At 67.9% G+C, this 110,922-nt stretch carries 111 protein-coding genes, 2 tRNA genes and 2 riboswitches (2 of these 115 cut by a window edge); of the genes, 49 read left to right on the plus strand and 64 right to left on the minus strand.

Annotated features, from left to right (window positions below; all coding sequences use genetic code 11):
• Positions 1 to 886, minus strand: the 5' portion of a protein-coding gene (clpB, locus tag QTH87_RS15030; protein WP_286610131.1) for an ATP-dependent chaperone ClpB. 1,736 nt of this gene lie to the left of the window's left edge; 886 of the gene's 2,622 nt are visible here — the first part of the coding sequence; the start codon lies at positions 884 to 886; the stop codon falls past the left edge of the window.
• Positions 887 to 977: 91 nt separating this feature from the next.
• Here clpB and QTH87_RS15035 point away from each other — a divergent pair, with 91 nt between their 5' ends.
• A complete protein-coding gene (locus QTH87_RS15035; protein ID WP_286610133.1) occupies positions 978 to 1,970 on the plus strand; it encodes a Bug family tripartite tricarboxylate transporter substrate binding protein in 993 nt (330 codons plus the stop codon).
• 148 nt (positions 1,971 to 2,118) lie between these two features.
• Here the strand turns inward: QTH87_RS15035 and QTH87_RS15040 are convergent, their stop codons facing one another.
• Positions 2,119 to 2,595 carry a molybdenum cofactor biosynthesis protein MoaE gene (locus QTH87_RS15040; protein WP_286610136.1) on the minus strand — a complete coding sequence of 159 codons (477 nt, stop codon included), beginning with the start codon at positions 2,593 to 2,595 and terminating at the stop codon, positions 2,119 to 2,121.
• A 254-nt stretch (positions 2,596 to 2,849) separates the two neighbouring features.
• On the opposite strand from QTH87_RS15040, the gene dapA reads away from it, so the two are divergent.
• A complete protein-coding gene (gene dapA, locus QTH87_RS15045; RefSeq protein WP_444812794.1) occupies positions 2,850 to 3,746 on the plus strand; it encodes a 4-hydroxy-tetrahydrodipicolinate synthase in 897 nt (298 codons plus the stop codon).
• On the opposite strand, the gene QTH87_RS15050 is transcribed toward dapA, so the two are convergent.
• Genes QTH87_RS15050 through QTH87_RS15075 form a run of 6 tightly spaced genes read right to left on the minus strand, consistent with a single transcriptional unit; the run spans position 3,733 to position 9,784 of the window.
• Complete coding sequence (locus tag QTH87_RS15050; protein WP_286610138.1) at positions 3,733 to 3,984, minus strand: MoaD/ThiS family protein; 252 nt, start codon at positions 3,982 to 3,984, stop codon at positions 3,733 to 3,735. The genes dapA and QTH87_RS15050 overlap by 14 nt on opposite strands.
• A gap of 5 nt (positions 3,985 to 3,989) precedes the next feature.
• Positions 3,990 to 5,237 carry a molybdopterin molybdotransferase MoeA gene (locus tag QTH87_RS15055; protein WP_286610140.1) on the minus strand — a complete coding sequence of 416 codons (1,248 nt, stop codon included), beginning with the start codon at positions 5,235 to 5,237 and terminating at the stop codon, positions 3,990 to 3,992.
• Entirely contained in the window at positions 5,230 to 5,775 is a 546-nt protein-coding gene (mobB, locus tag QTH87_RS15060; protein ID WP_286610142.1) for a molybdopterin-guanine dinucleotide biosynthesis protein B, read from the minus strand. Before mobB ends, QTH87_RS15055 begins: the two co-directional genes overlap by 8 nt.
• Positions 5,776 to 5,793: 18 nt before the next feature.
• The gene (gene thrC, locus QTH87_RS15065) at positions 5,794 to 7,209 is read right to left on the minus strand and encodes a threonine synthase (protein WP_286610144.1); all 1,416 of its coding nucleotides are present in this window, start codon (positions 7,207 to 7,209) and stop codon (positions 5,794 to 5,796) included.
• Complete coding sequence (locus QTH87_RS15070) at positions 7,209 to 8,531, minus strand: homoserine dehydrogenase (protein WP_286610146.1); 1,323 nt, start codon at positions 8,529 to 8,531, stop codon at positions 7,209 to 7,211. The genes thrC and QTH87_RS15070 overlap by 1 nt, the downstream gene beginning before the upstream one ends.
• A gap of 29 nt (positions 8,532 to 8,560) precedes the next feature.
• Entirely contained in the window at positions 8,561 to 9,784 is a 1,224-nt protein-coding gene (locus tag QTH87_RS15075) for a pyridoxal phosphate-dependent aminotransferase (RefSeq protein ID WP_286610148.1), read from the minus strand.
• Between the two features lie 66 nt (positions 9,785 to 9,850).
• Between QTH87_RS15075 and QTH87_RS15080 the strand changes: the two genes are divergently transcribed.
• The 6 genes from QTH87_RS15080 to QTH87_RS15105 all read left to right on the plus strand — a co-directional run bounded on the left by QTH87_RS15080 (position 9,851) and on the right by QTH87_RS15105 (position 14,585).
• The gene (locus QTH87_RS15080; protein WP_286610150.1) at positions 9,851 to 10,243 is read left to right on the plus strand and encodes an Mth938-like domain-containing protein; all 393 of its coding nucleotides are present in this window, start codon (positions 9,851 to 9,853) and stop codon (positions 10,241 to 10,243) included.
• A 140-nt stretch (positions 10,244 to 10,383) separates the two neighbouring features.
• Positions 10,384 to 10,860: a peroxiredoxin gene (locus QTH87_RS15085; RefSeq protein ID WP_158720379.1), complete on the plus strand. Its 477-nt coding sequence runs from the start codon at positions 10,384 to 10,386 to the stop codon at positions 10,858 to 10,860.
• Positions 10,861 to 11,050: 190 nt separating this feature from the next.
• A complete protein-coding gene (locus tag QTH87_RS15090; RefSeq protein WP_286610153.1) occupies positions 11,051 to 12,796 on the plus strand; it encodes a PhoH family protein in 1,746 nt (581 codons plus the stop codon).
• Positions 12,797 to 13,008: 212 nt separating this feature from the next.
• Positions 13,009 to 13,380 carry a VOC family protein gene (locus QTH87_RS15095; RefSeq protein WP_286610155.1) on the plus strand — a complete coding sequence of 124 codons (372 nt, stop codon included), beginning with the start codon at positions 13,009 to 13,011 and terminating at the stop codon, positions 13,378 to 13,380.
• 25 nt (positions 13,381 to 13,405) lie between these two features.
• Complete coding sequence (locus QTH87_RS15100) at positions 13,406 to 13,861, plus strand: GyrI-like domain-containing protein (RefSeq protein WP_286610157.1); 456 nt, start codon at positions 13,406 to 13,408, stop codon at positions 13,859 to 13,861.
• A 25-nt stretch (positions 13,862 to 13,886) separates the two neighbouring features.
• Positions 13,887 to 14,585, plus strand: a complete 699-nt coding sequence (locus QTH87_RS15105; protein ID WP_286610159.1) for a helix-turn-helix transcriptional regulator — start codon at positions 13,887 to 13,889, stop codon at positions 14,583 to 14,585.
• Here the strand turns inward: QTH87_RS15105 and dnaB are convergent.
• The 7 genes from dnaB to ppsA all read right to left on the minus strand — a co-directional run bounded on the left by dnaB (position 14,579) and on the right by ppsA (position 20,901).
• Positions 14,579 to 15,985: a replicative DNA helicase gene (dnaB, locus tag QTH87_RS15110; RefSeq protein WP_286610161.1), complete on the minus strand. Its 1,407-nt coding sequence runs from the start codon at positions 15,983 to 15,985 to the stop codon at positions 14,579 to 14,581. The two genes, QTH87_RS15105 and dnaB, sit on opposite strands and share 7 nt — an antisense overlap.
• A gap of 167 nt (positions 15,986 to 16,152) precedes the next feature.
• Positions 16,153 to 16,605, minus strand: a complete 453-nt coding sequence (gene rplI, locus QTH87_RS15115; protein ID WP_286610163.1) for a 50S ribosomal protein L9 — start codon at positions 16,603 to 16,605, stop codon at positions 16,153 to 16,155.
• 12 nt (positions 16,606 to 16,617) lie between these two features.
• Entirely contained in the window at positions 16,618 to 16,899 is a 282-nt protein-coding gene (gene rpsR / locus QTH87_RS15120; protein WP_007830781.1) for a 30S ribosomal protein S18, read from the minus strand.
• 16 nt (positions 16,900 to 16,915) lie between these two features.
• The gene (priB, locus tag QTH87_RS15125) at positions 16,916 to 17,212 is read right to left on the minus strand and encodes a primosomal replication protein N (protein WP_286610165.1); all 297 of its coding nucleotides are present in this window, start codon (positions 17,210 to 17,212) and stop codon (positions 16,916 to 16,918) included.
• Positions 17,213 to 17,216: 4 nt separating this feature from the next.
• The gene (gene rpsF / locus QTH87_RS15130) at positions 17,217 to 17,591 is read right to left on the minus strand and encodes a 30S ribosomal protein S6 (RefSeq protein WP_286610166.1); all 375 of its coding nucleotides are present in this window, start codon (positions 17,589 to 17,591) and stop codon (positions 17,217 to 17,219) included.
• 125 nt (positions 17,592 to 17,716) lie between these two features.
• Entirely contained in the window at positions 17,717 to 18,268 is a 552-nt protein-coding gene (locus tag QTH87_RS15135; RefSeq protein ID WP_286610168.1) for a hypothetical protein, read from the minus strand.
• A 239-nt stretch (positions 18,269 to 18,507) separates the two neighbouring features.
• Positions 18,508 to 20,901 carry a phosphoenolpyruvate synthase gene (ppsA, locus tag QTH87_RS15140; protein WP_286610169.1) on the minus strand — a complete coding sequence of 798 codons (2,394 nt, stop codon included), beginning with the start codon at positions 20,899 to 20,901 and terminating at the stop codon, positions 18,508 to 18,510.
• A 200-nt stretch (positions 20,902 to 21,101) separates the two neighbouring features.
• On the opposite strand from ppsA, the gene ppsR reads away from it, so the two are divergent.
• A complete protein-coding gene (gene ppsR, locus QTH87_RS15145) occupies positions 21,102 to 21,923 on the plus strand; it encodes a posphoenolpyruvate synthetase regulatory kinase/phosphorylase PpsR (protein ID WP_286610171.1) in 822 nt (273 codons plus the stop codon).
• 157 nt (positions 21,924 to 22,080) lie between these two features.
• On the opposite strand, the gene QTH87_RS15150 is transcribed toward ppsR, so the two are convergent.
• From QTH87_RS15150 to ahpC, 8 genes are all read right to left on the minus strand, one after another.
• The gene (locus QTH87_RS15150; RefSeq protein ID WP_286610173.1) at positions 22,081 to 22,860 is read right to left on the minus strand and encodes a heme ABC transporter ATP-binding protein; all 780 of its coding nucleotides are present in this window, start codon (positions 22,858 to 22,860) and stop codon (positions 22,081 to 22,083) included.
• Positions 22,857 to 23,897, minus strand: coding sequence for a FecCD family ABC transporter permease (locus tag QTH87_RS15155; protein ID WP_286610174.1), 1,041 nt, complete (start codon positions 23,895 to 23,897; stop codon positions 22,857 to 22,859). The genes QTH87_RS15150 and QTH87_RS15155 overlap by 4 nt, the downstream gene beginning before the upstream one ends.
• Positions 23,894 to 24,076: a hypothetical protein gene (locus tag QTH87_RS15160; protein WP_286610175.1), complete on the minus strand. Its 183-nt coding sequence runs from the start codon at positions 24,074 to 24,076 to the stop codon at positions 23,894 to 23,896. Before QTH87_RS15160 ends, QTH87_RS15155 begins: the two co-directional genes overlap by 4 nt.
• Before the next feature lie 5 nt (positions 24,077 to 24,081).
• Positions 24,082 to 24,981, minus strand: a complete 900-nt coding sequence (locus tag QTH87_RS15165; protein WP_444812790.1) for a heme/hemin ABC transporter substrate-binding protein — start codon at positions 24,979 to 24,981, stop codon at positions 24,082 to 24,084.
• The gene (locus tag QTH87_RS15170; protein WP_286610176.1) at positions 24,978 to 26,048 is read right to left on the minus strand and encodes a hemin-degrading factor; all 1,071 of its coding nucleotides are present in this window, start codon (positions 26,046 to 26,048) and stop codon (positions 24,978 to 24,980) included. The genes QTH87_RS15165 and QTH87_RS15170 overlap by 4 nt, the downstream gene beginning before the upstream one ends.
• A gap of 25 nt (positions 26,049 to 26,073) precedes the next feature.
• A complete protein-coding gene (locus tag QTH87_RS15175; protein WP_286610177.1) occupies positions 26,074 to 28,290 on the minus strand; it encodes a TonB-dependent hemoglobin/transferrin/lactoferrin family receptor in 2,217 nt (738 codons plus the stop codon).
• A 229-nt stretch (positions 28,291 to 28,519) separates the two neighbouring features.
• Complete coding sequence (gene ahpF, locus QTH87_RS15180; RefSeq protein WP_286610179.1) at positions 28,520 to 30,100, minus strand: alkyl hydroperoxide reductase subunit F; 1,581 nt, start codon at positions 30,098 to 30,100, stop codon at positions 28,520 to 28,522.
• An 81-nt stretch (positions 30,101 to 30,181) separates the two neighbouring features.
• Positions 30,182 to 30,754, minus strand: a complete 573-nt coding sequence (gene ahpC, locus QTH87_RS15185; protein WP_126472795.1) for an alkyl hydroperoxide reductase subunit C — start codon at positions 30,752 to 30,754, stop codon at positions 30,182 to 30,184.
• A 219-nt stretch (positions 30,755 to 30,973) separates the two neighbouring features.
• Here ahpC and bfr point away from each other — a divergent pair, with 219 nt between their 5' ends.
• The 13 genes from bfr (at position 30,974) to hemP (ending at position 42,181) form a co-directional block, all read left to right on the plus strand.
• Complete coding sequence (bfr, locus tag QTH87_RS15190) at positions 30,974 to 31,450, plus strand: bacterioferritin (RefSeq protein ID WP_286610184.1); 477 nt, start codon at positions 30,974 to 30,976, stop codon at positions 31,448 to 31,450.
• Positions 31,451 to 31,661: 211 nt separating this feature from the next.
• The gene (locus QTH87_RS15195; protein ID WP_286610186.1) at positions 31,662 to 32,306 is read left to right on the plus strand and encodes a PepSY-associated TM helix domain-containing protein; all 645 of its coding nucleotides are present in this window, start codon (positions 31,662 to 31,664) and stop codon (positions 32,304 to 32,306) included.
• Between the two features lie 19 nt (positions 32,307 to 32,325).
• A complete protein-coding gene (locus QTH87_RS15200; protein ID WP_286610188.1) occupies positions 32,326 to 32,850 on the plus strand; it encodes a DUF2271 domain-containing protein in 525 nt (174 codons plus the stop codon).
• A gap of 38 nt (positions 32,851 to 32,888) precedes the next feature.
• Positions 32,889 to 33,692 (plus strand): DUF4198 domain-containing protein, encoded by an 804-nt coding sequence (locus QTH87_RS15205; RefSeq protein ID WP_286610190.1) that lies wholly within the window; start codon positions 32,889 to 32,891, stop codon positions 33,690 to 33,692.
• Between the two features lie 32 nt (positions 33,693 to 33,724).
• Positions 33,725 to 34,744: an FAD:protein FMN transferase gene (locus QTH87_RS15210; RefSeq protein WP_286610192.1), complete on the plus strand. Its 1,020-nt coding sequence runs from the start codon at positions 33,725 to 33,727 to the stop codon at positions 34,742 to 34,744.
• Positions 34,741 to 36,141, plus strand: a complete 1,401-nt coding sequence (locus QTH87_RS15215) for a sulfite reductase subunit alpha (protein WP_286610194.1) — start codon at positions 34,741 to 34,743, stop codon at positions 36,139 to 36,141. Before QTH87_RS15210 ends, QTH87_RS15215 begins: the two co-directional genes overlap by 4 nt.
• Positions 36,142 to 36,376: 235 nt before the next feature.
• Positions 36,377 to 38,770, plus strand: coding sequence for a catecholate siderophore receptor Fiu (locus QTH87_RS15220; protein ID WP_286610196.1), 2,394 nt, complete (start codon positions 36,377 to 36,379; stop codon positions 38,768 to 38,770).
• 88 nt (positions 38,771 to 38,858) lie between these two features.
• A complete protein-coding gene (locus tag QTH87_RS15225) occupies positions 38,859 to 39,539 on the plus strand; it encodes a Fe2+-dependent dioxygenase (RefSeq protein ID WP_286610198.1) in 681 nt (226 codons plus the stop codon).
• 116 nt (positions 39,540 to 39,655) lie between these two features.
• Positions 39,656 to 39,928: a (2Fe-2S)-binding protein gene (locus QTH87_RS15230; protein WP_286610199.1), complete on the plus strand. Its 273-nt coding sequence runs from the start codon at positions 39,656 to 39,658 to the stop codon at positions 39,926 to 39,928.
• A 105-nt stretch (positions 39,929 to 40,033) separates the two neighbouring features.
• Complete coding sequence (locus tag QTH87_RS15235; RefSeq protein ID WP_444812795.1) at positions 40,034 to 40,729, plus strand: energy transducer TonB; 696 nt, start codon at positions 40,034 to 40,036, stop codon at positions 40,727 to 40,729.
• Between the two features lie 18 nt (positions 40,730 to 40,747).
• The gene (locus QTH87_RS15240) at positions 40,748 to 41,461 is read left to right on the plus strand and encodes a MotA/TolQ/ExbB proton channel family protein (protein ID WP_286610202.1); all 714 of its coding nucleotides are present in this window, start codon (positions 40,748 to 40,750) and stop codon (positions 41,459 to 41,461) included.
• Between the two features lie 5 nt (positions 41,462 to 41,466).
• Complete coding sequence (locus QTH87_RS15245; protein WP_286610203.1) at positions 41,467 to 41,880, plus strand: ExbD/TolR family protein; 414 nt, start codon at positions 41,467 to 41,469, stop codon at positions 41,878 to 41,880.
• A gap of 91 nt (positions 41,881 to 41,971) precedes the next feature.
• Positions 41,972 to 42,181, plus strand: coding sequence for a hemin uptake protein HemP (gene hemP / locus QTH87_RS15250; RefSeq protein ID WP_286610205.1), 210 nt, complete (start codon positions 41,972 to 41,974; stop codon positions 42,179 to 42,181).
• 171 nt (positions 42,182 to 42,352) lie between these two features.
• On the opposite strand, the gene QTH87_RS15255 is transcribed toward hemP, so the two are convergent.
• Positions 42,353 to 42,760: a GlcG/HbpS family heme-binding protein gene (locus tag QTH87_RS15255; RefSeq protein ID WP_286610207.1), complete on the minus strand. Its 408-nt coding sequence runs from the start codon at positions 42,758 to 42,760 to the stop codon at positions 42,353 to 42,355.
• Between the two features lie 169 nt (positions 42,761 to 42,929).
• Here QTH87_RS15255 and QTH87_RS15260 point away from each other — a divergent pair, with 169 nt between their 5' ends.
• Entirely contained in the window at positions 42,930 to 43,631 is a 702-nt protein-coding gene (locus tag QTH87_RS15260) for a Bax inhibitor-1/YccA family protein (RefSeq protein WP_286610209.1), read from the plus strand.
• A 45-nt stretch (positions 43,632 to 43,676) separates the two neighbouring features.
• Here the strand turns inward: QTH87_RS15260 and rlmD are convergent, their stop codons facing one another.
• From rlmD to surE, 5 genes are read right to left on the minus strand one after another with little or no spacing between them, the layout of a single operon-like run.
• Positions 43,677 to 45,113 (minus strand): 23S rRNA (uracil(1939)-C(5))-methyltransferase RlmD, encoded by a 1,437-nt coding sequence (gene rlmD / locus QTH87_RS15265; RefSeq protein ID WP_286610211.1) that lies wholly within the window; start codon positions 45,111 to 45,113, stop codon positions 43,677 to 43,679.
• Between the two features lie 40 nt (positions 45,114 to 45,153).
• Entirely contained in the window at positions 45,154 to 46,107 is a 954-nt protein-coding gene (locus QTH87_RS15270) for a sigma-70 family RNA polymerase sigma factor (protein WP_286610213.1), read from the minus strand.
• An 8-nt stretch (positions 46,108 to 46,115) separates the two neighbouring features.
• Positions 46,116 to 47,063 (minus strand): peptidoglycan DD-metalloendopeptidase family protein, encoded by a 948-nt coding sequence (locus QTH87_RS15275; RefSeq protein WP_286610215.1) that lies wholly within the window; start codon positions 47,061 to 47,063, stop codon positions 46,116 to 46,118.
• An 11-nt stretch (positions 47,064 to 47,074) separates the two neighbouring features.
• Positions 47,075 to 47,848 (minus strand): protein-L-isoaspartate(D-aspartate) O-methyltransferase, encoded by a 774-nt coding sequence (locus tag QTH87_RS15280; RefSeq protein WP_286610217.1) that lies wholly within the window; start codon positions 47,846 to 47,848, stop codon positions 47,075 to 47,077.
• 1 nt (position 47,849) lies between these two features.
• Positions 47,850 to 48,611 (minus strand): 5'/3'-nucleotidase SurE, encoded by a 762-nt coding sequence (surE, locus tag QTH87_RS15285; RefSeq protein WP_286610218.1) that lies wholly within the window; start codon positions 48,609 to 48,611, stop codon positions 47,850 to 47,852.
• A gap of 131 nt (positions 48,612 to 48,742) precedes the next feature.
• Between surE and QTH87_RS15290 the strand changes: the two genes are divergently transcribed.
• The gene (locus tag QTH87_RS15290; protein ID WP_286610220.1) at positions 48,743 to 49,729 is read left to right on the plus strand and encodes an NADPH:quinone oxidoreductase family protein; all 987 of its coding nucleotides are present in this window, start codon (positions 48,743 to 48,745) and stop codon (positions 49,727 to 49,729) included.
• Between the two features lie 66 nt (positions 49,730 to 49,795).
• Here QTH87_RS15290 and QTH87_RS15295 read toward each other — a convergent pair whose 3' ends face one another.
• The 7 genes from QTH87_RS15295 to QTH87_RS15325 form a co-directional block, all read right to left on the minus strand.
• Positions 49,796 to 50,134 carry an H-NS histone family protein gene (locus QTH87_RS15295; protein ID WP_286610222.1) on the minus strand — a complete coding sequence of 113 codons (339 nt, stop codon included), beginning with the start codon at positions 50,132 to 50,134 and terminating at the stop codon, positions 49,796 to 49,798.
• Positions 50,135 to 50,370: 236 nt separating this feature from the next.
• A tRNA-His gene (locus QTH87_RS15300) sits at positions 50,371 to 50,446 on the minus strand.
• A gap of 30 nt (positions 50,447 to 50,476) precedes the next feature.
• On the minus strand, positions 50,477 to 52,390 hold the full coding sequence (locus QTH87_RS15305) for a SurA N-terminal domain-containing protein (RefSeq protein WP_286610223.1): 1,914 nt from the start codon (positions 52,388 to 52,390) through the stop codon (positions 50,477 to 50,479).
• Between the two features lie 78 nt (positions 52,391 to 52,468).
• Positions 52,469 to 52,544, minus strand: a tRNA-Val gene (locus QTH87_RS15310).
• A gap of 16 nt (positions 52,545 to 52,560) precedes the next feature.
• Positions 52,561 to 52,833, minus strand: coding sequence for an HU family DNA-binding protein (locus QTH87_RS15315; RefSeq protein WP_007830705.1), 273 nt, complete (start codon positions 52,831 to 52,833; stop codon positions 52,561 to 52,563).
• 224 nt (positions 52,834 to 53,057) lie between these two features.
• Positions 53,058 to 54,143 carry a tartrate dehydrogenase gene (locus tag QTH87_RS15320; RefSeq protein WP_286610225.1) on the minus strand — a complete coding sequence of 362 codons (1,086 nt, stop codon included), beginning with the start codon at positions 54,141 to 54,143 and terminating at the stop codon, positions 53,058 to 53,060.
• On the minus strand, positions 54,140 to 55,036 hold the full coding sequence (locus tag QTH87_RS15325) for an alpha/beta fold hydrolase (protein WP_286610226.1): 897 nt from the start codon (positions 55,034 to 55,036) through the stop codon (positions 54,140 to 54,142). The genes QTH87_RS15320 and QTH87_RS15325 overlap by 4 nt, the downstream gene beginning before the upstream one ends.
• 88 nt (positions 55,037 to 55,124) lie before the next feature.
• On the opposite strand from QTH87_RS15325, the gene QTH87_RS15330 reads away from it, so the two are divergent.
• Entirely contained in the window at positions 55,125 to 56,072 is a 948-nt protein-coding gene (locus tag QTH87_RS15330; RefSeq protein ID WP_286610413.1) for a LysR substrate-binding domain-containing protein, read from the plus strand.
• On the opposite strand, the gene QTH87_RS15335 is transcribed toward QTH87_RS15330, so the two are convergent.
• Genes QTH87_RS15335 through QTH87_RS15350 form a run of 4 tightly spaced genes read right to left on the minus strand, consistent with a single transcriptional unit; the run spans position 56,050 to position 59,989 of the window.
• Positions 56,050 to 56,925, minus strand: a complete 876-nt coding sequence (locus QTH87_RS15335) for a DMT family transporter (RefSeq protein ID WP_286610228.1) — start codon at positions 56,923 to 56,925, stop codon at positions 56,050 to 56,052. The genes QTH87_RS15330 and QTH87_RS15335 overlap by 23 nt on opposite strands.
• Positions 56,922 to 57,488 carry a CDP-diacylglycerol--glycerol-3-phosphate 3-phosphatidyltransferase gene (gene pgsA, locus QTH87_RS15340; protein WP_286610230.1) on the minus strand — a complete coding sequence of 189 codons (567 nt, stop codon included), beginning with the start codon at positions 57,486 to 57,488 and terminating at the stop codon, positions 56,922 to 56,924. The genes QTH87_RS15335 and pgsA overlap by 4 nt, the downstream gene beginning before the upstream one ends.
• A gap of 44 nt (positions 57,489 to 57,532) precedes the next feature.
• Complete coding sequence (uvrC, locus tag QTH87_RS15345; protein WP_286610231.1) at positions 57,533 to 59,500, minus strand: excinuclease ABC subunit UvrC; 1,968 nt, start codon at positions 59,498 to 59,500, stop codon at positions 57,533 to 57,535.
• Positions 59,501 to 59,506: 6 nt separating this feature from the next.
• Positions 59,507 to 59,989, minus strand: a complete 483-nt coding sequence (locus tag QTH87_RS15350; protein WP_286610233.1) for an OsmC family protein — start codon at positions 59,987 to 59,989, stop codon at positions 59,507 to 59,509.
• Positions 59,990 to 60,042: 53 nt separating this feature from the next.
• On the opposite strand from QTH87_RS15350, the gene earP reads away from it, so the two are divergent.
• The 3 genes from earP (at position 60,043) to QTH87_RS15365 (ending at position 62,807) form a co-directional block, all read left to right on the plus strand.
• A complete protein-coding gene (earP, locus tag QTH87_RS15355) occupies positions 60,043 to 61,119 on the plus strand; it encodes an elongation factor P maturation arginine rhamnosyltransferase EarP (RefSeq protein WP_286610235.1) in 1,077 nt (358 codons plus the stop codon).
• 128 nt (positions 61,120 to 61,247) lie between these two features.
• A complete protein-coding gene (gene efp, locus QTH87_RS15360) occupies positions 61,248 to 61,802 on the plus strand; it encodes an elongation factor P (RefSeq protein ID WP_286610236.1) in 555 nt (184 codons plus the stop codon).
• A 135-nt stretch (positions 61,803 to 61,937) separates the two neighbouring features.
• Positions 61,938 to 62,807, plus strand: a complete 870-nt coding sequence (locus tag QTH87_RS15365) for an LOG family protein (RefSeq protein WP_286610414.1) — start codon at positions 61,938 to 61,940, stop codon at positions 62,805 to 62,807.
• 33 nt (positions 62,808 to 62,840) lie between these two features.
• On the opposite strand, the gene QTH87_RS15370 is transcribed toward QTH87_RS15365, so the two are convergent.
• From QTH87_RS15370 to pncB, 5 genes are read right to left on the minus strand one after another with little or no spacing between them, the layout of a single operon-like run.
• Positions 62,841 to 64,016, minus strand: coding sequence for an MFS transporter (locus tag QTH87_RS15370; RefSeq protein WP_286610237.1), 1,176 nt, complete (start codon positions 64,014 to 64,016; stop codon positions 62,841 to 62,843).
• Positions 64,013 to 65,359, minus strand: coding sequence for a DNA recombination protein RmuC (locus QTH87_RS15375; RefSeq protein WP_286610238.1), 1,347 nt, complete (start codon positions 65,357 to 65,359; stop codon positions 64,013 to 64,015). Before QTH87_RS15375 ends, QTH87_RS15370 begins: the two co-directional genes overlap by 4 nt.
• 4 nt (positions 65,360 to 65,363) lie before the next feature.
• Positions 65,364 to 66,350: a 2-hydroxyacid dehydrogenase gene (locus QTH87_RS15380; RefSeq protein WP_286610239.1), complete on the minus strand. Its 987-nt coding sequence runs from the start codon at positions 66,348 to 66,350 to the stop codon at positions 65,364 to 65,366.
• Entirely contained in the window at positions 66,347 to 67,753 is a 1,407-nt protein-coding gene (locus QTH87_RS15385; RefSeq protein ID WP_286610241.1) for a sodium:proton antiporter, read from the minus strand. Before QTH87_RS15385 ends, QTH87_RS15380 begins: the two co-directional genes overlap by 4 nt.
• Before the next feature lie 32 nt (positions 67,754 to 67,785).
• The gene (pncB, locus tag QTH87_RS15390) at positions 67,786 to 69,003 is read right to left on the minus strand and encodes a nicotinate phosphoribosyltransferase (RefSeq protein ID WP_286610243.1); all 1,218 of its coding nucleotides are present in this window, start codon (positions 69,001 to 69,003) and stop codon (positions 67,786 to 67,788) included.
• 179 nt (positions 69,004 to 69,182) lie between these two features.
• Here pncB and QTH87_RS15395 point away from each other — a divergent pair, with 179 nt between their 5' ends.
• Positions 69,183 to 69,416: a CsbD family protein gene (locus QTH87_RS15395; RefSeq protein ID WP_286610245.1), complete on the plus strand. Its 234-nt coding sequence runs from the start codon at positions 69,183 to 69,185 to the stop codon at positions 69,414 to 69,416.
• Between the two features lie 79 nt (positions 69,417 to 69,495).
• Positions 69,496 to 69,897, plus strand: a complete 402-nt coding sequence (locus QTH87_RS15400; protein WP_286610247.1) for a hypothetical protein — start codon at positions 69,496 to 69,498, stop codon at positions 69,895 to 69,897.
• A gap of 61 nt (positions 69,898 to 69,958) precedes the next feature.
• Here the strand turns inward: QTH87_RS15400 and QTH87_RS15405 are convergent, their stop codons facing one another.
• On the minus strand, positions 69,959 to 70,399 hold the full coding sequence (locus QTH87_RS15405; RefSeq protein WP_286610249.1) for an acyl-CoA thioesterase: 441 nt from the start codon (positions 70,397 to 70,399) through the stop codon (positions 69,959 to 69,961).
• A complete protein-coding gene (locus tag QTH87_RS15410) occupies positions 70,396 to 71,334 on the minus strand; it encodes a histone deacetylase family protein (protein ID WP_286610250.1) in 939 nt (312 codons plus the stop codon). The genes QTH87_RS15405 and QTH87_RS15410 overlap by 4 nt, the downstream gene beginning before the upstream one ends.
• A gap of 170 nt (positions 71,335 to 71,504) precedes the next feature.
• Here QTH87_RS15410 and QTH87_RS15415 point away from each other — a divergent pair, with 170 nt between their 5' ends.
• A complete protein-coding gene (locus QTH87_RS15415) occupies positions 71,505 to 72,062 on the plus strand; it encodes a phasin family protein (protein ID WP_286610251.1) in 558 nt (185 codons plus the stop codon).
• A gap of 155 nt (positions 72,063 to 72,217) precedes the next feature.
• On the plus strand, positions 72,218 to 72,976 hold the full coding sequence (locus QTH87_RS15420; protein WP_286610253.1) for a 3-hydroxyacyl-CoA dehydrogenase: 759 nt from the start codon (positions 72,218 to 72,220) through the stop codon (positions 72,974 to 72,976).
• Here QTH87_RS15420 and QTH87_RS15425 read toward each other — a convergent pair.
• The gene (locus QTH87_RS15425) at positions 72,924 to 73,916 is read right to left on the minus strand and encodes a YihY/virulence factor BrkB family protein (RefSeq protein ID WP_286610256.1); all 993 of its coding nucleotides are present in this window, start codon (positions 73,914 to 73,916) and stop codon (positions 72,924 to 72,926) included. The genes QTH87_RS15420 and QTH87_RS15425 overlap by 53 nt on opposite strands.
• 96 nt (positions 73,917 to 74,012) lie before the next feature.
• On the opposite strand from QTH87_RS15425, the gene dnaG reads away from it, so the two are divergent.
• The 3 genes from dnaG to QTH87_RS15440 all read left to right on the plus strand — a co-directional run bounded on the left by dnaG (position 74,013) and on the right by QTH87_RS15440 (position 79,997).
• Positions 74,013 to 75,992, plus strand: a complete 1,980-nt coding sequence (gene dnaG / locus QTH87_RS15430; RefSeq protein ID WP_286610258.1) for a DNA primase — start codon at positions 74,013 to 74,015, stop codon at positions 75,990 to 75,992.
• 307 nt (positions 75,993 to 76,299) lie between these two features.
• Entirely contained in the window at positions 76,300 to 78,609 is a 2,310-nt protein-coding gene (gene rpoD, locus QTH87_RS15435; protein WP_286610260.1) for an RNA polymerase sigma factor RpoD, read from the plus strand.
• Positions 78,610 to 78,764: 155 nt separating this feature from the next.
• The gene (locus QTH87_RS15440; RefSeq protein ID WP_286610262.1) at positions 78,765 to 79,997 is read left to right on the plus strand and encodes a multidrug effflux MFS transporter; all 1,233 of its coding nucleotides are present in this window, start codon (positions 78,765 to 78,767) and stop codon (positions 79,995 to 79,997) included.
• Here the strand turns inward: QTH87_RS15440 and QTH87_RS15445 are convergent.
• Complete coding sequence (locus QTH87_RS15445; RefSeq protein ID WP_286610265.1) at positions 79,984 to 80,946, minus strand: LysR family transcriptional regulator; 963 nt, start codon at positions 80,944 to 80,946, stop codon at positions 79,984 to 79,986. The genes QTH87_RS15440 and QTH87_RS15445 overlap by 14 nt on opposite strands.
• A 139-nt stretch (positions 80,947 to 81,085) precedes the next feature.
• Here QTH87_RS15445 and QTH87_RS15450 point away from each other — a divergent pair, with 139 nt between their 5' ends.
• Positions 81,086 to 81,703: an NAD(P)-dependent oxidoreductase gene (locus tag QTH87_RS15450; protein WP_286610266.1), complete on the plus strand. Its 618-nt coding sequence runs from the start codon at positions 81,086 to 81,088 to the stop codon at positions 81,701 to 81,703.
• Positions 81,704 to 81,735: 32 nt separating this feature from the next.
• On the opposite strand, the gene QTH87_RS15455 is transcribed toward QTH87_RS15450, so the two are convergent.
• The 10 genes from QTH87_RS15455 to QTH87_RS15500 form a co-directional block, all read right to left on the minus strand.
• Positions 81,736 to 82,812 (minus strand): NAD(P)-dependent alcohol dehydrogenase, encoded by a 1,077-nt coding sequence (locus tag QTH87_RS15455; protein ID WP_286610267.1) that lies wholly within the window; start codon positions 82,810 to 82,812, stop codon positions 81,736 to 81,738.
• 93 nt (positions 82,813 to 82,905) lie between these two features.
• Positions 82,906 to 83,310, minus strand: a complete 405-nt coding sequence (locus tag QTH87_RS15460; protein ID WP_286610268.1) for an SRPBCC family protein — start codon at positions 83,308 to 83,310, stop codon at positions 82,906 to 82,908.
• A 100-nt stretch (positions 83,311 to 83,410) separates the two neighbouring features.
• Entirely contained in the window at positions 83,411 to 84,118 is a 708-nt protein-coding gene (locus QTH87_RS15465; protein ID WP_286610270.1) for an ABC transporter ATP-binding protein, read from the minus strand.
• Positions 84,111 to 84,887 (minus strand): ABC transporter ATP-binding protein, encoded by a 777-nt coding sequence (locus QTH87_RS15470; RefSeq protein ID WP_286610272.1) that lies wholly within the window; start codon positions 84,885 to 84,887, stop codon positions 84,111 to 84,113. Before QTH87_RS15470 ends, QTH87_RS15465 begins: the two co-directional genes overlap by 8 nt.
• Before the next feature lie 35 nt (positions 84,888 to 84,922).
• Positions 84,923 to 85,894 (minus strand): branched-chain amino acid ABC transporter permease, encoded by a 972-nt coding sequence (locus tag QTH87_RS15475; protein WP_286610273.1) that lies wholly within the window; start codon positions 85,892 to 85,894, stop codon positions 84,923 to 84,925.
• Positions 85,894 to 86,766, minus strand: coding sequence for a branched-chain amino acid ABC transporter permease (locus tag QTH87_RS15480; RefSeq protein WP_286610275.1), 873 nt, complete (start codon positions 86,764 to 86,766; stop codon positions 85,894 to 85,896). The genes QTH87_RS15475 and QTH87_RS15480 overlap by 1 nt, the downstream gene beginning before the upstream one ends.
• 169 nt (positions 86,767 to 86,935) lie before the next feature.
• Positions 86,936 to 88,111 carry an ABC transporter substrate-binding protein gene (locus tag QTH87_RS15485; protein WP_286610277.1) on the minus strand — a complete coding sequence of 392 codons (1,176 nt, stop codon included), beginning with the start codon at positions 88,109 to 88,111 and terminating at the stop codon, positions 86,936 to 86,938.
• A 178-nt stretch (positions 88,112 to 88,289) separates the two neighbouring features.
• Positions 88,290 to 89,300: a PDR/VanB family oxidoreductase gene (locus QTH87_RS15490; protein ID WP_286610279.1), complete on the minus strand. Its 1,011-nt coding sequence runs from the start codon at positions 89,298 to 89,300 to the stop codon at positions 88,290 to 88,292.
• 24 nt (positions 89,301 to 89,324) lie between these two features.
• Complete coding sequence (locus QTH87_RS15495; protein WP_286610281.1) at positions 89,325 to 90,086, minus strand: GntR family transcriptional regulator; 762 nt, start codon at positions 90,084 to 90,086, stop codon at positions 89,325 to 89,327.
• Positions 90,083 to 91,189: an aromatic ring-hydroxylating dioxygenase subunit alpha gene (locus QTH87_RS15500; protein ID WP_286610283.1), complete on the minus strand. Its 1,107-nt coding sequence runs from the start codon at positions 91,187 to 91,189 to the stop codon at positions 90,083 to 90,085. The genes QTH87_RS15495 and QTH87_RS15500 overlap by 4 nt, the downstream gene beginning before the upstream one ends.
• Positions 91,190 to 91,334: 145 nt before the next feature.
• Here QTH87_RS15500 and QTH87_RS15505 point away from each other — a divergent pair, with 145 nt between their 5' ends.
• The 3 genes from QTH87_RS15505 (at position 91,335) to QTH87_RS15515 (ending at position 94,642) form a co-directional block, all read left to right on the plus strand.
• Positions 91,335 to 92,453, plus strand: a complete 1,119-nt coding sequence (locus QTH87_RS15505; protein WP_286610285.1) for a 5-methyltetrahydropteroyltriglutamate--homocysteine S-methyltransferase — start codon at positions 91,335 to 91,337, stop codon at positions 92,451 to 92,453.
• Between the two features lie 138 nt (positions 92,454 to 92,591).
• A complete protein-coding gene (locus tag QTH87_RS15510; protein ID WP_286610287.1) occupies positions 92,592 to 93,263 on the plus strand; it encodes a glutathione S-transferase family protein in 672 nt (223 codons plus the stop codon).
• Positions 93,260 to 94,642, plus strand: a complete 1,383-nt coding sequence (locus tag QTH87_RS15515) for a phospholipase D-like domain-containing protein (protein WP_286610289.1) — start codon at positions 93,260 to 93,262, stop codon at positions 94,640 to 94,642. Before QTH87_RS15510 ends, QTH87_RS15515 begins: the two co-directional genes overlap by 4 nt.
• Here the strand turns inward: QTH87_RS15515 and QTH87_RS15520 are convergent.
• The gene (locus QTH87_RS15520; protein WP_286610291.1) at positions 94,639 to 95,745 is read right to left on the minus strand and encodes an ROK family protein; all 1,107 of its coding nucleotides are present in this window, start codon (positions 95,743 to 95,745) and stop codon (positions 94,639 to 94,641) included. The two genes, QTH87_RS15515 and QTH87_RS15520, sit on opposite strands and share 4 nt — an antisense overlap.
• Positions 95,746 to 95,772: 27 nt before the next feature.
• Complete coding sequence (locus QTH87_RS15525) at positions 95,773 to 96,561, minus strand: alpha/beta fold hydrolase (protein WP_286610293.1); 789 nt, start codon at positions 96,559 to 96,561, stop codon at positions 95,773 to 95,775.
• A gap of 125 nt (positions 96,562 to 96,686) precedes the next feature.
• Here QTH87_RS15525 and QTH87_RS15530 point away from each other — a divergent pair, with 125 nt between their 5' ends.
• The 8 genes from QTH87_RS15530 to QTH87_RS15565 all read left to right on the plus strand — a co-directional run bounded on the left by QTH87_RS15530 (position 96,687) and on the right by QTH87_RS15565 (position 106,517).
• Complete coding sequence (locus QTH87_RS15530; protein WP_444812791.1) at positions 96,687 to 98,213, plus strand: glycine betaine ABC transporter substrate-binding protein; 1,527 nt, start codon at positions 96,687 to 96,689, stop codon at positions 98,211 to 98,213.
• A 98-nt stretch (positions 98,214 to 98,311) separates the two neighbouring features.
• On the plus strand, positions 98,312 to 99,283 hold the full coding sequence (locus tag QTH87_RS15535; protein WP_286610294.1) for a TRAP transporter substrate-binding protein: 972 nt from the start codon (positions 98,312 to 98,314) through the stop codon (positions 99,281 to 99,283).
• A gap of 90 nt (positions 99,284 to 99,373) precedes the next feature.
• Positions 99,374 to 99,886 (plus strand): TRAP transporter small permease, encoded by a 513-nt coding sequence (locus QTH87_RS15540; protein ID WP_286610296.1) that lies wholly within the window; start codon positions 99,374 to 99,376, stop codon positions 99,884 to 99,886.
• Complete coding sequence (locus tag QTH87_RS15545; RefSeq protein ID WP_286610297.1) at positions 99,883 to 101,175, plus strand: TRAP transporter large permease; 1,293 nt, start codon at positions 99,883 to 99,885, stop codon at positions 101,173 to 101,175. Before QTH87_RS15540 ends, QTH87_RS15545 begins: the two co-directional genes overlap by 4 nt.
• 36 nt (positions 101,176 to 101,211) lie before the next feature.
• Positions 101,212 to 101,313, plus strand: a riboswitch (glycine riboswitch).
• Positions 101,314 to 101,324: 11 nt separating this feature from the next.
• Positions 101,325 to 101,433: riboswitch (glycine riboswitch) on the plus strand.
• A gap of 50 nt (positions 101,434 to 101,483) precedes the next feature.
• Positions 101,484 to 102,656 carry a glycine cleavage system aminomethyltransferase GcvT gene (gcvT, locus tag QTH87_RS15550; RefSeq protein ID WP_286610300.1) on the plus strand — a complete coding sequence of 391 codons (1,173 nt, stop codon included), beginning with the start codon at positions 101,484 to 101,486 and terminating at the stop codon, positions 102,654 to 102,656.
• A gap of 44 nt (positions 102,657 to 102,700) precedes the next feature.
• Positions 102,701 to 103,078: a glycine cleavage system protein GcvH gene (gene gcvH / locus QTH87_RS15555; RefSeq protein ID WP_286610301.1), complete on the plus strand. Its 378-nt coding sequence runs from the start codon at positions 102,701 to 102,703 to the stop codon at positions 103,076 to 103,078.
• A 65-nt stretch (positions 103,079 to 103,143) separates the two neighbouring features.
• Positions 103,144 to 106,056 carry an aminomethyl-transferring glycine dehydrogenase gene (gene gcvP, locus QTH87_RS15560; protein ID WP_286610303.1) on the plus strand — a complete coding sequence of 971 codons (2,913 nt, stop codon included), beginning with the start codon at positions 103,144 to 103,146 and terminating at the stop codon, positions 106,054 to 106,056.
• 32 nt (positions 106,057 to 106,088) lie between these two features.
• Positions 106,089 to 106,517 (plus strand): YciI family protein, encoded by a 429-nt coding sequence (locus tag QTH87_RS15565; protein WP_286610304.1) that lies wholly within the window; start codon positions 106,089 to 106,091, stop codon positions 106,515 to 106,517.
• Positions 106,518 to 106,537: 20 nt separating this feature from the next.
• On the opposite strand, the gene QTH87_RS15570 is transcribed toward QTH87_RS15565, so the two are convergent.
• The 3 genes from QTH87_RS15570 to QTH87_RS15580 form a co-directional block, all read right to left on the minus strand.
• The gene (locus tag QTH87_RS15570) at positions 106,538 to 107,428 is read right to left on the minus strand and encodes a DUF3014 domain-containing protein (protein WP_286610305.1); all 891 of its coding nucleotides are present in this window, start codon (positions 107,426 to 107,428) and stop codon (positions 106,538 to 106,540) included.
• Between the two features lie 179 nt (positions 107,429 to 107,607).
• Positions 107,608 to 108,342: a P-loop NTPase family protein gene (locus tag QTH87_RS15575; RefSeq protein ID WP_286610306.1), complete on the minus strand. Its 735-nt coding sequence runs from the start codon at positions 108,340 to 108,342 to the stop codon at positions 107,608 to 107,610.
• 3 nt (positions 108,343 to 108,345) lie between these two features.
• The gene (locus tag QTH87_RS15580; protein WP_286610308.1) at positions 108,346 to 108,687 is read right to left on the minus strand and encodes a copper-binding protein; all 342 of its coding nucleotides are present in this window, start codon (positions 108,685 to 108,687) and stop codon (positions 108,346 to 108,348) included.
• A 221-nt stretch (positions 108,688 to 108,908) separates the two neighbouring features.
• Between QTH87_RS15580 and QTH87_RS15585 the strand changes: the two genes are divergently transcribed.
• Positions 108,909 to 109,538 (plus strand): flavin reductase family protein, encoded by a 630-nt coding sequence (locus QTH87_RS15585; RefSeq protein WP_286610309.1) that lies wholly within the window; start codon positions 108,909 to 108,911, stop codon positions 109,536 to 109,538.
• Positions 109,539 to 109,692: 154 nt separating this feature from the next.
• On the plus strand, positions 109,693 to 110,922 hold the 5' portion of the coding sequence (locus QTH87_RS15590) for a serine hydrolase domain-containing protein (protein WP_286610310.1). 405 nt of this gene lie beyond the right edge of the window; the window shows 1,230 of its 1,635 coding nt (coding positions 1–1,230); the start codon lies at positions 109,693 to 109,695; its stop codon lies beyond the right edge, outside the window.

Genomic DNA, 110,922 nt, shown 5'->3' on the forward strand with positions numbered 1-110,922 from the left:
TGTTGCCGGCATCCATCGCGCCCTCGGCCTTGCCCGCACCCACCATGGTGTGCAACTCGTCGATGAAGACGATGGTCTGGCCCTCGTCCTTCGCCAGTTCGTTGAGCACGGTCTTCAGGCGCTCCTCGAATTCGCCGCGGAACTTGGCACCCGCGAGCAGCGCGGCCATGTCGAGCGACAGCACGCGCTTGCCCTGGAGCGAATCGGGCACTTCGCCCGCGACGATGCGCTGGGCCAGGCCCTCGACGATCGCGGTCTTGCCGACGCCGGGCTCGCCGATCAGCACCGGGTTGTTCTTGGTGCGGCGCTGCAGTACCTGGATGGCGCGGCGGATTTCCTCGTCGCGGCCGATGACCGGGTCGAGCTTGCCCAGGCGGGCACGCTCGGTCAGGTCGAGGCAGTATTTCTTGAGCGCCTCGCGCTGGCCCTCTGCATCGGCGCTGTTCACGCCCTGGCCGCCGCGCACCGCTTCGATCGCGGCTTCGAGCGACTTGCGCGTGACGCCGTTGGCGCGCGCCAGGTTGCCCACGTCGGCCTTGCTGTCGGCGAGCGCCAGCAGGAACAGCTCGCCCGCAATGAACTGGTCGTTGCGCTTGATCGATTCCTTCTCTGTCGCCTGCAGCAGCTTGCCCAGCTCGGGGCCTACCTGAACCTGGTCGTGGCCCTCGACCTGCGGCAGCTTCTTGATGGCGGCTTCGGCCGCCGAAAGCAGCCCCGGCACGTTGGCGCCGGCGCGTTCGAGCAGCGCGCGCGGGCCATCGTCCTGGCGCAGCATCGCGACCAGCAGGTGGGCCGGTTCGATGTAGGCGTTGTCGTTGCCCAGGGCGAGCGACTGGGCGTCGCCGAGGGCTTCCTGAAACTTGGTGGTGAGTTTGTCTTGTCGCATGGCTTGATTCCTGCGTTCAAAATAGGGCCGTTTCGTGGCGAGTTCAAGACCGCACGAACTTTTTTCTACCCGCAATCATTGGAGTCCATCGATGCTCAAGTCAACCTGGAATGGCGCCTCGCGCCTCGCGCGTGGCCTTTTCGCGGCCGGCCTGCTGGCCGCCGCGGGAACGGCCCTGGCCCAGTCCGCCGCCACGCCGATCCGTCTGCTGGTCGGATTCCCGGCCGGCGGCGGCACCGACGTGATCGCCCGCACGCTTGGCGAGAAGCTCAAGGACGAGCTGGGCACCTCGGTGGTGATCGAGAACCGCGCCGGTGCGGGCGGCCAGATCGCGGCGCAGGCGCTCAAGGCAGCACCGGCCGACGGCCATACCTTCTTCCTCACGCACGACCACACGATCTCGATCCTGCCGCAGGTGGTGAAGAACCCGGGCTTCGACTCGGACCGCGACTTCGTGCCCGTCGCCGGCTTCGCCACCTTCGCCAACGCGCTCGCGGTGTCCGGCGGCACGCCGGCCAAGTCGATGGTCGAGTACGTGGCCTGGGTGAAGAAGGAGCGCGGCGGCAAGGACACCATCGGCGTGCCGGCACCGGCATCGATCCCCGAGTTCCTCGTCAAGCTGATCGGCACCAAGTACAAGATCGACGTCCAGGCCGCACCCTATCGCGGCAGCGCACCGATGCTGGCCGACATGCTGGGCAACCAGATCTCCGCGGGCATCGGATCGGTCCCCGACTTCATCGAGAACCAGAAGGCCGGCAAGATCCGCGTGGTCGCGGTGATCGGCGCCAAGCGCCAGGCCGTGCTGCCCCAGGTGCCGACCTTCGGCGAGCTGGGCCTGGCCGGCCTCGACGACCTGCCCTACTACGGCATCTTCGCGCCCGTCGGCACGCCGCAGCCCGTGATCGACCGCTTCGGCGTCGCGCTCGACAAGGTGCTCAAGATGCCCGACGTGCGCGAGCGCCTCACCGCGATGGGTCTGTCGGTCGAATACATGCCGCAGGGTCAGTTCGCCGGCCGCGTGCGCAGCTACACGCAGACCTGGGCCCAGATCATCAAGGCCAGCGGCTTCCAGCCCCAGTGATTGGCTCGCCCCCCAGGTTGGGCTCACTGCGTGTAGCCCGCCCACCCCCCTGCCGGGGGGCGCTGCCAGCGGCCCGGCGGAGCCGGTTCCGCGGCAGCCCACGAACGCGGCGCGCTACGCACGGCCGGCATGCGGACGGGGCTCGGGGTCAGGCGTTGCCCGAAGCGATGCCCCAGCGCGCCAGCGCCTCGTCGTCGGTGGCGCGCGCATCGACCCAGCGCGCGCCCTCGGGCGTCTGCTCCTTCTTCCAGAACGGCGCCTGGGTCTTCAGGTAATCCATCAGGAACTCGCAGGCCTGGAAGCTCTGGCCGCGGTGCGCCGAGACCACCGCGACCATCATGATCTGGTCCTGCGGCTGCAGCAGGCCGATGCGGTGGACCACGCGGGCACCGAGGATGTCGAAGCGCCGCATGGCCTCGTCGATCATGGCCTCGATCGCCTTCTCCGTCATTCCCGGGTAGTGCTCGAGCTCCATCGTGCGCACGTCGCTGCCGTCGTTGCGGTCGCGCACGGTGCCGACGAAGCTGCAGACGGCGCCGATCCGGGCGTCGCCGGCGCGCAAGCTGGCGAGCTCCTGCTGCAGGTCGAAATCCTCGGCTTGAATCGAAACGCGGGCACCGTTCATGCCGGGATTGTGGCACCGCGCTAAACTCGCGCCATGCCCGCCAGCGCCCCGTCCATCCGCCTTTCTTCGTGCGAAGAAGCGGCCGCGGTGCGCCTGCCGGCCAAAGCCAAAAAACCCGAGCTCGTCTGACCGGAGCTTCGGTTCCGTCGTCGGATGAGCGACGGAACTGCAAGGCTCTGGGCCGAAGTGGGTGCTGTGCGCGTTCGACGATGGTTTCTTCATCGGTCGCATCCCTGAAGGATCAACGCGTGCCCATCGACTCAAACCCATCCTCCGACCCCGCCCCCGATTTCTCGGGCCTCTGGATCCCGCTCGTGACGCCGTTCCGCGAACGGGCGGTCGACCACGATGCGCTCGCGCGCCTGGTCGAGCACCTGTCGCCCTCGGGCATCGCGGGCTTCGTCGTCTGCGGCTCGACCGGCGAGGCGGCCGCCCTCGATGCCGATGAACAGCTCGCCGTGCTGGCGACCGTGGCGCGTGCAGCTCCGGGCCTGCCGCGCATCATGGGGCTCTCGGGCTACCACCTGGGCAAGACGCTGGAGCGGGTGCGCGAACTGGGCGGCCACGACCTCGCGGGCCTGCTGGTGCCGGCACCGAGCTACATCCGGCCTTCGCAGGCCGGCCTGCTCGACTGGTTCGGGGCCATCGCCGATGCCGCGGCCCAGCCCCTGCTGGTCTACGACATTCCCTACCGGACCGGCGTCGCGATCGCGCGCGAGACGCTGCTGTCGCTGGCAGCCCATCCGAACATTCGTGCGATCAAGGACTGCGGCGGCGACATGGCCAAGACTCGGAGCCTGATCGCCGACGGCCGGCTGCAGGTGCTGGCCGGCGAGGACGCCCTGCTGTTCGCCACCGTTGCAGAAGGCGGGGCCGGCGCGATCGCCGCCAGCGCCCATCTTCAGACCGGACGATTCGTCGAGGTGCTGCGCCTGCTCGGTGCAGGCCGGCTGCCCGAGGCGCGCGCCGCGTGGCAGCCGCTGCTGCCGCTGATCGAAGCGATGTTCGCGGATGCCAATCCGGGGCCGCTCAAGGCCGCGCTCGCTCTGCAGGGCTTGCTGGAGGAGGAGCTGCGTTCGCCGATGACCCGCGTCGCGCCCGAGCCTCGCGCCCGGCTGCTCGAAGTGCTGGCGCGCTTCAGCCGCCCGTGACCGGCGGAAAGAAGGCGACCTCGCAGCCCTCGCGCAGCGCGGTGCCTTCGTCGCTCATGACCTGGTCGAAGGCCACGCGCACCGCACGGCCGCGGGCCAGCACGGTCGCGTGCGGTCCGCCGCGCGCGATCAGCTCGTCGCGCAGCGCGGCCAGGTCGGGTGCGGTGGTGTCGACGGTCTCGCCGGCCTTGCCGAGCGCCTCGCGCACCGATGCGAAATAGCGGATCTGGACTTTCATGGCGATCAGGCGAGCAAGGAAGCGAAGGGAATGAACTGCACGGTGTCGCCGGCCTTGAAGGGCTGGCCAGCCGGCGTGTCGATCACGCCGTCGCCCCAGACCATCGAGGTCAGCACGCCCGAACTCTGGTTGCCGAAGACATCGAGGCCGCCCGCGGCATTGCGCCGCGCCCGCAGGAACTCGCGCCGGCGATCGGCGCGGGGCCAGTCGGAATCGACGCGCATCGCGACCGGCTCGGGCGCCACGCGCGACACGCCCTGCAGGCGCAGCAGGAAGGGCCGCACCAGCAGCAGGAAGGTCATGAAGCTCGACACCGGATTGCCGGGCAGGCCTGCGACGTGCGCATCGCCGATGCGGCCGTAGGCGAAGGGCTTGCCGGGCTTCATCGACAGCGACCAGAGGTCGATCTGCCCCAGGTGCTGCACCGCGGCCTTGATGTGGTCCTCCTCGCCGACCGAGACCCCGCCGGTGGTGATGATCAGGTCGTTGCCGAGCGCCGCGGCGCGCAGCGCCTCGATGGTCGCGTCGCGGCGGTCCGGCACCAGACCGAGATCGGCGACCTCGCAACCCAGGCGCTCCAGCAGCGCACGCATGAAGAAGCGGTTCGAGTTGTAGATCGAGCCGGGCTGCATCGCGTCGGGCGCCACCTCGCCGGGCATCACGAGCTCGTCGCCGGTTGACAGCAGCGCGACGCGCGGGCGCTTCGACACCCACAGGCGGTCCAGCCCCACGCTGGCGGCCAGCCCCAGACTGGCCGGCGTGAGGCGTTCGCCCCTGGCGAGCACCACGTCGCCGGCCGCCACATCCTCGCCGGCCTGCCGGATCCACTGGCCCGGCGCCGGCGCGATCGCGAGGCGCACGTTGCCGAGGCGGCCTTCCTCGGGCAGCGCGGTCGTGTCTTCCTGCATCACGACCGCATCGGCGCCTTCGGGAATCTGCGCGCCCGTGAAGATGCGGGCCGCGGTGCCCGCATCCAGCGCGGTGCCGACGCTGCCGGCCGGGATGCGCTGCGCCACGCGCAGCACCGCGCCCGGCGCCGCGCAGTCGGCGCTGCGCACCGCGTAACCGTCCATCGCGCTGTTGTCGCGCGGCGGCACGGTGAGCGCCGACACCACGTCCTGCGCGAGCACGCGGCCATCGGCCTCGAAGGTCGACACCTGCTCGGTACCAACGGTCGGCTCGGCGTGCGCCAGCAGGCGCGCGAGCGCCTCGTCGAGCGGCATCAGGGAGGGACGGTTCGCAGCGCTAGCCATGGGGATCCACCTTGTAGTCGAAACGCGGGCCCTGCCGCAGCAGCCATTCGCCGATGCCCTCGACGTCGTCGAGGTCGAACACCGGCAGCGCGGTCGGCCGTGGCAGGTCGCGCGGCCGGTCGGTCGCGATGCAGGTCACGAAGGCATCCTCGCCGTAGCGGGCCGGGCGCTCGGGTTCGCCGTCCGCACTCGCGCGCAGGATCTCGATCTTCGGCAGGTCGCTGTGCTTGAAGCCCTCGACCAGTACCCAGTCGACGCCTGCATCGAGCTCGGCCAGCAGTTCGTGCACGCCGAGCTGCATAGGCCGCTCGAACTCGCGCATCAGGGCCAGCCGCCTGTCGGAGGCCACCACCACCTCGAAGGCGCCGGCCTCGCGATGCCGGAAGCTGTCCTTGCCCGGATGGTCGATGTCGAACTTGTGGTGCGCATGCTTGACCACCGAGACTCGCTGTCCGTGCCGCTTGAGCACCGGGATCAGGCGCTCGACCAATGTCGTCTTGCCCGCGCCCGAATAGCCGGCGAAGCCGATGACCTTCATGCGCGGCTTTCGGTGGGATCAGTCGCAGTGCTGCGCAATGTAGGCCTTGACTGCCTCGGCATCGGCCGGGAGCTGGACGACGCGCTTGGGCAGCGCCTCGATGCCCTCGAAGCGCGCGGGACGCGCCGGTTCGTGGCCCAGCGCCTCGACGATGGTCTCGGCGAACTTGATCGGCAAGGCGGTCTCGAGCACGATCATCGGCACGCCCGGCGCGAGGTGCTCGCGCGCGGCCTTGAGGCCGTCCGCCGTGTGGGTGTCGATCAGCGTGGCGAAGCGGCGGTCGGTGTCGCGGATGGTCTCGAGCCGGTCGGCGTGCGTGCTGCGGCTGCTCGCGAAGCCGAAGCGTGCCGCCGCCTGGGCAAAGACCGGGTCGGCGCTGAGGTCGAAGCGGCCGCTCGCGCCCAGCTCGTCCTGGAACAGCGCGCGCGTGCGAGCGCCGTCACGGCCCACGAGGTCGAACACGAAGCGCTCGAAATTGCTGGCCTTCGAGATGTCCATCGAGGGGCTGGAGGTCTCGTGCGTGTCGGCCGCGGCGCGCACGCGATAGACGCCGGTGCGGAAGAACTCGTCGAGCACGTCGTTCTCGTTGGTCGCCACCACCAGCGTGCGGATCGGCAGGCCCATCATGCGTGCCACGTGGCCGGCGCAGACGTTGCCGAAATTGCCCGAGGGCACGGTGAAGCTGACCTGCCTGTCGTTCGAGGCGGTGGCTTCGAAGTAGCCCGCGAAGTAGTAGACGACCTGGGCCAGCAGCCGCGCCCAGTTGATCGAGTTGACCGTGCCGATCTTGTACTTGCGCTTGAACCCGAGGTCGTTCGAGACCGCCTTGACGATGTCCTGGCAGTCGTCGAACACGCCCGCGATCGCGATGTTGTGGATGTTGACGTCCTGCAGGCTGAACATCTGGGCCTGCTGGAACGGGCTCATGCGGCCGTCCGGCGAGGTCATGAAGACGCGCACGCCCTTCTTGCCGCGCATCGCGTATTCGGCCGCGCTGCCGGTGTCGCCACTGGTGGCGCCGAGGATGTTGAGTTCCTCGCCGCGGCGGCCCAGTTCGTACTCGAACAGGTTGCCCAGCAGCTGCATCGCCATGTCCTTGAAGGCCAGCGTGGGGCCGTTCGACAGGGCTTCGAGGTAGACGCCGTCCTCGAGCTCGCGCAGCGGCACGATCTCGTCGCTGCCGAACACCTCGGCCGTGTAGGTCTTCGCGCAGATCGCCTTCAGTTCTGCGGGCGGAATGTCGTCGATGTAGAGCGACAGGATCTCGAACGCCAGCTCGGCATACGGCAGGCCGCGCCAGCGGGCGAGCGTGGCGGCATCCACCTGGGGATAGGCCTCGGGCAGGTACAGCCCGCCATCGGGCGCCAGGCCCTCGAGCAGGATGTCGCAGAAGCGGCGGCGGTCCGGGTGGCCGCGCGTGGACAGGTAGCGCATCAGGACAGCTCTTCCTTGCGGATGCGCACGATCGGCGCCAGCACGGTCGGCAGCGCCTGCAGCTGGGCCAGTGCGTCGTCGAGCGTGCCTTCGCGCGTGTCGTGCGTGAGGATGATGAGGTCGGTCTGCGTGGAACCCTCGCCGCCGACCTCGTCGGCCTCGCGCTGCAGCACGGCGTCGATGCTGATGCCGGCCGTGGCCAGCAGGCCCGTGACCTTGGCCAGCACGCCGGCCTCGTCGGCCACGCGCAGGCGCAGGTAGTAGCTCGTGACCACCTCGGCCATCGGCAGCACCTTCAGGTCGCTCATCGAATCGGGATGGAAGGCCAGATGCGGCACGCGATGCGCGGCATCGGCCGTGTGCAGGCGCGCGATGTCGACCAGGTCGGCGATCACGGCGCTCGCGGTCGGCTCGCTGCCTGCGCCCTTGCCGTAGTACAGCGTGGTACCGACGGCGTCGCCGTTGACCACCACCGCGTTCATCGCGCCCTCGACATTGGCCAGCAGCCGCTTGGACGGCACCAGCGCCGGATGCACGCGCAGCTCGATGCCCTGCGCCTTGCGTTTCGTGATGCCGAGCAGCTTGATGCGGTAGCCCAGCTGTTCGGCGTACTTGATGTCCTGCGCCGCGAGCTTCGTGATGCCCTCGACGTGGGCGCGGTCGAACTGCACCGGGATGCCGAAGGCGATGGCGCTCATCAGCGTGACCTTGTGGGCGGCATCGACACCTTCGATGTCGAAGGTCGGGTCGGCTTCGGCATAGCCGAGGCGCTGCGCCTCCTTGAGCACCGTGTCGAAATCCAGCCCCTTGTCGCGCATCTCGGACAGGATGAAGTTGGTGGTGCCGTTGATGATGCCGGCGATCCACTGGATCGAATTGGCTGTCAGGCCCTCGCGAAGCGCCTTGATGATCGGGATGCCGCCGGCCACCGCGGCCTCAAAGGCCACCATCACGCCCCTGGCATGCGCCGCCGCGAAGATCTCGGTACCGTGCACCGCGAGCAGGGCCTTGTTGGCCGTGACCACGTGCTTGCCCGCCGCGATCGCCTCGAGCACCAGTTGCTTCGCAACGCCGTAGCCGCCGATCAGCTCGACCACGATGTCGATCTCGGGGTTGACGATGACGGCGCGCGCATCGGCCACCACCTGCACGCCCTCGCCCACGACGGCCCTGGCGCGATCGGTGTCGAGGTCGGCCACCATCGTGATCTCGATGCCGCGGCCGGCGCGGCGCTTGATCTCTTCCTGGTTGCGGCGCAGCACCGTGAAGGTGCCGCTGCCGACGGTGCCGATGCCGAGCAGGCCAACTTGGATGGGTTTCATTCGATTCGTCTTCTGGATCAGGGGGCCGTTCAGCCGACCCGGTTTCGGTAGCGTTCGAGGAAGGCCGCGATGCGGTTCACCGCCTCGCGCAGATCTTCTTCGTGCGGCAGGAACACGATGCGGAAATGGTCCGGCGTCGGCCAGTTGAAGCCGGTGCCCTGCACCAGCATCACCTTGGTTTCCTTCAGCATCTCGAGGAAGAACTGCCGGTCGTCCTCGATCGGATAGACCTTGGGGTCGAGCTTCGGGAACATGTAGAGCGCCGCGCTGGGCTTGACGCAGCTCACGCCCGGAATCGCGGTGATCAGCTCGTAGGCCAGGTCGCGCTGGCGGCGCAGGCGCCCGCCCGGCCGCACGAGGTCGTTGATGCTCTGGTAGCCGCCGAGCGCGGTCTGGATGGCCCACTGCCCCGGCACGTTGGCGCACAGGCGCATGTTCGAGAGCATGTTGAGGCCCTCGATGTAGTCGCGCGCCATCTTCTTGTCGCCCGAGACCACGAGCCAGCCCGCGCGGTAGCCGCAGGAGCGATAGCTCTTCGACAGCGAATTGAAGGTCAGCGTGAGCACGTCGGTCGACAGGCTGGCGATGGCGGTGTGCCTGACGTCGTCGTACAGGACCTTGTCGTAGACCTCGTCGGCGAAGATCACCAGCCCGTGCTCGCGCGCGATGTCGACGATGCCCTTGAGCAGTTCGTCGGAATAGAGCGCGCCGGTCGGGTTGTTCGGGTTGATCACCACGATGCCCTTGGTGCGCGGCGTGATCTTGGCGCGGATGTCGTCGAGGCTCGGCATCCAGCCGTTGTCCTCGTCGCACAGGTAGTGCACGGGCCGGCCGCCCGAGAGGCTCGCCACGGCGGTCCACAGCGGGTAGTCGGGCATCGGCAGCAGCAGCTCGTCGCCGTCGTTGAGCAGCGCGTTGGTGGCCATCGCGATCAGCTCGCTGGCGCCGTTGCCCAGGTAGATGTCGTCGAGCACCACGCCCGCGATGCCCTGCTTCTGCGTCTCGTGCATCACGGCCTTGCGTGCCGCGAAGATGCCCTTGCTGTCCGAATAGCCGGCCGAGGCCGGCAGGTTGCGGATCATGTCCTGCTGCACCTCTTCGGGCGCATCGAAGCCGAACACGGCGAGGTTGCCGATGTTGAGCTTGATGATCTTCTGGCCCTCTTCTTCCATCTGCTTCGCGGCGTCCATGATGGGGCCGCGGATGTCGTAGAGCACGTTGGCCAGCTTGGCCGATTTCTTGAGCGGTTTCAAAGTCCCTCCAAGGGGGTCTGCGCAGGGGAAAACCTATAATTTGACCACAGTTCCCACCCCTCCCCGATGAAGCTCCAGCCCGACAAATCCGACGTCCAGACCCTCACTGCGCACGGCCCCGGCTGGGTCGCCATCAACAACGAACGGGTTGCGGCGAGCGTCGTGGTCGGCTCGCACGGCGAGCGTTTCGAGTGGAACGCGAACGAGTTCGGCGAGCTCGGTGCCGAGCATTTCGCCCGGCTCGCCGATCTCGGGGCGGAACTCATCATCTTCGGCAGCGGCAAGCGCATCCGCTTTCCGCAACCCGCCTGGCTTCAACCCCTGATGGCCAAGCGTACCGGCGTCGAGACCATGGACACGCCCGCCGCCTGCCGCACCTACAACATCCTCGCGAGCGAGGGCCGTCACGTGGTGGCCGCGTTGCTGATCGAGAAGGCCGAGGGTGCCGAGGGGCAATAGGAAGCATTTCGGGGTAAAATCGCGGGTTGCGAAACCGGCGGCCCGCCTTCAGTTAGCAACGACCAATCCTCCATGACTGCGTGCCTCGTCACGTCCGCGTGTCCCGCAGGTCATGGAATCAAACGGAGAAAACAAGTTTCATGGCGATCGTTGTCAACAAACCCATTCCCGAATTCGACGCCAATGCGACTGGCGGCCTCAAGGTGTCCAACACCTCGCATCTCGGCCACGTGCTGGTCATGTACTTCTACCCCAAGGACAACACCCCGGGTTGCACAACGGAAGCCATGCAGTTCCGTGATCGCTACAAGGATTTCGTGAAGGCCGGCGCCACCGTGTTCGGCGTCTCGCGCGACAACATGAAGTCGCACGACGAATTCAAGGCCAAGCTCGAACTGCCCTTCGAACTGATCGCCGACACCGAAGAAAAGATGTGCCACATGTTCGGCGTGGTCAAAAACAAGATCATGTACGGCAAGAAGGTCAAGGGCATCGAACGCAGCACCTTCCTGATCGGCCCCGACGGCGTCCTCAAGGCCGAATGGCGCGGCCTCAAGGTCCCCGGCCATGTCGACGACGTCCTGAAGGCCGTCAAGACGCTCAAGAAAGCAGCCTGAAACAATAAAGCGTGCGGTTTTGCGCATTCGCGTTGGCGAGGCGCAACTTTCGCCGATTGCGTCATCCGCGATGTGCATAATGGGTTCATGCCGTTGAGCTCCACGACCGCATCCACCGAACAAAGCCGCCCTGGTATTCAGGCGGCTTTTTCGCTTTCTGGCCTCTTCCTTTTTGCGAGCGAACCGACCCATGCCCTTGCCCCCCGCCCCCACGAAGCGCGCCGCCCTGCTCACCCCGGACGCCCACGACGCGCCCGCCCGTTCCGCGCAGGGACGCGGCGGTCGCCGTTCGTCCGACCGCAGGACTGAGGAACGCGGCTCGAACGGGCCCCAGCCGCTCGAGCTTTTCGATCGCCACGCGGCCGAGGCCGGCGCTCCGGTCGAGGTCGCGACGCCGCCGCGCGCCAGGGCACCGGCCCCGGTGGTGCACGCAGGCCCCGCGATCCAGGTCGAGACCCGCGTGCGCACGCCTGCCCCGGCGCCGCAGCCGGCACCCGCACCGCGCCCCAAGCGCAAAGCCACCGGGCCCGCCAAGCTCTTCGTGCTCGACACCAACGTGCTGCTGCACGACCCGATGTGCCTGTTCCGCTTCGAGGAGCACGACATCTTCCTGCCGATGATCGTGCTGGAGGAACTCGACGGCCACAAGAAAGGCACCACCGAGGTGGCGCGCAACGGCCGCCAGACCAGCCGCACGCTCGATGCGCTGGCCGGCGCCAAGGACGCCGACATCGGAAAGGGCCTGAAGCTCGACACCACCGGCCACCGCGAGGCCGGCGGCAAGCTGTTCTTCCAGACCGCCCCGCTCGACTACACCCTGCCGACCAGCCTGCCGCAGGGCAAGGCCGACAACCAGATCCTCGGCGTGGTGCAGGCGCTGCGCGACCTGTATGCCGAGGATGCGCCGGGCCGTCCGAAGCAGGAGGTGGTGCTGGTGTCGAAGGACATCAACATGCGCGTCAAGGCGCGCGCGCTCGGCCTCGCGGCCGACGACTACCAGAACGACAAGACGCTGGAAGACGGCGACCTGCTCTACGCCGGCTCGCTCGCGCTGCCGGCCGATTTCTGGACCCGCCAGAGCAAGACCGTCGAGAGCTGGCAGAGCGGCAGCAGCACCTTCTACCGCATCAGCGGGCCGATCGTGCCGAACCTCTTCATCAATCAGTTCGTCTACTTCGAGGCGCCCGGCGAACCGAGCATGTACGCGCGCGTGACCGAAATCCGCGACAAGACCGCGGTGCTCAAGACGCTCAAGGACTACGGCTCGGTCAAGAACGCGGTCTGGGGCGTCAACACGCGCAATCGCGAGCAGAACTTCGCGATGAACCTGCTGATGGACCCGGAGGTCGACTTCGTCACGCTGACCGGCACCGCCGGCACCGGCAAGACGCTGATGGCACTGGCGTCGGGCCTGACGCAGGTGCTCGACGATCGCCGCTACACCGAGATCATCATGACCCGCGCCACGGTCAGCGTCGGCGAGGACATCGGCTTCCTGCCCGGCACCGAGGAAGAAAAGATGGGCCCCTGGATGGGCGCGCTCGACGACAACCTGGAGTTCCTGGCCAAGGGCGACGGTGGCGGAGCCGGCGAATGGGGCCGCGCCGCCACCAACGAGCTCATCCGAAGCCGCATCAAGATCAAGAGCATGAACTTCATGCGCGGGCGCACCTTCCTCAACAAGTACGTGATCATCGATGAGGCGCAGAACCTGACCCCCAAGCAGATGAAGACGCTGGTGACGCGCGCGGGCCCGGGCACCAAGATCATCTGCATGGGCAACCTGGCGCAGATCGACACGCCCTACCTCACCGAAGGCTCCTCGGGCCTCACCTTCGCGGTCGACAAGTTCAAGGGCTGGCCGCACAGCGGACACATCACGCTGGCGCGCGGCGAGCGCTCCCGCCTCGCGGACTTCGCAAGCGAAGTCCTGTAGCTCGCCCCCAGCCTCGCTCACTGCGTGTAGCTCGGACACCCCCTTCCGGGGGCAGCACCTGCGGCCCGGCGAAGCCGGTTCCGCGGTGTTCCGCGAACAGGCCTGCGCTGCGCGAGGCCGCCAATCGCCACATTGCTGAAGCCTGCTGACACCACGTTGTCAGCAGGCGGAGCGCAGCATGGCGGCTCCATTCATTCAACGAGGAGTTCCGCATGACCACCACCATCAACTGGTTCGAGATCCCCGTCGCCGACCTGGGCCGGGCGCAGGCCTTCTACGAGAAGGTGCTGGGACGCGCGATGAAGCGCGAGGACATGGGCGGCGAGCCGATGGCGATCTTCGCCTACCAGGAGCCGGCCACCGGCGGCTGCCTGGTCGTCGGCGGAACGCGCACCGCGCCAGCGGGCAGCGGCGTGCGCATCTACCTCGACTGCACGCCGAGCATCGACGCCGCACTGTCGCGCGTGGCTGCGGCCGGCGGGCAGGTGGCGACGCCGAAGACCGCCCTTCCCGCCGACATGGGTTACTTCGCGGTCCTGCGCGACACCGAGGGCAACGAGGTCGGGCTGCACGCCCTGGCCTGAACGACGCCGGGAGAGGAGAAACGACATGCAACCCCAACACCAGCGCCTCGAACCCTTCCAGGTCGCGGGGCTCACCGCACGCACGACGAACCGCGACGAGAGCGATCCGGAGGCCGCACGCATCGGCACGCTGTGGGACCGCTTCTTCGGCGAGCGCGTCTACGAGAAGACACCGCACCGCGTGAACGACATGCGCCTGTTCGGCGTCTACTCGAGCTACGAGACCGATGCCGAGGGCGCCTTCGACGTCACGACCGGCGTCGCGGTGGCCGACGGCCCGACCAGCGTGCGCATCGAGGGCGGCGACTATCTGGTCTTCCACGGCCAGGGCGAGATGCCGCAGATGGTGCTCGCGGTCTGGCAGTCGATCTGGCACTATTTCGAGAGCCATCCCCAGATCCGGCGTCGCTACCGTACCGACTTCGAGGCCTACAGCGGCCCCGAGCAGGTCGCGATCCACATCGGCGTGCTGCTGGACTGACCTTGCCGGAGACCCTCCACCGTCCATGCGCCGCGCCGACCGCCTGTTCCAGATCGTCCAGCTCATCCGTGGGCGGCGGCTCACCACGGCCGCCTTCCTCGCGCGCCGGCTCGAGGTGTCGGAACGCACGGTCTATCGCGACGTCGCCGACCTGCAGCGCCAGGGCGTGCCGGTCGAGGGAGAGGCCGGCGTCGGCTACCGCATCGGGGTCGGCTTCGACCTCCCGCCGCTGATGTTCACGCAGGACGAGGCCGCTGCGCTGGTGGCCTCGGCGCGACTCGCGCAAAGCTGGGTCGACGCCGCGATGGCGCGCGACATCGAGTCGGCGCTCGGCAAGATCCTCTCGGTGCTGCCTGCAGCGGCGCGCGTGTCGGCCGAGAGCCTCGCGCTCTATGCGCCGGCCTACGTGATCGACGCCGGCACGCGCGAGCGCCTGCAGGTGCTGCGCGAGGCCGTGCAATCGCGCCACAAGCTGCAGATGGCCTACCGCGACGTCGTCGGGGCACCGACCCGGCGCACGGTGCGTCCGCTTGGCTGCTTCTACTGGGGAAAGGTGTGGACCTTCTCGGCCTGGTGCGAACTGCGCGGCGATTTCCGCGGCTTCCGGCTGGACCGCATCGACACCATCGAGGTGCTGCCGGAGCGTTTCCGCGACGAGGCGGGCAAGACGCTGGCCGACATGCTGCGGCAGCTGCAGGCGCAGGCCCGCAACGAGACTCAGTAGCCCTGGTACTCGCCGCCCGCGAGGTTCTCGAACTTGGTCAGCGGCTTCAGGAACGCCAGCTTGACTGTGCCGGTCGGACCGTTGCGGTGCTTGCTGATGATCACCTCGGCAACACCCGGTTCCTTGCTGTTCTTGTCGTAGTAATCGTCGCGGTAGATGAACATGATGATGTCGGCGTCCTGCTCGATCGCGCCGGACTCCCGAAGATCGCTCATCATCGGACGCTTGTCGGTGCGACTCTCGACGCCGCGGCTCAGCTGCGACAGCGCGATCACCGGGCACTTGAGCTCCTTGGCGAGCATCTTGAGGCCGCGCGAGATCTCGCCGACCGCCGTGGCGCGGTTCTCGTCGTTCATGCTGCTCGACACGCTCATGAGCTGCAGGTAGTCGACCACGATCAGGCCCAGCTTGCCGTACTGGCGCGCGAGGCGACGGGCGTTGGCACGAAGTTCGCTGGTCGTGAGGCCGGGCGTCTCGTCGATGTGCAGCGAGACGTTGCGCAGCTTCTCGATCGCCTCGGTGAGGCGCGGCCATTCCTCGTCGGTCAGCTTGCCGGTGCGCAGGTGGGTCTGGTCGATGCGGCCGATCGAGCCGACGATACGCACCGCGAGCTGCGAGGCGCCCATTTCCATCGAGAACACCGCCACCGGCAGGCCCTCGTTGAGCGCCACGTGTTCGGCGATGTTGATGGCCAGCGAGGTCTTGCCCATCGAGGGCCGCGCCGCCAGCACGATCATGTCGCCGGGCTGCAGGCCCGAGGTCATCTTGTCGAACTCGTAGAAGCCGGTGCGCACGCCCGTGATGTCGTTCGGGTTCTCGGCCATCTCGGTGACGCGGTCGAGCAGTTCGACCACCAGTTCATCCATGCCCTGGAAGCCCTGCTTCATCCGGGTGCCTTCTTCCCCGATGTTGAAGATCTTCTGCTCGGCCTCGTCGAGGATCTTGTCGACCGACTTGCCCTGCGTGTTGAAGGCGTTGGTCGCGATCTCGTCGCTCGCGCTCACCAGCTTGCGCAGGATCGAGCGCTCGCGAACGATCTCGGCGTAGCGGCGGATGTTGCTCGCGCTCGGCACGTACTGCGCGAGCGAGTTGAGGTAGGCCAGGCCGCCGATCTCGTCGGCCTTGCCGAGGTTCTGCAACTGCTCGTAGACCGTGATGACGTCGGCCGGCTTGCTGGCGTTGATCAGCGTGCCGATCGCCGCGTAGATCAGCTTGTGCTCGTGGCGATAGAAGTCGCCATCGGACACCACGTCGCCCATCCGGTCCCAGGCGCCGTTGTCGAGCAGCAGCCCGCCCAGCACGCTCGACTCGGCCTCGATCGAGTGCGGGGGGATGCGCAGTTGTGCGATCTGGCGGTCGGTCGACGGGTCGTTGTCGGCGTACGAAAAAACAGCGGACATGAATTTCCTTGCAGCCCCGCATGCTAAGCCGGCCGAGGCGCGGCGTGTGTGCACAAGGCTGTGAATAAGCGGTGATCTTCCGGTGAACGGTGCGGGACAACATGTTCCCCGGAAAAAACAAAAGCCGCCCGAGGGCGGCCTTCATGCGCAAGGAGCGCAGGGGACGATCAGGCGCTCTCGCCGTAGACCGTCACGGTGATGTCGACCACCACGTCGGTGTGCAGTGCTACGCCGACGGTGCTGTCGCTCACGGTCTTGATCGGACCGTTGGGCATGCGCACTTGTGACTTCGCGACCTTGTAGCCGAGCTTGTTGAGCTCTTCGGCGATGTCGGCGTTCGTGACCGAGCCGAACAGGCGGCCGTCGACGCCGGCCTTCTGGGTCAGCTTGACGGTGGTGCCGGCGAGCTTTTCGCCCTGGGCTTGCGATTCGGCCAGCTTGGCGGCCGCAGCCTTTTCGAGTTCGACGCGCTTGGCTTCGAATTCGGCCTTGTTGGCTTCGGTGGCGCGACGTGCACGGCCCGAAGGAATCAGGAAGTTGCGTGCGTAACCGTCCTTGACCTTGACGATCTCGCCGAGAACGCCGAGGTTGACGACCTTGTCCAGAAGAATGACTTGCATGTGAGTTTCTCCTTAGACGCGGTGTTGGTCGCTGTACGGCACCATCGCGAGGAAGCGTGCGCGCTTGATCGCGGTGTTGAGCTGGCGCTGGTAGATCGCGCGCGTGCCGGTCAGGCGCGCGGGAATGATCTTGCCGTTTTCGCTGATGAAGTCGCGCAGGGTGTCGATGTCCTTGTAGTCGATCTCTTCGACGCCGGCGACGGTGAAGCGGCAGAAGCGCTTGCGCTTGAACAGCAGCGACTGGGTGTTGCGCTTCGGACGCTTGTCCTTGTTGAATTTCTTGAACGTGGCCATGTGGACCTCTAGAAAATTAGTTGAACTCTTGGATGTGAAGCACTGGATGCTTGGCCGTCCCCGGTGTCGCCAGGAAGCCCCGGAATTCCCAGAGGCTGCCCATCGACTGCCCTGCCAACCTCTCGGCCACTGTGCCGAAGGCGACGGCCTTGAGGGCCGCCTTGACCTGTCGGGCCTGGGCCGCTTCGATGACTGTCGACTCGTGTTCGAGTCGCAGGTCGATGGCGGGCAGGCCGGCTGGCGTGTAGCGAAGGGCTCCGATTTCGGCGACGCAGGCCGTCAGCACGAGGCTGTTGACCGCGACGGCATTCACATCATCAGTTGTTGTTGGCGGCGTATTCGGCCTGCTGGGCCTTGCGGGCCTCTTCGCGCTCGACCGTCTTCATCATCGACGAAGGGCCGGTGTCGGCCTTCTTCTTGACCACGGTGAGGTGGCGCAGAACGGCGTCGTTGAACTTGAACGCGTGCTCGAGCTCGGCCATGACGGTCTGCTCGGCTTCGATGTTCACGCACAGGTAGTGCGCCTTGTTGAGCTTGTTGATCTGGTAGGCCAGCTGGCGGCGGCCCCAGTCTTCAACGCGGTGGACCTTGCCGCCGCCGGCCGTGATCAGGCCCTTGTAGCGCTCCAGCATGGCCGGAACTTGCTCGCTCTGATCCGGGTGGATCAGCAAAATGATTTCGTAGTGACGCATGGCACTCCTTGTGGGTTTCTTCCCCGATTTTTTGAAAGCCTTTTCAAGCTTTTTTCGGGGAAAGGGGTTGAGCCACCCGCGGCGTCAGACGCAGTGTGGCAAGGCAAAGCCGTAAATTATAGCACTCAGCCGCCGCGCAGTGCCTTCTCGAGTGTGGCGGCCTTGTCGGCGCCCACGGCGGCCTGGATCTTGGGGAACAGCTCGAGCAGCTGCTCGTAGTTGGTAGTGCCCTCGACCGAGAGGTTGAGCCTGAAGCCGCGCAGGCCCAGGCTGCCCGTGAGCTGGGTGGCGATCGGATAGGCGTCCTTGTAGCGCTGCTGCAGGGAGCGGCCCGCCGCGGGCGCAGCCACCGTCGATACTGCGGCGGCCGCGTCGCTCGAGGGCTCCACCAGCGCGTGCGCTCCGCCGGACGCTGCGGCGACTGGAGACGGCGCGGCCGTCGCGGGCACGGCGACCTCCGCCGCGGCCGGCGCGGCGCCGCCGCCCACCTGCGCCAGCAAGCCGTGCGACAGCAGCTGGTCGATCTCCTCGCGCGTGACGCCCATGCCGGCCGCCAGCACCTCTGCCAGGCTGCGCTTGCCGTCGAACAGGATGAACGCGGTGCGCTGGCGGGGCGTCAGCGAGATGGAGCGGTCCTTGAGAACGCGTTGCCCGGCTTCAGTCTTGACAAGAATCATTGGGGTTCCTCGACACAAGGTCAGGGAGCGCGCGCAGCGTCGGAAAGAAGTTTCCGGTGGCTTTTTGGCGCGGTCGCGTCCCGATGCAGCCTGAGTTTGACATCAAAGAAGCATTTGGTTGCAAATACACCAAGCTGACGCCGGGATTACAGGCGCGCCGTGACGAAAGTCGTTGCGCTGCGGTGACAAACGCCACCGCAGGCAACGCGCCCCCCCGCTCCGCGTGGCTTCGGCCCGCCTCAGCGGCCCGCGAGCTGCTTCCAGGTGTCGATCACGCTGTCGGGGTTCAGGGAGATCGATTCGATCCCCTGCTCGGCCAGCCAGAGCGCGAAGTCCGGATGGTCGCTGGGCCCCTGCCCGCAGATACCGACGTACTTGCCTTCGGCCTTGCAGGCCTTGATGACCTTCTCGAGCAGCGCCTTGACGGCGGGGTCGCGCTCGTCGAAGTCGGCCGCCAGCAGTTCGAGGCCCGAGTCGCGGTCCAGCCCAAGGGTGAGCTGGGTGAGGTCGTTGGAGCCGATCGAGAAGCCGTCGAAGAACTTGAGGAACTCTTCCGGCAGCACCGCGTTGCTAGGCACCTCGCACATCATGATCAGCTTGAGCCCGTTCTCGCCGCGCTTCAGGCCGTGTTCGCCGAGGAGTTCGGTCACGCGCTTCGCCTGCCCGAGCGTGCGCACGAAAGGCACCATGATCTGCACGTTGGTCAGGCCCATGTCGCCGCGAACGCGCTTGAGCGCCTCGCACTCCATCGCGAAGGCCTCGCCGAACTCGCCGCTCAGGTAGCGCGCCGCACCGCGGAAGCCCAGCATCGGGTTCTCTTCCTCGGGCTCGTAGCGGCTGCCGCCGATCAGCTTGCGGTATTCGTTCGACTTGAAGTCCGACAGCCGCACGATCACCGGCTTGGGCCAGAAGGCAGCACCGATGGTGGCGATGCCCTCGGCCACCTTGTCGACGTAGAAGGCGCGGGGCGAGGCATGGCCGCGAGCCACCGACTCGACCGCCTTCTTGAGGTCGGCATCGACGTTCGGGTAGTCGAGGATCGCCTTCGGATGCACGCCGATGTTGTTGTTGATGATGAACTCGAGCCGTGCCAGGCCGACGCCGTGGTTCGGCAGCTGGGCGAAGTCGAAGGCCAGTTGCGGGTTGCCGACGTTCATCATGATCTTGAGGTCGATGCTTGGCATCTCGCCGCGCTGCACCTCGGTCACCTCGGTCTCGAGCAGGCCGTCGTAGATGAAGCCGGTGTCGCCCTCGGCGCAGCTGACCGTGACCAGCGTGCCGTCCTTGAGCAGATCGGTGGCGTCGCCGCAGCCGACCACGGCCGGGATGCCGAGCTCGCGCGCGATGATCGCCGCATGGCAGGTGCGCCCGCCGCGGTTGGTCACGATGGCGGAAGCGCGCTTCATCACCGGCTCCCAGTTGGGGTCGGTCATGTCGGTCACGAGGACGTCGCCGGCCTGCACCTTGTCCATCTCGCTGATGTTGTGGACCAGGCGCACCGGTCCGGTGCCGATCTTCTGGCCGATCGCGCGGCCCTCGGCCAGCACGGCGCCGCGGCCCAGCAGCTTGTAGCGCTGCTCGGCCTTGCCCTGCTGCTGGCTCTTCACGGTCTCGGGGCGTGCCTGCAGGATGTAGAGCTGGCCGTCGGTGCCGTCCTTGCCCCATTCGATGTCCATCGGGCGGCCGTAGTGCTCCTCGATCACCAGCGCGTACCTGGCCAGCTGCTCGACGTCGGCGTCGGTCAGCGAATAGCGGTTGCGCTGCTCGGTCGGCACGTCGGTGGTCTTCACCAGCTTGCCGCTGGCGGCCTTCTCCTCGGCGCTCGCGAACTCCATCTGGATCAGCTTGGAGCCGAGGTTGCGGCGGATCACGGCCCGCTTGCCCGCGCGCAGGGTGGGCTTGTGGACGTAGAACTCGTCGGGGTTCACGGCGCCCTGCACCACCGTCTCGCCGAGACCGTAGCTGGAGGTGATGAACACCACCTGGTCGAAGCCCGATTCGGTGTCGATCGTGAACATCACGCCGGCGGCGCCGAGGTCGCTGCGGACCATGCGCTGCACGCCGGCCGACAGGGCCACGACGTCGTGCGCGAAGCCCTTGTGGACGCGGTAGCTGATCGCGCGGTCGTTGTAGAGCGAGGCGAACACCTCCTTCATCTTGTGCAGCACGTCGTCGATGCCGACCACGTTGAGGAAGGTCTCCTGCTGGCCCGCGAACGAGGCGTCGGGGAGGTCTTCGGCGGTGGCGGACGAGCGGACCGCGAAGCTGGCCTGCGGATTGCCGGCCGACAGCGCGGCGAAGGCCTCGCCGATCGCCTTCTGCAGGTCGGCCGGGAAGGGCTGGGCCTCGACCATGGCGCGGATCTCGCCGCCCACGGAAGCCAGGGCGCGCACGTCCTCGGTGTCGAGGGCGGCCAGCTTGGCGCTGATCCGGTCGGCCAGGCCGTCATGGGCCAGGAACTGGCGGAAGGCGTGGGCCGTGGTCGCGAAGCCGGTGGGCACGCGCACGCCCTGCGGCAGCTGGGAAATCATCTCGCCGAGACTGGCGTTCTTGCCGCCGACCGCCTCGACGTCGGTCATTCTCAGGTTTTCGAAAGGTACGACCAGGGCGGTCGCTTCGAAGAGTGCAGACATGGGAAGCTCCAGAAGTTGAAACCGGGGCTGCGGGCGGCCGGCGCGATGCGATCGTTCTTCTTGCTCTGGGCATCGACGGCGGGTGCATGCAGGAGAATTTGGGGCTGGGGAGCGGGGCCAAGGCGCCCGGCATTCCCGATAATGGGCCGAATTGTAGGCGCGGCCGGTCCCGGCGCGCCGCAGGACAAGGCCGCCAAATCATGCATACCCGCACAGTCTTCTTCGTTTCCGACGGCACCGGCATCACGGCCGAGACCTTCGGCAACGCCGTCCTGGCCCAGTTCGAGATGAAGCCGCGCCACGTGCGCCTGCCCTTCACCGACACCGTGGACAAGGCGCACCAGGCGGTGCGCAAGATCAACCACACGGCCGAGATCGAGGGCGTGCGGCCGATCGTCTTCACCACCCTGGCCAACATGGAGGTGCTCGACGTCATCGAGACGGGCTGCAAGGGCATGCTGCTCGACATGTTCGGCACCTTCGTGCGGCCGCTCGAGATCGAGCTGGGAATGAAGTCGAACCACCGCATCGGCCGCTTCAGCGACGTCAGCAAGAGCAAGGAATACGACGCCCGCATCCAGGCGATCGACTTCAGCCTCGCGCATGACGACGGCCAGAGCAACCGCGACCTCGAGGGCGCCGACGTGATCCTGGTCGGTGTGAGCCGCAGCGGCAAGACGCCGACCTCGCTCTACCTGGCGATGCAGCACGGCCTGAAGGCGGCAAACTACCCGCTCATTCCGGAGGACTTCGATCGCCGCCAGCTGCCGCCGGCGCTGATGCCGCATCGCAAGAAGATCTTCGGCCTCACGATCCAGCCCGAGCGGCTCAGCGAGATCCGCAACGAACGGCGCCCGAACTCGCGCTATGCCGCGATCGAGAATTGCCGCCACGAGGTCAGCGAGGCCGAGGCCATGATGCGCCGCGCCGGCATCCGCTGGCTGTCGACCACGACCAAGTCGATCGAGGAGATCGCGACCACGATCCTGCAGGAGCTGCGGCCCGAGCGGCTGAGTTATTAGGCTCGCCCCCAGGTTGGCTCACTTCGTGTAGCCGCCCACCCCCTACCGGGGGCGCAGTCAGCGGCCCGGCGAAGCCGGTTCCGCGACTGCCCGCGAACAGGCGTGCGCTGCGCGCCGCCGGAGAACGAGCATGGCGCTCTCACTGATTGGCGCGCGGTCAGCCGAAGAGGTATTGCAGTGTGCCGTCCGTGGCCGCGACCGTCTGGCAAGGCATGTCCCATACGCGCTCGATCAACCCCGGCACCAGGATCTCGGCGGCCGGTCCCTGGTGCACGCCCGCGGCACCGTCGAGCACCACCACGTCGTCGGCGTAGCGCCGTGCGAGGTTCAGGTCGTGAAGCACGGCGACCACGCCCACGCCCTGCCCTGCCCAGTCGCGCAGCAGCCGCATCGCCGCATGCTGGTGCGAGAGATCGAGCGCGGCGGTCGGCTCGTCGAGCAGCAGCCAGCGCCCGGCGCCATCGGGCAGCGGCTCCCACAGCTGGGCCAGGGCACGCGCCAGTTGCGCGCGCGCCTTCTCGCCGCCCGAGAGGCTGTTGAGCACGCGCCCGGCGAAGCCCGAGACGTCGGTGAGCGCGATCGCGCCGTCGACGATCGCGGCCTCGCCGGCGCTCGGCGCAAGCCGGTGCGGGAAGCGGCCGAGCTCGACGATCTCGCGCACCGTGAAATCGAAGGCCACGGCGCTTTCCTGCGGCATCAGCGCGCGCCGCAGCGCGAGGTCGGCGGGCGTGTGGGCGGACAGCGGCCGGTCGTCGAGCAGCACGCGGCCGGCATCGGGCCTGCGCTGGCCGCCGAGCAGCGCGAGCAGCGTCGACTTGCCGGCACCGTTGGGGCCCAGGATGGCGGTGAGCCGCCCCGGCGAGAAGGCGATGTCGGCGCCCGCCAGCAGCGTCTTGCCGCCGAGCCGAAGGTCCGCGCCGGCACAGCGCAGCGTCATACGTGCCTCCGGAAATGCCGCAGCATCAGCAGGAACAGCGGCACGCCGACGAAGGCGGTCAGCACGCCCAGCGGCAGCTCGGTCGGCGCCATCACTGTGCGCGCGAGCGTGTCGGCGCCGAGCACGAGCACCGCTCCGAGCAGGGCCGAGCCCGGCAGCACGATGCGGTGATCGGGGCCGGCCACCAGCCGCACCCAGTGCGGCGCGATGAGGCCCACGAAGCCGATGATGCCGGTGGTCGCCGTGACCGCGCCCACCGCGAAGGCCGTCACAAGGATGGCGCGCCGCTTGACCCGCTCGACGTCGACGCCGAGCAGCGTGGCCTGCGCCTCGCCGAGCGCGATCGCATTGAGAGGCGCCGCCAGCGTGAGGCCGACCAGCAGGCACACCCCCACCACCACGCCGACCAGCAGCACCGCACTCCAGCGCGCGCCGCCCAGGCTGCCGAGCAGCCAGAACTGCAGGCTGCGCAGCTGCTCGTCGGTGGCCATCACGCTCAGCAGGCCGAGGCCGGCACCGGCCAGCGCGTTGATCGCGATGCCGGCCAGCAGCATCAGCGCCATGCGGGTGCTGCCTTCGCTGTGCGAGAGGCTGTAGATCAGCAAGGTGACCAGGAAGCCGCCTCCGAAGGCCATGGTGACCAGGGACCAACTGCCGAGCGTTCGCGGCAGCGAGGGCAACAGCCAGGCGCCGAGCACGATCGTCACGCCGGCCGCGAGCGCCGCGCCGCTGCTGATGCCGATCAGGGCCGGATCGGCCAGCGGGTTTCGGAACAGGCCCTGCATCAGCGTGCCGGCCATGCCGAGCCCGGCGCCGGCGGCGACGCCGAGCACCAGACGCGGCAGCCGGATGTTGACGAACACCAGGTATTCGGGAGAGGCATCGGCGTGCCCCTGGAACAGCGAGCCCAGCACGCCCCACAGCTGCGAGGGGCTGATCGCGTAGGCGCCCGAGCCGGCACCGAGCAGCAGGCTCAGGGCCAGCAGCGCCAGCCCGGCGCCCAGCGTGGCACGTGGCGAGAGTCTCGCGGCGCTCACCGGCGTGCTCCGCGCAGCAGCGCTTCGGCATTCGCCTTCGGACCGGCCGTGCGGAATATGGGTGCACCTTCGCGCAGCAGCGCTTCGGCATTCGCCTTCGGACCGGCCGTGCGGAATATGGGTGCACCTTCGCGCAGCAGCGCTTCGGCATTCTCCTTCGGAGCGGCCGTGCGGCTCATGCGGCTCATGCGGCGCTGAGGAAGCTCTGGTGCAGCTCGCCGATCGACTGCGGCATGCGCGGGCCGAAGCCCAGCAGCAGCACGGCGTCCTGCGTGACCAGCGCGCGCTTCTTGAATGCCGGCGTCAGCGCGAGTTCGGGCCGCTGCCAGAACTTCTCGACTCCGCCATGGGCCTCGATGCTCTGGGTGCTGGTGAGGATGATGTCGGGCGCGGCGCTCGCCATGGCCTCGGCCGTCATCGGCCGGTAGCCGTTGAAGCCGCTCATGCAGTTGACGCCTCCTGCAAGGCGGATCACGGCATCGGCGGCGGTCTTCTCGCCCGCCACCTGCGGGCTCGCGCTGTGCGACAGCACGAACAGCACCCGGGGCTTGCGTGCGCCGGTCGCGGCATGCGCCGCGACCCGCTGCTGCACTGCGGCCCATTCGGCGTCGAGCTTTGCCATCAACTCGCGCGCCTGCTGCTCGCGCGCGGCTGCGCGGCCCACGGCCGCCACCTTGCGCTGCACCTCGCCCCAGCTGTGGTCGGCCTCGACCAGCTCCAGCTTCACGCCGGCGCTGCGCAGCTGGTCGAGCACCACGGGCGGTCCCGACTCGGTGGTGGCGATCACCGCGTCCGGCTTCAGCGAGAGCAGGCCCTCGGCCGACAGCTGGCGCATGTAGCCGACCTTGGGCGTGCGCAGGGCGGCCGCCGGGTAGATGCTCGTGGTGTCGGTGCCGACCAGCTGCGACTCGGCGCCCAGCGCGTAGACCACCTCGGTGATCGCACCCGATACCGTCACGAGGCGCGGCGCGGCGGTGCCCTGCCCCGTCGCCGGCCAGGCGCAGGCCGCGAGCGCCGAGGCGCCGAGCAGCCGCAGTGCATTGCGCCGGCCGGGGCCTGCCGTTGGCGTGCCGGAGTGCTTCACGACGCGACCTCGCCGTTCGGCAGCTTGCGCACCAGTTCGCGCCAATCCTCGCGCTCGGGAATGCCGGGCTTGCGCGCGCCGAAGAACATCGCCATCAGGCCGCCGTCGTGGTCGAAGGCCTCCACCGAGGTCACGATGCCGTCGCTGGTGGGCTTCTCGACGATCCAGACGCGGTCGATCAGGTCCTCGCGCAGATGCAGGTTGAAGCCCGGGTCGAGCACGTTGAGCCATTGCGTGCCGCGGATCTCCATCGGCTCGACCCGCACCACGGGGCCGGTGTGGATCTGGATGCAACCCGGGCTGCCGACGAACACCATGATCGGCGTGCCGGCGAACGAGGCCTCTTGGAGCAACTCGCGCACCGCGTGGCGGGGTGCCCGCCTGGAGAAACTGCCCTCGGTCAGGCGGAAGCTCTGCTGGCGCTCGACAGCGAAGTTCTTCAGCAGGCCGAAGAACTGGTGCGTGTCGGTCATCGCGGCCCAGGCTGCGCCGAGGCCGGCGGCGTCGATCTGGCTGTCGGCGCGGGGCGCGGGCCTGGCCTCGGCGGGGCCGAAGACGACGAGTTGCGCCTCGTCCGCATGTCGTTCGACCACCGACTGCAGCGCATCGCGGTCGGTGGCGTCGCGCACGTAGATCTTGTGGACCGCCACGCCGCTCGGGTCGTAGAACTGCAGGCTCTGCGACGGTGGCTGGCCCGCGTTGGCGGCCGCCTCGCTCACGAAGAAGCCCGCGTGCCAGTGATTGAAGAAAAGGCGCAGGTCGATGTCCTCGCCGAGCGCGAGGCCGACGTGGCCGCCGCCCGACAGCTTCTGGTAGATGCCGGTCTTCTCGTGCACGGTCGACGCATTGCGCGTGAGCGCCATCATCGGTCCGCACGGCTCGAGCGACTGCAGCAGCTCGAGCCAGGGGCCGCGCAGCGGCGTGGCGCGCAACGCGCCCACATGCTCGCCCGCGTGGGCCGCGATCGCCGTGCCTTCGCTGATGCCGAGTGCATCTGCGGCGTCCTTGTGTCGCTTGCCTTCGGCGCGCAGGACGGCGAAGCGCTGGCGGATCTGTTCGTGGGTCATGGTTCGGGTTCCTCTCGTCTCGCAATCAGAAGTCGGCCACGAGCGACACGTTGAAGTGGCGTCCGGGCTGGGTGTAGGCATCGCGGATCGTGGAGCTGGTGGCCAGGCCACGGATGTCGCTCCACATCCAGTACTTCTTGTCGGTCAGGTTGACCACCGCCACGTTCAGGCGCAGGTCGCGGCGGATGCGCCACTGGGCGTTGATGTCCAGCGTGGTGGCGGAAGGTGCGAGGAACTGCACGCCGGTCGCGACCTCGGCCGGATCGACGTCGCTGCGGCGCTTGGCGGAATGATGGACCGCATCGAGGCGCACGCTCCACGTGGGCGCCTGGTACTTGAGCGCCACCGCCAGCTTCTGCGGATCGATGGAATTGAGCGGCACGTTGGCCGTGCGGTTCTCGCCGTGCGTCTGGCCGTAGGCGAAGGGCAGCGAGAAGCCGGTGCCGTTCCGGGTCCAGTCGAGCTCGCCCTTGAATTCGAAGCCGTAGATGCGCGCGCTGGCGATGTTGACCGACTGGAACACCGCGGGATTGGTTCGCGAACCGAACACGCCGCCGACCTGGCGATCGTTCTCGATCAGATCGTCGTAGTTGCCGGTGAAGGCTGCCGCCTCGAAGTTCAGGATGCCGTAGCGACCGCGCGTGCCGAGCTCGAAGTTGTGGCTGGTCTCGGGCTTGAGGTTGGGGTTCGGAATGGTCAGGTAGCCCGAGGTCACGTTCTCGAAGAAGTTGTTGACCTGGAACGCATTGGGTGCCTTGAAGCCGGAAGCGTAGTTGCCGTACAAGGTCAGCTGCGGCGTTGCGCGATAGAGGATGCCGAGCTTGGGTGACACGGCCGAGTCGGACAGCGACACCGCCCGCGCATTGAAGCCGGCCTGATCGGCGTCGATGTCGAAGCTGTCGAAGCGCACGCCCGGCGTGATGCTCCATCGGTCGTGGACGAACTCGTCCTGGACATAGAACGCCGCGGTCTTCTCCCGCGTATCGGGAAAGCGCTTGAGCGGATACACCTCGCCGGCCGGCGGCACCACGCCGGTCTGCAGGTTCTTGACGTCGGTGTCGGTGTAGTCGATGCCGTAGGTGATGTGCTGCGCCCAGGAACCCATGTTGATCGTCTTCATGGCCTGCAAGCCGAACTGCCAGGTGTTCTCGTCGTAGGTGACGTCGCGCGAGCGGTCGGCAGAGATGAAGCGGTTTTCCCAGGCCTGCTCGCGTGAGCTGGCCTTCTGGTAGCTCACGTAGCCGAGCACGCTGTCGGCCAGCGTGGAATCGACGCGCAGCCTGCCGTCCCAGGTCAGGCGGTCGCGCTGGAGGTTGGTCAGCGCGCCGAGGCCGATGACCGAGGCCGCATTGAGCGGCGGCTTCGACAGGCCGGACAACAGGTTGTAGGCGTTCGCCCTGTCGACATGCTCGAAGGTCAGCGTGTGCGTCTGGGCGGCGGTCGGCGTCATGATCACCTTGGCCAGCAGCGACTTGTTGTCGCCGCTCTCGGGGTTCGGTGCCGTGCGGTCCGTGTTCCACGCGTAGTTCGTGCCCATGTTCTCGAGCTCGTGCGTGCGGCTGCCATTGGCCGACACCAGCCAGCTCACGGTGTCGCTGGCACGGCCGGCCATGGTGACGCCCGCGAACCAGCCGTTGTCGTCGCCGCTGTAGCCCACGTTCGCGCTTCCGCCGAAGGTCTTGTCCGCGCCCAGGATGTCGTTGGGGCTGCGCGTGATGAAGTTGACCAGGCCGGCCAGGCCGTCCGAGCCGTACAGGGCCGAGGCCGGGCCCTTGATGATCTCGATGCGCTCGACCAGGCCCATGTCGAAGTATTCGCGTCCGAACGCGTTGGCGCTGAAGACGTAGCTGCGCGGCGAGCGGATGCCGTCGTTCATGATCAGCACGCGGTTGCCGTCCAGGCCGCGGATGTTGAAGCCCGCATTGCCGTCGCGTCCGGTGTTGCCGGTGGCCAAGCCGAAGCGTGCCGGCGCGCGCCGCACCGACACGTTGGGGATGTCGCGCACCGCATCGCGGATGTCGTGGATCTGCTCGAACTCGATCTGTTCGCGATCGATGATCTCGACCGTGGCGGGGATGTCGTCCTTGATCTGCTCGGTGCGCGACCCGCTCACCACGATTTCGCCGAGCGCCGTGATGCGGGCCGGGCCGCTTTCCTGCGCCATGGCGGCAGCGCCGAAGCCGCAGGCGATCAGCCACGGAAGAGTCTTGAGTCGATGCGCGAGAACGGGGAGATATGCCACTTGGAGGTCCAGAAAACAGTTGTCGAGCTGCTTGCTGGGACCGCGACGCATGGGCTGCGCGCCTCGCCTGGCTGGCCGTGGAACGGGTCGATGGACCCGAACCACAAATCATATGCGAATGATTCTTATCCTTACAAAGCTGACGGACCTTTCCGGGTAGCGATCGGGCGCAAAAAAGGCCGCGTTCCATCCTGTGATGGAGCGCGGCCTTGCCGGGAAGCGCAGGTCGTCAGGCGGCGACGGCTTCCTCGACCGGTGCCGAGCTCCGGATCAGGTGATCGAAGGCACTCAGGGCTGCCTTGGCACCGTCACCGGCCGCGATGATGATCTGCTTGAACGGCACCGTCGTGGCATCGCCGGCCGCGAACACGCCCGGCACCGAGGTCTGGCCCCGGGCGTCGACGATGATCTCGCCGTGCTTCGACAGCTCGACCGCGCCGCGCAGCCAGTCGGTGTTGGGCACCAGGCCGATCTGCACGAACACGCCTTCGAGCGGCACCGAGTGGCTCTCGCCGCTCGTGCGGTCCTTGTAGACCAGGCCGTTGACCTTCTGCTGGTCGCCCGTGATCTCGGTGGTCTGCGCGTTGAGGTGGATCGTGACGTTCGACAGGCTGCGCAGCTTGCGCTGCAGCACTTCGTCGGCCCGCAGCTTGCTGTCGAACTCGATCAGCGTCACGTGGCCGACGAGGCCCGCGAGGTCGATGGCCGCCTCGACGCCCGAGTTGCCGCCGCCGATCACCGCCACGCGCTTGCCCTTGAACAGCGGTCCGTCGCAGTGCGGGCAATAGGCCACGCCCTTGTTCCTGTATTCATGCTCGCCAGGCACGTTGATGTTGCGCCAGCGCGCGCCGGTCGAGATGACGACCGAACGGCTCTTGAGCGAGGCACCGCTCTCGAGCTTGATCTCGATCAGGCCATCGTCCGCGGGTACCAGCGCCGCAGCGCGCTGCAGGTTCATGATGTCGACGTCGTAGTCGCGCACGTGCTCCTCGAGCGCCAGCGCGAACTTCGGGCCTTCGGTCTCGCGGATCGAGATGAAGTTCTCGATGCCCATGGTGTCGAGCACCTGGCCGCCGAAGCGCTCCGAGGCCACGCCGGTCCGGATGCCCTTGCGCGCCGAGTAGACGGCCGCTGCCGCACCGGCCGGGCCGCCGCCCACGATCAGGACGTCGAACGGGGCCTTGGCCGCGATCTTCTTCGCCTCGCGCTCGACACCGCTGGTGTCGATCTTGGCGAGGATTTCCTCGAGGCTCATGCGGCCCTGGCCGAACTCGGTGCCGTTCAGGAACACGGTGGGCACCGCCATGATCTGGCGCTCCTTGACCTCGTCCTGGAACAGCGAGCCATCGATCATCGTGGCGCGGATGCGCGGGTTCTGCACCGCCATCAGGTTGAGCGCCTGCACCACGTCCGGGCAGTTGTGGCAGGTGAGCGAGATGTAGATCTCGAACTCGAAATCGCCGTCGAGGTCGCGGATCTGCTGCAGCACGGCCTCGTCGACCTTCGGCGGGTAGCCGCCGACCTGCAGCAGCGCAAGCACCAGCGAGGTGAATTCATGGCCCATCGGCAGGCCCGCGAAGCGCGGACCGTGGTTCTCGCTGGGGCGGTTGATCGAGAACGAGGGCTTGCGATTGTTGTCGTCGAGGCTCTCGGTCACCTTCACGAGCGGCGATGCATCGGCCACGTTCTTCAGCAGTGCCCGCAGGTCGCCCGACGCCTTGCTGTCGTCGAGCGACGCGACGATCTCCACCGGCTGCGTGATGCGGTCGAGGTAGCTCTTGAGTTGCGATTGGGTGCCTGCGTCGAGCATGAATGACTCACTTCCTGAAATGCGTTGGAAACAAAAAGGCCCGGGAGCGAACGCGCCCGGGCCGTGGCGCGAACGAGCGGCTTAGATCTTGCCGACCAGGTCGAACGAAGGCTTGAGCGTTTCCGCGCCTTCGGTCCACTTGGCGGGGCAGACTTCGCCCGGATGGGCTGCCACGTACTGGGCAGCCTTCACGCGGCGCAGCAGTTCGGCAGCGTCGCGGCCGATGCCGTTGTCGTGCACTTCGATGGTCTTGATCTTGCCTTCGGGATCGATCACAAAAGTACCGCGATAGGCCAGACCGGCGTCTTCGCCTTCCTCGATCAGGACCTGGAAGGCACGTGCCAGTTGCTGGCTCGGGTCACCGATCAGCGGGTACTTGACCTTGCCGATCGTGTCGGAGGTGTCGTGCCAGGCCTTGTGCGTGAAATGGGTGTCGGTCGAGACGCCATAGATCTCGACGCCAAGCTTCTGGAATTCAGCGTAATGGTCGGCCAGGTCGCCGAGCTCGGTCGGGCACACGAAGGTGAAGTCGGCCGGGTAGAAGACGACCACAGACCACTTGCCCTTGAAGTTCTCGTTGCTGACGGGCACGAACTTGCCGTTGTGATAGGCGGTGGCCTTGAACGGGACGATTTCGGTATTGATCAGGGACATGCTTGGATTTCCTTGGTGGCTGATAAGAAGGGTGCGAGCCATTAGTATAACTACTAATATGCTCCATTTGATAGCTCCACACTATTAAATGCATAGGCGGGCGAATGAATGCGAACACCTATCACCCTCACCCGCATGCAGAGCGCGGGCGCATGGACTTTGTTGCCAGCCCCGGGGCGCGCCTCGCACAATCGACCCTTTGAAGAACAAGGAAAAACCATGAAGGGCGACCCACAAGTCATCGACCACCTGCAGGCGCAGCTAAAGAACGAGCTGACCGCGATCAACCAGTACTTCCTGCACTACCGCATGCTCAAGCACTGGGGCCTCGACAAGCTGGCGAAGAAGGAATACGAGGAGTCGATCGGCGAGATGAAGCACGCCGACAAGCTCATGGACCGCATCTTCATGCTCGACGGCCTGCCGAACCTGCAGGACCTGGCCAAGCTCCAGGTCGGCGAGGACGTGCCCGAGATCCTCGAGTGCGACCTGAAATCCGAACTGGGGGCGCAGGCCACGATCAAGGCCGGCATCGCCCATTGCGAGACCGTGCGCGACTACGTCTCGCGCGACCTGCTCCAGGGCATCCTCGACGACACCGAGGAGCACATCGATTTCCTCGAGACCCAGATCGACCTGGTCGGCAAGGTCGGACTGCAGAACTACCTGCAGTCGCAGATGGCCGAAGTCGAGTAAGGCGACGAAGGCGCCCAGGGTGCAAACACTGCGAGCGGGGCCGAGGCCCCGCTTTTTTTCGCCTTTACGAAACTTCATTGCTATCGAAAAGGTAGCAATCATTCCTTTCCGGATGCGGCACGGAAGGCCGAGCGCACCGCCGTCGGCCCGGCGAGGACGAGCTTGCAAATAGAATTCATTCTCATCTGTGAGGCTAGAATCGCGGGCTTCGATGACCGCTGCCACCTCCGACAACCGCCGCCGCGCCTACTGGCTCAAGACCCTGCACGAGTGGCACTGGGTGAGCTCCGCGCTGTGCCTGATCGGCCTGCTGCTGTTCGGCATCACGGGCTTCACGCTGAATCACGCGGCCAGCATCGAGGCCAAGCCCAAGGTCACGAGCCGCACCGCGAACGTGGACGACGCGCTGCGCCAGGCGCTGCGCCAGCAGGTGCCGGCCGCCAAGGCGAACAAGGGCAAGGCCGAGCTGCCCGAAGCCCTGCAGGCGTGGATCGGGAAGCAATGGTCGGTCGATACCGCGGGCCGCGAGGCCGAGTGGACCGATGACGAGATCTACCTCTCGCTGCCGCGCCCGGGCGGCGATGCCTGGCTGCGAGTCAGCCTCGGCGACGGCGAGGCCGAGTACGAGCTCACCGACCGCGGCTGGCTCTCCTATTTCAACGACCTGCACAAGGGCCGCAACAGCGGAGCCGCCTGGAGCTGGTTCATCGACATCTTCGCGGGCGCCACGCTGGTGTTCTCGATCACGGGCCTGTTCATCCTCAAGATGCATGCGGGCAACCGGCCCTTCACCTGGCCGATGGTCGGCATGGGCCTGGTGATCCCGGTGCTGCTCGCGCTGCTCTTCATTCACTGATCCTGGAAAGAGGTTTTTCGTGCAAGTTCGCTATTCCCTCGCGCTCGCGGCGCTCGTCGGCGCGCCGGTCTTCGCAGCCGGGCTGACGGTCAACGTCGACATTCCCCGGCTCAACGTCTCCGAATACCACCGCCCCTACGTCGCGGCCTGGATCGAGCGGCCCGACCAGTCGGTGGCGAGCACGCTCGCGGTCTGGTACGACGTCAAGAACAAGGGCGGCAATGCAGAGGGCGAAGGCACGAAGTGGCTCAAGGACCTGCGCCAATGGTGGCGTCGCACGGGTCGGGAGCTGCAGATGCCGGTGGATGGCATCAGCAGCGCGACCCGGCCTGCAGGCAAGCACCAGATCACGGCCGCCGAAGGCTCGGTGACGCTGCCCAAGCTGGCTCCCGGTGCCTACAAGCTGTATGTCGAGGCGGCGCGCGAAGTCGGCGGCCGCGAGATCGTGAGCATCCCGTTCCAGTGGCCGCCCACCAAGGCCGAGCAGTCGCAGGTCGCGGGCAACAGCGAGCTCGGCGAAGTCTCGCTCGAACTCAAGCCCTGAGCCCTCCAACGTTCACTCCATCTCCTGAGGAATTCATCATGAAGCTCCATCTGCGCTCCCTCGCCCTCGGCCTCGCACTCTGCGCCGGCACCGCTGCCGTGCAGGCCCACAACGCCTGGCTCATGCCCTCGACCACGGTGCTGTCGAAGGCCGACTGGATCACGGTCGACGCCGCGGTCTCGAACGACCTCTTCTTCTTCAACCACAACCCGCTCAACCTCGACAGCCTGGTCGTGACGGCGCCCGACGGCAGCGCCCTCAAGCCCGAGAACATGTTCAAGGGCAAGCTGCGCGCGGGCTTCGACCTGAACCTCACGCAGCCCGGCACCTACCGCGTCGCGTTGACCAACGACGGCGTCTTCGCGCGCTGGAAGGACAAGGCCACCGGCCAGCAGAAACGCGCACGCGGCACGCCCGAGAACATCGCCAGCCAGATCCCGGCCGACGCTACCGAGGTCGAGGTCACGCAATCGGCAGGCCGCAACGAGACCTTCGTCACCGTCGGCAAGCCCAGCGCGCTGCGCCCGAGCGGCAAGGGCCTCGAGCTGATCACGGCCAACCCGACCGACCTCGTGAAGGGCGAGAAGACCCTCTTCACGATGAATCTCGACGGCCAGCCCGCCAGGGACCTCGACGTGACGGTCACGCTGGGCGATACCCGCTACCGCGACAAGCTCGACGAGCTCAAGATCAAGACCGACGCCAAGGGCCAGTTCAGCGTGACCTGGCCGGCCGCCGGCATGTACTGGCTCGATGCCAGCACCACCGACAAGAAGACTTCGGTGCCCCAGGCCAAGGAACGCCGCCTGAGCTACGCCGCCACCCTGGAAGTGATGCCCTGAGCCTCGGCCCCTTTCTGAGCGATCCGGCGCCGATGCGCCCCTCGTTCGCCGTCCGGCGCGCGGGCGGCTACGCCAACTCGCCCCAGCCGCGCCGCGCCGACCCGGCGAGCCTGCAGGACCTGGCCGGCCGCAGCATGGGCACGACCTGGTCGCTGCGCCTTCACAACCCCGCCATGCTCCCGCTCGATGCGGTGCGCACAGCGGTGCAGGACGCGCTCGACCGCGTGGTCGCCCAGATGAGCACCTGGGAGGCCGATTCCGACATCAGCCGCTTCAACCGTGCAGACGCAGGCAGCCGCCACCTGCTGGCCCCGGAGTTCGCCGAGGTGATCGCCTGCGCCGTGCATTGGGCAGAAGCCAGCGGCGGCGCCATCGATCCGAGCGTCGGTCCGCTGGTCGCGCTGTGGGGCTTCGGCGCCCATGCGGCCGGATCGGCCGCACCCGAGCCGCCCTCGCATTCCGCGCTCACGCTCGCACGCCAACGCGTGGGCTGGCAGCGCCTGGCCTTCGACCCCGCACAGGGCAGCCTGCTGCAACCGGGCGGCGGGGTGCTCGACCTGTCGGGCATCGCCAAGGGCTTCGGGGTCGACCAGGCGGCGCAGGCGCTGCAGTCGCTCGGCATTCGCGACTTCCTGGTCGAGGTCGGCGGCGAACTGCGCGCGGCAGGGCGCAGGCCCGATGGCGCGCGCTGGCAGGTGCAGGTCGAGGCCCTGCCCGGCTGCTCGCAGCGCATCGCGCTCGACGACATGGCGATCGCCACCTCGGGTGACCGCTGGCACGCACACGAACACCAGGGCCGGCGCTGGTCGCACACGCTCGATCCGCGTTCGGGCGAGCCGACCCCGCGTGCGCTCGCATCGGTCTCGGTGCTGCACCGCGAGTGCATGCAGGCCGACGCACTCGCCACCGTGCTGAGCGTGCTGGGCCCCCAGGAGGGCCTGGCCTTCGCGCGCCGCCATGGCATTGCCGCGCTGTTCGTCTGCCGTGCCGACGCGGGCCCGGCGTGCTACGCGAGCGAAGGCTGGCCGACGCTCTGCGCCGACGTCCGATGAGCGAGACGGCGCTGCGCACGCTGGCCGCGTGCCTCACGGTGCTGGCCTACGCGGGCCTCTGTGCCGCCATCTATTGGCGCCAGCGCCGGCAACGCGCCGAGCACGAACGGATGGCGCGCGCGCTCGCCGGGGGCAGCGCCGAGGCTGGCGGCAGCGGCCGCGCCGCCACGCTGGTGCTGCACGCCAGCCAGACCGGCCAGGCCGAGGAACTGGCGTGGCAGACCGGCCGCTGGCTGCATGCGTCCGGCACGCCCGCACGCGTGCTGTCGCTCAACGACGTCGATGCCGAACTGCTGCGCACGGCGCCGCAGGCCCTTTTCATCGCCAGCACCTACGGCGAGGGCGATGCGCCCGACGGCGCCAGCGTGTTCGCCGAACGCGTGATGGGCGGCGCGGCCGCCGAGCTTTCCTCGCTTCGCTACGCGGTGCTCGCGCTCGGCGACCGTCAGTACGCGAACTTCTGCCGCTTCGGCCGCCAGCTCGACGACTGGCTGCATGCAGCCGGAGCCGTGCGCAGCCATGCACGCATCGAGGTCGACAACGCCGAGCCCGCGAGCCTCGCGGCCTGGCAGGCGCAGTGCGGAGGCGGCACGGCCGCGGCGCCGACGGTGCCGGCGCCGGAGGCCGTCGCCCTGCCCTGGCGGCTGGTGTCGCGCCGGCTCCTCAACGAAGGCAGCGCAGGTGGGCCGGTCTACGAGCTGGCATTCGCGCCCGCATCGCCACCCCCCGCCGGCGCGGCGCCCGAATGGGAATCGGGCGACATCGCCCAGCTCGTGCTGACGAGCGACCCGGGCCGCCCGCGCGACTACTCGATCGCGTCGGTGCCGGCTGACGGCCAGCTCGAACTGATCGTGCGCCAGGAACAGCACCCGGACGGCACGCTCGGCGCGGCCTCGGGCCTGCTCACGGCAAGTCTCGATCCGGGCGACACGGTCGCGCTGCGGCTGCGCCCGCATCGCAGCTTCCGGCTCGGCGACAACCGCGAACGCCCACTGCTGCTGATCGGCAACGGCACCGGCCTGGCGGGCCTGCGCAGCCATCTGCGCAGCCGCGCGGCACTGGGCCTGCACGACAACTGGCTGGTCTTCGGCGAGCGCAACGCCCGCCACGATTTCCTGTGCCGGGACGAGATCGAAGCCTGGCAACGCAGCGGCGTGCTGGCACGGATCGACCTCGTCTTCTCGCGCGACCAGGCCGAGCGCCGGTACGTGCAGCACCGCCTGCTGCAGCAGCACGAGCAGGTGCGCGAACTGCTGGCGCGCGACGGCGCGATGTACGTCTGCGGCAGCCTCCAGGGCATGGCGAGCGGCGTCGATGCGGCGCTGCGCCAGATCGCCGGCGACACGCTGATGCGCGAGATGACAAGCACAGGCCGGTATCGGCGCGACGTCTATTGAGACGGCCAGTTGCGCACGCGCAACGAATTCGGCCGCGAATCTCCCAAATTTCTACGAATTGGTACGCGGCGGTGTCAGCAGGTTAACAGTCGTATTGAGATTCATTATCATTTCGTGACTTCGCGTTTCCGTGAATCAGCTCACCCAGCCAATCCCAGCCGCCGCGCCACGCCGAGGCCCCACGGGACCCGCCAGTCGAGTTCTCAGCTTTCCTGCCCTTTCCGGAGAACCCCTCATGGCCTACATCAAGAGCCGCAAGCATGCCGTCGCGCGCGCGCTGCCCCCGTTCGGCAGCGCGGCCGCCGCCGCCACGCTGATCGCAATGTCCCTGCCAGCGACCGCACAGACGTCTGCGAGCACCCTCAAGGAAGTCCGCGTCGAAGACACGACGGCCAACGAGTTCCGGGTCGAGAACTCGGCAAACCCCAAGTTCACCGCCCCGCTGGTCGACATCCCGCAGGTGATCCAGGTCATTCCCGAGGCGCTGATGCGCGAGCAGGGCGCCACCACGCTGACCGAAGCGCTGCGCAACACACCCGGCGCGGGCGCCTTCTTCCTCGGTGAGAACGGCAACACCAACACCGGCGACTCGATCTTCATGCGTGGCTTCGACGCCTCGGGCAGCATCTTCGTGGACGGCGTGCGCGACCTCGGCTCCATCTCGCGCGACATGTTCAACATCGAGCAGGTCGAAGTGGTCAAGGGCCCGTCGGGCACCGACGTGGGCCGCACCTCGCCGACCGGCTACATCAACCTGATCAGCAAGAAGCCCAAGCTCGAGAACAGCTTCTCGGGCTCGCTGACCTACGGCAGCGCCGACTTCGGCCGCGGCACCCTCGACTGGAACCGCGTCATCGGCAGCGCCGACGGCTCCGCCACCGCCTTCCGCATCAATGCGGTCGCCGAAGACGGCGGCGTCGCCGGCCGCGACGAGGTCAAGAACAAGCGCTGGGGCATCGCACCGTCCATCGCCTTCGGCCTCAACACGCCGACCCGCGTGTTCCTCGACTACCTGCACGTGAAGCAGGACAACGTGCCCGATGGCGGCGTGCCGACCATCGGCCTGCCCGGCTACTCGACGCCCGATGCGCTGCTGATCAACTCGCCGATCCTGCGCCGCACCTTCCTCAACTTCGCGCAGCCGGTCGACTCGAAGAATTTCTACGGCACGTCGCAGGACTTCAACGACGTCACGGCCGACATGTTCACCGCGCGCGTCGAGCACGACATCACGCCCGACATGACGGTGCGCAACGTCACGCGCTACGGCAAGACCCAGCAGGACTACATGCTGACGGCCTTCATGCTCGGCGGCCTCACGGCAAGCCGCGTCGGCCAGACCAGCACCTACCGCGGCACCGTGCCGGCAGTCACCGCGGCCTTCATCGCGACGCCGAACCCGGCCAACCCGCTGACCTGGACCACCACCCGCAACCTGCCGACCAACAAGGACCAGGAAAACACGATCTTCCTGAACCAGACCAGCCTGTCGTCCAAGTTCAACACCGGCAGCTTCAGCCACACGACGAACGTCGGCCTCGAGCTGATGCGCGAAGAGCAGACGCTCGGCAACTTCTACGGCCCGGGCTTCCCTGGCGTCGCCACCACCTTCGCGCCGGCAGGCTCTTGGCCCGTCGCCAACCTGTACAACCCGAACCCGAACGTGGTCGGCTACAACCGGATCTCCAACGGCACGGGCTCGTTCGGCAAGACCGACACGGTCAGCCTGTACGGCTTCGACACGATGAAGATCAACGAGTACTGGCAGATCACGGGTGGCCTGCGCTACGACCACTACGACACCAGCTACTCGGCCACTGCGCTGACCCTGCCGTCGCGCGCCATCACCCCGACCGACCTGTCGACCTCGGGCGACCTCTGGAGCGGCAAGCTCGGCGTGGTCTACAAGCCGGCCGAGAACGGCAGCATCTACGCGGCGTGGGGCACCTCCTCGCAACCGCCGGGCGGCGCCAACTTCGCACTGGCCGCGGCCGGCACCGGCAGCAGCGCCTCGCGCACCGACTTCGATCCGCAGGAAGCCACCACCTACGAGGTCGGCACCAAGTGGGACGTGCTCAACAAGAACCTGTCGCTGACCGCTGCGCTCTATCGCACCGAAGTGAAGAACGAAGTCGTGCAGGACCCGACCACGCTGCTGTACTACCAGACCGGCAAGAAGCGCGTGCAGGGCATCGAGCTCGGCGCCGCCGGCGCGATCACCGAGAACTGGGGCGTCAGCGCCGGCTTCACGACCATGGACACCTCGGTGCGCAGCGGCCCGGCCGTGACCGCGGACGGCACCGAAGTGCTGGCCTACACGCCCAAGAATGCCTTCACGCTGTGGACCAGCTACCAGTTGCCCTTCGGCCTGACGATCGGCGGGGGTGCCCGCTACAACGGCAAGCTGCATCGCGGCACCGATGGCGCGGTCGGCACGCCCGCCTACACCGACGCCTACTGGGTGTTCGACGCCATGGCTTCCTACCGCATCAACAAGAACGTCGACCTTCAGCTGAACCTGTACAACGTCTTCGACGAGCAGTACGTGGCGGCGATCAACAAGAGCGGCTACCGCTACACGCCGGGCATTCCGCGCTCGGCGCGCGTGACGGCCAACTTCGCGTTCTGACGCGGGTCAAACCGCGCGCATCCGCGCGATGCGACACTCGAGCCCCGCCCGATGGTCGGGGCTTTTTTCATTTCGCAGGACTTCACTCATGATGCTGCACGTGCCCGATGTGCTGAGCGCCGAACAGGTGCGCGAGATGCGCGCCACGCTCGAGGCCACCCAGTGGATCGACGGCCGCGAGACCGTCGGCGACCAGGGCGCCCGCGTCAAGCGCAATCGCCAGTTGCCGGAACACTCGCCGGTCGGCCGCGAACTCGGCCGCACCGTCCTGGCCGCGCTGTCGCGCAGCCCGCTTTTCTTCTCGGCGGCGCTGCCGCTGCGCTTCGTGCCGCCGCTCTTCAATCGCTACGAGGGCGGCGAGCACTACGGCCTGCACGTCGACGGTTCGGTACGCTCCGTGCCCGGCAGCGGCGAACAGCTGCGCACCGACCTTTCGTGCACCCTGTTCCTGTGCGATCCCGAAGAATACGAAGGCGGCGAACTCGAGGTGGTCGACACCTACGGCTCGCACGAGGTCAAGCTGCCGGCCGGCGACCTGATCCTCTACCCCTCCACCAGCCTGCACCGCGTGCATCCCGTGACCCAAGGGGCCCGGGTCTGCTCGTTCTTCTGGCTCCAGAGCATGGTGCGCGACGACACCCGGCGCGGCATGCTGTTCGAGCTCGACCAGGTGATCCAGCGCCTGCGCGGGCGCGTTGGCGAATGCGAAGAGACGATTTCGCTGACCGGCCAGTACCACAACCTGCTGCGGATGTGGTCGGAGATCTGAGGCCTGCCCCGACGCCGTGTCGCCCTTCGCTCGCAATAGTTATTGCAAATGCGAAGAATTCGTATTTATAATTGGGTCTTTCTTCAACAAGCCAGCTACAAGCCGTCTGCATCGCCATGATCGTCTGCGTCTGCCGCCGAGTGTCCGACCGTGAAATCGCACGCCATGCGCGCGCCGGGATGACCTTCGACGAAGTGCAGTTCGAACTCGGCGTGGCCACCCAGTGCGGCCAGTGCGAAGGCTGCGCACGCGACGTCGTCGCACAGTGCAGCGCTTCGCATCCGGTCGCCGCGCTGCATCGTGAAACCGGCGTCCAGGCGATCCAGCTTGCCAATTCCATCCAGGAAAGCAACGCATGGAACTCTTCGCGGCGCTCGGCGGCAGTCTGATTCTGGTCGCCAGTTCAGTCTGGTGGATTTTCCGCAAGTAAGAATTTAGCGTAGCGGTTTTGCTGCACCGGGACGCCACCCGTGGCGTCCGCATTCGAATGGTTGATCGTGTCTGACCGCTTTTCCCCGCCCCCCACGGCCCTCGGCCTGTCGCGCAATGCCATCATCGCCGGCAGCGTGGTGCTGTTTCACGTCGCCGCCCTCTGGGCGCTGCAGAGCGGTCTGCTGCGTCGCGCTGCCGAGGTGATCATCCCGGTCGAGATCCTCAGCGAGTTCATCGAGCCACCCAAGCCCAAGGAACTGCCGCCCCCGCCCCCGCCTCCGCCGCCCGAGCCCAAGAAGCAGATCACCAAGACGCCACCGCCGCCGCGCCCGCAGGCGATCCGCGAGCCGAAGCCGACGCCTGCTCCGAACGCGCCCACGGGCAGCGTCGAGCCGCCCCCGCCGCCGGCCCCGATGGCGCCGCCCGCCCCTCCCGAGCCGCCCGCACCACCGCCGGCGCCACCCGCACCGCCTTCCGTGCAATTGCCGTCGAGCAACGCCGACTACCTGCAGAACCCGAAGCCGGTCTATCCGGCCATGAGCAAGCGGCTGGGCGAGCAGGGCAAGACCATCGTGCGCGTGCTGATCGGCACCGACGGCCTGCCCAAGCAGGCCAGCATTCGCACCTCGAGCGGCTACGAGCGGCTCGACGAGGCGGCACGCGCAGCCGTGATGAGCTGGCGCTACGTGCCGGGCAAACGAAATGGGGTCGTCGAACCGATGGAGTTCAACGTACCGATCAACTGGGTTCTCAATTAATTTTCTGGAGTAGTTCGTATGGATTCCCACTTTGGCCTGATGAATGTCTGGCAGCAAGGCGACTTCGTCACCAAGGCTGTCGCCGTGCTGCTGATCGGCATGTCGCTCGCTTCCTGGATCGTGATCCTCATCAAGGCGATCGACGTCATCAAGTACAAGCGCCTCGCGAAGCAGTCGCAGGATTTCTGGCACAGCGAAGACTTCGCCACCGCGCTGGCCAAGCTCGGCAAGGACGACAGCAATCCGTTCCGCGTGCTGGCGCTCGAAGGCCGCGAGGCCGCCGCCCACCATCGCAACACCAAGGCGCATCTGCACGACGCGCTCGACGTCAGCGACTGGATCACGCGCGCGCTGCGCAACGGCATCGACGAGTTCACGGCCCGCCTGCAGACCGGCCTTGCGGTGCTGGCTTCGGTGGGCTCCACCGCCCCCTTCATCGGCCTGTTCGGCACGGTCTGGGGCATCTACCACGCGCTCATGAGCATCGGCTCGGCCGGCCAGGCGACCATCGACAAGGTGGCCGGCCCGATCGGCGAAGCGCTGATCATGACGGCGCTGGGTCTCGCGGTCGCGATTCCCGCCGTGCTCGGCTACAACGCACTGGTACGCGGCAACAAGTTCGTGCTGACCAAGCTCAACAGCTTCGCGCACGACCTGCATGCCTACTTCGTCACGGGCGCCCGCGTGCAGAGCGGCGGCGACGCCACGGTCGTTCCGCTCAAGAAGGTCTGAGCACCATGGCATTCGGAACACAGGACGAGCCCGACGAGGTCATGAACGAGATCAACATGACGCCGCTGGTCGACGTCATGCTGGTGCTGCTGATCATCTTCATCATCACGGTGCCGGTCATGAAGCATGCGGTGAACATCGATCTGCCGCGCGCCACCAGCGAACCGGAGCAGACCAAGCCGCAGAACATCCTGTTCACGGTCGCGGCCGACGGCAGCTACTACTGGAACGAGCAGAAGATCGAGGACGCCGAACTCATCGGCCGGCTCGCCACCGAGGCCGCCAAGGATCCGCAGCCCGAACTGCACATCCGCGGCGACAAGGCCGTGCGCTACGAGCGCGTCGCGCAGGCCATGTCGGCCGCACGCGAGGCCGGCGTGCGCAAGATCGGTTTCATCACCGAGCCGGACGCCAAGTAGCGCCCCGCTACAAATTAAATCAATCGCGGCGATTGACTTTCAATTGAGAATGGTTATCATTAACCAATCGCTTCAGCAAAGGGATTTCCAGATGACTGCCACGCCCAACACCTTCACCGTTCTGAGCCATCCTTCGCTGGACCACTCGGGTGGTGGCCGTGCTGCCGAGGCGGTTCGCCCGGCCGCCTTGCTCGAAAGCGCCGAGCTTCTCAAGGGCAGCAAGGCTGTCGGCATCCTTCACAACGGCTCGCTCTACCGCCTGCAAGCCACCAAACTCGGCAAGCTGATCCTCACCAAGTAGGTTCAGCCTGCCCCTCGCGCAAGTTTCATCGTGGGGCGACTCGAGGAGATTCATCTCCGAAGGGTCGTTTTTTGCTAGCCAACGGTTCGCCGACTAGCCAAGCTTTTTTTCACGCTGAACAACGAACAACGCCGTCCCTCAGGACGGCGTTTTTGCTTTGGCGCGCGGCGTTCAGAGTCCGAGTGCCGCGATCCCTGCCTTGGCGATCTGCGCGTCTTCGTTCGACTTGACGCCACTGACGCCCACGGCGCCGATGACCTGGCCGTCCTTCACGATCGGCACGCCGCCTTCGAGCAGGCCCTCGATGCCGGGCGCCGTCAGGAAGGAATTGCGGCCGCCGTTGATCATGTCCTCGTAGGTCTTGCTCTCGCGGCGGCCCATGGCGGCCGTGTGGGCCTTGGCCGGGGCGATATGGGCCGACAGTGCCGCGGCGCCGTCCAGGCGCTGCAGCCACAGCAGGTTGCCGCCGTCGTCGGTGATCGCAAAGGTCACGGCCCAGTTGTTCTTCAGCGCCTCGGCTTCGGCAGCGGCAGCGATCGCCTTGACGTCGGCGAGTTCGAGGAAGGATTTGGTTTTCATGGTGCTGTCCAGGAGTAAGTTGAGCGACCGCCAAGCATAGCGTTCCGGCTGTCCGCCACCGGGCCCGCGGGTAGGAACGTTGAACGACGGGGTTTTTCCGCGGCGCCGATCTTGCGGGCACCTAGAATGCGCCCATCTGCATGTCTGCAGCCAACCCAGGAGCCCCGGCATGAACGACCGCGTCAACACCTTCGACACCAGCGTAGGCCAAGGCCAGGCGCTGCCGCAGACGGACCGCCAGCGCGTGCTGCGCAACACCTACTGGCTGCTCGCACTGAGCCTGCTGCCCACCGTGCTGGGCGCCTGGCTCGGCGTCGCTACCGGCATCACGCGCTCGCTCTCGGGCGGCATGGGCCTGATCGTCTTCCTGGGCGGCGCCTTCGGCTTCATGTTCGCGATCGAGAAAACCAAGAACTCGGCCGCCGGCGTGCCGGTGCTGCTGGGCTTCACCTTCTTCATGGGCCTGATGCTGTCGCGCATGATCGCGATGGTGCTGGGCTTCAAGAACGGCCCCGAGCTGGTCATGACCGCCTTCGGCGGCACCGCAGGCGTGTTCTTCGTCATGGCTTCGCTTGCGACCGTCATCAAGCGCGATCTGTCGGGCATGGGCAAGTGGCTGTTCGTCGGCGCGATCGTGCTGATGTTCGGCGCCATCATCAACATCTTCGTCGGCTCGAGCGCCGGCATGATGGCGATCTCGGTGGCCGCGATCGGCATCTTCTCGGCCTACATGCTGTACGACCTCAAGCAGATCATGGACGGCGGCGAGACCAACTACATCAGCGCCACCCTGGCCCTCTATCTCGACATGTTCAACGTCTTCCAGAGCCTGCTCGCGCTGCTCGGCATCTTCGGCGGCGAACGCGACTGATCCCCGCCGCATGCTGCAGATGAAAGGGCCCCAAGGGGCCCTTTTTCATGCGCGGTCGAACACCGCGATCGACTCGACATGCGCCGTGTGCGGGAACATGTTCACCACGCCTGCGAAGCTGCAGCGGTAGCCGGCCTGGTGCACCAGTAGGCCGGCATCGCGCGCGAGCGTCGACGGATTGCAGCTCACGTAGACGATGCGCTTGGGCGGCGTCCAGCTGCCGGCGTGCGGCTCGACCTGCTGATGCAGGTCGGCCAGCGCCTTGGCCAGCGCGAAGGCGCCTTCGCGCGGCGGATCGACCAGCCACTTGTCGGCCACACCGTCCGCCACCAGCATCGCGGGCGTCATCTCGAACAGATTGCGCGCAACGAACGCCGCCGGGCTGAGGGCGCGCCGACCCGGCACGGCCGGCCGGTTGCGCTCGTAGTTGGCGGTGGCGCGCGCCACCAGTGTGTCGCTGCCCTCGATGCCGAGCACCTCGCGCGCCCGGCTCGCGAGCGGGAGCGTGAAGTTGCCGAGGCCGCAGAACCAGTCGATCACGCGCTCGTCGGCCTGAACATCGAGCAGGCGCAGGGCGCGGCCGACCAGCACGCGGTTGATGTGCGGATTGACCTGCGTGAAATCGGTCGGCTTGAAAGGCATGGTGACGCCGAACTCGGGCAGCGCATAAGCCAGCGGCGGACCGCCCTCCTCGAGCAGCTTGACCGTGTCGGGGCCCTTGGCCTGAAGCCACCATTGAACGCCCTCGTGGGCCGCCGCGAAGGCCTTGAGACGGGCCAGGTCGGCACCGGACAAGGGCTCGAGGTGCCGCAGCACCAGCGCGATCACGCCGAGGCCGTTGCCGTTCTCGGCATCGCCGCAGGCCAGTTCGATCTGCGGACAGGTCTCGCGCGCGTCCATCGAGCCGATGAGCTCGCGCAGCGGCAGCAGCATGTCGCTGACCACCGCCGGCAGCACCGGGCAGACCTTCATGTCGGCCAGGTAGCGGCTCTTGCGCTCGTGGAAGCCGATCAGCACCGTGCCCTTCTTCACCACATGGCGCACCGACAGCCGTGCGCGGTAGCGGTAGTGCCAGGCCGGGCCCTCGAGCGGGCGCAGCAGGTTGTCGGGGCGTACCTTGCCCAGGTGCCAGAGGTTGTCCTCGAGCGACCGCTGCTTGACCGCCACCTGCGCCGACGCATCGAGATGCTGCATCTTGCAGCCGCCGCAGGCGCCCGCATGCAGACCGAAGTGCGGGCAGCCCGGCCGCACGCGCTGCGACGACTCACGCTGGATCGCGGTGACGGTGCCCTGCTCCCAGTTGTTCTTCCTGCGGTGCACGTTGAAGCGCACCTCCTCGAAGGGCAAGGCTCCTTCGATGAAGACCACCATGCCATCGGCCTTGTGGGCCACGCCCTGGGCGTCGAGGTCGAGCGACTCGACCTGCAGCCATTCGTCCTGCGCGTGGGGCGCCTGCTTGTTTTTCTCTTTCGATTCCGTCATCCCCGGATTGTCTCAGGGCGGCAGGTCCCCCCCACGGGCACTACAACAAGGCGTCGCGCTGCACGCCCGAGCGCTCGAGCTGTCGGCGCATCTTGCCCAGCGCCTCGTTCTGGATCTGCCGCACGCGCTCGCGCGTGAGGCCCAGGCGCAGGCTGAGCACCTCGAGCGTCTCGGGATCGCGGTCGTGGAGGCCGAACCGGCCTTCGAGCACCTCACGCTCGCGCTCGCTCAGCAGCAGGATCCATTCGTCGAGCAGCTTCTCGACCTCATGGGTCTGGGCGACGCCCGTGGGGTCGCCGGCCGCGTCGTCCGACGCCACGGTGTCGAACAGCGAGAAGCTGTCGTCGCCGCGCTCGCTGCCGGCATCGAGCGATCGCGGCGCGTCGGCCAGCGCCAGCAGATCGGCAACCTCCTTCGTTTCGCGGCCCAGCAGCGCAGCCACGTCCTCGACACGCACGCCATCGGGCCGTCGCGCGACGAAGTCGGCATCACCCTCGAGCGCCCGGCGCGCCCGCAGCACCTGGTGCAGCTCTCGCACGACATGCACCGGCAGCCGGATGGCTCGCGCCTGCAACATCGCCGCGCGCTCGACGGCCTGCCGGATCCACCAGGTGGCGTAGGTGGAGAAGCGGAAACCGCGCTCGGGCTCGAACTTCTGGATCGCATGCATCAGACCCAGATTGCCTTCCTCGATCAGGTCCGCCAGCGGCACGCCGCGACCCAGGCAGGACTTGGCGATGCTCACCACCAGGCGCAGGTTGTGCTCGATCATCGACTGCCGGGCTGCGAAGTCGCCGGCCCGCGCGGCACAGGCGGTACGGTATTCCTCTTCCGGGGTGAAGAGTTCGGTGCGGCGGATCTCGCTCAGGTAGAGGGTAAGAGAATCGCCGGCCGTCGTGTCCGCGCCATCGATCGAATCAGACGCTGCCGCCGCGGCCGCCTTGCCCGCCGCTCGCCGCGCGACTGCGCGGGGAGACTGGCGGACGGTGGCCATGGCGACCGCTAGCGCACCGGCAGATAGCGGGCCGGATCGACCGGCTTGCCCTGGCGGCGGATCTCGAAGTGCAGCTTGACGCGGTCAGCGTCGCTGTTGCCCATCTCGGCGATCTTCTGGCCCTTCTGCACCGATTGGTCTTCCTTCACGAGCAGCGTGCGGTTGTGCGCATAGGCCGTGAGGTAGGTGTTGTTGTGCTTGAGGATGATCAGGTTGCCGTAGCCGCGAAGGCCTGCGCCGGCATAGACCACGCGGCCGTCGGCCGCTGCCAGCACCGAATCGCCGGCCTTGCCGCTGATGTCGAGGCCCTTGTTCTTGACCTCGTCGAAGCCGGCGATCAGCGAACCCTGTGCAGGCCAGATCCAGCCCACGTCCTCGTCGCCCGAGGCTGCGGCCGGTGGGGTGGGAGAGGCAGTGACCGGCACGGGTGGCTTGGTGGTTGCGCCCGGATTCGGCGCGGACGCGGCCGGCGCGGCAGCCGCAGCGGCCGCCGCTGCTGCTGCTGCTGCGGCAGCCGTCGTCGTGGTGGGCGCGACGGTGGCCGGCGTCACGGGCTTGGCGGCCACGGCGGGCGAATCACCGCTCGGCGGAATCACGCGCAGCACCTGGCCGACTTCGATCAGGTCCGGGTTGTCGAGGTTGTTCCAGCGCGCGATGTTCTGCCAGGTCTGGCCGGTCTCGATGCCGATGCGGCGGATGGTGTCGCCGGGGCGCACCGCGTAGTAGCCGGGCTTGCCGTAGTTCTCGATGCCGGGCAGCGGCTTGCCGGATGCATCGACGGTGATGGGAGGGCCGCCGGGCGTGCCCGTTGCAGCGTTGGCGTTGGTCGGGGCCTGCGTCATGGTGCCGCGGTCTTCGACCGGCACCGGACCACGCGGCGAGGCGCAGCCCGCAATCACGAGTACACCCGCCAGCGCAACGCCGGCAGGCCAACTCCGATTGCCAAAAACTTTCATTGTTCTTCCCTTCAAGCAATTCCCGATTTTAGGGGGACAAAGTGAACGGCCTCAAGAATGCGGCGCTCGAGACCGCGGGTGGTTCTGTCGATCACGACGAGGGCCTGTCCGCCGCTGGCCGAGTGGGTCGGCGCGACGATGCGGCCGCCGACCGCCAGCTGATCGATCCAGGCATCGGGCACCGCTTCGCCGCCGGCCGCCGCGATGATGCCCGCATAGGGCGCACCCTTGGCATAGCCGAGCATGCCGTCGCCGAGCATCAGGTGCACGGTGGCAAGGCGGAATGGTCGCAGGTTGACGCGAGCCTTATCGTGCAGGCCGCGCAGCCGCTCGATGCTGTAGACCTCGGTCGCGACATGGCTCAGCACCGCAGCCTGGTAGCCGCAGCCGGTGCCGATCTCGAGCACGCGGCCCAGGCGCTCGGAGGGCTTGCCGGCCAGCGCCGGCGCACCGAGCAGCAGTTCGATCATGCGCGACACCACGTTCGGCTTGGAGATGGTCTGGCCGAGGCCGATGGGCAGGCTGGTGTCCTCGTAGGCCTGGTTGACCAGCGCGCTGTCGACGAAGCGATGGCGCTCGACCGTGCCCATGGCGCGCAGCACGCGGGCATCCGCGATGCCCTGCGCCGCGAGTCGCTGAACCATCCGCGTGCGCACCGCGTCCGAGGCCATCGAAGGCGTGGCCGGAACGATCGGCCTCGCAGGAACGGCAGGCTTGCGACCGCCGGTGGCGGCCGAAGCGGTGGGCGTGAGGCGCACGGGAAAGCCCGGCCGCTGGCTGGCCAAGTCAGTTCCCCGCGACGCGCGCCATGGTCTCGCGCCACTGGCCGAGGTTGGCGTGGTCGGTGAGATCGATCTGCAGCGGCGTGAGCGCGACGTGGCCGGCGGCGCTGGCATGGAAGTCGGTGCCCTCGCCGCTGTCCTTGGCACTGCCCGCGCCGGCGATCCAGTACATGGTCTCGCCGCGCGGACTGTCCTGGGTGATCACCTTCTCGGCCGCGTGGCGGCGGCCGAGCCGGCAGACCTTGACCGGCTTCAGTTCCTCGAAGGGACGGTTCGGCACGTTGACGTTGAGCAGGAAGGTCGGGCCGTCGAGCATCTTCTCGCGCTCGATCTGCTGGACCAGGCGGCGCGCGACGCGGGCGGCGGCATCGACATGCGCCCAGCCCTTCTCGATCTGCGAGAAGGCGATCGCGGGAATGCCGAACAGATAGGCCTCCATGGCGGCGCCGACCGTGCCCGAATAGATGGTGTCGTCGCCCATGTTGGCGCCGTTGTTGATGCCCGAGACGACCAGGTCGGGGCGGTAGTCGAGCAGGCCCTTGAGCGCGATGTGGACGCAGTCGGCCGGCGTGCCGGTCACGTAGCGGAAGCCGTTGTGCGCCTTGTGCACGTAGAGCGGCGCCGCCAGCGTGAGCGCGTTCGACTTCGCGCTGTTGTTGTGCTCGGGCGCGACCACCTCGACCTCTGCGATGTCCTTGAGCGCTTCGTGCAGTGCCACCAGGCCAGGCGCCTGGAAGCCGTCGTCGTTGGAAATGAGTATCTTCATTGGCATCGGTCAGTGGCCGGCATTGTAGGCGGCGCGTGGGTCACGACAGGGACACGCACCGGCTGCACGGCCGCCCTATCATCGTCCCGATTTCCGTTTGCCCCCAGCCCCCATACACAGGAGACACGAGCATGCACGCATGGCTCTGCGAGAACCCCGTCGGCGTCGATGCGCTGACCTGGAAGGAACTGCCCACCCCGACGCCGGGAGCCGGGCAGGTGCTGATCGAGATCAAGGCCGCGAGCCTCAATTTCCCGGACCTGCTGATCGTGCAGAACAAGTACCAGATGAAGCCGCCGCTGCCCTTCGTGCCGGGCTCCGAGTACGCGGGCGTGGTGGCTGCGGTGGGCGAAGGCGTCACGCACCTGAAGGTGGGCCAGAACGTGGCCTGCCTGTCGGGCACCGGCGGCTTCGCCACCCACACGCTGGCGCCCGCAGCCTTGTGCATGCCCTTGCCCGACGGCTTCGGCCATGTCGACGCGGCCGCATTCATCATGATCTATGCGACGTCGTGGCACGCGCTCATGGATCGCGCGCAATTGAAGGCCGGCGAAACGGTGCTGGTGCTCGGCGCGGCCGGCGGCGTGGGCACGGCGGCCATCCAGATCGCAAAGGCAGCCGGCGCCAAGGTGATTGCAGCGGCATCGACCGACGAGAAATGCGAGCTTTGCAAATCGATTGGTGCCGATGCGACGATCAACTACACGACGCATTCGCTGCCCAATGGCTTTCGCGATGCCGTGAAGGCCGCCACCGACGGCAAGGGGCCGGATGTCATTTACGACCCGGTTGGCGGTGATTTCGCAGAACCGGCATTCCGCTCCATTGCGTGGCGCGGCCGTTATCTGGTGGTCGGCTTTGCAGCCGGTCCCATTCCGTCGTTGCCATTGAATTTGACGCTGCTCAAGGGCGCGTCGCTGGTCGGCGTGTTCTGGGGCGATTTCGCGCGTCGCGAACCCAAGGCCAACGCACAGATGATGGCCGAATTGGCGCAGTGGTACGGCCAGGGCAAGATCAAGCCGGTGATCGACCAGACGATGCCGATGTCGGAACTCAAGGCGGCCTATGCCCACATGGGTTCGCGCGGCGTCAAGGGCAAGCTCGTGATGGTCAACTGAGACGCACGCAGCGGCCACGAAAAAGCCCGCTTGCGCGGGCTTTTTCATTGGGCGGTGGAGGTCGCTCTATTTGATCTCGAAATCAGCGAGCGACTTGCCTGCAGCCAGCGCTTCGGTGATCCAGCGCGGCTTGCGGCCGCGGCCACCGGACCAGGTTTCGCCCGTGGGACTGCGGTACTTGGCCGCGGACTTGGGAGCAACGATGCCCGCGCTGCGCTTGGGAGCACGTCCACCGAGTTTCAGATCGGCGGCGGTGAGGCCGTATTCGGCAATCTTCCTGCGCAACTCCTCGATGACGCCGGCACGCTCCTGATTCCTCAGATCCTCGGCTTGCTTGCGCAATTGCGCGATCTGCTCGTCGTGCTTCTTGATCTGGGAATTGATGTCGGCAAGTGTTGAGGCCATCGGTGGGTACCCTCGAATTGGAAAGCCGAAATTTTAATTCAGTTTTCTATTCAAGCAAGCCAAAAACCGGGTAGAACACGCCGGCTGTCGAAAAGCCGGTAATTGCATGCCGCCGAGGCGGAGCCAGACCCGGTTGCAGGAACGCAATCCGGCCTCCAAAAGGCCGTACAAAGGTTGCACCAAGGCCGCACAAAGCAAAACAGGCACCGAAGTGCCTGTTTTGATGACGAATGTCTTGGGGTGGCTGATGGGACTCGAACCCACGACGACCAGAATCACAATCTGGGACTCTACCAGCTGAGCTACAGCCACCGTAGAGCCATCGATTGTAGCGCGAAAAATCTATCGTCCGGCAGCCAGCGCCGATTCGGCGGGCTTCGGCACGAGGATTTCCGCCTTGAAGCGGTCCTTGAGCAGGTTGTAGTAGGCCATCGTCTCGGCGGCACCGATGGCCTGGGCGAACTGCTCGTTCTCCTGCTTGGCCATATCGGCGGGCGGCGGCGTACGCGGCACGCTCTTGATCACGCGCACCACGGCATAGCCCTGGGCACCGAGGTCGGCGCCGACCAGCGCGGGCAGCTTGCTGCCGTCGGCGCGCAATGCGACGTCGATCACGCCGATGGGCTGCGACTGCGTCTCGAGGCGCGACACGGTGACCGGGGCGCCGAAGGAGGCGCCGGCCGCATCGGTCTTCCAGGCGGCCAGCTTGGCCTCGCCCTCGGCCCGCGCGAGCGCCGCGGCGCGCTCGGCGATCAGTTGCGTGCGAACCTTGTCCTTGACTTCGTCGAAGGGCAGCGTGCGCGCCGGCGAGAACTGGACGACGCGGCCCGATGCGAGCTGGTTGGCGCCGATCTCGATGGCCTCGGTGTTGTGCTTGCGCTCGAGCGTGTCGGGCGCGAACAGCGCGTTGAGGAAATTGCGGCTCGCCAGTGCGCCGGTGGCACCGGCCGCGGGCGTGCGGCCGACGTGATCGGCCGTCTGGATCTTGAGGCCGAGCTTGTCGGCCGTGGGCTGCAGGCTGTCGGGCTGCTGGTAGACCAGGTCGGTGAAGGCCTCCGCCGCCTTCGCGAATTCCTGCGTGGCCTGCTGGCTGCGCACGTCGTTCTCGATCGTCGCGCGCACCTTGTCGAACGGCGGCACGATGGCCGGCTTGATGTCGGTCACGAGGATGATGTGGTAGCCGAACTCGGTCTCGACGACGTTGCTGATCTCGCCCTTCTTGAGCGTGAACACCACGTCCTCGAAAGGCTTGACCATCGCGCCGCGCGTGACGATGTCGAGGTCGCCGCCCTGCGCGGCCGAGCCCGGGTCCTGCGAATTCTTGCGCGCCAGATCGGCGAAGGTGTTCGGCGCCTTGCGCAGCTCGGCCAGCAGCTGATCGGCCTTCTTGCGCGCCTGTTCGCGCTCCGCCGCCGGGGCGCTGGCAGGTGCGGCGATCAGGATATGGCTCGCGCGCCGCTCCTCCTTGGAGCCGAACCGGCCCGCGTTCTGGTCGTAGTAGCTGCGCAGGTCGGCTTCGCTCACCGCAATGTTCTTCTTCGCGGACTCGAGGTCGAGCACCAGGTACTGCACGTTCGCTTGCTCGGCCTGCTGGAACTGCGCCGAGTGGTCCTTGTAGAAGGCCTGCAGGTCGGCGTCGCTGACGTTCACCTTGGCGGCGAAGTCGGCCGGCTTGAAGAGGGCGACCTGGACCTCGCGCCGGTCGTAGAAGGCGTCGAGCGTGGCGGCGGCCTGGGCCGGCGTCGCGAAGGCGGTGCCGGAGACGCCGAGCGAGACCTGCTGGGTCGCCAAGTCGGCCCTCACCGAGGCTTCGTACTGTTCGGGCGTGCGGCCGGTGGCACGCATGAAGGTCTCGCGGTCGAACTTGCCGTCGGCGGTGCGGAAGCTCGCGAGGCCCGGGTCGGCCGCGAACATGCGTGCCAGCCGCTCTTCGGACACCGTCATGTTCGACTTGGCGGCTGCAGCCGCCAGGACGCGCTCGCGCACCATGCGTTCGAGCGTGGCGTAGCGCGCAGCGTCGGAATCGAGCAGCGCGGCATCGATGTTGGGCGCCTGCTGACGGATGCGGTCGACCTCGTTTCGGTGCTGTGCGTCCCATTCGGGCCGCGTGATGTCGGCCCCCGCGACCCGGGCCACCATCTCGCCCTGGCCCATGCCCTGGTAGCGATCGACGCCGAACAGCACGAACGAAGGAATGATCAGCAAGAACAAGAAGAACATGACGATCTTGTGGTGCTTGCGGAAGGAATCAAACATGCTTGGACGCTCTCTAGGACGGAATAGCAAAACAGCAATAAAAAAGGCGAACCGTCAGTTCGCCTTCGATGCATCGGGTGGTGGGTGCTGAGGGGCTCGAACCCCCGACCTACGCCGTGTAAAGGCGCCGCTCTACCAACTGAGCTAAGCACCCCACCTTGATCAATGACTCAGTTCAGCGCGTCTTTGAGCGCCTTGCCGGGCCGGAACTTGGGAATCTTGGCGGCCTTGATTTTAATCGCGTCGCCGGTGCGCGGATTCCGGCCGGTGCGGGCGGCCCGCTTGCCGACCGCGAAGGTGCCGAAACCGACCAGCGACACGGAGCCGCCCTTCTTGAGCGTGGTACGAATGGCGCCGATGGTGGATTCGAGTGCGCGCGTGGCAGCGGCTTTGGAGATGTCGGCGTTCTTTGCGATGTGCTCAATCAGTTCGGTTTTGTTCACAAGGGCCCCTTGCAGAAAAATTGTTGATCAGGGTCGTCAGAAGCGGCGCCAGCCCCGTGGCGAGGCCACGGAGGTGGACAGGAAGATTGGGTGGCAGCTCTGACGCGCCGGCAGCGCGCTGCCGACAAGGATTACAACCACTGGGTTACGGGGTGTCAATACGACGCGCCCCCGTGAATGCCAGCGAGGAGCGCGATTTTAGTGGCGTTTTCGTGAACTGCTTTTCAAAGCACCTCGGCGATGGCCCGGCCCAGATCGGCGGTACGAGCGCTGCCGCCGATGTCCGGCGTGCGCGGCGCACCGCTTCCGGGCGCAAGCACCTTTTCGATCGCGGCCAGGATCGCGTCGTGCGCGGCCTTGTGGCCGAGGAACTCGAGCATCATCGCGCCGCACCAGATCTGACCGATCGGGTTCGCGATGCCCTTGCCCGCGATGTCGGGCGCCGAGCCGTGCACCGGCTCGAACAGCGACGGCGTGGTGCGCTCGGGATTGAGGTTGGCGCTCGGCGCGATGCCGATGGTGCCGGTGCAGGCCGGCCCGAGGTCGGAGAGGATGTCGCCGAAGAGATTGCTCGCCACGACGACATCGAAGAAGTCGGGCCGCTGCACGAAGTGCGCCGTGAGGATGTCGATGTGGAACTTGTCGAGCGTGACGCCCGGGTACTGCCCGCCCATGGCCGCGACGCGCTCGTCCCAGTAGGGCATGGTGATCGAGATGCCGTTCGACTTGGTGGCGCTGGTCAGGTGCCTCTTGGGACGCGACTGCGCGAGCTCGAAGGCGAACTTCAGCACCCGATCGACACCCACGCGCGACATCACCGTCTCCTGGATCACGATCTCGCGTGCCGTGCCTTCGTACATGCGCCCGCCGATGCTCGAATACTCGCCCTCGGTGTTCTCGCGCACGATGTACATGTCGATCTCGCCGGGCTCGCGCGGAGTGCCGTCGCGCCGGACCACTGGCGCGACGATGCCGGGCATCAGCCGCGCAGGGCGAAGGTTGATGTACTGATCGAACTCGCGCCGGAACAGCAGCAGCGAGCCCCACAGCGAGACGTGGTCGGGAATCTTGTCGGGCCAGCCGACGGCCCCGAAGTAGATCGCGTCGTGGCCGCCGATCTGCGCCTTCCAGTCGTCGGGCAGCATCTTGCCGTGCTTCTCGCAGTAGTCCCAGCTCGAGAAATCGAAGTGGTCGAACTTCAGGTCGATGCCGAATCGGCGCGCCGCGGCATCGAGCACGCGCAGGCCCTCGGGCATGGTCTCCTTGCCGATGCCGTCGCCGGCGATGACTGCGATGCGTTGGGTGCTCATGTCTCGGATCCTCGGTTGGCGTTGAAGAAGGAAAGCGCGTCGGCCAACAGCTCTGCGGGCGCTTCCTCGGGAATGTAGTGGCCGCAGGGCAGCGCAGCGCCCTCGACCCGCTCGGCGCGCGCCCGCCAGAGTGCAAGCACGTCGAAGCAGCGCCCCACCGCACCCTCGGCGCCCCACAGCACGCGCAGCGGCTGCACCAGGCGACGGCCGGCAGCGATGTCGGCGCGGTCATGGTCGAGGTCGATGGTGGCCGAGGCACGGTAGTCCTCGCAGACGGCCTCTGCCGTGCCAGGGATGGCGGCGCAGCGTTCGTATTCGGCCATCGCCTCCGGCGTGAACGGCGCGAGGCCGGCATGGCGACCGCCCATCACGCTGTGCAGGTAGCGCCGCGGATCGCTCTCGATCAGGGCCTCGGGCAGCGGCGGCGGCTGGATCAGGAAGAACCAGTGCCAGTAGGCACGCGCGAAGACCTCGGTGGTGTTCTGGTACATCGCGAGCGTGGGCGCGATGTCGAGCAGCAGCAGCCGCTCGACCGCCTGCGGATGGTCGACCGCGAGCCTGTGCGCGACCCGCGCGCCGCGGTCGTGCGCGAGCACGCCGAAGCGCTCGAAGCCGTGTGCGCGCATCGCGAACAGCGCGTCGAGCGCCATCTCGCGCTTGCTGTGGCGCAGATGCGCCGGGTCCGCCGGCGGCCGGCCCGAATCGCCGTAGCCGCGCAGGTCGAGCAACACCACGGTGAACTGCTCGGCCAGTCGCGGCGCCACGCGGTGCCAGTTGGCATGGGTCTGCGGATGGCCGTGCAGCAGCAGCAGCGGCGCGCCGCGGCCACCGATGCGGCCATGCAGGCGGACGCCGTCGCGCTCGAGGTCGAAGGTGGTGAACTTCTCGAACATGGGGCGATCGTACGTTGCGTGCGCGGCCTCATCAAGCAACAATCGGTCAATCAATACTTTCCAGAATGGAAGCAATCGAATGAGCGACATCGATCGCAGCGATCTCGCCCTCGTGCTCGCGATCCGCGATGGCGGCAGTCTCGCTGCCGCCGCGGCCGCGCTCGAGGTCGTGCCCTCGGTGGTCACCAAGCGGCTCGGTGCGCTCGAGTCCCAGCTGGGCCAGCGGCTGTTCGAACGCACCACGCGGCGCCTGAACGTGACGGCCGAGGGCGAGACGGTCTGCCAGCATGCGCGCAGCCTGCTCGAGGGCTTCGCGGCTCTCGAGAACGAACTCGGCGAGCGCCAGAGCGAACTGCGCGGCACGCTGCGCCTGGCGGCCACCTTCGGCTTCGGACGCCACTGGCTCGGTCCGGCACTGGCCGACTTCAATGCGCGCCATCCCGGCCTGGAGATCCAGCTCACGCTGGCCGAGAGCCTGCCCGACCTCGGCGCGGAGGGCTACGACGGCGCGGTCTGGCTCGGCGCGCCGCCGCAGCAGCGTGCGGCAGAGCGCGTGAGCCGCCGCATCGCCCGCAACCAGCGCGTGCTGGCCGCGAGCGCGGACTATCTCGCGCGCCGCGGCATGCCCGCGGACCCCGCGGCGCTGGCCGCGCACGACTGCCTGGTGACGCGCGAGAACAGCGAGGGCGGCGAGCGCGAGTTCGCACTCTGGCCGCTGCGCCACGCGCGCGATGGCAGCACCGCGCGGGTGCGCGTTCGCGGGCCGCTGTCCAGCAACTCGGGCGAGCTGGTGCGCGACTGGTGCCTGGCCGGTCGCGGCATCATGCTGCGCAGCCTGTGGGACGTCGCGCCGCGTCTGGCGAGCGGCGAACTCGTGCGGGTGCTCCCGCAGTACGCGATGCCCGATGCCGACCTGCAATGGATCGCGCCGTGGCGCCCCAGGACACCGCGGCGCGTGCGGCTCCTGATCGACTTCCTGGTGGAGCGCTTCCGCCCCGAGCCCTGGAAGGACCTCAGCTCTTCACGACGAGGCTGACGCCGATCGCCGTGATCGCGATGCCCGCGAGCGTCACGGCCGTGATCGGTTCGGAGAACAGCAGCCAGGCCATCACCGCGGTGCAGGGTGGCACCAGGTACAGCAGGCTGGTGACGGCGGTGGCGGTGCCGCGCTGGATCAGCATGTAGAGCAGCGAACTGCCGCCCAGCGACAGCGCGAGCACCGACCAGGCCATGGCGCCGCCCGAAGACAGGTTCCAGTGAATCGAGTCCGACTCGAAGGCGGCCAGCGGCAGCGTGACCAGCAAGGCCGCGCCGAGCTGGATCGCGCTCGCGCTGCGCACGTCGCAGGGCGCGAGGAAGCGCTTCTGGTAGAGCGTGCCCGCAGTGATCGAGAACAGCGCCGTGAGCGCCAGCGACATCGTGAGCAGGCTGACCTCGCCGCCCTGCCCGAGCTTGCGCAGCACCACGAGCACCAGCCCCGTGAAGCCCAGCAGCAGCCCGGCCCACTGTCGGCGCGAGATGGTGCCGCCGTTCATCGACAGCCAGACCGCGGTCAGAACCGGCTGGATGCCCACCAGCAGCGCCACCAGGCCGGAGCCCATGCCGGCGCGCACCGCGGCCCACACGCCGCCCAGGTAGCCGGCCTGCATCAGCACGCCGATGACGGCCAGGTGCAGCCACTGCGCGCGATCGCGCGGCCAGGCCACGCGGGCCCAGAGGACCCAGATGACGAAGCAGACCATCGAGAGCGCATAGCGCACGGCCAGGAACTTGAGCGGCGGCGCGTACGGCATGCCGTAGCGCGCGACGATGAAGCCGGTGCTCCAGATCAGAACGAACACCGCCGGCATCGCGCGCAGCCAGCCCGCATTGCGGGCTGCGCCGGTCATGGCGCGCGGGCCCTGATCTCGGGAATGGCCTTTTGCAGGTAATAGACCATCGACCAGACGGTCAGTACAGCCGATATCCAGATCAGCCACTGGCCCCAGATCCCGGTGTCGATGCGGCCGAACAGCGTGCCGTCGTACAGCAGGAAGGGGATCGCGACCATCTGCACCACGGTCTTGACCTTGCCGATCATGTGGACCGCGACGCTCTTGCCGGCGCCGATCTGCGCCATCCATTCGCGCAGCGCGGAGATCGCGATCTCGCGGCCGATGATGATCAGCGCCACGAAGACGTCCGCGCGGTTCAGGTGCACCAGCACCAGCAGCGAGGCGCAGACCAGGAACTTGTCGGCCACCGGATCGAGGAAGGCACCGAAGGCCGAGGTCTGGTTGAGGCGGCGCGCGAGGAAGCCGTCGAGCCAGTCGGTGGCCGCGAAGACGATGAACATGACCGTGGCGATCAGGTTGCGCATCGGCTCGGCGATCGGCAGGTAGAACACGCCCACGATCAGCGGGATCGCGACGATGCGCGTCCAGGTCATGATCGTTGGCAGGGTCCAGAACATTGCTGGCGAGTATATGGGGCTGCGGCCGCGGGCCCGTGACAGGCTCAATGCAGCGCGCGGTAGATCTCTTCGGCCAGGTCGAACGCGATGCCATCCACCGAGGCGATGTCCTCGATGCTCGCCGCGGCCACGCCACGGATGCCACCGAAGCGCTGCAGCAGGCGCGCGCGCCGCTTGGGGCCGATGCCCGGGATGTCCTCGAGCTGGCTGCCGCCGACTCGCACCTTGGCGCGCTTGGCGCGCATGCCGGTGATCGCGAAGCGATGGGCCTCGTCGCGGATCTGCGCCACCAGCATCAGCGCGGCCGAATCGCGGCCCAGGTAGACCTTCTCGCGGCCGTCGGCGAAGACCAGCTCCTCCAGGCCCACCTTGCGGCCCTCCCCCTTCTCGACGCCGACGATCAGCGACAGCGGCAGGCCCAGTTCACTGAAGACCTCGCGCGCCATCGACACCTGGCCCTTCCCGCCGTCGACCAGCACGAGTTCGGGCATGCGCGCCGACCGGGTGCCCGGCCGCGCGTCGGTGCCTACGCCGCCCGCATCGCCGGCCGGCGGGGCGTCGCTCTCGGCCGCCATCGCCTCGGCCAGCTTGCCGTAGCGGCGGTGCAGCACCTGGCGCATGGCAGCGTAGTCGTCGCCAGGCGTGATGCCCTCGATGTTGTAGCGCCGGTACTCGCGGTTCTGCATCGCATGGTGCTCGAACACCACGCAGGAAGCCTGGGTCGCCTCGCCCGCGGTGTGCGAGATGTCGAAGCACTCGACGCGGAAGTTGTCGAGGTCGTCCGGCGCGAGCTCGAGCGCATCGACGAGCGCCCGCGTGCGCGCCTGCTGCGAGCCTTCTTCGGCCAGCAGGCGCGCCAGCTGCAGGCCGGCGTTCTTGCAGGCCATCTCGAGCCACAGGCGGCGCTGCTCGCGCGGATTGAAGACGGCGTTGATGCGGATGCCGGCCTGCTGCGCCACGGCCTCGATCAGCTCGCGCGCCACGGCCTCGCTGAGCACCAGCGTGGCCGGCACCGGCACGTCGATGTAGTGCTGCGCGATGAAGGCCTCGAGCACCTGGACCTCGACCGCATCGGCGGGCGGCGGCGCGCCGTCGTCGCCTTCGGCCTCGGCATGCTGCATCTGGGCTGCATCTTCCACGTGCACCGGGAAGTAGGCGCGGTCGCCCAGGTGCCGGCCGCCGCGCACCATCGCGAGGTTGACGCAGGCTCGGCCGCCCTGCACCTTGACCGCGAGGATGTCGACGTCCTTGTCGGAGGCGATCTCGATCGACTGCTGGTGCAGCACGCGCGACAGCGCCGACATCTGGTTGCGCAGCTCGGCCGCCTGCTCGAACTGCAGCCGCTCGGCGTGCGCCATCATGCGCGACTCGAGCTGGCTCAGCACCGCCTGGGTGTCGCCCATCAGGAAGGCCTCTGCGTTCGCCACGTCCTGGCCGTAGGCCTCGGGCGTGATGTGGCCGACGCAGGGCGCGGTGCAGCGCTTGATCTGGTAGAGCAGGCAGGGTCGCGCGCGGTTGGCGTAGACCGTGTCCTCGCAGGTGCGCAGCTTGAAGACCTTCTGCAGCAGCTGGATCGATTCCTTCACGGCCCAGGCGCTCGGATAGGGGCCGAAGTAGCGGTGCTTGCGGTCGACCGCGCCGCGGTAGTAGGCCAGGCGCGGAAACGTGTGGGCGGCAATCTTGAGGTAGGGATAGCTCTTGTCGTCGCGAAAAAGGATGTTGTAGCGCGGCTTGAGCGACTTGATCAGGTTGTTCTCGAGCAGCAGGGCCTCGGCCTCGGAGCGCACCACGGTGGTCTCCATGCGCACGATCTTCGAGATCATGTGGCCGATGCGGGTGCCGCCATGGCTCTTCTGGAAGTAGTTCGCGACCCGCTTCCTGAGGTTGCGCGCCTTGCCCACGTACAGCACCGCGCCCTGGGCATCGAAGTAGCGATAGACGCCGGGCAGCTGCGGCAATGCCGCCACCTCGCTGAGCAGTTGGTCGGAATGGACTTCGGGGGTCTCTGGCATGGGTGCCTATTCTGTGGTGGCCGTGCGCAGCGCCGGCTCGCAGCGCACTTCGGTGCGAACCGAGTTGGCGATGAAGCAGCGCTCGTGCGCCTCGTGGTGCAGGGCTTCGTGAACCTCGGTTGCCGGCGCCTGGCCGGCAGGGAACCAGACCTCGGGGTGCAGCGTGACACGCGTCATCGCCATGCGGCCTTCGGCATTGCGGCCCATGTGGCCTTCGGCCTTGTCGACATAGCGCTCGACGCAGAAGCCGCGGGCGGCCGCAAGCGACAGGAACCACAGCATGTGGCAGCTCGCCAGCGACGCGACGAAGGCTTCCTCGGGATCGACCGCGGCGGCATCCGACCAGGGCAGCGGCACCACATGCGGCGAGGACGAACCCGCCCATTCGGCGCCGCCGTCGAAGCGGATCGAATGGCGGCGGCTGTAGCGGTTGCCGATGAAGTCCTGGCCGTCGCGCTGCCAGGCGATTTCGGCCGTGTGCTGTGACATGAAAGCGGTCTCCGGAGTCTTCGCATCGTGCGGGGGCTGTAGAGTATCCCGCGATGCGCTGGGACATTTTCTGCAGGGTGATCGACAACCATGGCGACCTCGGCGTCTGCTGGCGGCTGTCGACCGCGATCGCGGCGGAAGGCGACACGGTGCGCCTGTGGGTCGACGATCCCTCCGCGCTGGCCTGGATGGCGCCCGGAGGCTGTCCCGGCGTCGCGGTCGTCGACTGGGGCCCCGGCGAGGCCGCCCAGGCGTCGCGGGTCGCCGCCGAGCCCGCGCCCGACGTGCTGGTAGAGGCCTTCGGCTGCGATCCGGCACCGGTCGCCATCGCCCGCTTCGCCGAGGCGCGGCGCGCGGACGGCGCCACGCGCCGCTGGATCAACCTGGAGTACCTGTCGGCCGAGCCGTATGTCGAGCGCCTGCATGGCCTGCCCTCGCCGGTCTTCAGGGGCCCGGGCGACGGGCTCACGAAGCACTTCTTCTATCCGGGCTTCAACGAACGCACGGGCGGGCTGCTGCGCGAACCCGACCTGGCTTCGCGGCGCCAGGCTTTCGACCGCGGCGCCTGGCTGGCCCTGCAGGGCTTGGACTGGCACGGCGAGCGACTGGTCTCGCTGTTCTGCTACGAGCCGCCCGCACTCGAGGCGCTGCTGAGGCAGCTCGAGCGCTCGGCCGTGCCGACGCGGCTGCTCGTGACCGCCGGCCGCGCCGCCGCCGCCCTGCCCCCGGGCCCGGCGCGGCGCGGCGCGCTGTCGCTCGAATGGCTGCCGCATCTGCCGCAGACCGAGTTCGATCACCTGCTGTGGGCCTGCGACCTGAACTTCGTCCGTGGCGAGGATTCGCTGGTGCGGGCGCTCTGGGCCGGCGCGCCGCTGGTCTGGCAGATCTACCCGCAGGACGACGATGCGCACCACGAGAAGCTCGAGGCCTTCCTCGAGGCGATCGAGGCGCCGGGCTCGCTGCGCCGCTGCCACCACGTATGGAACGGCATGACAGGGGGCGAGCTGCCCGAGCTGGATGCCGAGACGCTCGGTTCCTGGGGCGCCGCGACCGTGTCTGCGCGTACCCGCCTGCAGGCGCAGGATGCACTTTTGGCCCGTCTGCGGCGTTTCATCGGCCAAAAAAGCTAAAATCGGGGGCTTTGCGGATTTCCGGTGCCGAGCCTTGGCCTTGCGCGCACCCTCCGCTGAACCGCCGCGGTGCATGTGCAATAGTGCGCAATGATGCTAAGAGCGGCCAACTTCCAGAGACCCTGTTTATGAAAATCGCTCAAGAAATCCGCGCCGGCAACGTGATCATGCACGGCAAGGACCCGATGGTCGTCCTCAAGACCGAATACAGCCGCGGCGGCCGCAACTCCGCCACGGTGCGCATGAAGCTCAAGAGCCTGATCGCCAACTTCAACACCGAAGTGGTCTTCAAGGCCGACGACAAGATCGACCAGATCGTGCTCGACAAGAAGGAGTGCACCTACTCCTACTTCGCCGACCCGATGTATGTCTGCATGGACACCGAGTACAACCAGTACGAAGTCGAGGCCGAGAACATGGGCGACGCCCTGAGCTACCTCGAGGACGGCATGCCGGTCGAAGTGGTGTTCTACGACGGCAAGGCGATCTCGGTCGAACTGCCGACCAGCGTCGAGCGCGAGATCACCTGGACCGAGCCGGCCGTCAAGGGCGACACCTCGGGCAAGGTCATGAAGCCGGCCAAGATCTCCACCGGCTTCGAAGTCGGCGTGCCGCTGTTCGTCGCCCAGGGCGACCGCATCGAAATCGACACCCGCACGGGCGAATACCGCAAGCGCGTCTGAGCGCCGCGCGCGACCCGGCACGACGAGAAAGGCTCCCGCGGGAGCCTTTTTTGCGTGGCCCGCGCTTCGACCGCCGGCTCTCGGGCCCGAAACCTGCAACGCGCACAATCCGCTGACTGCACTTTCCGCATGACCATGGACCACAACAGCACACACGACCTCCACGACAAGCGCCTGGCCGATGCCTGGGCCACCCTGCAGGCCCACGCGGACACCGGGCTGCCGCTGCACAACGACCCCTCGCGGCTGGCCTTTGCCGATCCGGAGTTCCTGCTGCGGCGCGAGACCCGCGGCCTGCGCATGCAGCTCGAGCTCATGAAGCCCGACATCGAGATGCGCGCCCACGGCATCGAGAACACGGTGGTCGTGTTCGGCAGCGCGCGCTTTCGCAGCGAAGAGGAATCGGGCGCGCTGATCGCGCAGGCCGAGGCCGCGGGCGACGCGGTGGCCGCCGAGCGCTGGCGCCGGCTCGGCCGCAGCTCGCACTACTACGAGAAGGCACGCAGCTTCGGCAAGCTGGTGGCCCAGTACAGCAACGACCGCGAGCCGCAGGACAAGCTCTTCGTCTGCACCGGCGGCGGGCCCGGCATCATGCAGGCCGCCAATCGCGGCGCCTATGAAGGCGGCGGGCTCTCGGTCGGGCTCGCGATCGCGTTGCCGATGGAAGAGGAAGCCAATCCCTACGTCACGCCGGCACTGAGCTTCAAGTTCCACTACTTCGCGATCCGCAAGATGCATTTCATGATGCGCGCGAAGGCCCTGGTGGCGTTCCCGGGCGGCTTCGGAACGCTCGACGAGCTGTTCGAGGTCATCACGCTGGTCCAGACCAAGAAGGCCAAGCCGGTGCCGATCGTGCTGTTCGGCTCGGACTACTGGAAGCAGCTGATCAATTTCGACTTCCTGGCCGAGGAAGGCGTGATCTCGCCCAACGACGTGAAGCTGATCGAATACGTGGATGCGCCCCAGGATGCCTGGGACTACATCAAGCGCTTCTACAAGCTCTAGTTCGGCCTCCGTCAGCCTGCGCCGCCGATGGCGTCAGTGCGTGCCTGGCGGCGCTCGGAGGCCGAATACCGACCGGGTCCCCAGCGCCACCACGCCGCCCACGACCCAGAACACGCCGGCGACGCCGATCAGCGCGCCGGCGGCACCGAACAGCATCGGCATCGCCACGCTCGAGGCGTTGAGCGTCATGACGCGCAGGCCCAGTGCCTCGCCGTGCCGCGCCTGCGGCGTGATCTGGTGCAGCATGCTCATCACCATCGGCTGGACGGCGCCGAGCGCGATGCCCAGCACGATCGAGCAGGCGGCCATGCCGAGCGCCGAGCTCATGAGCGGGTAGACCGCGAACACCGCCGCCGTGACCACGTTGGCAGCCGCGATCACCGCGCGCTCGCTGAAGCGCGAGGCGAACAGCGGCAGCACCAGCCGGATGCCGGCCGCCGCCACCGCGAAGGCGCCGAGGATGGTGCCGATGGTCGATGCGCTGAGTCCGCGCTCATGGCCCAGCAGCGGCAGCACGAAGGTGTGGACGTCCCACGAGGCCGACTGCAGCCAGTTCACGAACAGCAGCCGTCTGAACATCGGCTCGCCGACCAGGTCCCAGGCGCGCGGCCGCGGCGTCCCCGCCGGCGGCCGGATCAGCGGCAGCTCGGCGGCGCCGCGCGCCAGCAGCCAGCCGACGACAGGCAGCAGCGCGAGCAGCACGAATGCCACCCGGTAGCCCATCAGGTCGCCGGGCACCGGGCCCGCGTGGTCGATCAGCAACCCGGTCGCGAAGGGGCCGAGAAAGTTGGCAACGGCCGGCGCGATCGCGAGCCAGCTGAACACCCGCTTGAGCTCGGTCGGGTTGGCGGCTGCGCGACCCACGTGGCGCTGCAGTGCGATGACCGCGATGCCGGTGGCGCCGCCGGTCAGCAGGGCCGCGAGGCAGAGGACCGGAAAGATCGGAAACGCGGCCGCGAGCGCGGCGCCCAGCGTGGCCGAGGTCACCGCGATCGCCAGCGGCGCCTGCAGCCCGTGGCGGTCTGCAAAGCGCCCGGCCGGCAATGCGAGGAAGACCTGGGTCAGCGCGAACAGCGCCAGCAGCACGCCCACGGCGGCGGCGCTGTAGCCCTCGCGCAGCGCCAGCAGCGGCGCCGCCAGCCGGGTGCCCGTCATCGACGCATGCAGGAAGACCTGCGCGAGGATCAGACGAAGCAGGCCGGCCTTCACGAGCGGGGAAGTTCGTCGTCGTCGGCCGGCGGCAGCAGGGCTTCGCTCTGCGCCTCGGGCAGCGCCTCGACCCGGCGCAGCGCCAGCCGCATCTGCTTGGCGCGCGTGTCCGCCTTGTCGAGGGTGTCGGAAGCCTTGGCGACCTGCTCCTTGATGCGCGACACCCATTCGCCGTAGCGCTCGAACTCGGTCTTGACCGCGCCGAGCACCTTCCAGACCTCGGAGGCCTGGTGCTCGAGCGCCAGCGTGCGAAAGCCCATGTGCAGGCTGTTGAGCATCGCGAGCAGCGTGGTCGGGCCGGCCAGCGTCACGCGGTGCTGGCGCTGGATCGCATCCATGAGGCCCGGGCGCCGCAGCACCTCGGCATAGAGGCTCTCGACCGGCAGGAACAGGATCGCGAAATCGGTGGTGTGCGGCGCCGCGAGGTAGTTCTCGGCGATCGACCTGGCCTCGCTGCGGATGCGGGCCTCGAGTGCCTTGGCCGCGAGCTCGGCGGCACCGGCGTCGGCGCGCTCGTGGGCATCGATCAGCCGCTCGTAGTCGTCGCGCGGGAACTTGGCGTCGATCGGCAGCCAGACCGGCGCGCCATCGCCGCCGCGGCCCGGGAAGCGCACCGCGAAATCGACCCGCTGGCCGCTGCGCGGCTTGGTCTCGACCTGGCGCGCGAACTGCTCGGGGGTCAGCACCTGTTCGAGCAGCGCCTCGAGCTGCACCTCGCCGAACACGCCGCGGGTCTTCACGTTGGTCAGCACGCGCTGCAGGCTGCCGACGCCGACCGCGAGCGACTGCATCTCGCCCAGCCCCTTGTGCACCTGCTCCAGCCGGTCGGCCACCTGCTTGAAGCTCTCGCCGAGGCGGGTCTCGAGCGTGGTCTGCAGCTTCTCGTCGACCGTGCGGCGCATCTCGTCGAGCTTGGCGCTGTTGCTCTGCTGCAGTTGCGCGAGCTGGGTCTCCATGGTCGCGCGCAGCTCGGACAGGCGCCGCGCGTTGGCTTCGCTCAGGCCCTGCAGCTGGGTGTTGAGCGTGTCGGCCAGCGTCTTCTGCATCAGCGCGAGCTGCTGCGCGAAGGCGTCGATCTGGGCGTTCTGCGTGCGCGTCGCTTCCGCGCCCTGGTGCAGCAGCGCCTGCTGGAAGCTGGCGAAGGCCTGCGCGCTTTCCTGCCGACCGCCGCGCGCGGCAGCGCCGATCTCGTGGCGAAGTTCGCGCTCGACGCGCTCGCTGCCGGCCAGCAGCGTGGCGGCCAACGCCGCATGGTCGGGTGCCGGCGTCGGCCGCAGCAGCAGCCACAGCAGGAGCAGCACGCTCAGGCCTGCCAGGGCCAGCAGGATCCAGATCTCGACCACGGCCTCAGCGCGCCGCGAGCACCGCGGGATTGAGCGGCGTCAGCGGCTTGCCGTCGACCAGAAAGCCGATCAGGTTGTCCACCGCGAGATCGGCCATGGCGCGCCGGGTCGGCACCGTGGCGCTCGCGATGTGCGGCGTGAGCACGACGTTGGGCACGGTCAGCAGGTCGGGATGCACCTTGGGCTCGCCTTCGAAGACATCGAGGCCTGCCGCAGCGATGCGACCTTCGCGCAGTGCGAGCGCGAGCGCCGCGTCGTCCACGATGCCGCCGCGCGCGATGTTGACCAGCGTGGCGCTCGGCTTCATGAGCGCCAGTTCGGCGGCACCGATCGTGTGGTGCGAGGCCGGCGAGTACGGCACCACGAGCACCACGTGGTCGGCGGTCCTGAGCAGCTCTTCCTTGCCGACGTAGCGGGCCTTGCAGTCGGCTTCGAGCGCGGCATCGAGGCGCGAGCGGTTGTGATAGATCACGTTCATGCCGAAGCCGTGCGCGCCGCGCTTCGCGATGCCCTGGCCGATGCGGCCCATGCCGATGATGCCGAGCGTCGCGCCGTGGACGTCCGAACCCGAGAACATGTCGAAGCGCCACTTCTTCCACTGCCCGGCGCGCAGGAAATGCTCGCTCTCGGCGATGCGCCGCGCGGTGGCCATCAGCAGCGCGAAGCCGAAGTCGGCCGTGGTCTCGGTCAGCACGTCGGGCGCGTTGGTGCCGAGCACGCCGTGGGCGGTCATCGCATCGAGGTCGAAGTTGTTGTAGCCGACCGCCATGTTGGCGCAGATCTTCAGCTCGGGACAGGCCGCGAGCACGGTCTCGTCGATGCGCTCGCTGCCGGTGGTGAAGACGCCCTGCCTGCCCTGCAGCTTCGCGATCAGCTGCTCGCGGCTCCAGTCCTCGTCGGACTGGTTGGCCTCGACGTCGAAGTGGGCCTGCAGGCGGGCGATGGTCTCGGGGAAGATCGCGCGGGAGACGAGGACTCTGGCTTGGGTCATGGTCGGAAGAAGATGAAGGTGGTGAGGATGAACAGCGGCAGCAGGATCGCGCCCGACCACAGCATGTAGCCGAAGAAGCTCGGCATCGCGACGCCGCGGCTTTCGGCGATGGCCTTGACCATCAGGTTGGGTGCGTTGCCGATGTAGGTATTGGCGCCCATGAACACGGCCCCGGCCGAGATCGCCGCCAGCGTCGCCGCGTAGGTGGTCATGAGCGCCTGCGGATCGCCGCCGGCGGTGTTGAAGAACACCAGGTAGGTCGGCGCGTTGTCGAGGAACGAGCTCAGGATGCCCGTGGCCCAGAAGTACATCGCCGGGTCGGGCTGGCCGTCGGGGCGCGTGACGCCCGCGACGATGAGGCCGAAGGGCCCGTCGTTGCCGGCCTTGAGCATCGCAATCACGGGCACGATGGTCAGGAAGATGCCCGCGAACAGCTTCGCGACCTCGATCATCGGCTCCCACGCGAACTGGTTCGCGGCGTGCACCTTCGGTGCCGTGGTCCTGAGCGACACGAGCGTGATCGCGATCAGCGCCAGGTCGCGCACCAGGCCCGGCAGGCCGACCCGGGTGCCGTTGACGTCGATGCCCAGCGGCGTCTTCCAGAGGCCGCTCAACAGCACGAAGAAGAGGATCGCGCCGAGCAGCCAGAAGTTGGCGGCGCCGTCGAAGCCGATGCCGCGCGTGTCGGGCGTGGGGTCGATGCGCGGCGCGTCCTCGCGCGCCAGCAGCCAGCGGTCGACCAGGTAGAACAGCGCCAGCAGCACGCCGACCAGGAACAGCGTCTCGGGCAGGATGTTGCGTGCAGTCCAGAAGAAGTCCACGCCCTTCAGGAAGCCGAGGAACAGCGGCGGATCGCCCAGCGGCGTCAGCGAGCCGCCGATGTTGGAGACGATGAAGATGAAGAACACGACCACGTGCACCTTGCGCTGCCGGTGGTCGTTGGCACGGATCAGCGGCCGGATCAGCAGCATCGAGGCACCCGTGGTGCCCATCAGGCTGGCCAGCACCGCGCCGATCGCGAGGATGCCGGTGTTGAGCCCGGCCGAGCCATGCAGGTTGCCGCGGATGTGGATGCCGCCCGAGACCGCGAACAGCGCCGCCAGCAGCACGATGAACGGGATGTATTCGGCCAGCAGCGCATGCGTGATCTGCTCGCCGGCGACGGACGGGCCATAGACGACGGCGAAGGGCACGATCAGCAGCAGCGACCAGGCTGCCGAGACCTTGCCGTAGTGGTGGTGCCAGAAGCGTGGCACCACCAGCGGCATCAGCGCGATCGACAGCAGAAGCCCCACGAAGGGCAGGCCCCAGGCGGTGGAGATGCCGCTGCCGTCGAAGTCGGCCGCGAAGGCCGCGGCGGGGCACAGCAACGCCAGCACGGCGGCGATCGCGGGGCGCAGCATGGGAGTGAGTGTCCGGTTCGAGATCAAGCGGCTCAGGCTCCGGGTTGCGCGATCTCGAACACCTGGCGCAGATAGGCCAGGTACTTCTCGTCTTCGCACATGTTCTTGGACGGCGTGTCCGACAGCTTCGCCACCGGCTGATCGTTGCAGCGGATCATCTTGATCACGATCTGCAGCGGCTCGTAGCCCAGGTCGTTGGTGAGGTTGGTGCCGATGCCGAAGGCCAGCAGGCAGCGGCCGCGGAACTGCTGGTAGAGCTCGATGGTCTTCGGCACCGTGAGGCCGTCGCTGAAGATCAGCGTCTTGGTGAGCGGGTCGACCCGGTTCGCGATGTAGTGCGCGAGCATGCGCTCGCCCCACTGGAACGGGTCGCCGCTGTCATGGCGGGCGCCATCGAACAGCTTGCAGAAGTAGAGGTCGAAGTCGCGCAGGAAGGCACTCATGCCGTAGACGTCGGACAGCGCGATGCCCAGGTCGCCGCGGTACTCGCGCGCCCACGACTCGAAGCCGAAGATCTGGCTGTCGCGCAGGCGAGGCCCCAGCGCCTGGCAGGCCTGCAGGTATTCGTGCGCCATGGTGCCGAGCGGAATCAGCCCGAGCTTCATCGCATACAGCACGTTGCTGGTGCCGGCGAGCTGCGGCAGCCGGCCGCTCGAGCGCAGCGGCGCGGGCGCCGTCACGGCACCGAGCCGCGCCGACAGCGTCCGCAGCACCTCCTCGTGCCAGTCCTTCGAGAAGCGGCGGCGCGTGCCGTAGTCGGCAATCTTGAGGTCGGCGAGGTTGTCGTGCTGCAGCTGCGCGATCTTGGTCTCGAGCCGGCGCCGGCCTTCGGCCAGGTCGGGCTGGGGCTGCGTGTTGCGGAAGTAGACCTCGTTGACGATCGCGAGCACCGGGATCTCGAACAGGATGGTGTGCAGCCACGGGCCCTTGATGCCGATCTCGAGTTCGCCCGACGGCAGCGGCACGATGTCGATGTACTTCTCGTTGAGCCTGAACAACCCGAGGAAGTCGACGAAGTCGCTCTTGATGAAGCGCATCGAGCGCAGGTAGGCCAGCTCGGGTTCGCGAAACTGCAGCGAGCACAGGTGGCGGACCTCCTCGCGGATCTGCACCGCGAAGCGCGCGAGGTCGATGCCGGGGTTGCGGCACTTGAAGCGGTACTCGACGCGCGCGCCGGGAAAGTGGTGCAACACCACCTGCATCATCGTGAACTTGTAGAGGTCGGTGTCGAGCAGGCTGTGAATGATCATGATGCGGCGCGCGGTCTCCGGTTTCGGTGTGCGTTCGATTATCACGGGCGGCGTCGGCAAGTGCCTACGGGCCCTTCCCCGGGCGTCCTACCGTCCATCCGCAGCGCCGGGGCGACAGTCCTTCCACGCCGGACAGCAATGGGTCTGAACGGCGAGAAACCATCTGAAGGAGATACGTCATGAACAAGGACACCGTCGAAGGCAACTGGAAGCAGTTCAAGGGCAAGGTCAAGGAACAGTGGGGCAAGCTGACTGACGACGATTTCGACGTCATCGCCGGCAAGCGCGACCAACTGCTGGGCCGCATCCAGGAACGTCATGGCATCAGCCGCGACGAGGCGGAAAAGCAGGTCGGCGAGTGGGAAAGCCGCGACGGCCGCACCCCCGCCGCGATCTGGATGGAACGGGTCTGAGGGCGCTCTCGCCCTCCCCTCATCCGCAACCAAATCAATCGCCGTTCAAAACCAATTCAACAACCTCAGGAGAACTTCCATGAAAAAACAATTCCTCATGCTCGCGATCGCTTCGACCTGCTTCGTCGCTACCCACGCGTCGGCCATGACTTCCGATGAATACAAGGTCGCGAAGGAAAAGATCGAAGCCAACTACAAGGTCGCCAAGGCGCAGTGCGACACGCTGAAGGACAACGCCAAGGACGTCTGCGAGAAAGACGCCAGCGGCAAGCAGAACGTCGCCAAGGCCGAGCTCGAGCAGGCCTACAAGCCCAGCAGCTCGCATGCCCGCAACGTGGCTGAAGAGAAGGTGAAGCACACCTATGCCGTGGCGAAGGAAAAGTGCGACGACCAGAAGGGTGATGCCAAGGATGCTTGCGAGAAGCAGGCCAAGGCCGACGAGGCCAAGGGCATGGCCGACGTGAAGGCCATGAAGATGTAATCGACGCCCGACGGCTCATTCGAGCCGCGTCGATTCGAACGCCCCCATCCGGGGGCGTTTTTCATTGGCGCAGTTCTTCGACCACGGCCTTGAGCGCCGCCGGCAACTTGACCGGCCGCTGGGTTTCGCGGTCGACGTAGACGTGGATGAAATGGCCCTGCGCCGCGGCCGTCTCGGCGCCCTGCGCGAACAGCGCTATCTCGTAGCGCACGCTGGAGCTCCCCGCGTGGGCCACCCGGATGCCGGCCTCGATCGTTTGCGGGAAGGCCAGCGGCGCGAAATAGTGGCACTGCGTCTCGACCACGAAGCCGATCGTGTCTCCCGCATGGATATCCAGCGCGCCGCGCTCGATCAGCAGCGAATTGACGGCCGTGTCGAACCACGCGTAGTAGACGACGTTGTTGACGTGGCCGTACATGTCGTTGTCGGACCAGCGCGTCGGGATGCTGCGGAAGACGCGGTAGCCGCCGCGGGACTGGGGGGTGGGTCGGGTCGCACTCATGGCGCGGCATTCTGCCAGCGGCGCCAGTATTCGGTCGCCACGCGGAAGGTGCCGAGCTGCACCTGGACGGTTTCGGAGATGTCGCTCGCATAGCCGCCCGCCATCGCGAAGGCGAGCGGAATCCGGCGCCGCCAGGCGAAATCGAACACGCGGCGATCGCGCGCCTCCAGGCCGTCGAAGCTGAGCTTGAGGCGTCCCAGGCGATCGCGTTTGAACGGGTCGGCCCCGGCCAGGTAGATCAGCAGGCCGGGCGTGAAGCGCCGCTCGAGTTCGTCGAGCGCCAGTTCGAGCGCGCTCAGGTAGTCGGCGTCGCCGCATCCGTCGGGCAGCTCGACGTCGAGGTCGCTGGCCTCCTTGCGGAACGGGAAGTTCCTGGCGCCGTGCAGCGACAGCGTGAACACGCTCGGGTCGTTGCGAAAGATGCTGGCCGTGCCGTTGCCCTGGTGGACGTCGAGGTCGATCACCGCCACCCGGAGCGGCAGCCTGGCGCGCCTGCCCTGTTCGGCCTGCATGAGCCGCGCTGCCACCGCAGCGTCGTTGAAGACGCAGAAGCCGCCCCCCTTCGATGCGCTCGCATGGTGGGTGCCGCCCGCCATGTTGGCGGCCACGCCCTCCGTCAGCGCAGTGCGGCAGGCCGCGATCGTGGCGCCGGTCGACCGCCGCGAGCGCTCGACCATCGCCTCGCTCCACGGGAAGCCGATTTCTCGCATGGCCTCGGGCGCCACGCTGCCGTCGCTGATCGCGGCGATCCACTGGGGCGTATGCGCCAGCGCCAGTTCGCCGTCGCTCGCGCGCGGCGCCTCGAGCATGCGGACCTCGGGCAGGCTGCCCTCCAGGCCCTCGCGCAACAGCGCATAGCGCCCCATCGGGAAACGGTGGCCCGGCGGCAGCGGAAGCACGAACTGGGCGGAATTGAAGGCGCGCATGGGGACCATTCTCGGCATGCGCGGGGTTTTAGAAAGCGCGTTCTAAATTGCTGCGCTGCCGCAAAAACCCCTTGTCCTGCGGCGCTGGCTGCCTATACTTGAGCCCATGCTGCACCGCAACATGATTCGAGGGGCAGCTTGAACGTCATCACCTTTCATCATTAACCGGAGCATCCACCATGGCCCTCACCGCCGACCAAATCATCTCTTCGCAAAAAGCCAGCCTCGAAACCCTGTTCGGTCTCACCACCAAGGCCTTCGAAGGCGTTGAAAAGCTGGTCGAACTGAACGTGACCGCTTCCAAGGCTGCGCTGACCGAAGCCGCCGGCACCACGCAAGCCCTGCTGAGCGTCAAGGACGCGCAAGAGCTGCTGTCGCTGCAAGCCAGCCTGTTCCAGCCCCTGGCCGAGAAGACCGCTGCCTACAGCCGTCACCTGTACGACATCGCCCAAGGCACCAGCGCCGAATTCACCAAGGCCTTCGAAGTCAAGGCCGCTGAAGCCCAGCAAGCCTTCGTCGGCCTGGTCGACAGCGCCGCCAAGAACGCCCCGGCCGGTTCGGAAACCGCCGTCGCCGTGATGAAGAGCGCCGTCGCCGCTGCCAACAACGCTTTCGAATCGGTGCAGAAGGCCGTCAAGCAAGCCTCGGACGTCGCCGAAGCGAACTTCCAGGCCGTGTCGACCACCGCCGTGAACGCAGCCAAGAGCACCGCCCAGACCGCCACGCGCAAGCGCTAAGCCCTCTGGCAGGCCCGCCGCGAGCGGGCCACGATTGTCTCCTTGGGTCCCTCGGGATCCAATTCAGGGGCCCCGTCTCACGACGGGGCCTTTTTTTTCGCGCATTCGCATGCGGGTAATCTCGGGGGCTGCAATTCACCTCTTGGAGACCCTCAATGGAAATCAACGGCAAGGTATTTATCGTCACCGGCGGCGCATCGGGCCTCGGCGAAGGCACGGCGCGCATGCTGGCGGCCAATGGCGGCAAGGTGGTCATCGCCGACATGCAGGCCGAAAAGGGCGAGGCGGTCGCCAAGGAGATCGGCGGCGTCTTCGTCAAGTGCGACGTCAGCCAGGAAGCGGACGGGCAGGCCGCGGTGGCCGCGGCCCTCAAGCTCGGCAAGCTGGTGGGCCTCGTGAACTGCGCCGGCATCGCGCCGGCCGAGAAGACCGTGGGTAAGAACGGCCCGCACGCGCTGGCCGTCTTCAGCAAGACCGTGACGGTCAACCTGATCGGCAGCTTCAACATGATCCGGCTGGCGGCCGACGCGATGGCGAAGAACGATCCCGAGCCGACCGGCGAGCGCGGCGTGCTGATCTCGACCGCTTCGGTCGCGGCCTACGACGGCCAGATCGGACAGGCTGCCTACAGCGCCTCGAAGGGCGGAGTGGTCGGCATGACCCTGCCGATCGCCCGCGACCTGGCACGCAGCGGCATCCGCAACATGACCATCGCTCCGGGCATCTTCGGCACGCCGATGCTGTTCGGCATGCCGCAGGAGGTGCAGGACGCGCTGGCCGCCAGCGTGCCCTTCCCTTCGCGCCTCGGCACCCCCGAGGACTACGCTCGCCTGGCGAAGCACATCGTCGAGAACGACATGCTCAACGGCGAGGTGATCCGCCTCGACGGCGCGATCCGGCTCGCCCCCCGGTAGTCGAATCGGCGCCGGCCACGGTCGGCGCCTGCCCGCCGAGCTCGCCCTCCGCGGCCTCGTCGGGCTTCAGGCTGCCGGTGCGCTCGAGCCGCTCGAACTGCGCGATCACCTGGGCGCCGAACAGCACCAGCGTGGCCGCGATCTCGAGGCTCAGCAACACCACGATCGCGGTCGTCAGCGAGCCGTAGACCACGTTGACCTGCGACAGCGTGGCGAAGTACAGAACCAGCACGCGTCGCGTGACTTCCCACAGCAGGGCGGCCGTGATGCCGCCGATCAGCGCATGGCGCAGCCGCAGGCGCCCGACCGGCATCACGAGGTAGAGCGAGGTCAGCATGAAGATCTCGCCGCCCAGCCCGAGCAGGTAGAGCAGCACGCCCGAGACGCCCGACAGCGACCAGCTGTGGCCCAGCAGCTCGACGTTCTCCTCGCCGATCACCTGCAGCGCACCCGACACCAGCGTGACGAGCAGCAGCCCGACGCACAGGCACAGGATGTAGATGTAGGGCATCACGACCGAGATCAGGAAGTGGCGCGAATGCTCGGCCTTGCGGTGGTGGAAGATCACCGCCATCGCGCTCTCCAGCACCGTGAAGGCCAGCGAGCTGAAGAAGATCATGGTCACCAGCAGCACCGGCCCCAGCACCTCGGCATGGTTCAGGAAATTGGACAGCTCGCCGACGATGGCCTCCGACTGGCCCGGCAGCAGCCAGGCCAGGTAGCGGCCGACCGCGCCCAGCAGCGCCTGCTGGTCGATGAAGCGCGACAGCGCGATCACGCTCACGATCGACAGCGGCACGATCGACAGCAGCGCGTAGTAGGCGACAGCCCCGGCGAGCAGCAGCCCCTGGTTGGCCCTGAAGCTCTTGAGCGCCTGCCAGAAGAAGCGCAGCGGATGGCGCAGCACGGGGCCTGCCTGGTACACGGTTCGGCGGATCATTCGTGGCTTCGGACCCCTCGGGGCCGTCGGTGGATCGGAAGACCGGCGAAGGCCGGGCGGCGGCTTGCGTATCATTTGGTTTAGTTCCGAGCCTACATGACCATCCCCGCCTCTTTCATCCAGGAACTGATCGCACGCGCGGACGTGGTGGAAATCGTCGGACGCTATGTCCCGCTCAAGAAGGCCGGCGCCAATTTCATGGGCCTGTGCCCGTTCCACGGCGAGAAATCGCCCTCCTTCTCGGTCAGCCCGACCAAGCAGTTCTATCACTGCTTCGGCTGCGGCGTGCACGGAAACGCCATCGGCTTCCTGATGGAGCATGCAGGGATGGGCTTCGTCGAGGCGGTGCACGACCTCGCCGGCCAGTATGGCCTCCAGGTGCCCGAGGACGACGCCTCCCCCGAGGAACGCGCCCGCGCCGCCGGTCAGCGCCAGAAGCAGGCCACGCTGTCGGAGGTGCTCGAAAAGGCCGGCGAGGCCTACCGCAAGCAGCTGCGCCAGTCGCCCGCAGCGATCCAGTACCTAAAGGGCCGCGGCGTCTCGGGCGAGGTCGCCAAGCAGTTCGGCATCGGCTATGCGCCGGCCGGCTGGCGGTCGCTGGCCAGCGTCTTTCCCGACTACGACGACCCGCTGCTGGCCGAGAGCGGCCTCGTGATCACCGGCGAAGTCGAGGAAGGCGCGGATGCCAAGCGTTACGACCGATTCCGGGATCGGGTCATGTTCCCGATCCGCAACGTCAAGGGCGAATGCATCGGCTTCGGCGGCCGGGTGCTCGGCAACGAGAAGCCCAAGTACCTGAATTCGCCCGAGACGCCGGTGTTCAGCAAGGGCCGCGAGCTCTACGGCCTGTACGAAGCGCGCGCCGCCTTCCGCGACCGCGGCTATGCACTGGTCACCGAGGGCTACATGGACGTGGTGGCGCTCGCGCAGCTCGGGTTTCCGAATGCGGTCGCCACGCTGGGCACCGCCTGCACGCCCGAGCACGTGCAGAAGCTGTTCCGGTTCACCGAGTCGGTGGTGTTCAGCTTCGACGGCGACGGCGCCGGCCGGCGGGCCGCGCGCAAGGCGCTCGACGGCGCCCTGAGCTACGCCACCGACGTGCGCAGCATCAAGTTCCTGTTCCTGCCGGCCGAGCACGACCCCGACAGCTTCATTCGCGAATTCGGCGCCGACGCCTTCGCGCGTTGCGTCGCCGAGGCCACGCCGCTGAGCCGCTTCCTGATCGAGGCAGCACGCGAGGGCTGCGAGCTGTCCAGCGCCGAGGGGCGCGCCCGCATGGCGAGCAATGCCCGCCCGCTCTGGAGCGCCCTGCCCGAGGGCGCGCTCAAGCGCCAGCTGCTCGGCGAGCTCGCGGCGCTGGCGCAACTCGGCGCGGCCGAGCTCGAGGCGCTGTGGGCGCCCGCCAAGGCACGCCCCGCGCCCGCAGCGACGGCCGAGGCCTGGCAGCAGGAGCCGCCGCCCTTCACCGAGGCCGACTGGGACACCCGCGACCAGTGGTTCGACGCCCAGTCGCGCAGCAGCGGCACGGGCGCCGGCTACGAGAAGCGCCGCCTCGGCGGCAAGCCGTTCCGGACACCGCCCCCGCCGCGCCCGCCGCCTGGAGGCCGCCGGCTGCCGACCAGCCGCGCCGACGTGGCAGCGCGCCTGCTGCTGTCGAATCCCGCCGAGTGGGAGGCGCTGTCGCACGAGCTGCATGCGCTCCTGTGCGAGCTGCCGGGCGAGCACGGCGCCCTGTTCGCCTGGCTCGACAGCCAGTCGCACGAGCACGGCGTCCAGCCCTGGGCGGCGCTGCGCGAGGGCCTGCGCGAACAGCCTTTCGAAGCGCTCGCGGTGCGGGTCATGACCGGCCCCGATGGCGGGCCGATCGGCGACGCCGAGGGCGATCAGGCCGCCGATTCGGCGCGCGAGCTGCGCAGCGTGCTCGACCACATGCTCGACGAACGGCTCAAGCTGCAGCAGAGCGAGGCGATCGCAGCCGTCGGCAGCGATCCGAGGGCGCTGGAGCGCTACAAGGCCCTGGAAGCGCGCCGGCTGGAACTGCGCCAGCGCCTCAGGCCGGCCCCCGACGGCAACTGAAACTGCTTGAAAAACGCGCAACGCGCTATAATGTAGGGCTTAGCCCGGCGCGGATCACGATCAGCGCCTGGCGACAGGCAAGAGCGACAGCAGCACCTCCGGGCCGATCCGATGCGCAATGCACTTCCCAAAGGGGATACGGATCAATACACCGCAAGGACTGCACACCAAATGTTCGCCCGACATCTTGCCTGTTGACGGTCGTCCGGGGATTCACGTCCCCGGCGCCGCAGTGTTTGTGCTCCTGCCTGCGCCGGGTTTGTGGCGCGTGAGATTCCGCTTGGTTCATCCCGTTGTTCGAGGTCCTATGCCCAGTTCAAAGAAGCCTGCCGTGTCCGCCGCCAAGAAGCCCGTTGCCAAGAAAACGTCGAAGACCGCCGCACTGCCGGCGGCCAAGACGGGGGCCGCCGCCGTGAAGGCGGCTGCCGCAACGAAAGTGAAAACCGTGCCCACGAAATCGACCCTGACCGCCGAAACCCCGAAGCCCGCCGCCAAGAAGGTGGGACGTCCTCCCAAGGCTGCCGGCGCCCCTGCCGCCACCGGCGCCAAGCGCGGCCGCAAGCCCAAGGCCGGCAACGAGCCGACCAGCGACATCGACCTGTCCGACATCGAGGACGAACTGGTCGGCGAAGAACCGGCGGCCAGCACCACGACCGAGGAAAAGGTCAAGCCCCTGCGCATGAAGATCAGCAAGGCGAAGGAACGCGCCTTGATGAAGGAGTTCGGCCTCGACGAGACCGTGCTGTCCGAGGAAGACCTGGCCAAGCGCCGTTCGCGCCTCAAGACGCTGATCACGCTGGGCAAGACCCGCGGCTACCTCACGCACGGCGAGATCTCCGACCACCTGCCCGACAAGCTGGTCGACGCCGAGACCATGGAAGTCGTGGTCACCATGCTCAACGACATGGGCGTGGCAGTCTACGAACAGACGCCCGACGCCGAGACCCTGCTGCTGAACAACACCGCGCCGACCGCCACCACGGTCGAGGAAGCCGAGGAAGAAGCCGAAGCGGCGCTTTCCACGGTCGACAGCGAATTCGGCCGCACCACCGACCCGGTGCGCATGTACATGCGCGAGATGGGCACGGTCGAGCTGCTCACGCGCGAAGGCGAGATCGAGATCGCCAAGCGCATCGAAGGCGGCCTGATGGCGATGATGGAGGCCATCTCGGCCTCCCCCGCCACGATCGCCGAGATCCTGCGCCTGGGCCAGGAAATCCGTGACGGCAAGGTCGTCATCTCGACCATCGTCGACGGCTTCTCGAACCCCAACGAGGCCGACGACTACGTGGCCGAGGAAGACTTCGACGAATTCGACGAGGAAGACGACGACGACGGCAAGGGCGGCTCCAAGGCGCTGACCAAGAAGCTCGAGGAACTCAAGCGCGATGCGCTCGAGCGCTTCGACCGCATCGCATCCCTGTTCGAGAAGGTCCACAAGATCTACGACAAGGAAGGTTACGGCACGCCGGCCTACCAGAAGGCCCAGCACGCGCTGTCCGAGGAGCTGATGACCATCCGCTTCACGGCCCGCACGATCGAGAAGCTGTGCGACCTGGTACGCACGCAGGTCGACGACGTCCGCAAGAAGGAACGCGAGCTGCGCCGCATCATCGTCGACAAGTGCGGCTTCCCGCAGGAAGACTTCATCCGCGACTTCAGCGGCTTCGACAAGAACGGTGCGCGCACCTCGTCCAACCTGCTGAACCTCAAGTGGGTCGAGAAGCAGGCCGCTGCCGGCAAGCCCTGGAGCGCCGTGCTCGCGCGCAACATCCCGCCGGTGCAGGAACTGCAGCAGCGCCTGACCGACATCCAGTCGCGCGTGGTCGTGCCGCTGGCCGAGCTGAAGGACATCAACAAGCGCATGAACGAGGGCGAATCGTCCTCGCGCGATGCCAAGAAGGAAATGATCGAGGCCAACCTGCGCCTCGTGATCTCGATCGCCAAGAAGTACACCAACCGCGGCCTGCAGTTCCTGGACCTGATCCAGGAAGGCAACATCGGCCTCATGAAGGCGGTCGACAAGTTCGAATACCGCCGCGGCTACAAGTTCTCGACCTACGCGACCTGGTGGATCCGCCAGGCGATCACGCGCTCGATCGCCGACCAGGCGCGCACCATCCGCATCCCGGTGCACATGATCGAGACCATCAACAAGATGAACCGCATCAGCCGGCAGCATCTGCAGGAGTTCGGCTTCGAGCCCGATGCGTCGATCCTGGCCGCGAAGATGGAGATCCCGGAAGACAAGATCCGCAAGATCATGAAGATCGCCAAGGAGCCGATCTCCATGGAAACGCCGATCGGCGACGACGACGATTCGCACCTGGGCGACTTCATCGAGGACAGCAGCAACACGGCGCCGATCGAGGCCGCGATGCAGGCGGGCCTGCGCGACGTGGTGAAGGACATCCTCGACAGCCTGACGCCGCGCGAGGCCAAGGTGTTGCGCATGCGCTTCGGCATCGAGATGTCGACCGACCACACGCTGGAAGAAGTCGGCAAGCAGTTCGACGTCACGCGCGAGCGTATCCGCCAGATCGAGGCCAAGGCGCTGCGCAAGCTCAAGCACCCGAGCCGCAGCGACAAGCTGCGCAGCTTCATCGATACACTGTAGCCCGCCCCCAGGTTGGCTCACTTCGTGCAGCCGCCCACCCCCGACCGGGGGCAACACCAACGGCCCGGCAAAGCCGGTTCCGCGGTGTTCCACGAAAAGAGAGATGACCGGAAGGCGCCCATGTGGCGCCTTTCCTTTTGGAGACCGGAGACACCATGAACCCCGACGCCGACAAACTCTGGCGCGCGCCGCGCTGGGCGCTGGCCGTGCTGCTCGCGGTGCTCGGCATGCTCGGGCCGTTCTCCATCGACACCTACATCCCGGCCTTCTCGGGCATCGCGCAGTCGATCGGCGCCACGCCCGGCGAGATGCAGCAGACGCTGTCGGCCTACCTGTTCGGCTTCGCCTTCATGAACCTGTTTCACGGCGCGCTGTCGGACAGCTTCGGGCGCCGGCCGGTGGTGCTGTGGGGGCTGGCGGTATTCACGATCGCCTCGCTGGGCTGCGCGCTGTCGCAGACCATCGGCCAGCTGGTGCTGTTCCGCGCGCTGCAGGGGCTGTCGACCGGCGCCGGCATCGTGGTCTCGCGCGCCGTGATCCGCGACATGTTCCCGCCGGCCGAGGCGCAGAAGGTGATGGCGCAGGTCACGATCTACTTCGGCATCGCCCCGGCGATCGCGCCGATCGTCGGCGGCTTCCTGTTCGTGCACCTCGGCTGGCACAGCATCTTCTGGTTCCTGGTGGGGGTCGGCGTGGTGCTGTGGGCCGCCAACTACAAGCTGCTGCCCGAGACGCTGCACCGCAGCCAGCGCCAGCCTTTCGAGGTCCGGCACCTGATGCGCGGCTACTGGGACCTGTGTTCCGACCCGCGCTTCCTGCTGCTGGCCTTCGCGAGCGGCGTGCCGTTCAACGGCATGTTCCTCTACGTGCTGGCAGCGCCGGCCTTCCTGGGCGACCACCTGGCGCTGGCGCCGACGCAGTTCTTCTGGTTCTTCCTGCTGACCATCGGCGGCATCATGGCCGGCGCCTGGGCCAGCGGCCGCATGGCCGGCAAGGTCGCCCCGAAGCGGCAGATCCGCGACGGCTTCGTCATCATGCTGGCGACCTCGCTGGTCAACGTGGTGGCCAATGCCCTGTTCACGCCGCATGCCGCGTGGGCGCTGTGGCCGCTCGCGGTGTTCGCCTTCGGCTGGGCGCTGATGGTGCCGGTCGTGACGCTGCTGGTGCTCGACCTGCATCCCGAGCGACGCGGGATGGCGTCCTCGCTGCAGGCCGTGATCGGCTCGACCGCCAACGGCATCGTGGCCGGCGTGGTGGCGCCGCTCGTGATGCATTCGACCCTGGCGCTCGCGCTCACCTCGATCTTCATGCTGGCCGTGGGCCTCGTGGCCTGGGTCTGGCTGCATGCGCGCTGGCCAGAGATAGGGCGCCTGGTCAACGGCGCCTGACCGCCGGATTCGCCGGATTCGCCGGCTTCCCCGGGCGCGCCGGCACGGGCGCCGGTGGCCAGTGCGCGGGATCCGCGAATCGCTCGACCAGGAAATCCAGCAGCACGCGCATCGAGGCAGGCATCTGGCGCCGCGAGCCATAGACACCGAAGACGCCCAGGCCCTGGGGCACGAAGCCCGGCAACAGGGCGACCAATTGCCCCCGGGCAATCGGGGCGCTGGCCGAATAGGCGGGCTGCAGCGCAATGCCGGCACCCTCGATGGCGGCGGTCAGCAGCACCCCCGACTCGTTGGCGCTCAGGTTGCCGCCCACAGGCACCGCCACTTCCCCACCCTGATGCTCGAAGCTCCACAGGCTCTTGCCGAAATACGAGTAGGTCAGGCAGTTGTGGAGCGCCAGGTCCTGTGCACTGCGTGGCGTGCCGTGCGCCGCGAGGTAGGCCGGCGACGCGCAGACCACCGACGGGCAGCGCCCGAGCGGCCGCGCGATGAGGTTGGGATCGAGGCCGTTGGTGATGCGGATCGCGAGGTCGATGCGTTCCTCGACCAGGTTCACGGGCCGCGAGTCGATGTGCAGGTCGATGGCGGCCAGCGGATGGCGCCGCAAATATTCGGTCACGGCAGCGGCCAGCACGTCCTGCGCGAGCGACTGCGCGCAGGCCACGCGCAGCAGGCCGCGAGGCAGGTCGGCTTCGGTGTCGGCGGCTCGCCCCATGTCGGACGCCACCTCCAGCATCTGGCGGCAGCGCGCGAGCGTCTGCTCGCCGGCCTCCGTGAGGCTCAGGCGCCGGGTCGTGCGGTGCAGCAGCCGCGCGCCTGCCCACTGCTCCATCTGTGCCAGATAGCGCGTGACCATCGGCCGCGACATCTCGAGCGCATCGGCCGCGGCCGTCATGCTGGCCCGCTCGGCGATGGTGACGAAGACTTCGGCGGCCGTGATGCGGTCCATATTCGATCGAATGATGAAATAAAGAGTTGCATGCTAAGGGCTTTTTGAATCGATTGGAGAAACCTACGATCAGGAGACGGTGGGCTCGGCGCCCGCTGCCCTCTGCCTCCCTCTTTCAAACTTTCTCCAGGAGATATCCATGAGCCACATCGCCATCCTCGGCATCACGGGCCGTGCGGGTTCGCGAATTGCCGCCGAACTGCTGAATCGCGGCCACACCGTGACCGGCATCTCGCGCCACGTCGGCGACGCCCCGCAGCGCGCCGGCCTCACGCTCCAGTCGGCCGACGCGACTTCGGTGGAGGCACTGGTGCCGCTGCTGCGCGGCCACGACGCGGTCATCAGCGCGACGCGCTTCGCGGGAGGCAGCGACGCCGCCACGCTGGTGGCCGCTGCCACTCAGGCAGGCGTGCCGCGCCTGCTCGTCGTCGGCGGCGCCGGCAGCCTCGAGGTGGCGCCCGGCCATGCGCTGGTCGACACGCCCCAGTTTCCCGAGGCCTACAAGGCCGAGGCCCAGGCGGGCGCGGCCTTCCTGCGCGACCTGCGCACCGAGAAGACGCTCGACTGGACCTTCCTCTCTCCCTCGGCACTGTTCGAGCCCGGCGAGCGCACGGGCAGCTTTCGCCTCGGCAGCGATGCGCTGCTGAGCGACGCCGCGGGCAAGAGCCGGATCTCGATGGAGGACTACGCGATCGCGCTGGCCGACGAGATCGAGGCGCCGAAGCATTCGCGCGGCCGCTTCACGGTCGGCTACTGATCCCAGGCACCGGCGCGCTGCCGCACCCCGGTTCAGGGCGTGATCGCCACCTTCAGCACCCCGTCGCGCTGGTTGGCGAACAGCTCGTAGGCCGCCTCGATGTCGTCGAGCCTGAAGCGGTGGGTCACGAGCGGCTTGAGGTCGACACGTCCCGAGCCGACCACCTCCATCAGCCGCCGCATGCGTTCCTTGCCGCCCGGGCACAGGGTGCTGACGATGCTCAGGTCGCCCAGGCCGGCGGCATAGGCGCCGAGCGGGATGCGCAGGTCGCTCGAGTAGACGCCGAGGCTCGACAAGGTGCCGCCCGGGCGCAGCACCCGCAGCGACGACTCGAAGGTGCCCTGGGTGCCCAGCGCCTCGATCGCGACGTCAGCGCCACGGCCGTCGGTCAGGGCGAGGATCTGCTCGACCGGGTCGCCCTGCCTGAAGTCGACCACATGGTCCGCACCGAGAGCGCGCGCCACCGCCAGCCGCTCGGGCACGGTGTCGACGCCGATGATGGTGCTGGCACCCATCAGCCGGGCGCCGGCGACCGCGCAGAGGCCGATCGGGCCCAGCGCGAAGACGACCACCGTATCGCCGATCTGCACGCCGCCACGCTCGGCCCCCGAGAAGCCGGTCGACATGATGTCGGGACACATCAGCACCTGCTCGTCGCTCAATGCATCGGGGATCGGGCTCAGGTTGGCCATCGCGTCGCGCACCAGCACGTATTCGGCCTGACAGCCGTCGATGGTGTTGCCGAACTTCCAGCCGCCCATGGCCTTGAAGCCATGCCGGGTGCCGACGCCGTCCTGCGATCCGCAGCCGCAGAGGCAGGCATAGCTGTGGCCGCTCGGCGTGATGGCGCCGGCGATCACGCGCTGCCCTTCCTGGAAGCCTTCGACCGCCGAACCCAGCTTGTCGATCACGCCGACCGGCTCATGGCCGATGGTGAGGCCGCGCTCGACCGGATATTCGCCCTTGAGGATGTGGACGTCTGTGCCGCAGATCGTGGTGGTTGTGATGCGGATCAGCGCGTCGAGCGGGCCGACATCGGGGATCGGCTTTTCCTCGAGCACGATGCGCCCCTTCTCGACGAAGACGGCGGCTTTCATTTTCTGGGTCATGGCGATGGATCCCTTTCGGCAGTGAGGAAGAACAAGGGCCCATTCGACCGCAAACAGGTTGCAGCGACTTGACCGGGCGCAAGGAAGGGCGGATTACGGCGCCGACGCGCCTTCCAGCGTTCGCTTCATCGCCTGCATGCCGGCCTCGATCATGGCGGCGATGGACGCGGCCATCTCGTTCGGCAGCAGGTCGGCGACCCAGACCAGCCGGCTTTCGGTCTCGCCTTCGGAGATGACCTGCAGCGAGGCGTTGTGGTGCGTGAGCGGGCCCCCGGTCGCGGACCACGAGGTGCGTCGCGCAGCGTCGTCGACACTCACGATCAGCTCGCGCGCGACCATGCCATTGGCGAAGGTCACGATGCGGGCATCACCCTCGAGCCGGCAATCGGTGACGAAGCCCGGCACGAGCCGGCGGTGGATCTGGCCAACGTCGCGCACGGCGTCCCAGATGGCGTCGGCGCTGGCCGAAACGCGGATTTCCTGTCGGATCGCTGCCATCGTTGTCCCCTTGAGGCCGAGGACCGAAGTCTAGGACGAAGTCGGCGCGCCAGCGAGTGCGGCGCGCCAGCGAGTGCGGCGCGCCGCTTTTGCGCGGAAATCAGCGCGCGACGCCGAGCAGCCGCTCGAGCACCTCGGGCTGGGCGCGCAGCGTGGCGGCCTGGTCGGCATGCACCACCGTGCCGTGGTCGAGCACCACGGCCTGGTCCGAGATCGCGAGGATCGCCTGCGGATGCTGCTCGACGATGATCGCCGCCAGCCCTTCCTCGCGCGTGATTCGGCGGATGGCGCGCAGCAACTCTTCCACGATGATCGGCGCCAGGCCCTCCAGCGGCTCGTCGAGCAGCAGCAGTGTCGGGTTCAGCACCAGCGCGCGGCCGACCGCCAGCATCTGCTGCTCGCCGCCCGACAGCTGCGTGCCGAGGTTGGACTTGCGCTCGGCCAGCCGCGGGAACATCTCGTAGACGCGCTGCGCGTTCCACTTGCCGGGCCGCTCCACGGCCGTGAGGTTCTCGTGCACCGTGAGCGACTTGAAGATGTTGCGCTCCTGCGGCACCCAGCCGATGCCGGCCGCGGCGCGCAGGTGCGAGGGCAGCTTGTGCAGCGCCGGCGTGGCGCCGAGCGCGATGCTGCCGCCGTGCTGGCGCGTGACGCCGGCCAGCGTGTTGATCAACGTGGTCTTGCCGGTGCCGTTGCGGCCCAGCAGTGCCAGCGTCTGGCCCTGGCCCAGCGAGAGCGCGATGTCGTGCAGCACCACGGCTTCGCCGTAGCCCGCGCTGAGGTTCTCGATGCGCAGCAGTTCAGACATGGGCAGCCTCCCCGTGGCCCAGATAGACCTCCTTCACCTTCGGGTCGTTGGCGATGGTGTCGGGGTCGCCCTCGGTCAGCAGCGTGCCGTTGACCAGCACCGTCATGCGGTCGGCGAAGCTGAAGACCAGGTCCATGTCGTGCTCGATCAGCAGCACCGAGACATCGGCCGGCAGCGCGGCCACGGTCTCGAGCAGCTCCTCGCGCTCGCCGGCCGGGACGCCCGCCACCGGCTCGTCGAGCAGCAGCACGCGCGGCTCGCAGGCCAGCGCGATCGCGATCTCGAGCAGACGGCGCTTGCCGTAGGCCAGGTGCCGGGTCTGCTGCTGCGCCACGTCGGCGAGACGGAAGTGCTCGAGCAGCTGCCCGGCGCGCTCGGCCACGGCCTTCGAGCTTCCGAGCGGGCGCCACCACTGGCCGCCGATGCCGGTGTGCTGGGAAACGACCAGCGCCAGCGTCTCGAGCGGCGTCATCGAATCGAACAGCTGGTTGATCTGGAAGGTGCGCACCATCCCGCGCGCCACGCGCTTGTGCGGCGCCAGCCTGGTGATGTCCTCGCCCTCGAGCACGATCCGGCCCTCGGTCGGCGTCAGCACGCCCGTGAGCAGGTTGATCAGCGTGGTCTTGCCGGCGCCGTTGGGGCCGATCAGCGCATGGCGGGCGCCCCGCCGCAGATTGAGCGTGACGTTGTTGGTGGCCGTGATGCCGCCGAAGCGCATCACGAGCCCGGTGGCCGAGAGCACCGTGTCGTTGGGAATGACAGCGCTCATTGGCAAACCTCCGCCTTCAGGCGGCCGGGCGGCGCTCATGGCTTCACCGCCTTGCGCGCGCCGAACCAGGTCCAGGGCCTGAGCAGCCGCTCGCGACCGACCAGCACCAGCAGCACCAGGATCAGGCCGATCCAGAACATCCAGTACTGCGGCGTGACGGTCGACAGCACGTCCTGCAGCAGCTTGAAGACGATCGCACCCGCGATGCCGCCGTAGAGCCAGCCCACGCCGCCGATCACCAGCATCAGCATGACGTCGGCCGAGCGGTCGAAGGCCAGCACGTCGAGCGAGGCGAAGCCGGTGGTCTGGGCCAGCAGCGCACCAGCGGCGCCGGCCACGGCCGCGCCCACGGTGTAGATCACGGCCAGCCGCGAGACCACCGGGATGCCGATGGCCATCGCGCGCAGCCGGTTGTCGCGGATCGCCTTGAGCGTGGCGCCGAGCGGCGAATGCACCAGCCGGCGCATCAGCAGGAACAGCAGCAGCATCACCGAAAGCGAATACCAGGCCGCGGTGCGCCCGTAGAGGTCGAACTCGAACAGGCCGAGCACCGGACCCATGACGACGCCCTGCAGGCCGTCGGCGCCGCCGGTCAGCCAGTCGAGCTTGTTGGCCAGTTCGAGCAGCAGCAGCGCGGTGCCCAAAGTGACCATGAGCCGCGTGAGGTCGGTACCGCGCAGGATCGTGACGCTGGCGACCGCGCCGAGCATCGCCGACAGCACGATCGCGAACAACAGGCCCACGGTGGGATCGGGCATCACGAGCTTGGCGAACAGCGCAGCGGCATAGGCGCCAAAGCCGAAGAAGGCCGCATGGCCCAGCGACACGATGCCGGTGTAGCCGAGGATCAGGTCGAGCGACATCGCGAACAGGCCGACGATCGCGATCTCGTTGATCATCAGCGCGTGCGAGGGCACGAGGAGCGGCAGCACGAAGGCCACCGCCCACATCACGAATTCGGCCGGGCGCCAGCGCGCCTTGCGCAGAAGAGGTTGCTGGAAGTCCATCAGCGGCCTCCCTTGCGCGTGAACAGGCCCTGCGGCCGCCACATGAGGATCAGGATCATCAGCAGGTAGACCGTGAAGGCGCCCATCTTGGGAATGAAGTACTTGCCCGCGACGTCGGCGATGCCGAGCAGCAGCGCGGCTGCGAGCGGTCCCGTGATCGACGAGGTGCCCCCCACCGAGACCACGATCAGGAAATAGATCATGTACTTGAGCGGGAAGGTCGGATCGAGCCCGAGGATCTCGGCGCCCAGCGCACCGCCCAGCCCGGCCAGGCCCGAGCCGACCGCGAAGGTCAGCAGGAACACGATGTTGACGTTGATGCCCAGGCCCGCGGCCACGCGCGGATCGTCGACCGCTGCACGCAGCCGGCTGCCGAAGCGGGTCTTCGAGAGAATCAGTTGCAGCACCACGGTCAGCAGCGTGCAGATCGCGATGATGAAGATGCGGTAGTGGCCCATGCCGAGCATCAGCGCACCCTCGCCGACCTCGGTGCGCCCGCGCAGCCAGTCGGGCAGGTGGATGTTCTGCTGCGAGGAACCGACGAAATAGTCGACCGCCGCCACCGCCATGAAGGCGAGGCCGATCGAGAACAGCACCTGGTCGAGGTGCGGCTTGCCATACATCGGCCGGTACAGCGTGCGCTCGAGCAGTGCACCGGCCGCACCCACCACGACGAAGGCCAGCGGCAGGCACAGCAGGAAGGGAATGCCCAGCTTCTGCATGGCGAATACCGTGAGGTAGCCGCCGGCCATCGCGAAGGCGCCATGCGCGAGGTTGATGAAGTTCATCAACCCCAGCGTCACGGCCAGCCCGACCGCGAGCACGAACAGCAGCATCCCATAGGCGATGCCGTCAAAAAGGATGGTCAACATTTGAGCTTCTTAGCACTCGATCCTGCAATCTCGCCGCAATCGCGACACGTCGGCGCAGCCAATCTCTTTTCGGGAAACACCGCGGAACCGGCTTTGCCGGGCCGCTGGTGTAGCCCCCGGTAGGGGGTGGGAGCCCCGACACGAAGTGCGGGGCAACCTGGGGGCGCGCTTATTTCGCCTTGCCCGGGTCCTTGACGGACTTGATGACGTCGAACTCGACGTTGTAGAGCTGGCCGTCCTTCTTCTCGACCTTGCGCAGGTACACGTCCTGCGTGATGTCGCGGGTCTGGGCATCGATCAGCACCGGGCCGCGCGGGCTCTCGAAGACCTGGCCCTTCATCGCGGCCAGCAGCGCATCGCCGCCGCCCTGGCCCTTGGTGGTCTTGAGGCCCTCGTAGATCATGCGCATGCCGTCGTAGCCGCCGACCGCCATGAAGTTCGGGCGCATGTTCTTGTTGGCAGCCTGGAAGTCGGCCACGAACTTCTTGTTGACCGCCGACGGATGGGCCGCCGAGTAGTGGTGCGTCGTGACCACGCCGAGCGCGCCGTCGCCCATGTCGTTGAGCTGGTCGTCATCGGTCACGTCGCCGGTGGCGATGAGCTTGATGCCGGCCTTGTCCATGCCACGCTCGAGGAACTGCTTCATCACGGCCGAGCCGGCGCCCGAGGGCACGAAGACGAACAGCGCGTCCGGCTTGGCATCGCGCACCTTCTGCAGGAAAGGCGCGAAGTCGGGGTTGCGCAGCGGCACGCGCAGCTTCTCGACCACCTTGCCGCCGTTGAGCTCGAAGCGCTCGCTGAAGAACTTCTCGGCGTCGTTGCCCGGACCGTAGTCGCTCACCAGCGTGACGACCGACTTGATGCCGTTCTTGGGCGCCCAGTCGCCCATGGCGACCGACACCTGCGGCAGCGTGAAGCTCGAGCGCAGCATGTACGGCGAAGCCTGCGTGATGCTCGACGTGGCGGCAGCCATCGTGATGGCCGGCGTCTTCGACTGCGTGGCGATCGGTGCCACGGCCAGCGCGATCGGCGTGAGGCCGAAGCCGGCGAGCACGTTCACCTTGTCGTTCACCACCAGTTCCTGCGCGATGCGCTTGGCGACGTCGGGCAGGCCGGTGTCGTCCTTGACGATCAGCTGGACCTTCTTGCCCGCGACCGTGTCGCCGTGCTGCGCCATGTAGAGCTTGGCCGCGGCCTCGATCTGGCGGCCGGTGGAGGCCTGCTGGCCGGTCATCGGCAGGATCAGGCCGATCTTGAAGGTGTTGTCCTGTGCCTGCGCAGCCAGCGGCAAGGCCAGGGCGATGGCGGTCAGGCTGGCAGCCTGGACGAGATGGCGACGACGCATGGAAATCTCCTGGTTCATTGAATGCGGACCGGTGCTATTGTGACTAAATGCAAACTCGTACGGCCGTCGGCAAATCCCTAGCGCGACGACGGGGTCGACGAAAACTGCGCGATCAGCAAAACGCTCGCGCGATCATCGCGCAAGCGGGAAAAGGCGCCGGCGCGACTCAAGGGCTGACTCACGGGCTGTCGGGCCGCCACGCCGAGTCCAGCGTGATCGTTCCCACGGCGCGCGAGACGCAGGCGCAGATGCGCCCGCCGGCCGCCTTCTCGTGCGCACTCAGGAACACGTCGCGGTGATCGATCTCGCCGTCGACCGCGAGCACGTCCATCGCGCACAGGCCGCATTCGCCACGCCGGCAATCCCACAGCGTCTGCACGCCGGCGCCTTCGAGCGCCTCGAGCAGCGTGCTGCCGACCGGCACCTCGATCTCGAGGTCATGGCGCGGAATGCGCACCGCGAAGGCCTGGGTCGCGAGCCGGCCGCTGCTGCCGAAGGTCTCGAAGCGCAGGTCGGCCTGCGCGCGGCCGGCGTCGGCCCAGGCGCGCTTGACCGCCTCGAGCATCGGCACGGGACCGCAGGTGTAGAGCTGGCCGGCGGCGGGCAGCGCCGCGATCTCGGCGGCGAAGTCGATCGCGGCACTGCCCGTGAAGGCCTGCAGGCTGGTCGCCGGGCCCGCGGCCAGGGCCTGCTCGAGCGCCGGCAGGTAGGCCAGTTCGTCGGCGTTGCGGGCGCCGTAGAGCATGCGCACCGAGACGCCGTCGCGCGCGGCACGCGCCGCCAGCCGCTCGGCCATGTGGACCATCGGCGTGATGCCGATGCCACCGGCCACCAGCAGGTAGCCCGGGGCCGTGAGATCGAGCCCGAAATGGCTGCGCGGCTCGCTCACCAGCAGCCGGTCGCCGGGCGCGAGCCGCCACATCGCGAGCGAACCGCCGCGGCCGTCGTCCAGCCGCTTGACCGCGATGCGCCAGGACTGGCCGTCGGGCGCACCGACGAGCGAATAGGAACGGGTCTGCACGCGGCCGCTGCCGGGCGCGCCGACCAGCAGCTGCACCTGCAGGTGGGCACCGGGCTCGTGGCTCGCGGCGGCGCCCGACTCGGGACGGATCTCGAACTCGCGCACGGTCGGCGTCAGGTCGCGGCAGGCCACGAGGCGGGCCGGCATCCAGTGGATATCGCTTTTCATCGGGGTCTCGGTGTCTCGTCGATCTCAGGCTCTGCGGCGGATCAGCTGCACGCCCGGCAGCGGATGGTTCTGCAGGCCGTGCAGCGCCTCGCGCAGGTTGCGCTGGGCGATGCGGCTGTGCTCGCGCATCAGGGCCTCGGCGCGCGAACCCTCGCGGTTCTCGATCGCGTCGAGCACCTGGCCATGCTGGTCCTGCGCGATCAGCAGCATGTCGCGCGCGGCCGGCGAATTGGCCTGCACCACCACGAAGCCCGAGGGCGAGGCGAACGGCAGGTTGACGACGCGCTCGAGCTGCTTGGCGATCAGGGTGCTGCCCGACATCTCGGACAGCAGCCGGTGGAAGGCCTCGTTGAAGGCCACGTAGCGCGAGAAGGCGGCATCGTCGAGCGCAGGCTCGCGCAGCAGTTCGTCGATGCGCCGCAGACAGGCACGCGCCTCGCGCAGCACCACGGGCGGTGCACCGCGCTCGGCCGCGAGCCGCGCTGCGAGGCCCTCGAGCGTGCCGCGCAGCTCGATCGCATCGGCCACGTCGCGCTCGGAGAAGGTCCGCACCGCGAAGCCGCCGTTGGGCAGGGCTTCGAGCAGGCCTTCCTGCTCGAGCCGCATCAGCGCGCTACGCACCGGCGTGCGCGAGACGCCGAGCAGCTCGGACACGGCCACCTCGGCGATGCGCGCGCCGCCCGGCAGCTCGCCGGCCAGGATCATCTCGCGCAACCGCAACTGGGCCTTGACGGCCTGCGAGCTGCCGGCCTCGGCGGGCTCGGCGGCTGCGACCGGAGTGCTCACGCCGTCACCGCCGGAACGGGCTGGATCGCGATCACGGGCTGGCGCGGCTTCTCGCGCGCCACCATGCCGTCGATCAGCCGTCGCGCCCACATCGCGCCGGCATCGATGTTGAGGTTGTAGAAGCTGTAGTCGGGACGCTCGTCCATCGCGCGCTGCTGGGCCTCGAGCACCAGTTCGTCCTCGCGGAAGATGTTCGCCACGCCTTCGCGCAGCTGGTGCGTGAGGCGCTGCTCGCCGACGCAGTAGTTGCGCGAGAAGGCCCAGAAGTACAGGCAGGTCTTGTCGGTCTCGGGCGTGATGGTGTTGAGCACGTAGCCGTTCACGCCCTTGCTGCGGTCGCCCGCCGCACCGTCGCGCGGCACCGCGCCGCTGCCGGCCTCGGCCACGCCGACGTCGATGTTGACGGTGCATGGCGCCTCGAAACGGATGATCTGCCAGCGGTCGACCTTGCCCTTGTAGCCGCGTGCATGGTGGATCTGGCCGGCCCAGAACGGCGGCGGATCGATGTCCTCCATCCAGCGCGTGACCGTGGCCGAGCGGTCTCCGTGGGTGGCGACGAAAGGCGCCTCCGCCACTTCTCGGTTGCCGATCGAGGAACCGTGCACGAAGGTCTCGTGCGTCAGGTCCATGAGGTTGTCGACCACCAGCCGGTAGTCGCAGGCGACGCGGATCATCTTGCCGTCGCCGGCCCACTCGGGATCGTCGTTCCAGTGCATGTCGGGCACCAGCGCGGGATCGGCCTTGGCCGGGTCGCCGGGCCAGATCCAGACGAAGCGGTGCTTCTCGAGCACCGGGTAGGCGCGCACGCAGGCCGAGGGGTTGAGCGTCTCCTGGCTCGGCATGAAGGTGCAGCGTCCCTGGCTGTTGTAGACCAGGCCGTGGTAGCCGCAGACCACCTCGTCGCCTTCGAGCCGGCCGAGCGACAGCGGCATCAGCCGGTGCCAGCAGGCGTCCTCGAGCGCGGCGACCTGGCCGTCGCTGCGCCGGTAGAGCACCAGCTTCTGGTTGCAGATCGTGCGCGCAAGCAGGGCGTGGGAGACCTCGACGTCGTAGGCCGCGGCATACCAGGCGTCGAGCGGAAAGGGGCTCTTGGAATCGTTCATGGGATACGTAATGTATACATAGACACCTAAAAATCCACCGTTCTGAAGCATATATAGGGCAAACCCCTATCCGAATGTATCCATTCGACTTCCGTCCACAGCGGCTAGGATCGAGCGTTTCATCCAGTCTCGACGGAGTTTTCCCATGTCCCAGCACGCCGCCCTGCCTGCCCGTTTCGACCACGTCGGCAGTTTCCTGCGCCCCCAATACCTGCTCGAGGCGCGCGAACAGAAAGCCCAGGGCAAGATCACGCCCGAGCAGCTGCGCCAGGTCGAGGACAAGGCCATCACCGAGATCGTCCGGTTCCAGCAGGACGTCGGCCTCAAGAGCATCACCGACGGAGAGTTCCGCCGCACCTACTTCCACATCGACTTCCTCGAGCAGCTCGGCGGCGTCAAGACCGACATCCCGGTCACGATCCGCAAGCCCGACGGCACGGAAGAGCTCGCGCCCCCGGTCATGCGCGTGATCGACAAGGTCCGCCACGCCAAGAACATCCAGCTCGCCGACTTCGAGTACCTCAAGAGCCAGGTGGCGGCCGGCAACACGCCGAAGGTGACCATCCCCTCGCCCACGATGCTGCACTTCCGCGGCGGGCGCGCGGGCATCAGCCGCGAGGCCTATCCCGAGCTCGATCCCGAGTTCTACGACGACGTTGCGAAGGCCTATGGCGACGAGCTGCGCTCGCTGGCGGCGGCAGGCTGCACCTACGTGCAGATGGACGACACCAACCTCGCCTACCTGTGCGACGAGCGCATGCGCGAGGCCGCCCGCCAGCGTGGCGACGATCCCAACGAGCTGCCGCACCGCTACGCCGCCTTCATCAACAAGGTGGTGGCGCAGAAGCCCGAAGGCATGATCCTCGCGATGCACCTGTGCCGGGGCAACTTCAAGAGCACGCACGCTGCGGCCGGCAACTACGAGCCCGTGGCCGAGGCGCTGCTCAAGGAGATGGACCTCGACGCCTACTTCCTCGAATACGACGATGCGCGTTCGGGCGACTTCCGTCCGCTGCGCTTCCTGCCCAAGGGCAAGACCGTGGTGCTGGGCCTGGTGACCACCAAGTTCGGTGAAATGGAGGACAAGGACGAGCTCAAGTCCCGCATCGAGGACGCCGCGAAGTACGTCTCGCTCGACCAGCTCGCACTGTCGCCGCAGTGCGGCTTCTCCAGCACCGTGCATGGCAACAATATCGCGGTCGAAGCCCAGCGCGCCAAGCTGCGCCTCGTGATCGAGACGGCACAGGAAGTCTGGGGAAATTAAGGCTCGCCCCCAGGTTGGCTCACTTCGTGTAGCCGCCCACCCCCGACCGGGGGCAACACCGACGGCCCGGCAAAGCCGGTTCCGTGGTGTTTCCCGAAGGGATTGATCCACTGCGCGAGTGAAGTACGCTCCGAGCCCATGAAGCTGTTCACCGCCCCCCTCAGCATGTTCGGCGCCAAGGTGCAGATCGCGGCGCTCGAGAAGGGCCTCGCATTCGACTGCGAGATGGTGCCCTTCGACCGCGACGACCGCTACGAGCCCAAGCATCCCGAGGTGCTGCGCGTCAATCCCAAGGGCCAGGTGCCGGTGCTGCTCGACGGCGGGCTCGCGCTGTTCGATTCGACGCAGATCTTCGAATACCTCGAAGACCGGTACCCCGAACCACCGCTCTGGCCACGCGACATCGCGGCCCGCGCGCGCGCGCGGCAGCTCGAGCTCGAATCCGACGAGGTCTTCTTCCCGCACGTCATCCGGCTCTTCGGCCTGCAGGACGCCATGCAGAGCCCGCCCGCAGTCGCCGCCTGCGAAGGCTGCGCGCGCTTCTACGAGAAGCTCGAGTCCCTGCTGGCCGATCGCGAACACCTGGCGGGCGACGCCTACTCCTTCGTCGACATCGCCTTCTACATGGCGCAGGTCTTCGCCGAGCGCAAGGGCGCGCTCATGACGGCCGCCACGCCGCGACTGCTGGCCTGGCGCGAACGCATCGGCGCGCGGGCACCGGTGCGAGAGGTGGTCCGCCCCATGATGATCTTCCTGGCCTCCAACGGCCGTCCGGTGCCCCCCCACCTGCAGCCCCTGCTCGGGCGATGAACCGCATCGACGACTTCCTCGACTGGCTGCCCTCGCCGTCGCAGCATCTGCTGTTCGTCACCTTCGCCCTGCTGGTGTACGTGCTGACCACGCGCGCGCGGCGCGAGCAGCGCGCGCCCACGACGGCCATCGCCTGGGTCATGGGCCTGGTGCTGGTGCCCTACCTCGTGCTGCCGGTGTACCTCGTCTTCGGCCAGCGCAAGCTCAGGCCCACCGGGACGCCGCGGCCCCCGCGCACCGCGCCGGCCGGGCACTGGGCGGCCGAGCTGATCGAAAGCTTCGGCCTCGCGGCGCCCAGCGACTGCGACATCCGGCTGCATTCCGACGGCGCGGCCGCGCACGAAGCGCTGTTCGACGTCATCGAAGGCGCGCGCAGTTCGCTCGACGTGTCGACCTTCATCATCGGCGACGACGCGCTCGGCCACGAGGTGATCACCCGGCTGTCGCAGCGTGCGCGCGATGGCATCAAGGTGCGCGTGCTGCTCGACGGCTTCGGCGCGCTGTCGCTGCCGCGTTCGCATTTCGACTCGCTGCGCGACGCCGGCGCCGAGGTGGCGGTGTTCCGTCCGATCTTCAGCCTGCAGCGCAGCGGACCACGCAACCTGCGCAACCACCGCAAGCTCACGATCGCCGACGACCGCTGGCTGTGGTCGGGCGGACGCAACCTCGCGGGCGAGTACTTCACCGGCAACGATGCGCACCCGGTGGCGTGGCGCGACCTGTCGTTCGACCTGCATGGCGATGTCGCGACCGCGGCCGCGCGCCAGTTCGAACACGACTGGAGCTCGGTGCGCGGCAGCACCTCGCGCGCCATTGCCGCCGCGGCGGGCGCGGTAGCGGCCGGCGAGCGCGCCCAGTTCCTGCCGAGCGGCCCCGACCAGACCGAGGACACGGCGCAGGCGCTTTTGATCGATGCCTGCTTCCGAGCGGAGCACCGGGTGCTCGCGATCACGCCCTACTTCGTGCCCGGCGATGGGCTGCGCGACGCGCTGCGGCTCGCGGCCCGGCGCGGTGTGCAAGTGACGATCGCGATCCCCGCGCAATCCAACCACCGGCTGGCCGACTTTGTGCGCGCACGCACCATGCGCGATCTGGCACGCGCCGGCGTTCAGTTCAGGATGCTGCCCTTCATGGCGCATGCCAAGGCCGTGGTGGTCGACGAGGACATCGCCCTGTGCGGCTCGATCAACCTCGACCTGCGCAGCCTGCTCTTGAATCACGAGGCTGCGGTCGTCTTCTACGGTCGCGCCGAGGTCGACTGGCTGGCCCAGTGGATCGAGACCACCGCATCGGCCGGCGACCCGTACCGGGCGCGCGAGCCGGGCCTGGCGAGGGACATCGCCGAAGGCCTGCTGCTGACGATCGCGTTCCAGGTCTAGGCCTTGCGCTCCGCCCGTTGGCGGGGCGTGTTGGTGTAGCTCGCATTGCCCAGCCCGGTGCCGATGGTCAGTACCGCCCAGTGCTTCACGTCGCGCATGAAGGGCAGCTCGCTCAGGCCCTGCACGACGGCGTCGTTGTGCATCAGCGCCACGGTCTGCTCGCCGCGTATCGTCGGCAGGCGCTTGCACAGCTCGCTCGGCAGGTGGAAGTTCTCGCTCTCCCAGTCGCCCGGCAGGTTCTGCGCACCACGCGCGATGGAACCATCCTTGCGGATCAGGCCCGGGCAGGCGATGCCGACGAAGGGTGCGAGCCGAATGCCCTTCTTCTTGCTGTATCGGATCTGCGACTCGAGCATCTCGGCCAGCCGGTCGATGAGCACCTTGCGGCTCGGGCCGTCGTCGGCATGGCGCCACTTCTCACGCCGCAGAACCTTGGCCATCGACAGGTCGGATGCACGCTTCTGCCGCAGCTTGACGATGCCGCAGCGGACGTTGGTGCCGCCGATGTCGAGCGCGAGTATCGCGTCGTGGTGCTTGCGCATCTCGGGCGACAGCAGGTGCACCCAGCCGATCAGGCCGCCGTCGTCGGGCTCGTGGCAGATGCGTCCGAGCTGCACGGAAACCTTCATGTGCTGCAGGATCGCCGCCGCCTGCAAGATGACGCGCTCGCCGACGTCGCTGCCCGGGAAGCCGCCGCCGATCACGATGCGCTCGACGCCCTTCCACGAGGGCTGGCGCAGGAAGCGCTCGATGACCCAGGCCAGTTCTTCCGAGAACTCCTCGATCGCGCCCTGCAGCATGTCGGCAGCCTCCGAGGTCTTGGCGCTGACCAGCGCCTCGTCGAGCGCGCGCTTGCTCAGCTCACGCGAATGCACGCCGCCCAGCGGATCCTTGCCCTTCCTGCGGCGTCGCTGGCGCCAGCGTTCCAGGAGCTGCCGGAACGCGGTCTGGCTGGCCTGGTCGCCGATGAACCCGTCCTTGTCGCGCAGCTGCAGGCTGTACCCCTCGACCGTCACGGACGGCAGCTCGCGCGCGCCGTGCACCTCGGGCAAGGGAGCGACCGGTGCCTCGGGCGTGCTGTCCTGCTTGCTTTCCTGCTTCATGCTTCCTCGTCCTTCATCGGGTGGGTGTCAATCGTCGGTGGTCTCGAGAATCAGGCGCGCCGTCTCCTGGGGCGCATCCCAGTGAGGATAGTGGCCGCAGCCTTCGAACCAGTGCAGCCTCGCGTCGGGGAACTGCTGCTGGGCGCGCGCTGCCTGCGTGGGAAAGCAGACCCGGTCGAGCCGGCCCCAGCCGATCACGACCGGCCTGGCGATGCTGCCCGCGTCCGAGCCCTCGAGCGGCTCCCCGCGCACGAAGTCGCGCAGCATCAGCTTGAAGGATTCGGCAGCGGCAAGGCTGTTCATCTCCTGCATCACCAGCGCGGCCGGCAACCGATGCGCGAGCGGCGAGAACTGCGCCAGCAGCAGCGCCCGCGACCACTCGTGGGCCGCAATCGACGGCATCGCAAACCGCAGCGATCGCGCCAGCCGCATCGACATGCAGATCGAGGCCTGGAACGCGAAGCGCTCCCAACTGCCCCAGAAGCCGCCCGGCCCGAGAGAAACCACGGTGCCCACCACCTCGCCGCGGCGCGCCAGTTCGAGCAGCAGCCGCGCGCCCATCGAGCTGCCGACCGCGTCGGTACCGAGCAGGTCGTGCTCCCGCAGGAACTGCGCCACCGCGTTGGCAAGGCTGCGCAGCGAGACGTCGCCGGCAAGCGGCGGGCTCTTGCCGAACCCCGGCAGGTCGATCGCGACCACCGCGCGATTGGCCGCCAGCGGTTCAAGGATGGTCTGCCACGTGTGCCAGCTGCTGCCGAGCCCGTGGATCAACAGCAGAGGCTTTCCTTGTCCGCGGCGTACGTAGTTGATGAGCACTCACGCACTGTGGCGGGCCGCCCGGAGCGGCCGCATCAGCACGGCGCACCATCGGCTGTAGGAGAACGCGGCTTCTTTGCGCACTGCCCGGTGCAACGCGAAGGCACGCCGATACACTGCCGCCGATGCACCCGCTTCGCCGCGCGCGGCTCCTCGCCCTGGCCCTGACGGCCCTCGTGGCCATGCTGATGTGCGCCGCTCTGCCCTCGCAGGCCCAGGAGCAGCCGCTGCGCGTGGGCTCGAAGCGCTTCACCGAGTCGTACATCCTGGCCGAGATCCTGGCGCAGACCGCGGCACCGAAGACCGCCGCGGCGCCCCAGGTGCGGCAGGGCCTCGGCAACACCGCGATCGTCTACGAGGCCTTGCGCTCGGGCGGCATCGACCTCTATGCCGAGTACACGGGCACCATCGCGCTCGAAATACTCAAGGGCTCGCCCACCATGACGCGCGAGGCCATGAACGCAGCGTTGCAGCCACTGGGCCTGGGCGTGGCAGTGCCGCTGGGTTTCAACGACGGCTATGCACTGGCGATGCGGACGGCGGACGCCGAAAAGCTGGGCGTGCGCACGCTCGGCGACCTGGCGCGGCATCCCGAACTGCGCTTCGGGCTCTCGAACGAGTTCATCGGCCGCGCCGACGGATGGCAGGGCCTGGCGGCGCGCTACGGCTTCACGCCGACGCCCATCGGCATCGACCACGGGCTGGCCTACGACGCGATCGCGGCGAAGCAGATCGACGTCATGGACATCTACACCACCGACGCCAAGATCGAGCACCTGGGCCTGCGCGTGCTCGAGGACGACCGCGGCTACTTCCCGCGCTACGACGCGGTGCTGCTGTATCGCCTCGACCTGCCGGCGCGCCTGCCTGCGGCCTGGGCCGCCCTGCAGGCGCTCGAAGGCCGCATCGACGAACGGTCGATGATCGCCATGAACGCGCGCGCCGAACTGAAGGGCACGGGCTTCGACGTCATCGCGCGCGACTTCCTCGCGGGCCCGAAGGCCCCAGCCGCCGACCGGGGCGGCCGCGGTTTCATGGCCAAGCTGTTCGGGCCGGACTTCGGCCGGCTCGCCCGCCAGCACATCCTGCTGGTGGTGGTCTCGGTCGGGGTCGCGATCCTGATCGCGGTGCCGATCGGCATCGCGGTGTTCGGCCACCTGCGGCTGCGCGCGCTGGTGCTGGGGCTGACCGGGCTGCTGCAGACCGTTCCCTCGCTGGCCCTGCTGGCTTTGCTGATCTCGCTTCTCGGCATGATCGGCACGCTGCCGGCGCTGATCGCGCTGACGCTCTACGCGCTGCTGCCGATCATGCGCAACACCGTGACCGGCCTGGCCGAGGTGCCCGCCGGCCTGCGCGACGCCGGCACCGCGCTCGGCATGACCGGCGGCCAGAACCTGCGCCTGGTGCAGCTGCCGCTCGCGCTGCCGACGCTGCTGGCCGGCGTTCGCACGGCCACCACGATCGCGATCGGCACCGCGACCATCGCGGCCTTCATCGGCGCCGGCGGCTTCGGCGAGCGGATCGTGACCGGGCTCGCGCTCAACGACCGCGGGCTGCTGATCGCCGGTGCCCTGCCGGCGGCGGCCCTGGCGCTGCTCAGCGAGGCGCTGTTCGAGGGTATCGAATGGCTGATGCGCCGCCGCCGCAACTGAGCCCGGAATGCGCGCGAGTCCGTGAAAGTCCCGACGGGGCAAGGCACCCGACTCAGGCATAGTCGCGCGGCCATCCAGATAAAACCCCGGAGACCTTCATGAAATTCGGCACCCTCGCCGCCTGCCTTTCGCTCGCCCTCGGCGCCAGCGCCTCCTTCGCCCAGACCACCACGCTCAAGATCGGCTACGCCACCACGAAGGAATCGCATTACGGCGTCGGTTCGACCGTGTTCTGCGACGAGGTCGAGAAGGGCACGCAGGGTCGTTACAAGTGCCAGCAGTTCCCGAACTCGGCGCTCGGCGGCGAACGCGAGCAGATCGAGGCCGTGCAGCTCGGCACCCAGGACCTGGTGAACACCTCGACCGGCCCGGTCGGCAACTTCGTGCCCGAGGTCAAGATCGTCGACATCCCCTTCCTCTTCCGCGACTACGACCATGCGCGCAAGGTGATGGACGGCCCGATCGGCCAGGACATCCTCGCCAAGTTCCCGAGCAAGGGAATCATCGCGCTCGGCTGGACCGAGAACGGCTTCCGCCACATGACCAACAGCAAGCGCGACATCGTCAAGCCCAGCGATGCCGCGGGTCTGAAGATGCGCACCATGGAAAACAAGGTGCACATGGACGGCTACCGCACCTTCGGCATCCTGCCGACGCCGATGGCCTTCCCTGAACTGTTCGGCGCGCTGCAGCAGGGCACGGTCGACGGCCAGGAGAACCCGATCCCCGTGATCCTCTCGTCGAAGTTCGCGCAGGTTCAGAACCATCTCTCGCTGACCGGCCACGTGTATTCGCCCGCGCTGCTGCTGCTGTCGCCCAAGGTCTGGAACAAGCTCTCGGACGCCGACAAGAAGGTGTTCCTCGAGGCGGCCCAGAAGGCCGGCGCCGCTCAGCGCAAGAAGGTCAACGAGGACGAGGCCAACGGCATCGCCCAGCTCGAGAAGGCAGGCATGAAGGTCACGCGCAAGGTCGACGGCGACGCCTTCCGCGAGGCGCTCAAGCCTGCCTATGTCGGCTATGCGAAGGAATTCGGGGCCGACAACATCAAGAAGATCAGCGACGTCAAGTAACCCGCCGTCGCGTGACGGTCGCGCCGCCCGGCCAGCCAGCGATGGCGCCGGGCGGCGCCGTTTTTCCGAAGTCCCGAACCTGAACCCGCCGTGAAAACCTTCGAACACTACTTCCTGGCCGCGAACCGCTGGGTGCTGATCCTGCTGCTGGCATCGATGTCGGTGATCATCTTCGTCAACGTGGCGATGCGCTACCTCACGAGCAACTCGCTCGAGTGGGCCGAGGAAGTCGCCCGCCACATGATGATCTGGCTCACCTTCCTGGGAGCCGGGCCGGTGCTGCGCTACGGCGGCCACATCGCGGTCGAGAACCTGCAGGACGCACTGCCGCCCAAGGCCGCGATCGCGCTGCGCGCGGTGGTCGCGGCGCTGCTGTTCGCCTTCTTCGGCTTCATGGTCTGGTACGGCTGGCTCTACATGGAGCGCACGATGTTCCAGCTCACGGCGGTGACGCAGATCCCGTTCGCCTACATCTACAGCGCCATGATGTTCGGCGGCGTGCTGCTGATCGTGCACTGGGCGCTGATCGTGCGCGGCTACGTGCTGCGGCGCGAGTTCGCTTCCGACGCGCATTTCGATGCTGCCGCGAGTGCCGCACTATGAGCGCCAGCCTGATCCTGATCGCCTCGGTCTGCATCTTCCTCGCCATCGGCGTGCCGGTCGCCTTCGCGCTCGGCCTGGCCACGGTGACCACGCTGGTGCTGGCGGAATCGTTTCCGCTGATGGTGCTGCTGAAGGAAACCTTCACCGGCATCGACAGCTTTCCGCTGATGGCGGTGCCCTTCTTCATCCTCGCCGCCGAACTCATGAGCGGAGGCTCGCTGACCGAGGTGCTGCTGCGCTTCGCGGGCCAGTTCGTGGGCCATCGGCGCGGCGGGCTGGGCTACACCAACGTGGTGTCGCTGACCTTCTTCTCGGGCATCTCGGGCTCGGCGCTGGCCGACGCCGCCGGCCCGGGCTCGATGCTGATCAAGATGATGGACAAGGCAGGCTACGACCGCTCGTATGCCGCGGCACTGACCGCCTCGACCGCCATCGTGGGCCCGATCATTCCGCCCTCGATCATCATGATCATCTACGCGCTGCAGGACGACAACGTCTCGGTCGGCAGCCTGTTCGTGGCCGGGCTGCTGCCGGGCCTGCTGATCGCGGTGGCGATGTGCGTGGTCAACTTCTACGTCTCGAAGAAGCGCAACTACAAGGGCGACGGCGGCATGCCGCCCTGGCGCGAGGTACTGCTGACGACCTGGAAGGCGATCCCCGCGATCCTGCTGCCGGTGGTGATCCTCGGCGGCATGCGCGCGGGCTGGTTCACGCCCACCGAGGCCTCGGTGGTGGCCGTCTTCTATGCGCTGGTGTGCGGCAAGTTCGTCTACCGCACGCTCGAGTGGAAGGCCCTGCCCGACATCCTCTCGCGCTCGGCGCTGCTCTCGGCCTCGGTGCTGATCATCATCGGCCTGTCGGCCTCCTTCGCCTGGATCCTCACCATTGAGAACGTGCCGCAGACGCTGGCCGAGTGGCTGGTCGGCATGAACCTCTCGCCGTGGATGTTCCTGATCATCGTCAACGTGTTCCTGCTGCTGTTCGGCATCTTCATCGAGCCGCTGCCGGGCGTGATGGTGCTGGCGCCGATCCTCGCGCCGGTGGCGGTCAAGCTCGGCATCGACCCGATCCACTTCGCGATGATCATGATCTACAACCTCACGCTCGGCATGATCACGCCGCCCGTGGGCGGCCTGCTGTTTGTCACCTGCAATGTCTCGCGGGTGCCGATGTCGCAGCTGGTGCGCGAACTGGTGCCGTTCCTGTGGGCCCACGGCGGCGTGCTGCTGCTGCTGACCTTCCTGCCGGCGCTCAGCGTCTGGCTGCCGCATTTGTGGGGCTTCAAGTAGCGGTTGGCGGTTGGCAGGACGCGGATTCCCGTACACTTCATCCGGTCAGGAGAGCGTCCCGCCAGCCGGGGCCGCCGAAGGCGCAGGTCCCCCGAATCAAGGGCCCGAACGCTCAGGCAAAAGGACTGACGCAGCGCCCCTTTCCGGGGCGTTTCCTTGCTGGAGAGAGGCGCAGCGTCGCAGGGACGGCCGCCCACCGAAGGAGCAAACCCCGATCGTGGGGCGAATCTCTCAGGTAAAGCGGACAGCAGGGGTGGCCCATGGCTTCGGCCATGGATTCGGACTGCCCCTTGGAGATGCGCCTCATCATGGCCGACCCTTCCGACTCTTCCGCCGCCGCGCTAGAAAAGACGCCGCTGCATGCGCTGCATCTCGAGCTCGGCGCCCGCATGGTGCCCTTCGCCGGCTATTCGATGCCGGTGCAGTACCCGGCCGGCCTGATGGCCGAGCACCGTCACACGCGACAGGCCGCGGGCCTGTTCGATATCTCCCACATGGGCCAGCTGCGGCTGGTCGGCCCCGACGCCGCGGCCGCGTTCGAATCCCTCATGCCGGTCGACGTGATCGGCCTCGCGCCAGGCCGCCAGCGCTACGGCCTGCTGCTGGCCGACGACGGCGGCATCCTCGACGACCTGATGTTCTTCAACGAGGGCGACGATTCGCTGTTCGTGATCGTCAACGGCGCCTGCAAGCAGGCCGACATTGCCCACATCACGGCCCGCATCGGCGCGCGCTGCGAAGTGCGGCCGCTGCCCGACCAGGCGCTGCTCGCGTTGCAGGGGCCGCAAGCCGCCGACGTGCTCGCGCGGCTCGCGCCCGGCATCGAGCGCCTCGTTTTCATGACCGGCGGGGCGGTCCGCATCGGCGGCATCGCGGCCTTCGCCACGCGCAGCGGCTACACGGGCGAGGACGGCTTCGAGATCTCGGTCGCCGCAGCCGACGCCGAGGCCCTGGCGCGCCTGCTGCTCGCCCAGCCCGAGGTCGCGCCGATCGGACTCGGCGCACGCAATTCGCTGCGGCTCGAGGCCGGCCTGTGTCTCTATGGCAGCGACATCGATGCGAGCACCACGCCGGTCGAGGCCGCGCTCGGCTGGGCCATGCAGAAGGTGCGCCGCAGCGGCGGCGCGCGCGAAGGCGGCTTTCCGGGCGCCGCGCGCGTGCTCGCCCAGCTGAAGGCCGCCGACGGCGCTGCGGGCCACCTCGACCACGACACGCTCAGGCGCAAGCGGGTCGGCCTGGTGGCGCTCGAGCGCGTGCCGGTGCGCGACGGCAGCCTGCTCGAATCCTTCGAAGGTCTGCCGATCGGCCAGGTCACGAGCGGCCTGCTGGGCCCGAGCGTCGACCGTCCGATCGCGATGGGCTATGTCGCACTGGCCTACGCCGAACCCGGCACCCGTCTGCAGGCCGTGGTGCGCGGCAAGCCGGTGCCGATGGAAGTCTGCACCCTGCCCTTCCTGCCGGCGCGCTACTACCGCGGCTGAGCCCCTTCTCACACACTTTCCAACTTCAACCAGGAGCTGATTCCATGACTCTCAAATACACGAAGGACCACGAGTGGCTGCGCCAGGAAGCCGACGCGACGCTGGTCACGGTCGGCATCACGGTGCACGCGCAGGACGCGCTCGGCGACGTGGTCTTCGTCGACCTGCCCGAGGTCGGCAAGAGCTTTGCCCAGGGCGAGGTCGCGGGCGTCGTCGAATCGGTGAAGGCCGCTGCCGATGTCTTCATGCCGGTGTCGGGCGAGATCGTCGAGGTCAACGAGGCCCTGCGCGCCGACCCCTCGCTGGCCAACAGCGCGCCCATGGACGCCGGCTGGTTCTTCAAGGTCCGACTCGCCGACGCGGCGCAGCTGGCTGCCCTGCTCGACCAGACCGCCTACGACGCCTTCGCCGCCGAGAGCTGAAGCGCCAGATTCAGACTTGCACCCGACCTGCCCGGACCTGCCCTCGAACCGACCCCGACCGCCCCATGCCGACGCCCGTGCCGACCCCCTTCCCCACGCTCAGCGAACTCGAGAACGCCGAGGAATTCATCGCCCGCCACATCGGCATCGAGGCCGACGACGAGCCCGGCATGCTGGCCGCGATCGGCTCGACCACGCGCGCCGAGCTGATCGACGGCATCGTGCCGCCGGCGATCCGGCGCAGCAGGCCGATGCGGCTGCCGGCGCCGGTCACCGAGGCCGAGGCGCTGGCCGAACTGAAGGCCATCGCGGCGAAGAACAAGGTCGCGAGGAGCTTCATCGGCCAGGGCTACTACGGCACCCACACGCCCGGCGTGATCCTGCGCAACGTGCTCGAGAACCCGGCCTGGTACACCGCCTACACGCCCTACCAGGCCGAGATCTCGCAGGGCCGCATGGAGGCACTGGTCAACTTCCAGACCATGGTCTGCGACCTCACGGGCATGGCGATCGCCAATGCATCGATGCTCGACGAGGCCACCGCCGCGGCCGAAGCCATGACGCTGGCGCGGCGCAGCGTGAAGAGCAGGAGCAACGTCTTCCTCGTGGCCGGCGACTGCCATCCGCAGACCATCGAGGTGCTGCGCACGCGCGCCGCCCCGCTCGGCATCGAGATCAAGGTCAGCACCGCCTCCGAGACCCTGCCGCACCTGATGGCCAGCGGCGCCTTCTTCGGCGTGCTCGCCCAGTACCCGGCCACCACCGGGCAGGTGCACGACCTGCGTCCGCTGGCAGGCCATGCGCACCAGAGCGAGGCCGCGTTCTGCGTGGCCGCCGACCTGCTCGCGCTGACCCTGCTCGCGCCGCCCGGCGAATGGGATGCCGACATCGTCTGCGGCACCACCCAGCGCTTCGGCATGCCGATGGGCAACGGCGGCCCGCACGCCGCCTACCTGGCCTGCCGCGACGAGTTCAAGCGCTCGCTGCCGGGCCGGCTGGTGGGCGTCAGCGTCGACGTGCACGGCCAGCCGGCGTACCGGCTCGCGCTGCAGACGCGCGAGCAGCACATCCGGCGCGAGAAGGCGACCTCGAACATCTGCACCGCGCAGGTGCTGCCCGCGGTGGTCGCGAGCATGTACGCGGTCTACCACGGGCCCGATGGGCTGCGCCGCATCGCGCAGCGCGTCGCTCTGCTGACCGCGGTGCTGGCACGCGGGCTCGAGACGATGGGGTACGAGATCGCCAACGCCACCGCCTTCGATTCGCTCACGGTGCACAGTGGCGATGAAACGCCGCGGGTCCACGAACGCGCGGTCGCGGCCGGTGTCAACCTGCGCCACCGGCTGCAGCAGCACCTGGGCATCTCGCTCGACGAGACCACCACGCGCGCCGACGTCGAGATGCTCTGGGGCCTGTTCGCATGCGCCGGCAGCACCGCGCCGGACTTCGATCAGCTCGCGGCCGGCTCGACGACACGCATCCCCGACGATCTGCGCCGCAGCAGCACGTTCCTCGCGCATCCGGTGTTCAACACCCACAAGAGCGAGACCGCGATGCTGCGCTACATCCGCAGCCTCAGCGACAAGGACCTCGCGCTCGACCGCAGCATGATCCCGCTCGGCAGCTGCACGATGAAGCTCAACGCGACCAGCGAGATGATCCCGATCACCTGGCCCGAATTCGCGGACATCCATCCCTTCGCGCCGGCCGAGCAATTGCTGGGCTACGCGCAGCTCGACGCCCAGCTGCGCGCCTGGCTCTGCGAGGCCACCGGCTACGCGGGCATCAGCCTGCAGCCCAACGCGGGATCGCAGGGCGAGTACGCGGGCCTGCTTGCCATCAAGGCCTTCCACGAGGCGCGAGGCGATGCGCACCGCAACGTCTGCCTGATTCCATCGTCGGCCCACGGCACCAACCCGGCCAGCGCGCAGATGGCAGGCATGCAGGTGGTGGTGACCGCCTGCGACACCGAGGGCAACGTCGACATCGACGATCTCCGCCGCGCCTGCGAGAAGCATCGCGACGACCTGGCCGCGGTGATGATCACCTACCCGAGCACTCACGGCGTCTTCGAGACCCGCGTCAAGGAGCTGTGCGAGATCGTCCATGCGCACGGCGGCCGCGTGTACGTCGACGGCGCCAACATGAACGCGCTGGTCGGCGTGGCGGCACCGGGCGAGTTCGGCGGCGACGTGAGCCACCTGAACCTGCACAAGACCTTCTGCATTCCGCACGGCGGCGGCGGACCCGGCGTCGGGCCGGTGTGCGTGGTGGAAGACCTCGTGCCCTACCTGCCCGGCCATGCCACGGGCGGTCTTGCATCCAACGGGGCCGTGGGCGCGGTGTCCGCTGCCCCGCTCGGCAACGCGGCCGTGCTGCCGATCAGCTGGATGTACTGCCGCATGATGGGCGCGCGCGGCCTGCAGGCCGCCACCGAGACCGCGATCCTGAGCGCCAACTACATCAGCTCGCGGCTCAAGGACCACTACCCCACGCTCTACGCGAGCCCCAACGGCCACGTGGCGCACGAGTGCATCCTCGATCTGCGGCCGCTCAAGGAATCCAGCGGCGTCAGCGCCGAGGACGTCGCCAAGCGGCTCATCGACTACGGCTTCCATGCGCCGACCCTGAGCTTTCCGGTGCCCGGCACGCTCATGGTCGAGCCCACCGAGAGCGAGCCGCTGGCCGAGCTCGACCGCTTCATCGACGCCATGGTCGCGATCCGGGGCGAGATCCGGCGCATCGAGGAAGGCATCTGGCCCAAGGACGACAACCCGTTGCGCCACGCACCGCACACCGCGGCCAGCCTGCTGGGCAGCGAATGGACGCGGCCCTACGCGCGCGAGCTCGCCGCCTTCCCGCTCGCGACGCTAAGGCAGGCCAAGTACTGGCCGCCGATCGGTCGGGTCGACAATGTCTACGGCGACCGCAACCTGTTCTGCAGCTGCGTGCCGATCGAGGCCTACGCCAAGGATTGAGCCGCGGCAGCCCACACCCGAGGAGAACCGTCATGCGCTTCATGGTGATCGTCAAGGCGAGCAAGGATTCCGAGGCCGGTGTGATGCCGGACAAGAAGCTGCTGACCGCCATGGGCAGCTACAACGAGGCGCTGGTCAAGGCCGGCGTGATGCAGGCCGGCGACGGGCTGCATCCCAGCTCGAAGGGCGTGCGCGTGCGCTTCTCGGGCGACCAGCGCACGGTCATCGAGGGTCCGTTCGCGAACACCACCGAGCTGGTCTCGGGCTTCTGGCTCTGGAAGGTGGCGTCGAAACAGGAAGCCATCGACTGGCTGCGCCGCGCGCCCTTCGACGGCGGCATCGAGGTCGAGTTGCGCCAGGTCTTCGAGATGGAGGACTTCGGCGCCGAACTCACGCCCGAGCTGCGGGCGCAGGAAAAGCGGCTGGCCGAAGGGATCAAGTCTCAGTCTGCGGGCGGCTGAGCCCACCACCGGGCCGCGCACTACTTCTTCGCCACGGCCCCGGTGGCAACCTGGTCGCGAAATGCCTTGAGGCGAGCCTTGAGGCGGCGTTCGTTGACGGGCCCCATGCGCACCAGCATCTTCTGCCCGGCCGACAGCGATTCGAGCGCGGGATCGACGAACTCATAGCTGATCCAGGGCTTCTCGGCCGCCATCTCGCCCTTGACCTCCGTGAGCTTCACCTGCACCGGCCCTGCCGGCTCGGGTGCCTGCAGCAGGTGGTCGATCACGGCCACGAGCCGGTCGTTGAAGTAGCGGTTCGGGTAGCCCAGTTCCTCGTAGGCCTGCTGGAACAGCGGATAGAACCGCGCATAGAGCGCTGCCGCGCGCGCGACGTCCACCGATTCGGCGAACAGCACGAAGGGCGTATAGCGCGCGGCGTTGTCGGCGCCGATGGTCTTGACCTCGCCGGCACCCTGCACCTCGAAGGACTTCGGGGTGCGCTGCACCGGCCATACGCGCGCCGGCGCCTGGGCCCGCGTCAGGTTGTCGACCGTGGCGACGAGGCGCCGCACGAAGCCGCCGGACTCGAGGAAGCTGCCTGCGGCCTTCTTGCCGACCAGTTCGTTGAGCGCAGCGCTCACGCGCGCATCGGCATCGTCGAGCGAAGGCAGCGCCGCCTCGGGTGCGGCCAGCGCGTCGACCGGATTCTGCGGCCCGGTCGCGACCGGCGCCGGCGGCGGCGCGGGCTCGTCGGACGGCGCGGGCTGGGTCGCCACACTGGCGGCCGGCGGCGCCTCGACCTCGGCCTGGCGCTGCGACCAGCGCCACCAGCCGAAGGCCGCGGCGAGGATCAGGACGACGACGATCGCGAGCGTTCCCAGCGATGACTCGCGTGCCGGCCTGAATTCTGCGGAGTCGCGTTCGGGCATGTTCGGATCTTCCTTTCAGGATGCAAGGTGCGCACAGGTCGCTCCCGCCATTTGAAACCACATGGGCGCCGCCGGCCGTAACGCCATGTGAGCCTGCTGCGATGCGTCGGGTGATTCGATCGGTCCGATGTTGCCATCGCCCGCGGTCTGGCTGCCGGCGGCGTGCCGCGCAACCCATTTCACGAGCAGGTTGTCGGAGCACCGTCCAGTCCGAGCCGACCGAGGATCTGCCGGTCGTATCGCTTCCAGTCCCGCTCCGAGTTCTCGATGACGATCTTGTCCAGGCTCAATCGGTCGAACAGCGCATCGGTGAGGGTTCGGTATTCCTCGTAAAGCGCGATCAGTCCATCGAGGCCTGACAGGCGCCGACGCACCGCGAGCGGCCCCTTCAGCTTCCAGTCGACCTGGTACTTCACCCAGGCATCCCCCCGCTCCGCGCAGATGGTGCGCACGGCGCGCTCCACGTCCTCCTGCCGGAGATAGACCACGAGCGGGTGCAGTGGCGCGATGCATCCGGCCACACGCTCGCAGTACGCGGCGAGCTGATCGAAGCTCGCCTCCATCAGGAACAGATGGGTCAGGTCGCCATGAAAGAGCTGGCCGTCCAGCACAGGGACTGCAGCGCCACCTCGGACCTCTTCGGCAAACGAAGCCCACCTGGAGACCGCACGGCCCGCCAGCCCTTGCACGGTGGTCTCGAGCCAGGGTTCGAACCAGTGCCGGAGTTCATCGGTGGCACGGACCGGGTGCGGGTCGGTGCGTTCGTGAATGGCGAGCGCCGGACGACCGGCCTCTGCCAGCGCCTTCGCGACGAGCCGCATCGTCGTCGACTTTCCCGAGCCCATGATGCCCTCGACGATGACGAGCCCATGGTGCCCGGGAGATGCGCGATCCGGTGCTGCGAAGGTCTTCACGCTTCAGTCGCACGGTTGAAAGCGCTTGCAGTCGGCCACGGCGCGAATCGAGGTCAGCGTGTTCTCCCCATCGACATGTCTCGAAGTGAATTTCACCGACGAGCCTTCGGGCACATCGGCCAGCAGCGCACGGTCGGGCACTCTGAAGGTCTGGGTGGTGAAGGGGATCTTCGACCTCGGCAGCAGCTTCAATCGGACGTAGAGCTTGCCGCCCGGTTCCTCGAACGACGACGTGAAGCGCGCCCGCGTGGTGACCGCGTCCGGCTCTTCGGCTTGCGCCGCCGGCGCGCTCGCCGCCGCAACGGTCAGCGCCAGTGCAACGGCTCTCCAATACGCATTCGACATCTCTGGCTCCTCGGGAGGCTGCTTCGCCGCTGCATTCTGCATCGCCGCGGACCCGGTTTCCGCGCGCCACGGCGAGCAGGCGGCATCGAACCTGCTAGGCCAGAAGCGCCGCGGTCGCAGGCGACATTTCCCAGCCGGAGGGACAATCGCCGGGCCGACCTCGAAGACTGCGGAATGTCGACGACGCATGCAAAAATGATAGCAACAACACTAGGCCAGATATGAACGTTTCGTTCGACGCTCTCACCGAATACCAGCGCTACAAGCTGATGGCAAGCCTGATCGTGCCGCGGCCGATCGCGCTGGTCACCACGCTCGGCGCCGACGGCATCGTCAACGCCGCGCCCTTCAGCATGTTCAACATGCTCGGCGAGGAACCGCCGATCGTGATGATCAGCGTCAACCGGCTGCAGGACAACGCGCTCAAGGACACGGCCGCCAACATCGCGCGCAGCGGCGAGTTCGTGGTCCACCTCGCCGACGAGGACATCGCCGAGCAGATGCATCGCTGCGGCGAGCGCCATCCGCCGCATGTAAGCGAACTCGACGTGGTCGGCTTCACGACCCTGCCGAGCCACGCGATCAAGCCGCCGCGCATCGCCGAGGCGCCCGTGGCCTTCGAATGCACGCTGTGGGAGACGCTCGAGACCGAGAGCCGGCAGATCTTCATCGGCCAGGTGCGCTGGATGCATGCGCGCGACGAGCTGATCGACACCGAGACCTGGCGCGTGCGGCTGCAGCACTATTTCCCCGTGGGGCGCTTCGGCGCCAGCTTCTACGTCAAGACGCGCGAGCGCTATTCGCTCGCGGCGCAGGGCGAGGCACGCAGCACGCAGATCGACGAGATGTAGGCAAGGCGTCACGTCGCGCGACGACGACGGGCATGCCGCCCGTCATCTCCAGGACGCGGGATGGCAGCCGACGTCGACAGGGTCGATCTGCGGCCGTGTCGGGCCGGGCGGCGCTCCGGCAGAATGCCGCCACCCAACCGACGTGGATTCGCTCATGAAATGCCTCACTCTGGCACGGCCTCGGACTTCGACCAGGACCCTCGCAGGGACACCCGCGAGGGGCTCGGCCCGCATCGCGCTGGCGGCAGTGACGGCGGCGATCCTGGCATCGGCGCTGGCCGCTTGCGGGGGCGGCGGGGGTGGAGGCGGAGGTGGCGTCGCCCCCGTCGCAGCGGGCACCGCCGCGCCGGCCACCACGCCCGCGCCCACTGCCGGTCTTCCCGCACGCGAGGCGCTGATCGCGCGCGCCCGCAGCGTGGAACTCGACACACCCTATGTCCCGCCGCCCGGCGATCCGCTCGAGCACAACACGGCGGGCTTCGCCAAGACCCTGTGCTCGAACGTCTTCATCGCCGGCATGGAGCCCGACGTGGCGGCCGAGGTCACCGGCTACTTCACCGGCCCCTACGCGCAGCGCAGCAGGGTCGGCAAGCCCATGGTCGACCGCGCGTCGAAAGAGGTGCGCATCGCGATGACGAATGGCACGACGCTGACCGCGCGCTTCTACGGCTCGCAGGGCTGCGTCACGCTGGCGCCAGGTGCGAGCGACGTGTCGTTCGCGCCGACGAACGTGGCGAGCACCCTGCCCGACGCCGGCACGCAAGCCTGGCCGATGGGCGACGTGCTGCCGGCGGACCGCGGCACCGGCTTCGATCCGCTGAAGGTCGAGCAGGCCATGTCCGCGCCCTTCGAACAGCCTGGGGCCTTCACCACGGCCTTCGTGGTGAGCTACAAGGGACGCATCATCGGCGAGCGCTACATGAGCGGCGTCACCCCGACCACGCCGCTGCAGTCATGGTCGATGGGCAAGAGCGTGACGGCCACGCTGATGGGCATTCTCATCAAGGAGGGCGTGTACACGCTCGACCAGCGCGCGCCCATTCCGGAATGGCAGGCGGAAGGCGACAAGCGCCAGCAGATCCGCATCGTCGACCTGCTGCAGATGTCGAGCGGGCTGCGCATCAAGGCGCCCGACGATCCGGATTTCGACCCGAACGGCAGCTACCCCGACCACATCTACTACTACACCGGCCGCATCAACGCCTTCCACTACGCCGCCACGCGGCCGCAGCAGTGGCCGCCGGCCACCATCGGCCGCTACCGCAACACCGATCCGGTGCTGGTCAACTACCTGATCCGGCTGGCAGCGGAGAAACGCGGCGAGGACTATCTCTCGTTTCCGCAGCGGGCGCTCTTCGACAAGATCGGCGTGCGTTCGATGACC

Source organism: Variovorax jilinensis, from assembly GCF_030316885.1.
Classification (GTDB): Bacteria; Pseudomonadota; Gammaproteobacteria; order Burkholderiales; family Burkholderiaceae_C; genus Variovorax; species Variovorax jilinensis.

Bases quoted from the DNA above. Each gene is read 5' to 3' on its own strand.
- QTH87_RS15035 (WP_286610133.1), top strand. From the start codon at position 978: ATGCTCAAGTCAACCTGGAATGGCGCCTCGCGCCTCGCGCGTGGCCTT.
- QTH87_RS15040 (WP_286610136.1), bottom strand. From the start codon at position 2,595: ATGAACGGTGCCCGCGTTTCGATTCAAGCCGAGGATTTCGACCTGCAG.
- QTH87_RS15050 (WP_286610138.1), bottom strand. From the start codon at position 3,984: ATGAAAGTCCAGATCCGCTATTTCGCATCGGTGCGCGAGGCGCTCGGC.
- QTH87_RS15055 (WP_286610140.1), bottom strand. From the start codon at position 5,237: ATGGCTAGCGCTGCGAACCGTCCCTCCCTGATGCCGCTCGACGAGGCG.
- mobB (WP_286610142.1), bottom strand. From the start codon at position 5,775: ATGAAGGTCATCGGCTTCGCCGGCTATTCGGGCGCGGGCAAGACGACA.
- thrC (WP_286610144.1), bottom strand. From the start codon at position 7,209: ATGCGCTACCTGTCCACGCGCGGCCACCCGGACCGCCGCCGCTTCTGC.
- QTH87_RS15070 (WP_286610146.1), bottom strand. From the start codon at position 8,531: ATGAAACCCATCCAAGTTGGCCTGCTCGGCATCGGCACCGTCGGCAGC.
- QTH87_RS15080 (WP_286610150.1), top strand. From the start codon at position 9,851: ATGAAGCTCCAGCCCGACAAATCCGACGTCCAGACCCTCACTGCGCAC.
- QTH87_RS15085 (WP_158720379.1), top strand. From the start codon at position 10,384: ATGGCGATCGTTGTCAACAAACCCATTCCCGAATTCGACGCCAATGCG.
- QTH87_RS15090 (WP_286610153.1), top strand. From the start codon at position 11,051: ATGCCCTTGCCCCCCGCCCCCACGAAGCGCGCCGCCCTGCTCACCCCG.
- QTH87_RS15095 (WP_286610155.1), top strand. From the start codon at position 13,009: ATGACCACCACCATCAACTGGTTCGAGATCCCCGTCGCCGACCTGGGC.
- QTH87_RS15100 (WP_286610157.1), top strand. From the start codon at position 13,406: ATGCAACCCCAACACCAGCGCCTCGAACCCTTCCAGGTCGCGGGGCTC.
- QTH87_RS15105 (WP_286610159.1), top strand. From the start codon at position 13,887: ATGCGCCGCGCCGACCGCCTGTTCCAGATCGTCCAGCTCATCCGTGGG.
- dnaB (WP_286610161.1), bottom strand. From the start codon at position 15,985: ATGTCCGCTGTTTTTTCGTACGCCGACAACGACCCGTCGACCGACCGC.
- rplI (WP_286610163.1), bottom strand. From the start codon at position 16,605: ATGCAAGTCATTCTTCTGGACAAGGTCGTCAACCTCGGCGTTCTCGGC.
- rpsR (WP_007830781.1), bottom strand. From the start codon at position 16,899: ATGGCCACGTTCAAGAAATTCAACAAGGACAAGCGTCCGAAGCGCAAC.
- rpsF (WP_286610166.1), bottom strand. From the start codon at position 17,591: ATGCGTCACTACGAAATCATTTTGCTGATCCACCCGGATCAGAGCGAG.
- QTH87_RS15135 (WP_286610168.1), bottom strand. From the start codon at position 18,268: ATGATTCTTGTCAAGACTGAAGCCGGGCAACGCGTTCTCAAGGACCGC.
- ppsA (WP_286610169.1), bottom strand. From the start codon at position 20,901: ATGTCTGCACTCTTCGAAGCGACCGCCCTGGTCGTACCTTTCGAAAAC.
- ppsR (WP_286610171.1), top strand. From the start codon at position 21,102: ATGCATACCCGCACAGTCTTCTTCGTTTCCGACGGCACCGGCATCACG.
- QTH87_RS15150 (WP_286610173.1), bottom strand. From the start codon at position 22,860: ATGACGCTGCGCTGTGCCGGCGCGGACCTTCGGCTCGGCGGCAAGACG.
- QTH87_RS15160 (WP_286610175.1), bottom strand. From the start codon at position 24,076: ATGAGCCGCACGGCCGCTCCGAAGGAGAATGCCGAAGCGCTGCTGCGC.
- QTH87_RS15170 (WP_286610176.1), bottom strand. From the start codon at position 26,048: ATGACCCACGAACAGATCCGCCAGCGCTTCGCCGTCCTGCGCGCCGAA.
- ahpF (WP_286610179.1), bottom strand. From the start codon at position 30,100: ATGCTCGACGCAGGCACCCAATCGCAACTCAAGAGCTACCTCGACCGC.
- ahpC (WP_126472795.1), bottom strand. From the start codon at position 30,754: ATGTCCCTGATCAATACCGAAATCGTCCCGTTCAAGGCCACCGCCTAT.
- bfr (WP_286610184.1), top strand. From the start codon at position 30,974: ATGAAGGGCGACCCACAAGTCATCGACCACCTGCAGGCGCAGCTAAAG.
- QTH87_RS15195 (WP_286610186.1), top strand. From the start codon at position 31,662: ATGACCGCTGCCACCTCCGACAACCGCCGCCGCGCCTACTGGCTCAAG.
- QTH87_RS15205 (WP_286610190.1), top strand. From the start codon at position 32,889: ATGAAGCTCCATCTGCGCTCCCTCGCCCTCGGCCTCGCACTCTGCGCC.
- QTH87_RS15210 (WP_286610192.1), top strand. From the start codon at position 33,725: ATGCGCCCCTCGTTCGCCGTCCGGCGCGCGGGCGGCTACGCCAACTCG.
- QTH87_RS15215 (WP_286610194.1), top strand. From the start codon at position 34,741: ATGAGCGAGACGGCGCTGCGCACGCTGGCCGCGTGCCTCACGGTGCTG.
- QTH87_RS15220 (WP_286610196.1), top strand. From the start codon at position 36,377: ATGGCCTACATCAAGAGCCGCAAGCATGCCGTCGCGCGCGCGCTGCCC.
- QTH87_RS15225 (WP_286610198.1), top strand. From the start codon at position 38,859: ATGATGCTGCACGTGCCCGATGTGCTGAGCGCCGAACAGGTGCGCGAG.
- QTH87_RS15230 (WP_286610199.1), top strand. From the start codon at position 39,656: ATGATCGTCTGCGTCTGCCGCCGAGTGTCCGACCGTGAAATCGCACGC.
- QTH87_RS15240 (WP_286610202.1), top strand. From the start codon at position 40,748: ATGGATTCCCACTTTGGCCTGATGAATGTCTGGCAGCAAGGCGACTTC.
- QTH87_RS15245 (WP_286610203.1), top strand. From the start codon at position 41,467: ATGGCATTCGGAACACAGGACGAGCCCGACGAGGTCATGAACGAGATC.
- hemP (WP_286610205.1), top strand. From the start codon at position 41,972: ATGACTGCCACGCCCAACACCTTCACCGTTCTGAGCCATCCTTCGCTG.
- QTH87_RS15255 (WP_286610207.1), bottom strand. From the start codon at position 42,760: ATGAAAACCAAATCCTTCCTCGAACTCGCCGACGTCAAGGCGATCGCT.
- QTH87_RS15260 (WP_286610209.1), top strand. From the start codon at position 42,930: ATGAACGACCGCGTCAACACCTTCGACACCAGCGTAGGCCAAGGCCAG.
- rlmD (WP_286610211.1), bottom strand. From the start codon at position 45,113: ATGACGGAATCGAAAGAGAAAAACAAGCAGGCGCCCCACGCGCAGGAC.
- QTH87_RS15270 (WP_286610213.1), bottom strand. From the start codon at position 46,107: ATGGCCACCGTCCGCCAGTCTCCCCGCGCAGTCGCGCGGCGAGCGGCG.
- QTH87_RS15275 (WP_286610215.1), bottom strand. From the start codon at position 47,063: ATGAAAGTTTTTGGCAATCGGAGTTGGCCTGCCGGCGTTGCGCTGGCG.
- surE (WP_286610218.1), bottom strand. From the start codon at position 48,611: ATGAAGATACTCATTTCCAACGACGACGGCTTCCAGGCGCCTGGCCTG.
- QTH87_RS15290 (WP_286610220.1), top strand. From the start codon at position 48,743: ATGCACGCATGGCTCTGCGAGAACCCCGTCGGCGTCGATGCGCTGACC.
- QTH87_RS15295 (WP_286610222.1), bottom strand. From the start codon at position 50,134: ATGGCCTCAACACTTGCCGACATCAATTCCCAGATCAAGAAGCACGAC.
- QTH87_RS15305 (WP_286610223.1), bottom strand. From the start codon at position 52,390: ATGTTTGATTCCTTCCGCAAGCACCACAAGATCGTCATGTTCTTCTTG.
- QTH87_RS15320 (WP_286610225.1), bottom strand. From the start codon at position 54,143: ATGAGCACCCAACGCATCGCAGTCATCGCCGGCGACGGCATCGGCAAG.
- QTH87_RS15325 (WP_286610226.1), bottom strand. From the start codon at position 55,036: ATGTTCGAGAAGTTCACCACCTTCGACCTCGAGCGCGACGGCGTCCGC.
- QTH87_RS15335 (WP_286610228.1), bottom strand. From the start codon at position 56,925: ATGACCGGCGCAGCCCGCAATGCGGGCTGGCTGCGCGCGATGCCGGCG.
- pgsA (WP_286610230.1), bottom strand. From the start codon at position 57,488: ATGTTCTGGACCCTGCCAACGATCATGACCTGGACGCGCATCGTCGCG.
- uvrC (WP_286610231.1), bottom strand. From the start codon at position 59,500: ATGCCAGAGACCCCCGAAGTCCATTCCGACCAACTGCTCAGCGAGGTG.
- QTH87_RS15350 (WP_286610233.1), bottom strand. From the start codon at position 59,989: ATGTCACAGCACACGGCCGAAATCGCCTGGCAGCGCGACGGCCAGGAC.
- earP (WP_286610235.1), top strand. From the start codon at position 60,043: ATGCGCTGGGACATTTTCTGCAGGGTGATCGACAACCATGGCGACCTC.
- efp (WP_286610236.1), top strand. From the start codon at position 61,248: ATGAAAATCGCTCAAGAAATCCGCGCCGGCAACGTGATCATGCACGGC.
- QTH87_RS15365 (WP_286610414.1), top strand. From the start codon at position 61,938: ATGGACCACAACAGCACACACGACCTCCACGACAAGCGCCTGGCCGAT.
- QTH87_RS15380 (WP_286610239.1), bottom strand. From the start codon at position 66,350: ATGACCCAAGCCAGAGTCCTCGTCTCCCGCGCGATCTTCCCCGAGACC.
- QTH87_RS15385 (WP_286610241.1), bottom strand. From the start codon at position 67,753: ATGCTGCGCCCCGCGATCGCCGCCGTGCTGGCGTTGCTGTGCCCCGCC.
- pncB (WP_286610243.1), bottom strand. From the start codon at position 69,003: ATGATCATTCACAGCCTGCTCGACACCGACCTCTACAAGTTCACGATG.
- QTH87_RS15395 (WP_286610245.1), top strand. From the start codon at position 69,183: ATGAACAAGGACACCGTCGAAGGCAACTGGAAGCAGTTCAAGGGCAAG.
- QTH87_RS15400 (WP_286610247.1), top strand. From the start codon at position 69,496: ATGAAAAAACAATTCCTCATGCTCGCGATCGCTTCGACCTGCTTCGTC.
- QTH87_RS15405 (WP_286610249.1), bottom strand. From the start codon at position 70,399: ATGAGTGCGACCCGACCCACCCCCCAGTCCCGCGGCGGCTACCGCGTC.
- QTH87_RS15410 (WP_286610250.1), bottom strand. From the start codon at position 71,334: ATGGTCCCCATGCGCGCCTTCAATTCCGCCCAGTTCGTGCTTCCGCTG.
- QTH87_RS15415 (WP_286610251.1), top strand. From the start codon at position 71,505: ATGGCCCTCACCGCCGACCAAATCATCTCTTCGCAAAAAGCCAGCCTC.
- QTH87_RS15420 (WP_286610253.1), top strand. From the start codon at position 72,218: ATGGAAATCAACGGCAAGGTATTTATCGTCACCGGCGGCGCATCGGGC.
- QTH87_RS15425 (WP_286610256.1), bottom strand. From the start codon at position 73,916: ATGATCCGCCGAACCGTGTACCAGGCAGGCCCCGTGCTGCGCCATCCG.
- dnaG (WP_286610258.1), top strand. From the start codon at position 74,013: ATGACCATCCCCGCCTCTTTCATCCAGGAACTGATCGCACGCGCGGAC.
- rpoD (WP_286610260.1), top strand. From the start codon at position 76,300: ATGCCCAGTTCAAAGAAGCCTGCCGTGTCCGCCGCCAAGAAGCCCGTT.
- QTH87_RS15440 (WP_286610262.1), top strand. From the start codon at position 78,765: ATGAACCCCGACGCCGACAAACTCTGGCGCGCGCCGCGCTGGGCGCTG.
- QTH87_RS15445 (WP_286610265.1), bottom strand. From the start codon at position 80,946: ATGGACCGCATCACGGCCGCCGAAGTCTTCGTCACCATCGCCGAGCGG.
- QTH87_RS15450 (WP_286610266.1), top strand. From the start codon at position 81,086: ATGAGCCACATCGCCATCCTCGGCATCACGGGCCGTGCGGGTTCGCGA.
- QTH87_RS15455 (WP_286610267.1), bottom strand. From the start codon at position 82,812: ATGACCCAGAAAATGAAAGCCGCCGTCTTCGTCGAGAAGGGGCGCATC.
- QTH87_RS15460 (WP_286610268.1), bottom strand. From the start codon at position 83,310: ATGGCAGCGATCCGACAGGAAATCCGCGTTTCGGCCAGCGCCGACGCC.
- QTH87_RS15465 (WP_286610270.1), bottom strand. From the start codon at position 84,118: ATGTCTGAACTGCTGCGCATCGAGAACCTCAGCGCGGGCTACGGCGAA.
- QTH87_RS15470 (WP_286610272.1), bottom strand. From the start codon at position 84,887: ATGAGCGCTGTCATTCCCAACGACACGGTGCTCTCGGCCACCGGGCTC.
- QTH87_RS15475 (WP_286610273.1), bottom strand. From the start codon at position 85,894: ATGGACTTCCAGCAACCTCTTCTGCGCAAGGCGCGCTGGCGCCCGGCC.
- QTH87_RS15480 (WP_286610275.1), bottom strand. From the start codon at position 86,766: ATGTTGACCATCCTTTTTGACGGCATCGCCTATGGGATGCTGCTGTTC.
- QTH87_RS15485 (WP_286610277.1), bottom strand. From the start codon at position 88,111: ATGCGTCGTCGCCATCTCGTCCAGGCTGCCAGCCTGACCGCCATCGCC.
- QTH87_RS15490 (WP_286610279.1), bottom strand. From the start codon at position 89,300: ATGAAAAGCGATATCCACTGGATGCCGGCCCGCCTCGTGGCCTGCCGC.
- QTH87_RS15500 (WP_286610283.1), bottom strand. From the start codon at position 91,189: ATGAACGATTCCAAGAGCCCCTTTCCGCTCGACGCCTGGTATGCCGCG.
- QTH87_RS15505 (WP_286610285.1), top strand. From the start codon at position 91,335: ATGTCCCAGCACGCCGCCCTGCCTGCCCGTTTCGACCACGTCGGCAGT.
- QTH87_RS15510 (WP_286610287.1), top strand. From the start codon at position 92,592: ATGAAGCTGTTCACCGCCCCCCTCAGCATGTTCGGCGCCAAGGTGCAG.
- QTH87_RS15515 (WP_286610289.1), top strand. From the start codon at position 93,260: ATGAACCGCATCGACGACTTCCTCGACTGGCTGCCCTCGCCGTCGCAG.
- QTH87_RS15520 (WP_286610291.1), bottom strand. From the start codon at position 95,745: ATGAAGCAGGAAAGCAAGCAGGACAGCACGCCCGAGGCACCGGTCGCT.
- QTH87_RS15530 (WP_444812791.1), top strand. From the start codon at position 96,687: ATGCACCCGCTTCGCCGCGCGCGGCTCCTCGCCCTGGCCCTGACGGCC.
- QTH87_RS15535 (WP_286610294.1), top strand. From the start codon at position 98,312: ATGAAATTCGGCACCCTCGCCGCCTGCCTTTCGCTCGCCCTCGGCGCC.
- QTH87_RS15545 (WP_286610297.1), top strand. From the start codon at position 99,883: ATGAGCGCCAGCCTGATCCTGATCGCCTCGGTCTGCATCTTCCTCGCC.
- gcvT (WP_286610300.1), top strand. From the start codon at position 101,484: ATGGCCGACCCTTCCGACTCTTCCGCCGCCGCGCTAGAAAAGACGCCG.
- gcvH (WP_286610301.1), top strand. From the start codon at position 102,701: ATGACTCTCAAATACACGAAGGACCACGAGTGGCTGCGCCAGGAAGCC.
- gcvP (WP_286610303.1), top strand. From the start codon at position 103,144: ATGCCGACGCCCGTGCCGACCCCCTTCCCCACGCTCAGCGAACTCGAG.
- QTH87_RS15565 (WP_286610304.1), top strand. From the start codon at position 106,089: ATGCGCTTCATGGTGATCGTCAAGGCGAGCAAGGATTCCGAGGCCGGT.
- QTH87_RS15570 (WP_286610305.1), bottom strand. From the start codon at position 107,428: ATGCCCGAACGCGACTCCGCAGAATTCAGGCCGGCACGCGAGTCATCG.
- QTH87_RS15580 (WP_286610308.1), bottom strand. From the start codon at position 108,687: ATGTCGAATGCGTATTGGAGAGCCGTTGCACTGGCGCTGACCGTTGCG.
- QTH87_RS15585 (WP_286610309.1), top strand. From the start codon at position 108,909: ATGAACGTTTCGTTCGACGCTCTCACCGAATACCAGCGCTACAAGCTG.